This is a genomic window from Pseudoalteromonas sp. MMG024 (genome assembly GCF_021654175.1).
In the GTDB taxonomy this organism is placed as follows: Bacteria; Pseudomonadota; Gammaproteobacteria; order Enterobacterales; family Alteromonadaceae; genus Pseudoalteromonas.
In genome coordinates this window covers 57,672-156,725 of the sequence record NZ_JAKFZO010000012.1, presented here as the reverse complement: position 1 = coordinate 156,725, position 99,054 = coordinate 57,672, and the positions used below count along the sequence as shown (strand labels likewise).

The window sequence follows — 99,054 nt, the reverse complement described above, 5'->3', positions numbered from 1 at the left end:
TAATTAGCGGCTTTTTTGTATTTAAAATTATATATTTTTAGTTAATAAACTCAGGGCCAACTTGTGCTTTACAAGCATTGTGTTCGTCAACGCATTTACGCATGCATACGCCGTTAGTCATGCTTTCGTTTAAGCTTGAATTACTACAAGAAGACTCGCACTGAAAGTTTTGCTGTGCACAGCGATTAAGCCCTTCTTTTTGCTCTTGTGTTAAGTTTTGAGAGCTACATGCAGCCAACAAACCTACTAACGCGATAGTGATTAACTGTTTCATTATCCTTAATCCTTATTATTTTTGAATTGAGTATAGAACTGCTTGGTTCTAGGCTGTCGTTACTTGTAAGTTATCAATTAAGCGTACATTTGACAAAAATGCAGCGACAAGAATAACTAAATTAGTATCTTCCTTAGTGGCTAATTGTAAGGTTTTCGCATTACAAATATTAAAGTAATCAAGTGTAAAGCCATGCTTTTCAATCGCTAACTTAGCTTGCTCTGTAATCTTATCTAAACTTAACTCGTTTGCTTTAAGCGCCGTTTCAGCGTCAAGCATAATCTGATACAGCGCACTTGCATGTTGCTTTTCATCATCCGATAAATAGCCATTACGCGAGCTCATGGCGAGGCCAGAGTCTTCACGCTTGGTCGCAACGCCGATAATTTCAATCGGCATTGATAAGTCTTCAACCATGGTTCTAATAACCGCAAGTTGTTGAAAATCTTTTTCGCCAAAACAGGCAATATCAGGTTGAACAAGGTTAAAGAGTTTATTAACAATTGTCGCTACGCCACGAAAGTGACCAGGGCGGCTGGCACCACAGTGGCCTTCAGAGACTCCTGGCACGTCGATATAACTTTGTGCGTCTAGCCCTTTGGGGTAGATGGTTTCAACGGTTGGTGTAAACAGTAAATCAGCACCGTGCTCAATCAGGCCATTTTGATCGTTTTGTAACGTACGCGGGTACTTGTCGAGATCTTCATTTTTGCCAAATTGCATTGGGTTAACAAAAATACTAACAACCACTTTATCGGCGATTTGTTTAGCTTTATCAACCAGTGAAAAATGACCAGCATGCAGATTGCCCATTGTTGGCACAAATGCCACTGTTAGGCCTTGCTGTTTCCAGCTTTTGATTTTACTGCGTAATTGAGAAACGTTAGAAACCGTTTGCATAAAAGTAACTACTTAACACTTAAATTAATTGAATTCATGCTCAGGGCCAGGGAACTGACCACTTTGCACATCATCGATGTACTTTTTAACTGCTGCTGGCATGTTGCCAGTTTCCAGTAAAAAGTTCTTCGAAAATTTAGGGATGTAGCCCGCAGAAATACCAACAAGATCATGCATAACTAGAATTTGACCATCGGTTTCTTTGCCTGCGCCAATACCAATCGTTGGAATTGAAATAGCGTCGGTAATTGCTTTAGCCAGTTCTGAAGGAATACATTCCAGTACTAACAATTGGGCGCCTGCTGCTTCAAGCGCTTTGGCATCGTTAATCATTTTCTCTGCGGCTTCGTTAGTGCGACCTTGAATTTTAAAACCACCAAATACATGTACTGATTGCGGTGTTAATCCTAAATGGCCACATACAGGAATGCCTTGTTGTGTTAACAACTCAATTGCTGGGTAAAGCCACTTACCGCCTTCAAGTTTAACCATGTTTGCCCCTGCACGCATAAGCTCAGCCGCGTTGTTACACGCATCAGCTGGGTTCGAATAGGTCATAAAGGGCAAATCAGCGATGACAAAGGTATCTTTAGCGCCGGCGCGCGCACAGCGTGTGTGGTAGGCAATATCTTGATTAGTGACAGCCAAGGTGTCGTTGCCACCTTGCAGTACCATGCCCATAGAGTCGCCTACTAATAAAACGTGAACACCTTGTTCTTCGAAGAGGCCTGAGAAGCTTGCATCATATGCGGTTAAAGCGGCAATTTTCTCGCCTTCTTGTTTCATTTTTTTTAGTTTTGAAACGGTAATTTTAGCCATAAATCCCTCGATTACTTGCCGTTATTAACTTGCTGCAATAATGCTCAAGCCATTTTTATCTATTGTTTTTATTAAATCTGCTAGGTCTGTACCACAAGGTAGCTCAAGGTCCGGTGCAATTTCATGCATTGGATAAAGAACAAACTCACGCACTTTCATGCCGTAATGTGGCACAGTTAGGCGTTCATTATCAAGTTGTTGGTTTTTGAATAAAATAATGTCGATGTCGAGCGTGCGTGCTCCCCAGCGATCGGCTTTGCGTACGCGACCAAAATTAAGCTCTATTTGTTGTGTAATATCAAGGAGCTCAAGCGGTGATAACGCTGTATCAATAGCAATAACTGAATTGACATAGTCAGGTTGGTCTTGCGGTCCCATAGGCTTACTGCCATAAAGTGAAGAGCTTGCAACAAGGTTAATATTGGGGTGTGCAGCTAATGCCTGTGTGGCATTTCGTAATTGCTCTAATGGGGCATTTAAATTTGCCCCTAAGCCTAAATAAACCAAAGAATTTACGTGATTAGTCATGGCGTTTTGCGTTATTACTTTTTGCTTTGCGTGGTCTGCGGCGACGGTAGTTACCACCACTTTTAGCGCCTTTATTTAAATCGCTAACCATACGTTTTTGACTGCCAGCATCTTGCTCTGTGTAGTTATCCCACCACTTTGCAAGCTCAGCCAGTTCAGGCTCAAACTGCGCGCGTAAACAGAAGAAATCTTTTGCGGCACGAAAACGCGGTTGCTGCGTTAAACGGAATGCGCGTTGACCGCCTCGTTTATCAAAGCGGTGTTGTAATTGCCAAATCTCACGAGCGCCAATGGTGAAACGTTTTGGCACTGCAAGCGACTTTGCACTTTCAGATAAAATTTGATTCATCGCCATATTAAATGCATTAAATGGTGTTTCGCCCTGTGCTGTAATACGGTTGGCTAAACTTTGTAATGGGTACCATAAAAATGCAGCGATTAAATAGGCCGGGGTTACTTTTTTGCCTGCATTAATGCGTTTGTCGGTATTTTTCAATACTTGTGTAACAAGCTGATACTCAGTGCCGTCTGGGTGCTTGTTCAATAATTTATCAAGTGCAGGAAATAGGTAAGTAAATAAACCGTATTGACGCAGTAAGTGGAAATTCGCTTCTGCTTTGCCGTTTAAGAATAGCTTTAGCATCTCTTCAAATAAACGGGCCGCTGGAATATTACCAAGCAGAGACGCCAACTGAAACATTGGTTTCTCTGTCGCTGGCGCAATGGTCATATCCAGTTTAGTTGCAAAGCGTACCGCTCGTAGCATACGCACCGGATCTTCACGGTAGCGCGTTTCAGGATCACCAATCAGTTCGATACGGCGATTTTTAATCGCTTCCATACCACCGGCAAAATCATGAATACTGAAATCGTTAATCGAGTAGTACAGCGCGTTTATTGAAAAGTCACGGCGCTCTGCATCTTCATCGATGGTGCCGTAAACGTTGTCACGTAGTAATTGTCCTTGTTCGCTTGCTTGGCTTTTATTTTTTTCGCTCTGTTCTTCATCGCTGTGATGGCCTCGCATGGTTGCCACTTCAATGATCTCTCGGCCAAACATAATGTGCGCTAAACGAAAACGGCGGCCGATTAAACGGCAATTGCGAAACTGCTTTTTAATCTGCTCGGGTGTAGCATTGGTTACTACATCAAAGTCTTTCGGTTCTAGGCCAAGCAAAACATCGCGAATACAGCCGCCAACTAAATAGGCGTCGTAGCCAGCATCTTTAAGACGATACAGTACTTTTAAGGCATTTGGGCTAAGTTGTTTACGCGATACCACATGATTTTCTCGGGTAACGACAAGCGGTTTAGAAAAACTCGCAACGCTTTGCGGCTGTTGACCTTGTTCTGATCCAGATAAAATACCTCGACAGATTTTTACAAGCTTAGAAATAATGGGACGGCTCCAGAATTCATACAGGGAAAATTAACCGCGTAATAATATACTAATCACCCAGTTAATGCCATCGCTAGCACGCTTGTATGAGCTGATATTTAGCCATAATTTAGTGTAAAGATTGCGCTAATTTAAAGCGGCTTAAAGGTAAAGCTGGTTTCGTTAGTAATAAGCTGAATTTCATCATTGGCAGGCACGTTTTTTCGTTGCCATGCTGTTATTGCCCATTTAATAATTTCATCGATACTGGCATCTAACAGTGTTTTGTTGGCACTGATGCCGAGAAATTTAAGCGCAGCAACAAGCGTTTGCTGTGGTTTATCCATATCAATCGCCGCTGCATAGTTTTGTTTTGATAGCTTAAAACCAGGCTCTGCTACAGCTAGTGGAAGGTGACCAAATTGTGGCACAGGTGCGCCTAGTTGTTTAAATAAACTGATCTGTCGCACGGTGGGAAATAGTAAATCAGCGCCGCGTACAATATGAGAAATTTTTTGTGCGATGTCGTCTAATACTACTACCAGTTGATAGGCAAATAAGCCGTCACGGCGTTTAATTATGTAATCTTCTTCTGAAAATACAGGTTCAACGTTGATTTCGCCTTTAAACAGATCGCTAAATTGATAGGTTAGTATGGTTTGTTTTAGTCTAAGTGCTTGGCTATCAAATGTAAGCTGTAAGTCACGGCAATGGCTGTTGTAAAACCCGCCATGTTGCTTAATTTGTTTACGCGTGCATTGGCAGGCATAGACTAAGTCTTTACTGATCAGCTGTTCAAGTACTGTTTGATAATGCGCTAAACATGCGCTTTGATAGCGAACGGACTCGTCCCAATATAGGCCGTAGTTTTCTAGCGTTTTAAGTATAAGAGTGTCGCAACCACTAACTATGCGTGGCGTATCGATGTCTTCAATACGAACAAGCCAACTACCGTTATGTGCTTTGGCGTCAAGGTAACTGCCGAGCGCGGCGACAAGAGAGCCAAAGTGTAATGGCCCAGAAGGAGAGGGGGCAAACCGGCCACGGTATGCCCCAAAATCTGATGTGTTTGCCAACATTTAAGCCAAATTAACGGCCTGATTGTTTTTCTTTGATTTCAGAAAGTGTTTTACAATCAATACATTGATCAGCTGTAGGACGAGCTTCTAAACGACGAATACCGATTTCGATGCCACAGGTAACACAATAGCCAAAATCTTCTTCTTCGATTAGTTGTAATGTTTTCTCAATCTTTTTAATTAGCTTACGTTCGCGGTCACGGGTACGTAATTCTAATGCAAACTCTTCTTCTTGTGCTGCACGGTCAACTGGATCAGGGAAGTTTGCCGCTTCATCCTGCATATGGTTCATGGTGCGGTCTACTTCTTCACGTAAGTTGTTACGCCATGTCTCGAGAATGGTTTTAAAGTGCGCAAGTTGTGCGTCACTCATGTATTCTTCGCCAGGTTTTTCTGTATACGGCGCTAGGCCTGCTTGAGCCAGTAAACTCAAATTATTTTGTGATGGCATAACTGTCTCCTAATTCTTCTATGAATAGAGTCCCAATAAAAGTCGGCGGCTATAAATAGCAGAATAAAAAATTAAGTGCAATTAATTTTTACCAATTAAAAAATTTAGACAAGCCTAATTAACAATAATTTATGCGGTAAAACGTTTGAACTCGTTAACTATTCACTGTGGTGCGACAAAGGGAATGGTTTTATCTATTACAATTTGTTCCGAGCTTATGTTGGTGCGATAACACAAAATTTCAACCCCTGCTGCTAATGCTTTTTTAATTTCAATTGCATAATTGGCGTCAATATGAGCAGCAGGTGCCACAGACTCAATGCCAGTGTGTTGAATTAAAAAGAATAATACCGCACGATGGCCTTGTTGCTTCATTGTCACTAATTCGCGCAAATGTTTGCTGCCTCGGGCGGTGACCGCATCGGGAAAGTAACCTTTCCCGTTTTCTTCTAACAAGGTGACAGATTTTACCTCGATATAACACGCTGGCTTTTCGGCATCACTCAATAAAATATCAATGCGACTGTTTTCATCGCCATACTTCACTTCTTGTTTTAGGGTATCGTAATTTAATAATTCAGGTATTTGTTGCTTAGCTATCGCCTCGGCAACCACATGGTTGGCCATGCTGGTATTAACGCAGATTAGATCTCCCGCTAGGTTTTGTGTCAGTTCAAGCGAATGAGGGTATTTACGCTTGGCATTGCTAGATGTGGAATAATACGCAGTAAAGCCTGAATCGGCACAGCCAGTCATACGCCCGGTGTTAGCGCAGTGAATGGTTATTTCTCCTTGGCTGGTTTCGATATCGACTAAAAAACGTTTGTATCGTTTTATAAGCTTGGCTTGTTGCAGCTTTGATTGAAATTGCATGGCTTTAATCGCAAATTATTGGGCTATTTATGTGACTAGTGTACACTGGGGCCACGCAATTATGTGAACACACGAGAGAAAAAAATATGTCAGATCTGTTCAAAGTTCAGTTATCTCAAGATGCCGCAGCGGCGCATTGGGGTGAAAAAGCCTTACTCTCTTTTTCTAATGACGGTGCGACCGTTCATTTACAGCAAGAAGAAACCCTTAAAAACGTACAAAAGGCAGGTCGTGCGCTTGCTAATCAAGGTATTAAAGCAATCGTTTTAGAAGGTGACACTTGGTGCACAGAAAGTCAGTGGGCGCTTTATCAAGGCTTTGTGACAGCTAAAAATCTTGATGCAGTTACATTTGCAGAAAACAGCCAATCATCACTTGATGAATTAGCGACGTTAAAGCGTGCTGCAATTTGGCAACGTCAGATGATTAACGGTACTGCAGAAGATGTTTATCCAGAAAGCCTTGCTGAGAAAGCGGCTGAATTTATCGGTTCAATGGCACCAGAGCACGTTAGCTACGACATTATTAAAGGCGATGCATTATTAGAGCAACAGTGGATTGGTATTCACGCTGTTGGCCGTGGTAGTGAGCGCCCGCCAGTGTTACTTACACTCGATTACAACCCAACAGGTGATGAAAATGCACCAGTAGCAGCAGCGCTTGTGGGTAAAGGCATTACATTCGATTCAGGTGGTTACTCAATTAAGCCAAGTGAAGGCATGTTAACCATGAAGTGTGATATGGGTGGTGCGGCCACGGTTACTTCTGGTCTTGCTCTGGCAATTAGCCGTGGTTTAGATGTGCGCGTTAAATTATTCCTATGTTGTGCAGAGAACCTAATCTCAGGTAATGCATATAAGTTAGGCGATATTCTTACGTACAAAAATGGTACTACAGTAGAAATCGTAAATACTGACGCGGAAGGTCGCTTAGTGCTTGCTGACGGCCTAATGGCAGCTGGCGAAACAGGCGCGCCACTAATTATTGATGCGGCAACCTTAACTGGTGCAGCGCTGATGGCGGTAGGTCAAGAATACAATGCGTTATTTGGTTTAGATAAAGAGCTAGTACGTGAAGTTGAAAACTTTGCTAGCGACGAGTTTGAAGCTGCATGGGCATTACCTCTTGAGAAGTTCCACCAGTTTAACTGTCCATCACCATATGCAGATACGGCAAACAGCCGTGCGCAGAAAGGCGGTGGTTTTGGCGGTGCATCAAACGCAGCTGGTTTCTTATCTCGTTTTGTGCCAAATGAAGGTAAAGGCTGGGTGCATATTGACTTAGCAGCAAGTTTCCAAAATTCAGCTGGTAGCCAGTGGGCTGCAGGTGCGACAACTTGGGGTATGCGTACTGTTGCACGCACATTACTTGAAAAAGCATAACCTGCTTTGGTAATAGAGTAAAAAAGCCTGCAGTTGCAGGCTTTTTTATGCCTTTCGAAAGCTCTTTTTTGAAAGGTCAATATTTAACCTAGCAGTTTGTGATACCAATTCTGTTAAGTATGTGATTAGAGGTAGCGCTGGATAAATGAAATGATAACAAGGCGGAATTTTTCTAATTTAGCTGTTCTACATTGATAAATTCCAACGCAGTTAGCATGATATTTAACCCGATAGAATGATCGGCTATTTAAGTGAATTGGTATTACGTATTTCAAAAGGCTTAAGACATGCTATTTTGATATAAAGCAAGCTATTTCGTTAAATATAAGCTATTATGCACACCTTTTTTATACCCCAATAATCTCAGGAGCACATCATGTCAGATAAGGTTTTTATTACCGCCGAGCAGCTTTTGCAAGACTCATTTAAACTCGCAGCACAGGTTTTTGATGATGGTTTTCGCCCTGACTATATTGTGGGCATTTGGCGTGGTGGCGCACCAATCGGTATTGCTGTACAAGAATACTATGACTTTAAAGGTGTAGACACAGATCACATTGCGGTACGTACATCATCTTATTACGGTATTGGTAAGCAATCGAAAGATATTAAAGTACACGGTTTGCACTACATTATTGAAAACGCTAACGCGTCTGACAGCTTATTAATTGTTGATGATGTATTTGATTCAGGTCGCAGTATTTTTGCACTAAAAGAAAAATTAAAAGAATTAATGCGCTTAAACTTGCCACAAGATATTCGCGTGGCGTGCCCTTACTATAAGCCAAAAAATAACAAAACACCGATTGAACCTGATTACTATATTCATGATTCAGACGAGTGGTTAGTTTTCCCACATGAGCTTTCAGGTTTAACACCAGATGAAATTGCAAATGGCAAAACTGATTTAAAAGAAATTAGCCATTTATTTATTGATAAAAAGTAATCGCTAAATAAATAGCATTAAAAAAGGTCGCAATTGCGACCTTTTTTGTTATTGCGAGAATAGTTTAACGACTGGCAAAACTATCAATAAAGTCTTCTAATTTATCTTCATCAAGTGGCTTTAAGCCTTGCTCTGTACGCTGCACTAAGCCTTGTTCTACTAAATCACTTACCACGCGGCGGTATGCACGTTCTGTTGTGGCAAAACGCTCTGCTTCAGCACTTACTTTAGGGTAAGGCTTTAACATGGTCACGGTTTCATCTTGGTAACGGGCTAAGCAGTCTTTCGCAATATTAAAGCTAAGTGGTAGCAGCAGCTTGTTTAAGTTTATTTGTTGGTTCTCAATAAACTTTTCAGCAATGCTTTTTGCGGTGTAGAGCGCTAATTCTGGCTTTTCTTGTAATAATTCACGCCAGTACTTTAACTCAATTAAGTTATAGGTTACTTCACTTTGACAGGTCATAGAATAAATACAAGGTCTGTCATTAAGCGCTTCAACTTCACCCACTAAAGTATTGTGGCAGTCAAGCTGTCCTAGCAATAAGCGCCTACCGTTACCTACGTCGTAACTAAATGAAATTGTACCACTACGTACTAAAATTAATTTACTTAATGGTTTGCCTTGCTCGGCAAGTAACTTACCTTTTTTTAAGGTATAGCTGTTGCCTGCGTACGACAGTAACTCATCAACTAGAGTTTTTGAAAAGTGGTAATCGAACATATAGTCTCGCTTGTTGAGTACAAGTAATTAGCGTTTGCTGTTGGACAATTGTCCTTCAGCTATTCTATCGGACCGTTTAGCTTACAGCAAATTGGTAATAATTAGAATCGGAGCGATACAATGGTTTGGGAATATTTAGGTTATTTTGCATCAGCATTGCTCGTTGCTTCGTTAATGATGGAAGATGTCACTAAATTACGTTGGTTTAATTTAGCTGGCTGTATTTGTTTTACCTTATATGGTTTGGCTATTTCAGCTTGGCCGGTAGCTTTTACCAATGGCTTACTTTCCTTCGTAAATATTTATCACTTAATTAAATTAGCAAAGAAAAAATCACCGACAGCTGATACTAAAGCAGACAGCTAAAAAGCTTCAATATTTAGAATTCAGAGCGCAATATCAAGACTCTGAATTCTAAACGCTCTTTGTACTTACTTTTGTTGGTATTTTAACTCACCCGCCAGCCATGTTTGTTCAACTTGGGTGTGGTAAATATCGCTCAGTGGCGCTTTAAAATAATTAGTATCCACAATTATAAAATCTGCCCACTTACCCTTTTCTAAACTACCAATTTTAAATTCTTGATGAGCTGCATAGGCTGCACCTAAAGTAAACGCACGTAACGCTTGCTCGCGCGTTAATTTCTCCTCGGCAAGCCAGCCACCTTTTGGTGCGCCATCCTTATCTTGACGTGAAACAGCGGCGTATAAACCATGAAACGCATTTGCTAACTCAACTGGAAAATCTGACCCCGCCGCTATGCGCGACCCTTGCTTTAAAAAGGTTTGCCATGCATAAGCGCCTGTTAAACGCGTTTTACCAAGGCGATCTTCCGCCATATGCATATCAGATGTGGCATGCACTGGTTGCATTGAAGGAATAATAGCAAGTTGTTTAAAGCGTTTAATGTCACTTGGTTCAACAATTTGCGCGTGCTCCATGCGATTTCTAAGTAGTTTACCGCCGCTTTTAGCGTAAACTTTTTCATAAGTGTCGAGTACCACACGATTTGCTCTATCACCAATGGCATGCGTATTAACGCTAAACCCAGCTTTAAAAGCCTGAGTAAATACGTTTTCTAACTCATCTTTGCTCATTAACATTAAGCCTTTATGGCCAATACGGTCTTGATAGTCTTCAAGTAATGCAGCGCCACGACTACCTAACGCACCATCCGAGTACACTTTTATACTGCGGATCGCCAACATGTCGTTATCATCAAACTTTTTGCCAGCGGCAAGTTGTTTAGTTAATTCGCTATCTGTTGCACTTAACATGGCATAAATGCGAATAGGTAAGGTGTTGTTAGCTGCGCGTTCTAAATAAACTTGGTAGGTTAAGTTATCAATGCCAGCATCATGTGCTGAGGTAATACCTAAACTCAGCAAATGCTCACCTGCGGCATCAAGGCGTTTGTTTACTTCGGTCTTATCAACGCTTGGCATATGTTGATAAACAAGTGGCTCTGCATTATCAATCAAAATGCCTGAGGGCTCGCCGCTATCTAAACGAATAATTTCACCGCCGCTAGGTGCTTGTGTATCTTTATTAATGCCCGCAATTTCGAGTGCTTTTGAGTTTACCCAAAGGGCATGACCATCAACTCGCGTGAGTGCAACTGGTCTGTCGCTCACTATCGCATCGAGATCTTTGGCAGTAGGAAATGCCTTACTAGGCCAGTTTTCTTGATTCCAGCCGCGGCCAATCACCCAACCGTCGGTTTGGTTAGCATAATCTTCTATGCTCTTTAGCGCATCTTTCAGTGAGCTACTACTGCGTAAATCAAGTTGGCTTTGGTTTTTACCAAGACCAATAATGTGGCCGTGCGCATCGATTAGGCCAGGTAGTAAGGTTTTACCTTCTACATCAATTTTTTCAGCAGGGCTATAGGTTGAAATAATTGATTTATCGCCTGTTGCGACGACTTTCCCGTCTTTAATAACTAAAGTAGAAAATTCGTGAACGCCTTTGTTTTTCTTTAGCGTATAGCCTTTTGCATTGTGGAAAATGGTGTAATCAGCAAAGGCAAATGGCGTAAAGCTAGCCAAGCTGACACTCACTGCTAGTAGGGCACGTTTTAATTGTTTTTTTGTTGTCATTGTTATTCTCACGCAAAGTGTGTGTATTGAGAATAACAAAGTTAAAACAAATAAATAACCTAAGATTTAGATTACAAATTTGCAAAGCATGCTTGCGGTAATTTAAGCGTGTTTCTCACTATAGTCAGCTCGTAATTTCGCCAAATCGCATATTAACTTATGTACCCAGGCATGTTGATGTTAAGAAAAGAATTTAACGCCACGAACCGCTTGAACGGGCGTTAAATTAAGTGTGACTGGTGAAGGTCACACAGTCGAGGGTTATCGGTTTAATAACTGTTGTGGTGTTTTAATTTGGGCATTAATAGCAACTAATAGCGATGCCAGTTTTTGCTCGTTTTCGCAGTTGGTTGTCCAAAGTACAGCGGGTAAATTAAGTTGTTGCGCCAGCTTTAATGCCGTTTCAATGATGTAGTTAAGCGAGTTTGTACAACTAGCAACACCTTTAGCAACAAGGTCATAGCAGTTAATACATACGGCTTGCCAAAGCTCTTGTTCAACGATAATCGCGCTATTTAAAGAGGCTAGGTTTAAGTTATTGTTTGAATCGGTTTGCATTACATATCTACTTCACAACTAATACAATAACTTTATATCGTTTATCGCAATAAAAACTTGAGAAATTATTTTTAAAAATATCGGTAAGGTAACCGAATTATTTTTAATAATTAGTGAGTTAACGGTTTTAAAATTAACCCTTAAACGTTACTAAAAACTCAACGCCTTGGTTTTTATTGGTCGCTGTAATGGTTGCGCCGTGGAAGTCACAAATTAAACGCGCCATATATAAACCCAACCCTAAATGAGGCTCTTTTTGTTTGCTTGATTCACGTACTGATACCATAGAATCGAATATATGATTGGCCATATCTGGCGGCAGTTGAGGGCCTGCGTTAAAAATACTAAATTGCGCTTTACCACTCGTGATGTGGTAGTTCACTTCAATACTTGTCTCTTTCTCGGCAAAATCAACTGCGTTGCTTATCAGTTTGTCGAGCAGTTGTGCAATAAATTCTGGCACCCCATTAAGTGCATAAGCTTCATCGCTAAGTGCTAAGTTGAAGTGTTTATTCGGGTAGGCAAGGGTGTAACCTTGCATACAGCCATTTATTACTTCGCTTAAGTTAAATTGCTCTTTTTGGCTATTTTCAATGGCGTGCTCTAGGCGTGTTGCTTCACTCATGGTGGTGAGTATTTTGTTTAAACGCGCCACACCTTCTTTTGCCCGCGCAATATATTTTTGACTGGGCTCATGAGTATTTTGTAGCTCAAGGCTTTCAAGGGAAGAGCGCACCACAGCTACTGGCGTGCGCAGCTCATGCGATAAACGCGAGCTCATATTTTCTAAATAATGAGTGTAGCCACCAAGGCGATTTACGATACTCGCAAAGCTGCGTGACAAGTCGCCAATTTCATCACTAGAAAATTGTTTGTCAATTTTGCCTGTAACACGCCCTTGTGCATCAATGGCTTTTTCTGCAGCGTCACGTAAGCGCCTGATTCGTGTTGAGATAATGGACGCGAATAAAAATAAGCTCATCGTACCAATGAGCATAATGGCTAAAATCACATTAAACAGCTTTTCAAATGCTTTATTTCTTATTTCGCGAATACCGTTAGTGGTTTCTTCGGCAATTACAGCGCCCATTACTTGGTCGTCAATCCAAATAGGGTAGGCCGCAGAGAGAATCACTGCTTTTTGATCGGGGGTTAAGCGCCATGTTGATTTTGCGTGGCCATCAAGAGCTGCATTGATATGGCTGCCATCAAGTGCGGCTACATCACGGGCAATATCGGTAAACTCGGTTGCAGGGCGAGTGAGAATTTTGTAATAAATTGGGTGCAGGTATTCTTCTTCAAATTGCTCCCAACGCGATGGTTTGCGCTTTTTAATGGTGTCGCCCCAGCCGCCATCGGCACTTTTTATATTACCGGCATCGGCTAAAACACGGCGGTGCTGGTCGACTACAAATACGCGGCTGCCCGCGCGAGCCATACCTTTAATAATTTCTTCAATTTCTGGTGAGGGCACTAAAATCGAGCCTAAGCTTTGCTGCTCGTTGAGGTTAGATGTGGCGATTTCCGCTAATTCCTCTTCGCCTTGGTCTTTATCTAAAATTGCAAAGCCCAATTTATTACCGAGAAGCGTTAATGGCAGGCGTAGCTCAATATTGTAGCCTTGCTTAGTTAAACGAAAGTAACCTTGAATTTGCGTAAATGGCATTTTGGTTTCGGCGTCAAAGGCGTTAACCCAACCAGCTTGTTTGGTTGAAATTAAATAGGTTTTCACCTCACCTTCGAGATTGGTAAAGGCAATTTTTAAATGATCGTTACGCTCTAAGCTGATGGTGTTTCTACCGCGCATAACAACATCGTCATCGGTTACGCTAAATTGCGCGTAAAGGTAGTCTTTGTATTTGCCGACCATATGCTTAAACGAGATATCTTCATCGCTATGCATTGCGTTATCTTGCGTTAAATAGGCGTCGCCATAATGCCAAACAAGGGGCAAATAGGGTTGCCAATCTTGCAACTTACCGTCGAGTTGAATGGGTCCTACAATATTGTAAGCGTAAAGATCGCGGCCTTTTTCAACCGATTCTAAAAAGCTTGCTTGGCTATCGAATAATTTTGGTCTGTCGTGTAGAGCGGTTGCCAAAGCGCGGCTGGTGGCAACTAAGTTTTTTTCTTGCCCTAAGCGTAAAAAGTTTTCCATTTCAGCCACATACTGGTGACCAAGCCATGGCAGTAAGAGCAAAAAGCTCGAAAGAACAACAACTTTAGTGCGCAGACCAATTCTCATGACTTATTTTGCCTCCCAGCGGTAACCCATGCCATACACGGTATCGATATGATCAAATGCATCATCAATTTTTAAGAACTTTTTACGAATACGCTTAATATGTGAGGTGATAGTACTGTCATCAACGTAAATTTTTGCCTCATTCATTAAATCGTTACGTTGTTTAACATGGCCAGGGCGAATAGCAAGTGCATGCACTAACCAATACTCAGTCACAGTTAAATCAATAGTAACGCCTTGCCAAGTGACTTGCATGCGCTCAGGGTCAATCACTAATTCGCCGCGTTCAATAAGTTGTGCTTGCTGTTGGGGAGTATTGAGCGCCAACTGGCGACGAAAAATTGCAGAAATACGCGCGGCTAAATGGGCAAGGCTGATGTCTTTTGTAAGGTAGTCATCAGCGCCCATGCGTAAACCCGATACGGTATCGATTTCGTTATCGCGGGCTGTTAAAAAAATGATCGGTAAGGTTTGGCTTTTTGCGCGTAATGCTTGGCACAACATAAAGCCGCCATCTATTTCATCACCTAGGCCAATATCAATAATCGCTAAATCTGGCAGGTTTGCTAATAACTCGTCTTGTGCGCTGATGCGATCAGCATAGCCTTTAACTAAATAGCCTTGGCTTTCTAGCATATCAATATAGTTTTCACGAATGGCGTCTTGATCTTCGATGATGGCGATTTTTTTCATTGATTACGGTTAATTGCGTATTGATAGCCGCCACTATACCTAAAAAATGAGCAAAAAATAGAGAATCGGAGCAATTGCCATTTTTTTGCCACAATTGCTCATCGCATTGCCTTTTTTCAAACCAAAAATTGCCAGATCAGCTTGTTTTAATTACTCCAACGCAAACGGTGCAGCAGCATCAACACAAAACAACGTATTTAAAAAAATTAAAACATTCTTGGAGAATATTATGAAAAAGGCACTTTTAGTTTCAGTTATCGCATTAGCACTTAGCAACCCAGCAATGGCCAAAGAGCAAGACTTTGAAAAAGAACCGCTAATTGGCTTTGGCGCTGGCGCAACGGTAGGCGCATTAATTGGCGGCCCAGTTGGCGCGGTAGCAGGCGGTATTGTAGGTATTTTTATCGGTAAGATTGAAGGCGATAAAGTTGATATTAAAGAGCAGCAAGCTGAAATCTCTAAGCAGCAACAAACCATTGTTGCACTACAACATAAAACCTCTGATTACCAAGAACTGGTTGCTTCAAAACAGCAACTTGAATCACAACTTGAGCACATTGCGCAGCAGCGAATTGATAACCTACTAGCAATGTCGGTGCAGTTCCGCTCGGGCTCTTCAGAAATTGAACCACACTTTGCCGAACAATTAATTGAACTTGCTGAAGTGATGAAACAGCAGCCAGAAATTTATCTCGACCTAAATGGTTTTGCCGACCAACGCGGTGATGATGAAAACAATTTAGCACTATCAACTAAACGTGCCGACAACGTAGCCGCATTTCTGATTAAACAAGGTGTTGACCATAACCGCTTAAGCACCCATGGCTTTGGTGAAAGCCAAAGTATTGCTAAACAAAATGCAGAAGACAGCTTTGAAAGTAATGTGTTTGACCGCCGTGTAACAGTACATGCACGACTTAAAGAACAATCTCAAACCGCTAACAACCAATACTAGAGAGGGGCTAGTAATGTTACCAAAACACACAACAGGAGGTGAAAAAGAACAACAAGGTAAACGAAAAGGCGCGCATATGCGCCTTTTCATCAACCTTGCCATTCTTTTTGTAGCGTGGCTTGCCTCGGCCATTTTGTTTAGCGCGAAAGTGTCGGCGCAAGGGCTTATTTTAACTAATCAGGCGGGGCAAGAAGTTGAGCAAAGCGTGCTTAAATCGACCCACCTTGATATTCAAGTAAAAGGCATGCTGGCGTTTGTTGAATTAAAACAGGTCTATCAAAACCCAGCATTAGAAACGCTAAATGGCAGTTACCAGTTTCCACTGCCTGAAAATAGCGCAGTGTTTGCCATGGAAATGATGCTTGATAACCGCAAAATTATTGGTGAAATTAAAGAAAAACAACAGGCTGAGGTGATTTATAAAAAAGCTCAGCAACAAGGCCATAAAGCCGCATTAGTTAAAAATCAAAGCGCCAATGTATTTAAAACCAAGGTCGCTAATATTGAGCCAGGGCAGGAAGTCGCTGTTAAGCTGAGTTTTCAATTTCCATTAACTTATCAAGATGAAGTGTTTAGCTTGCGCTTACCGACAGTGGTTGCGCCGCGCTATTTTAATAATCTTGAGCTTGATGAAAATGATCCGATTAGCCATTTTCAAACGCGTTCGCAAAGTGGTTTTCAAACCAACACATTAATGGCCGAGGAGGCGCCAACTCTCGATTTTTTGCAAAACACTGTGTTAACCAGTTTCAATGTAAACAACAAAATTACTATCAATTTTGATGTGAACTTAGGTTTTGAACTCGATAGCATCACTAGCCCAAGCCATACGTTGTCGGTAGTGCAAACCGGAAATACACAGTATCAACTTATTCCTGCGCCACAAAGCTTAGTGGCAAATCGCGACTTTGATATTAAATTTGTGCCGCTTTTAAATGAGCAAATTACCACACAAGTGTTCCATGAAAATATTAATGGTGAGTCATTTTACAAAGTGATGATGATGCCGCCTAAATCGGATTTTATATCGCACAGCTTGCCCCGTGAATTGGTGTTTGTGATTGATACCTCGGGCTCTATGGCGGGCACATCAATGGAGCAAGCAAAACAGGCACTGATTTTAGCGTTGGAAAAACTCGGTACAGATGATCTCTTTAATATTGTGGCATTTGATCATGAAGTTGAATTGTTTCAGCGTGGATCAGTAGCGGCAACGTATTCACAGCTGCAAGCGGCTAAACGTTTTGTTGCAGGGTTAGAAGCTGACGGCGGCACCGAAATAAACAGTGCACTAGCAGCCAGTTTTGACGGTCAATTTGATGAAACACGAGTACGCCAAGTGGTGTTATTAACCGATGGTGCAGTAGCCGATGCCGAATCAGTTAAGGGCTTAGTAAAAAACCGCCGCGCCGATAGTAAGCTATTTACCATAGCTATTGGCAGTGCACCGAATAGCCATTTAATGCGCTTATTAGCTAAGCATGGCAAAGGTGAGACTTTGTTTATTAATAATCTCGAGAACATAGCGAGCGAAGTGGCTTTGTTAAGTGACAAACTGAGTAACCCTGCACTTCAGAATATTCGTGTATTAAATGATATGGGCTTGCCACTAGTTGATAGCTTACCAACGGCTGATCTGTATTTTTCATCGCCGCTGGTGGCTTACTTTAAATTAGTACAACCGGCTCAAGCGGTGCAGATCGCAGGTGATGGAGTAAATGGTAAGTTCTTAAAACGGGTTTCGCTTGAAAATGCGATTGCAGCAAAAGGCATCGCCCGCGCTTACGCTAAAGAGCACATTAACACGTTAGATTTAGTACAAGATAAAGCTGAAATCACAAAGCTTGGCATTCGCCATGGCTTATTAACGCCATACACAGCCTTTATCGCGGTGGAAGAATACTTTGGCGATGTTGCCGATAAATCATTCGAGGCGCCAAATATGCTGCCGCAAGGTAGTGCAATGCCTCAAACATCTGGCAATAACGACCGCTTGCTTTGGTTAGGTATTTTATTGCTAATTGGCGGTTTTTTATTAGCTATTTGGGGACAAAAAGAGGACTCAGAATAATGAAAAGTAGGCGTAAACTGTTGCGCCTTTTGGCGCTTTGTATTGCCATGCTAGGTTTAGTTTTAGTATTTAAATCAAGCTATGTGTATGGCAAAGCGCAACTTGCTCAGTTTCTACTGTGGCAAGCATGGCAAGAAAATAAAGCGGATGCCAATCATAAGCAAAAAGCATGGTACTACGCCGATGGCTACCCTGTTGGTGAGCTTGTTGTTGAAAGTAAAAGCATTTCGCAAATTGTGCTTAATGAAGCAAGCAACCGCAATCTCGCATTTGCCCCCGGTATTTGGCATCACCCAAGCAATAACATTTTAGTTGCCGCACATAACGACACGCATTTTAGCTTTGTTAAAGAGTTAAAGCTCGGTGAAAAAATTAGCTACCAAGCACAAGGTAAAGGGCAGCAGCACTTTAAAGTAGTGAATAAAATACATGTGGGTTACCGTGATTCTAATTGGTTGTTAGGGCTAGAAGGGTATTTAGTGCTGATTACTTGTGTGCGCCGCAATGGTTTGGATTTAGTGCCACAGGGAAGGGTGGTGATAGTGGCTGAGCGCGTTTGAACAGCTATATATAGCGAAATGGTTCACTTTTAATCTCAAGCGATTTTTTATATCGATACTTAATTCGTTGGCTTAACTCAGCGCTGCAAATTTATTGTGGACGTTCTCAGCTAAAGCGCAAGCACAGCGTTTATTTGTAAAAGGGTGTCAAATCGAGCAAGTGATCCCAGAGCGATTACCAACTTGGCGAGATACTTGTTTATCAGCAGCTTACCTCGCATTGCAACAACACGGTGATAAACAACTTGCTGTTGATGCAATGGAACACTTGTTAAGTAAAGAACAGGTGAAAGACAAGCAGCATATAGAATATTTAATGGTGCTAGGTGAATTGTATCGAGCGCTTGAAGACAATAACAAAGCTAAAAGTACTTATCAAAACGCACTGACGCTCAGCGATGACCGCTCCACTCAAAAAGAAATAAAACAAGCATTAAGCGAGCTAAGTTGGTAATTTACACGTTATCAGGCTAATACATTGGGCGCACTAGTGTACCTTTGTTGATGAAATAAGTATTCTTTATGTGCTTTGCTCTAACTAGGGTGCTCTCCTCATTAATACTGAATTTTATAAATACGGTTGAGGCTTACTAGAGTATTAATATCAGTAATTATTACGAATTGTGGTTTATAACCAAAGTTTAGAGTGAATATGACCATGATAGTGCTGCTAATCTATCATGGCCGCGATAAACCTTGGGCTCAGGTTCTTGGTGGAAATAACCCTTGAATGGCTACGCAATAGCGCACCCCTGTTTGTGGTGGTCGATTTTCGAAGGATTGGCTGCCTCCAGTATTACCAACAGTCACAGCCCCTGTAACGGCGCCCGAGGCTGAAACACCACCAACTAGTGTAAGGATTTCTGAATCGTCTGCTGCCCAAATAGCAGCTGCACTCGGACCTCCTGGTGGGGAGGCGGCTAAGTAGTTCTGATTGTCATTGGGCGTTGTCACATAGGGGCCCGAGTTGGATACTATAGGGATGGATACTTGCACCGAGACTGGATTTGAAACAGAAGCAGTGTGAGTGTGACTGGGTAAGTTCATTAGTGAGAGTGTTACAAATTCTCTACCTGGCATCGAACCTTGCCTAACGGTTTGAAGGCCAGGGCCGCTTCCGACGCCAATGGCAGAGCGTCCACGTAGATCAGGCAAACCAAAGGTAGTACGCCCGTCGCCACCATAGTTTGTTCCTATAATGGAGAAAAGAGCGCTGTATTGGCTGATCGACATCAACTGGCCATTGGCCTCTGCAAATCCTCGTGGACAATATACGGCGGCTGTCATGCATACTGAACCGAGGTAAGGCTCTGGAACGCAGTTAGCTTGTGCTTCGTTAATGACAGAAAAGAATAGTAATGTAGCTAAAAGTGAAGTTTGTTTTTTGATAAAAATCATAGGAAGCTCCATGCATTTATTTTGTTAAATCCTTTCCTTTCTTTCGTTTGTTCTATATTTTCAGGCAGTTTGTCAACTAACCGAAAAAAAATATTAAAACTTATTCTTAATTCAACTTCTCTATCCATAATTTAATTCCATTAATAATTTATTGTTACCTAATTATGTTTAGGTGGAGATTACATTTGTCAGCCAAGCATAAAGTAGGATAATTGATGGTATATGATTAAAGCTCAGATTTCACGATTGAAATATAAGCTAATGTAGGTTTAGCACAATAATTACATTATTTATAAATCATGAATAACCAAAAATATTGTATAAGTTATTTTCCAAGCAGGTTTGTTAATGCCTTGAATAAGTGTGGACTTGTATTTCCATGCGTAATTAGGCTGTTCAAAAAACATGATTTGTTCTAATTTGACTATTAGAAGTATCTTAAAATTACGAGTTCGTTTTTATCGTATAACAAAAATGTGCTATGGATGGCACAAGTTAAACTTAGGGATATGTTTAATGTGAAGACGTGAGTATCGAATTAACGCAATACTCACGCAAAATTAGTTATCTTTCACTCCCAACCTCTACCGGCATGGTATCCATTTGCGGCTCCATGTACTCGTGTGGTTTAGGTTTATGACGTTGGGCAATAACAACGCCGATAAATACACAGCCAATGGCGAGCCACTGCTGCCACGTTAAAAACTCGTTGAGAAGTAATGACGCAAGTAACAAGGTGAATACAGGAATAAGGTTTGAAAACGCGGCGGCGGTTAATACCGATACTTTTGAAATGGCATAGTTATACATGCCGTAGCCACCGAGTGTTACAAACGAGCCTAAGTAAATGATGGCAGCGATGCCTTCGAGCGACATTTCACTCGGTATTTCGACAAAAAACAAAAATGGCGTAAAGAATAATGTGCCGCTTATACCTTGCAGAGCGATAAGGCTTATTGGTGAATAACGATGAGCTAAATGCTTTACACATACTGAGTAATAGGCCGCACAGACCATAGCTAAAAACTCTAAAAAGTTACCTAATGTGGGGTTTGGTGCGGCGCTGGTATCGGGTGAAACAAGCGTAAGCGCAATGCCACCTACAATACAAAAAACAAATCCGGTAATGATGGATTTCGATAAATGCTCTTTCAGCATAAAAAACGCCAAAATCGCTACGATAAGGGGAAAGCAGCTTACAATTACGCCAGCTTGGCTGGCAGAAGTATATTCAAGGGCGTAGCCTTCAAACAAAAAGTATAAACAAGGTTCGGCAAGAGACATACCGAGCAGGTACTTCCAATCACCTTTTTGATAATCAAATTTTTTCACTTGGCGCCAAAGCAGCATACACAGGACAAATGTGGTGAGCATACGCAGGAAAATCACTACCGCTGGATGGTATAAATCAATTGCGTACTTTAAGGCAATAAACGAGCTTCCCCACAAAAATGTGGCGATCAGTAAACATAAACTAGCGGGCATAAACACTACTCAAATTTAAGGGGCAGTGAATTTTAACAGACTTTTATTGGTGCAATAAGCATCAAGCGATGAGTATCGACCAAAGAATAGCAGATTACAAAAATGCAAAATTTTATGCTGTTATGGATTAGGTTTTCTTATTTAAATTTGGTGAATTGGGCGGTTTGCATGATATTTTTTTGTGTGAGACCATTTTACCCTTGTTGATTTTCTCAGCTTTGATATAACAAAGACACTGGCCCGTCGTTTAGGGTATGGGGAATGAGTGAAACAAGTCAAACAGTCGTAGTAAAACTGGGTACAAGTGTATTAACCGGTGGCAGTTTTACCTTAGATAAAGCGCATATGGTTGAATTAGTGCGCCAGTGTGCCCAAATAAAAAAGAAAGGGCACAAAATTATTTTGGTATCGAGCGGTGCAGTTGCTGCGGGCAAAGAGCATTTACATTTAAGTTGTGACTTAAGTAATGTGAACAACAAACAAATGCTTGCTGCCGTTGGCCAAAGTCATTTAATTTATACATGGCAAACCTTGTTCAACTTGTATGGTATGCATGTTGGGCAAATGCTGTTAACACGTGCAGACTTAGACGACCGCGAGCGCTATTTAAATGCACGCGATACGTTAAAAGCACTCATTAAGCACGATATTGTGCCGATCATTAATGAAAATGATGCGGTAGCAACACAAGAAATTAAAGTTGGGGATAATGATAATTTATCGGCTTTGGCTGCCATTCTCGCTAAGGCCGATAAATTGTTGTTACTAACAGATCAACCAGGTTTATTTACTGCTGATCCACGTGTTAACCCAGATGCTAAGTTGATTAACTTGGTCGATAAAATAGATGCTAATTTAAAAGCATTGGCAGGTGGCTCGGGTACGCACTTAGGCACTGGCGGCATGGCAACTAAGCTGCAAGCAGCGGATATTGCATGCCGAGCAGGCGTTGAGGTGATTATTGCCGCAGGCCATAAAGAGAATGTGATTGTGGATGTTGCCCAAGAAAAAGATGTGGGCACACGTTTTTTAGCAACAGCATCGGTGACTGAAAGTCGCAAACAATGGCTAATGGCGGGGCCGCCAGCAAGCGGTGAGCTAATATTAGATGAAGGCGCTGTTCGCGCAATGAAACACTCGGGCTCAAGTTTGTTAGCAAAAGGCTTGAGTGATGTGCTTGGTGAATTTGAACGGGGTGCCATGGTGAAATTATGCGACCAAAATGGGGCGCAAATAGCTCGTGGCATTTGTCGATATTCATCAAGCGATTTGGCCCAGATAAAAGGGCAACATTCCGAGCAAATTAATCAATTGCTTGGCTACGATTATGGGGCGGTGGTGATCCACCGCGATGATTTAGTACTTTTTGGAGGATTAACGTGATTACGCAATTAGCACAGCAAGCAAAGTTAGCAAGTTTTGATCTCGCTGTGGCGACAACAGCACAGAAAAATACAGCATTAGAAAATATTCGTTCCATCATTTTAGAAAATACCGAACAAATCGAACAAGTAAACCAGCGTGATATTAACGCAGGGAAAGAAAATGGCTTAACCGAGGCCTTACTTGATCGTTTATTATTAAACAAAGAACGCATTTTAGGCATAGCCGATGATATTCAAAGCTTAATTGCAATGGATGATCCTGTTGGTGGTGAATATGATGGTAAAGCGCTTGAAAATGGCCTGCGCTTAAAAAAACAAATTGTGCCATTAGGTGTAGTAGGCGTTATTTATGAAGCGCGCCCCAATGTTACTTTAGATATCGCCTGTTTATGTTTAAAAACGGGTAATGCCAGCATTTTACGCGGTGGTAAAGAAACACTTAATACTAACACTTACTTAGTTGAATTAATTGGTAAAGCGCTTGTTGATGCCGGTATTAATAAAGACGCGGTGCAATTAATTACCAACCCAGATCGCGCTTTAGTACTTGAGCTTTTAAAACAAGATAAGTACATCGATATGATTATTCCGCGCGGTGGCGATACGCTACAAAAAGTATGCGTGGAAAACAGCACAATACCGGTGATCACTGGCGGTATTGGTATTTGTCATTTATATGTTGATGCTTCTGCTGATTTACAAAAAGCGTTGGATGTTATTGAAAACGCTAAGGTACAGCGCCCAAGTGTGTGTAATGCGCTTGATACTGTGCTTATGGATGAATCAATTGCAAAGCAGTTAGTACCATTATTAGCAAAGCGTTTAGGCCAAGTGAAGCTTAAAGGCTGCGACAGAGCTGCAGCGCTTAGTGAGCGTGTTAGCCTAATTGCTGAAGGTGAGTACAGCAAAGAATGGTTAAGCCTAACGCTTGGTATTAAAGTAGTGGATGATATTAACCAAGCGATAATGCATATTCGTGAGCATTCATCAGGTCACTCAGATGGCATTTTGTCTGAGAGCTTAAGCAACACTAATAAGTTTGTAGCAGCGGTAAATTCTGCGGCAATATATGTTAACGCGAGCACGCGATTTACTGATGGTTCGCAGTTTGGCTTAGGTGCTGAAGTTGCCGTATCAACACAAAAACTGCATGCACGCGGGCCTATGGGCTTAGAGGCATTAACTACATATAAATGGGTAGGTGAGGGTGATTACCTCATTCGCCAATAAACTAAATAATAAAATCCCACCCCCAGTGGTGGGATTATTTTGTATGGCTGGCATGTATTTAGTGTCGGATGCTGAATTTACATTTGAGATTACTCGCACACTTAATTTTAAACTGTTTGTACTTGCCGTTTTGCTTGGGGTAGCGATTGCCCTTGCAGGTGTTATTTCATTTCGTAAAGAGAGTACAACGGTAAACCCACTTAAACCTGAAACCGCCTCAAGCTTAGTCACTAGCGGCATTTTTCAATATACGCGAAACCCAATGTATTTGGGTATGGCTGTAGCGATTTTAGGCTTTGCTATTTTACTTGGCAGTTGGTTAAGTTTGTTAGGTGTTGTGGCATTTGTATTGTTTATTGAGCGCTTTCAAATTAAACCGGAAGAAGCCGCGTTAATAGAGTGCTTTGGTGAGCAATTTATCCAGTATAAAAAACACATTCGCCGTTGGTTATAAGTTAGACTCTTCTTGCTTCGGGCTAACCTTTATTCGTTCCAGTATTTGCAGTAAAATGCCGCCAAATTGATTGGAGGTTGTATGAAGTTTGTTCGTTGGCTATTAGGCCGCATTATTATATTTTTTGATTTTATTACAACACCACGAGGTGTTAAGCGCGATGCACAGCTGCAAGCTGAAATAGACACAAAAACCCAAAACTTAAGCTTATATCAATTCAAAGCGTGCCCGTTTTGCGTAAAAGTACGCCGCGCCATGAAGCGCAATAGCTTAAATATAGAATTGCGCGATGCAAAAGCCGAAGGTATTCACCGTGAAACACTTGCAGCAGAAGGCGGTAAAGTAAAAGTGCCGTGCTTACGTATTGAGCAAGACGACAAAGTAACATGGCTTTACGAGTCTAACGATATTATTGCCTTTTTAGAAAATGAAGTAGCCAATAAAGCTGCTTAATTTTCAATAAGTAGTAAAGAGTTTTACAAAACGCAGCTTCGGCTGCGTTTTTTGTTTTTTCATGCGTCATATGTAATATGTCACAGTGTTGTTTTGCTTTTTGTTATGGAGTGACGAATGAAATGGCTGATATTACTCTTATTTTTTCCACTGAATTTATATGCGAGTCAATGTGGCAAAGACATGGATAAATCCTTAGTAGGTGGTGGGTGTGTTTGCCCTATTGGCAAGGATTGGCGTTACGGCCAATGTGTCAGCTACGGCTTGCCCGAATTTGCCATTGATAATGGCGAAGGCGGGTGACAATGCATTGAAGGCTATGTTCAAAAAGATAAACGCTGTGAAAAGTACATTTTGCCGGTAGCAGATAGTAAACTTGTGAAAGTAGCAGTACATGATTGTGATGGCACAACAACGGGTAAATGCAAATTACCTAAACAAATTCAAAGCTACATATTAAAGAAACAAAAAACGCAGCTCTAGGCTGCGTTTTGCTATTAAAGCGATTAATTAGCTTTTTTCTTCCACTTGCTTTGCAACTGGCTTGCTTTTTTAGCGGAGGCTTTATCAAAAATACCTAAGCGAATGCGAATAAAGTGAAAGATTTCGCGCGGTACATCAATATCGACCGCGTTTTCTAATCCTTCAAAACCAGGCGATGAATTCGCTTCGCAAATCTTAAAATGTTCTTGATCGAATAATAAGTCTATACCTGCTACATCTAAGCCAAGCACATTGGCAGTTTGTGTGGCAAGCCATTCAATTTCAGGCGTAATAGGGTAAAGTTTACCCACGCCGCCTAAGCTTACATTTGCTTTAAAGTTTTCGCCGTTTGAGTTGCGTTCCATACAGGAAATTGCACGGCCACCTATGGTAAATACGCGTAAATCTCGGCCATGGCTGGCTTTTACAAACTGCTGAAGAATAATGTTTGCTTTTGGACTTGTTGCTTCGATGAGTTGCATTAAGTCATCAAACTCACCGGGTGATTTTGATAAAAATACCCCGCTGCCTTGTGAACCCGAAAGGGTTTTAACAACAACAGGGAAACCAATTTGCTTTTCAACTAGCGCCACATTTACTGGGAACTTAACCAGCATAGTATCGGGTGTTGGTAAATTTTTCTCAGCTAAGATTTGTTGAGCAAATAATTTGTCTTTTACCACTTCAATAGAATGTGAGCTGTTTACGCAGTACACACCTAGTCGCTCTAAGTGACGAACAACAGCAAGGGTAAAGTAGGTTGTGCCAGCACCCATACGCGGCATTACAAAGTCAGGCAGCTTCTGACGCTCACCATCGATTAATATACTTTTTTCGTCATCACGGGTTACCGTAAGATCAAACTGTTCAGGCGAGAAAGCTTGAAGATCGATGTTTTCTTCTTTTGCGACTTCAACTAAGCGATTAACTTCATATGCTTCTTGACGGAGTAGTAAATCATTGTGTTTGTAAATTATCCAACCACGCATTAGTAATTACCTTCTAATTCATTAAATGCGTTATCAACATTGGCTTTAACTGAACTACTTAGCGTATGAAATCGTTTGCTTTGAGTAGCCGATTTATACTTGTGCCACAAACTCTCTAATAGAGTTTCGGGGTCTCGTTTTGTAACGCACATAGCCACAAAATTCTCTTCAGTGTGATTTTGTGGCTCTGCTAGTTGATGTTCTAATTGAAATAATCGCTTACCGATGGCTGTTAACAATTCTGCTTCTTGAATTGTAAAGTGGCCGCTACGGTTAAATCCTTGTGGAAAATTCAGGTCATCATAGAAATTGCTTGTTTTTACAAAACCATGTAATAAGTCCATATGAGATACTCATGTTGACAACTTTGCCCATTTTGGCGGAGTATGCGTGAATTGTGTTTACTAAGTACAACAATAAAAATTTATCGTCACGATAAGAGATGCTGCTTTGGATATAGAATTAGTTAAAAATTTATAGAAGTAAAAAATTGTCGCCATTTTGGTAAGGCGGCTGAAAACTTATATTTAACGCAAGCTGCTGTAAGTTCGAGAATTCGCCAGCTTGAGCAGTATTTTGGCGTAGAGCTATTTATTACGCAACCGTAATAATATTCAGCTAACGCCTGCGGGCGAACGATTTGTTTCGCATGCCGAAGTGATGATGCAAACATTGCGTATGGCTAAACAAGATGTGGCACTAACCCAAGACCAAGTGACGCAAATCTCTATCGCAGGTACGCCGAATACGTGGGATACCTACATTCATGATGCGATTTCAAAAATATACGCGACGCAACCCGATGTGAGCTTGGTGGCTGAAATTTTAGCGCGAGAGCAGATTACGCGACAATTGTTAGAGCGCTCACTAGATATCGCAATCATTTTTGATCCGCACACAGCGGAAGAGCTAAAAATTGAATTACTGCATACTTTTGCATTAATCCCGGTATCAACTTCAAGCGAACCAATTGCTAGCCCAAGTGATGTAACCCGTTATATACGTGTTGATTGGGGAACTAATTTTACTGCATGGCATGGTAAAGAGCTTAAAGGCATGGCTACACCATTAATGCGAACCAGTACAGCACGTATCGCTCTTGATTTAAATTAGACGCATTACCTGAGTTTAATCGTGACGTGTATATTGCGTATCATAAAGAAAATGAGCATGCACAAAAGCTACACGCTATTCGCCGTATGTTAGGTAAAGAAGAGCCTGAAGCTCCCACTATTATTGTGCCTTAATCTCGATAAATATTGGGTAAATAGATTTCCATATTAGTGTCAGGGAATTTAGGTGCTTTAAAACCAAATTGTTGGTAAAGCCCATGCGCATCTTTAGTGGCAAGGGTGAAACGCCTTAAACCTTGTAATTTTGGATGTTCAACGACTGCTTTTATGAGAGTTTTGCCAACTCCTAAGCCTCGGTTATCGGGTAAAACAAACACGTCGAGCAAATTAGCAAATGTCGCATAGTCACTTACTACCCGTGCAAATGCGAGCAATTCGCCGTCTTCATTCTTTATAGCAAAGCATAATGAGTTGCTTAACGCCGTTTTTAATGTGCGCTTTGGAATATTTAAACACCAATATGCATGAAGCGATAAAAACTGGTGAATGTGCTCAAAATCATGCTCATCAATTGTGTGGCACACCTTCATATTGTTTGCTCCTTAATAAAAGATAAGTGGTAATGTGAGTAGCAGCAGACTCGCCATAACTACATTAAAGCGTTTTAGCTTTTGTGGATTTTGTAAAAAGCCCTTTAAGTAACGACCAACAGCTACCCAAAAAAACGAGCAAGGCAAGGTTGCCAAGTTAAATACGATTACGCCTAGCAAAGCTGATGGCCAATATTGTTCATTTGGTAAAGTGAGCGCGGTAACTAAAGTGAGTAACATTGCCCATGATTTAGGATTCACCAATTGAAATAGCGCTGCTTGGCTAAAGGTCATTGGGGAGGCGCTACTGTTACTGCTATTTGGCTTACCACGAGCAATCTTAATCGCTAAGTAAATAATGTAGCTGGCGGCAAATACACTTAATACTTGATGCAGCATTGGATATTGCTCAAACAGCTTGCCAAGGCCAAGCAACATAGCTAAGTGCATACACGTCATGCCGATACGAATGCCCACAATATGCGGCAGCGTTTTACGAAAACCAAAATTCGCCCCTGAGTAGGCGAGCAGAATATTATTTGGCCCAGGTGTGAGTGTGGCACTAATGCTAAATAGTATAAGTGCAGGCAATAATGATAATACTGTGCTGGTTTCCATTTTGATCCTCTAATTGTATCAATACAATTTCATGTTTATTTATATTGTTAGCAATGGCATATTGTTTAAAAAGGATCAATTTAAATATTGTTATGAATACAATTTGGTTGCCAGATGTGGCAGAGTACCAAAAGCTCTGCAAATTAAGTTCAAAATATCAATCGCTTGCAGATTTAATTGAACGTGTCGCTCAATCTGGGGTAATTTCTGCAGAGCAAAAGTTGCCAGCACAACGAATTTTGGCCGATCACCTTGGTGTGACTCATGGCACGGTTACGCGTGCCTATGATTTACTTGTTAAACGCGGCATTGCTACGGCAAAACTTGGGGCAGGCACGTTTATAAAAGCGCAGTCAGTTCACTTGGATGAATTAGACGATACCGATTTTTCATCGAGCATGATGCCGCTTATGGGGCAGCAAAATGTATTGGCCGAGCAAATGCGCAAGCTAGCAAATAACGCCTCTGCGCTGACAGATATTTTGCGCTACAAACTCAATGGCAGCGATGAACTGCAAAGAACGTTTAAAGCTTGGTTAAACGATAAAGGATTGCAAATTGGTAAGCAGGAACTGATTTTTTGCCAAGGTGCTCAGCAAGCGATTTACAGTGTGCTTGCTGCATTGTGCCAAGCTGGCGACACCGTGCTTCACGAGGAAATGTGTTATCCGGGCTTTTATCAAGCGTGTGATTCACTCGGTTTAAATACTAAACCGATTGCTCTTACGCCCGCAGGTATCGATTTAAATGCCCTTGAGGCTTATTGTAAGTCGCATAAGATAAAAGCGATTTACATAACACCAAACTGCCAAAACCCCACCAATATTCGCTATGACCAAACAACGCTAGATGGACTACTTGCACTCAGTCAGCGTTACAACTTTTTTATTCTTGAAGATGACGTTAACTATTGTTTGCCTGAAAACTGGCGTTTACCGCTTTGGCAAACAGCCAATGACAGAGTGTTTTATATTGGTAGTTTTTCAAAATACTTTGCTGGTGGCCTACGGGCAGGATACTTAATTGCGCCATTTTTGTGGCAGCAAGCAGTTCTTAAGCAAATTCATAGCCAGTGTTGGTCGGTATCTATGATGAATTTTGAGTTGTTAGCACTTGCACTAAATGATGATGAATTTAAACGGAACCAATTGCAGCTTGCAGATGAAGTAAGCGCGCGCATCAACTTACTACGAGCGCTTTTTGAAAAACATGGCTTAGCGGCGGTGTTTTCGGGTTTAAATGTGTATTTACCACTGCCGGATCATATCAATATGTTCTCACTGGCAAATCAATTAAAAGCAAATCGCGTGATTGTGCGAACCGTTGATGTATTTACACGCAATGGCAATGCGAATTGTAACGCACTTAGATTTACTTTGGGCGGCCCCAGCTCACGACAAGCATTTGAACTTGGCCTTGCTCGGGTTGATCAAGTGCTACGGCATCGTGATGGTGGTATTGAAGTGGTCATTTAGCTTAAAAAAGTGTGGGAATGACTTCGAAAAATAGCCGTGGTGTGCTATCTTTTCGCCAATTTTATCGCTATCGATTTATAAGAGACATTTGATGACAATTCGTACACGTGTTGCACCGTCACCAACCGGTGATCCGCATTTAGGAACGGCCTATATTGCACTATTTAACTACTGCTTTGCGAAACAGCAAGGTGGTGAATTTGTACTGCGTATTGAAGATACAGACCAAGTGCGTAGCACGCGTGAATCAGAACAAGCGATTATGGACAGCCTTAAATGGTTAGGTCTTAACTGGGATCATGGTCCAGATATTGGTGGTGAGTTTGGCCCTTACCGTCAGTCTGAGCGTTCTGATATGTACAAAAAATTTGCTCACCAATTAGTTGATGAAGGTAAAGCGTTTTACTGTTTTGCCACAGCTGAAGAACTTGACCAAATGCGTGAAGAGCAAATGGCGGAAGGTCTTCGTCCTAAGTATGACGGCCGTGGTTTAAACTTGTCTGAAGACGAAATTAAAGCAAACCTTGAAGCGGGTAAGCCTTACGTTATCCGTATGAAAATTCCTGCTGAGGGTTCTTTTAAGTTTAACGATTACCTACGTGGCGAGATTGAGATCCCGTGGGAAAACGTAGACATGCAGGTGCTTTTAAAAGCGGATGGTTTCCCAACGTATTTCTTAGCCAATGTAGTAGATGATCACCATATGGAAATTAGCCATATTTTCCGTGGTGAAGAGTGGATTAACTCGGCGCCTAAGCTATTAAAGCTTTACGAAGATTTTGGCTGGCAGCCGCCAGTATTGGGTCACTTACCACTACTGCGTAACCCTGATAAGTCAAAATTATCTAAGCGTAAGAACCCAACATCGATTAATTATTATAAAGAGATGGGCTTTTTACCAGAAGCATTGCTTAACTACCTTGGCCGTATGGGTTGGTCAATGCCAGATGAGCGTGAAAAGTTCACGCTTGATGAAATGATTGAACACTTTGATATGAAGCGTGTATCACTCGGTGGTCCAATTTTCGATATCGACAAGCTTAACTGGTTAAACGGTTTATGGATCCGCGAAAACTTATCTGACGAAGAGTTAATGGCGCGTTTCTTTGACTGGAAATTTAACCCTGAGTTACTTGCTAAAGTATTACCGCAGGCAAAAACGCGTATTAATACGTTATCAGATTTAGTTGATTTAGCTGGTCACTTTGTTGCAGGTACACCAGAATATGACCCAGCACTACTTACAGCAGGTAAAGTAGAAGAAGATGTGGTACGTGAAGCATTACAAATTTTCATTTGGGAATTAGAAGCACTGCGTACTTGGGAAAAATCAGAGATTTTTGCCATTGCAAAAGCGGTTGCAACGCACTTTGAGCTTAAGATTAAAGATTTCTTAGAGCCAATTTTTGTTGCGATTACAGGTAAAACATCGTCTACATCGGTTGTTGATGCAATGGAGATTCTTGGTTCAGATATGTCGCGTGCACGTTTACGTGTAGCGTTAAACCATATAGGTGTTTCTAAGAAGCAAGCGAAGAAGCTAGAAAAAGCCTATAAGGCGTACCAAGCGCAATAATAATTACGTTTTAATTTATTGTTTTTAAAAGCCAGCATTATGCTGGCTTTTTACATTTTATTACTTTTGTTTTCTGGGTCTTTTCCTTAATTTAGGTACGATATAGCCAATTTAATTTTCCGCCTAAATACATAGGGATATGTTATGAAATATGGTTCGTTTTTAGCGCTATTTGGAGCTTTGTTACTACCTAATATAACAATGGCTAACAATCAGAAACAGGGGCAATATTTTATCAATTTTGGTGTTGCTTCTAACTATTACAATTACAACAGTAAGGATGCTAGAGACGAGCTCGACCAAAACCTGGAAGAGCTATTAGATGAGTATGATTTAAGCAGTGACGATGCTGATATTGTTAATGCAAATGTCGGTTTGGGTTACTATCTGACTAACGATTTTGCTGTACGTGCTAATTATACCTATGGCATAGAGTTGGATTGGCTAGATTGGTGTTTTTTCGATTGTACCAATAATGTTTATCATGACAGCGATGCAAGCATTTTAACTTTAGATGGTATTTATCATTTTTATCATATTAATGAACAATTATCGTTTTATGGTATTGCTGGATTGGCTCTCACACGCGTCTCCACCAAACTTTCTTACTGGCGAGAAAATCAACGCGAAGTGATAGCACGCGATAACTCAACCAATTTAGGGGCTAATTTAGGCCTAGGTTTACAGTATGACTTTGCTCGCAACTGGGCCCTAAAAGCGGGTTATAGCCACCACACCTTCTTATCAATGGATAAATATTACCTGAATATGGAGTGGCGTTTTTAGGTACGCTCTATCACCCTTAACAGGTATGACCAATTATTAAGAAAAACGCTGATAAAATGCGCGGCCAAGTTAAAATTGAGGTTATTTTATGTTATCTGGTTTCTATCAAGAGTCTGAAGGAAAAGTATCGTTTACCCGTGATCAGGCAAGCCGTTTTGCAAAACTGATTGCTGACGATTACAACCCACTTCATGACATTGATGCAAAGCGTTTTTGTGTGCCAGGTGATTTACTTTTCTCAATGGTGTTAAACAAGTACGGTGTAAGTGAAAAAATGCACTTTACTTTTGCAGGTATGGTTGATGAAAAAGTATCGCTTACTTTTCCTGATGCTGATAGTGATATTGCATTAACACAAGATGAAAAAGTGTACTTATCGGTAAACCGTGAAGGTGATACGTCAACCTGTGAAGAGTTAACTAATAGCCTAATTAAAAACTATGTAGAGTTTTCTGGTAAGGCGTTTCCTCATGTGATTATTCCATTAATGGGTGAGCAAGAGGTGATGATTAACCCTGCACGCCCTATGGTGATGTACGAGTCAATGTCGATTGAGTTCTCTAGCCTAGATGTTAAACAACCGGTATTAGAGTTTGTGACGCCTGAATTTGAGCTAATAGGAAAACGTGGAAAAATCACGCTGCCATTTGTTTTTAAAGATGGCGATAAAGTGATTGGTAAAGGCGAAAAGAATATGCTGGTTTCAGGCATTCGTGAGTATTGCCAAAAAACAGTAGATGAATTAATTGCTTATTACAATCAGCGTAAAGTTGATTTAAAGCCAGCGTAACGCACAATATTTGAAACAGGCGAGCATTTAGCTCGCCTTTTTTAGTTCTTCTTCTAATGATTGGGTGAGTTGCTCTAGCGCTTTAATTTTCTCTTTCGCAAATTCAATTTGAGAGGCATCAAGTTGTTGGTTTATGCCTTTTACTAACCAAGAGTTTAACAGTTTTACTTTGTCTTTGGCGGCTTGAATATACGCTGTTTTTAACGCGATTTCTTGTTCATTCTCATACGCTAAGTAAGCCTCGTGATCATCTAAATCACCGGTAAATGTTGTCTCTATCTTAGTTGGTGATATCGGCGGAATATCCACTTTAACATGCGTTTTTATGGGGCTGATTGGTGTTGTTTTTAATCTGCTGTTAACGGTTAATACTGGTGCTTTTGTTTCAATGGTTTGTATTTTTTCTGCGGGTTTTACACTTGAATGCACGGTTTTTGGAGTATTAATTTCAGTATATGTATTTGGGCTCATTGGCAAATTGCTAAACCAACTAAGCGCGATAATCAACCCTATAACTATGCTAGCAAATAGTAGTTTTAATTTCATAATTGGCCGCCTTTTAGCCATTGATTTTTAGCAGTGGCATATTGCTTTTTAGCCAGTGTTGTTGCAAGCGCGGTCTTCGCCTGATAAACAACGGTCTCACTGCTCTCTAAGTAGTAATCATATTTTTTATCAAATACTTGAATTATCACCCATTGGTTTTTAGGTGTGCGTAAAAGCGTTGGACCTTGTTTTGTTGATAAATTAAATGCAGCTTGATTAACAAAATTAGTGTTAAGTGCTTGACGTTTTATAACAGCTTTTTTGCTATTCAGTTGCTGTGGCAGCGCACTATTTTTGTAGGCGGCTTGTGCAGATTCTTGCGAGCTAAAGATTAGCGACGCGGCTGTTACTTCTGAGCTATAGCGAAATTGCTGTTTATTTTGTTGGTAGTATTTGGCAATTTCAGATGCTGAAATTTGTTGTTTCAAACTGTCGAGGTATGGGCTTTCATTATGCATACTGGTTTTTACACCAAGGTAGTTAAGCAGTGCAGGCGTGATAGCTTGACTTGTAATGAGTGACTCGAGCACCGGCCAGCGAATATTTGGGTTCTGATGCTGTTGCTTAATGGTTTGGTAATGGGTTTCTACTTTTACAAGTTCAGTTAGTTGTTTTACGTCCCCTTGGTGCAAGTTAAAGCGCGCTTGCATGGATGCATCATTGTAGGCATCTGCCAATGTATAGTTTGTAGTTAAGGGCTGAGTTAACTTAGCTAAAAGTTGCGTTGTTGCTACGCCATTATGAGGGTAGTTACCCATTAGCTGTTTTAGTTCAGTACTGCTAAGAGTAATGTTTGGTGCTGAAGCTTTAGCACTACCATTATCTAATAAGCTGATCATATAGCGTTTTTTATGGTAGTTAGTGCTAAAGCCAACACTTGCAACACGCTCCAATAATTTTGGTGCTTTTTGTTTAGCGAGGGCAAGATGAAAGTACAGGGTTTCAAGCCTTTGTTGTGTTTGCTGCTTGGATAATTGCTCGCCTTGCTTGATATAAAACTGGTTCATAAAAGCAATTTCATCGTTATTAAATTGCACATTAGCGTGTGCAAAGCACGCTAAAAGCGTGCTTAATAATACTAAAAACTTCATTTATAGCTGTACCACGGCATGATTAAGTAAATGAACTACCATAGCAATGGCATGTGGGATCACAACTTGCCCGGTATTTACACGGTCGTAGTGATCTTTTGAGTTAAGCACAATGCCACCTTGTGAATATGAAAGCGCACCACCTTGAGTAAGAATAGGGCGGATATCTTGCTGGCTTGCATCAAGTGTTGCGTAGTATTCAAGTGCTTGGCTGACTTTACTAAAATCGTTTAGTTGCTCTTTGTCGTAGTAATCTTTTACCCACGATTCCCAACCAGAGTGATTTAACGCAGATGTTACCCAAGTATGGTGAGGTTGCAGTAAGTCAGTGGTGTGAAATACAAATCCTAGGATCTGTGGGTTTTTGCTTTCAATAAACTTTTGAAACCAATATTGACCCAAATGATCAATTGGTTGGAACGGCATTTCTTCAAAGTCATCATACATGTTGTAGTGTGAGTGACCATCAATGCGGTAGTTTGCTTCAGTAATGCCGTAGCTATTGTATTTAGTTGAGTCAGAACCAAACCAACCGGTTTCGCCACCGCGGCCATCGTCCAAGTAATCGCCTTTTAACCAAGTGGCGGCTAAATTATCAATGTCACCCCATACCGTAAGTTTTTGGTAGTTGTAACCACCAAAGTCATTGCCGTGTTGGTCGGGCCCTTGTGTATGGTTTTGAAAGTGCCAGTAGCTAGTGTACTTTACAATGCTTTCAGCTGCGCCCCAAATAGGCGCTTGTACGCAAGAGCCTGTGATTGCGCCACAAAAGAATGTATCTTCAAAATCATCAACGTCGTAAGCAGCTTGACCAAGTAAGTTAGCCAACTGAGCAACTGACAAGTTAAGTTGAGACGCCCATGCGGACAACTTGGCATACTCAGTAGAACTTGGGTTTTGTTGCATGTAGTTTACTGCATCAATAACAATGCGTTTGTGTGTTTCTTGTGAGAAGGCGTTCGCTTGTTGGCTTGCGCAAGCAATTGCACCAGCAACAAGTAGTGAGATAGCGTTGGTTGTCATGTGTACCCTTATTTTTGTTGTTAATAAAGGTACTAAGTTAAGTGTTTAGTTTTACAGCTAATTTACAGTTTAATGAAGTATTTACTCTATATCTTATGTGAGCAGAGCGAAATATTTTCATTTGGTGTAAGCGGTTTAAATGTGAGGTTTATTTAATTGGCCAAGTTAACATACTTATTAGCAGACATAAAAAAACCGCGAATTTCGCGGTTTTTTTATTTTTGGCTTGTTAGCCAGCTAAGGAATTGGCGTGCGTCGCTTTTGTTTTCGAAATCAACGCGTTGATTGCCTGACTTATCTTCGAAAGTCACCTTGCTTTTGTTGATGGATGCAAAGTCCACAGGCAATGCCACATGGATTTTGGATCCTTGATATAAATAGTCCATTTTCGACTCTCTTATCTAAGTGTTTAGGGTAAACACTGGTTTTACAAGTACAGCCACTGGATCAGGGTGCCTGCGATTTCCATTAACTTAATACAGAGTTATGACGTTTTAATGACGTTAAAGTTCATTATTACACACTATATTTTCAAAGTGATTCACCAATATAGTGCTTTGTAGATGCTTGAGGTAAGGACATTTGTCCTTAAGGGCGTTTAAAAAACGCCCAGTAGGAATTTTCAGCCTATTTGAACTCTAACTTACCTTTCATAATCGCCCAGTGGCCTGGGAATGAGCAGAAAAATGAATAGTCGCCACCAGCTTTTAATTTGCCGGTTGCAAAAGTGAGTGTGGTTGTTTCGCCGCCACCGATTACTTTGGAATATCCATATACGCGCTCATCGCCTTGCTTTACATATTGGTTATCGATTCCTGATGACATACCGTCTGTTGCAACAGCCTGGATATTTGCTGTGTCTACAACTACAACGTTATGACCCATAGTCTGAGCAGGTAATTTACCAACGTGCTTTAACTCAATGCTAATTTCTTTGCAGTCTTTAGAAAAGCTCAGTGTTTTTTGGTTGAATTGCATCATATCGTTGGCTTCGAGTGTAGCTTTGCACGAAGCTGATGCATTGGCAGAGAATAGTGCTCCTGCTAACGTAATAAACCCTAACTTAATTAAATATTTCATATGTTTTCCTATCTAATGCTATTGATAATCGTTTTCATTTTATATTTTGGCAACTGACTTGCAAGGTTTTGTTTCAATTAATAAATGGTAAAATGCCTTGTCTTGATACACGTCAGAATAATTTAAAGGTTTTACGCGCATGAAATTACAAGAGATCAACAAAGCTCGTTATCGCAATCATTTAAATAAAGTGATTGTTGGCTGCATTGCTGCACTCGTTGTCGGCAGTTTGGGTATTGCACAAGGGCTCATCGCCGTTTTACCGAATGAGCAAGGGGGTCATTTTCACTGGAACCTTGCAGGAGTCGTGATTAGCTGTTTAGTGATTGGTAGCGTGTTAAAAAAATATAAGCATCACGATTTTATGACAGAAGTGACTTATGTTTGGGAGCTGAAAAAACAGCTAAATTACATAACCCGAAAAATGCGTAAGTTAAAAGCAGCTGTTGAGGAAGGCGATGTTATCGCCATGCAGATAATTAACTACTCATATGCCGGTTCTCGCCAGCTTTGGCAGCTTGATGACAATACGATAACGATGGAAGAGTTAAGTATTTGGCAAGCTGAACTCGATGCAAAAGCCCGTGCAGTGAATGTTGTTCTTGATTCTGAAAAATATGATCCGCAAAGCCTTGCAAACTACTGACCGCTTGCTTAAATAAAAAATAAGTAGGGAGTTTTAATTATTTAACTCCCTTTTTATTTTTAAGCAAATACTTAGAGTTACAGGTGAAGTGATATCATTTCTCTATCTGCTTTGTTCATTTTACTAACAACCAATAAAAACGAATTGTCTATAAGGCGCTCAATTTCACCTTTTGGCATTGAACCATCAAGAATCACGGTATTCCAAAGTTTTTTAATAGTTGACAAGTATAACCCCATATTTATTTTAGCATTTTGCTGATATCAGAATTTTTATCTTTATAATTTATTGTAGTTTAAAATAGTATTTTTGAAAAACGAATAGGATTTGAAACAGAGTTGCATCTGCAATGGATTAAGTTATCAAGAGAGTGAAACTTTCAGATTCTCCCTATCATAGCTTTTTAAATATTAAGTGTTCTAATCGCAAAGTTAACATTATATATGGGCGATTCAATGCTTCAAAACGAGCTAAATTGATGTTGAGTGCATAATACTCAACATCAATTTAGATCATTCATGTGAATATATTAAAATTTCTTGTCGTCTTGTTTCAATCGCATAGGAAGCATTAAAACAATTACTTATTTTACAGTTTGTTTCGTTATTTCAAGAAGCCCCTGTTGGAATGAAATAACGGGCGCGTACCCAAGCTCTTCTTTGGCCTTTGTAATATCTAATGTAACTTCAACGGCACTTGTTGAATACTCTTGCATAGTTATTGGTAATAGCTTTATTTTAGGGAAAAACTTTCGACAATAATTATCCAACTTAGCCATAAATAGTAACATTGCACGGGGAACGCTTTTGGTTGGAGAGGTATATCCATAAGCTTCAATTAGAGATGAAACCATATTTTTAAAGGTTTTGTCATCATCATCACTTAAAAAATAAACCTCGCCAGGATTTCCACGAGAAATAGCACATTCAACACCAAAACAAAAGTTTGCTATATGTATTGTTGATGTTTTGTATTCTCCACCATTTATCCAAGCAAACTGGCCATTATTTACTGCTTTTAGTATTTGAGGGATAGCAGTTGTATCATCACGCCCCCAAATAAAACGAGGTCTCAAAACAATTACGTTAAATTCATCATTTGATGATTGTAAAGCTAACTCCTCGGCAAGGCGTTTTGTTTTAGAGTAGGAGCCCACAGAAACTTTAGGGTAAGGTATATTTTCTGTAGCTAAATGCAGTTCTTTACCAGTTAAGAGGACGGATTCAGTACTTATGTGAATGAATTTTTTTATACCAGCAGCTTTTGCCGCGTGCAAAAGTAACTCAGTCCCAACAACATTTGTATCATACTGTGATCGTGAAGCGTTCTTATGGTCTGTATCAGCCGCCGCATGAATAACGACATCATAGCCCTTAAGCTCTTTTTCAAGACCACTAGAGTGTAAATCTCCTTTGAAAATTCCAATACCTAACTCTTCAAGGCTCAATGACTTTTCCAAGTCACGAGAAAGCCCTGCAACTTTGTGCTCCTTAACAAAATGTTTTGCTAGGTTTCTACCTACATAGCCAGTAACACCAGTAATAAAGATCTTCACATATTTTCCTAAGTAGTAATTCTTTTTCCATAAAATAACAGGTGAACAAAATATGTCAATGTGTTCACCTGTGGCAAATGAACACTTGATGTAGAATTGTTCATATTTCATAATGTCAGCGGATTTAAAAATTATGAGACAGCATGATTTTACGTGAAGCTCAAAAGCTTATTCTTAAGTATGGTTATCAAAAAGTTACGATGACTGATATTGCAAACGCTTGTAATATTTCTAGAACCACGCTCTACAAGTCATATCCTAATAAAGAATCAATTATTGTTGGATTAATCAATGAAGCATTAGCAATAAATGTTAGAGAAACAGAAAAGCTTTTTACCGAAGAGCTGACATTTTTTAACAAGCTAACCCGTTTTTTTGACATTTGGACTATTCAACCAGCCGCTTCTGTTATTGACTTAGATACAGGTAGAGACATTTTATCAAATGTATCTAGCTATGCGCCTGCTGCGGTGGAAAATCATTATCAGGTTTTTGAAAAGATGCTTGGCGACATTATAAAAAATGAATTGGTTGATGAAGAAAAAATTACACATGATGACCTAGCTCATATCTTGACGATAGCTTCACAGGGCTTGAAATCTTCAGCAAAGAATATTGAGTACTTACAAAGGATGATAAGTGGGCTAGTTTCGATTGTTATTATGGCAGTTAAATAAAAGCTGCTAAACTTAATATATAATTATTAAAGCTTTATAAGAATAGACTGTCGGTCTTTTTTAGTCATTTTATTGACAACCAGCATGTAGGAATTATCAATCATCCGCTCTATTTCTCCTTGTGGAATAGAGCCATCGAGAATAATAGTGTTCCAAAGCTTTTTATTCATATGATAACCTGGAATAACAGCGTCAAAAATATCGCGTAGCGCAAGTGCCTCATCGGGGTCGCATTTTAAATTAATGCAATAGTGACCCGCCATTTTGCCATTTGTATCTTTCTCAGTACCGTTACCAAGCGATAAGGTCGCAAACATTTTATCTTTGACTTTAAAAACGTCTACGCCTTCTCCAAACGGTTGGCTTACACTCGTGAAAGGCTTACTCAGAAAATACTCTGTAACAGTGTGCTTATCCATTTTAAATGCCGAATTATATAGTTAGGGTTTTATCCTACTAATCAAATTGAGATAAAGTAAAGTCGCAGTAAGTGCTAATTTAAACTTTTAATTGCTTGCCCGATCCCATCTAGCGTTAGGGGAAACATGCGCTTTTCCATTAAGTGCTCAATAATGCCAATTGAAGGGTAGTAGTGCCAATATTGTTTCGGTTGTGGATTAAGCCAAACTACATTACTAAAGTGTTGCGTTATTCTTTCAAGCCATACTCTGCCTGGCTCTTCATTCCAATGTTCAACACTGCCACCGGAGTAATCAATTTCGTAAGGCCCCATCGTTGCATCGCCAACAAAAATCACTTTATAGTCGCTCGAAAAGCGGTTGATGATTGTTAAGGTATCCAATATGTCACTGTAACGGCGCTTGTTATCTTGCCATACGTTTTCATATAAGCAGTTATGAAAATAGAAAAACTCTAGGTGTTTAAATTCAGAGTGTGCAGCACTAAACAGTTGCTCACAGGTGTGAATATAGTCATCCATCGAGCCACCAATATCAAAGAACATAAGTACTTTTACGGCATTATGGCGCTCAGGTTTCATTTTTACATCGAGCATACCGCCTTGTTTGGCTGTTGCGCTAATGGTGTTATTTAAATCAAGCTCGTCACTTTCACCGCTACGGGCAAACTTTCTGAGCTTTTTTAGTGCGAGCTTCATGGTACGCGAGCTAATATCGGCGTCTTGATCAAGGTTTTTGAACTGGCGTTTATCCCACACTTTTACAGCACGGCGATGATTGTTGCCATCTTGCCCAATACGTATGCCTTCAGGATTATAACCATAGGCACCAAACGGGGAGGTGCCGCCAGTGCCAACCCATTTATTACCACCGGCATGCCTTTTTTGTTGCTCTTTTAAGCGTTCCGCCAAGGTTTTCATAAGGTTATCAAGGCCACCTAGGGCCTCAATTTTGTCTTTTTCTTCTTGGCTAAGGTGCTTTTCAAATTCCTTTTTTAACCACGCTTCGGGAAGTTGATGTTGGGTTTGCAGCTTAGAGAAAATATCAACAGCCTCAACCCCTTCAAAATATTCAGCAAAAGCGCGATCAAATTTATCAAACTGCGTTTCGTCTTTGACTAGGCATAGTTTTGCCAAGTGATAAAAGTCGTCGATGTTGGCAAATATGACCTGTTTTTTTAATGCATTAATTAAATCCAACAGTTCACGCACGCTCACATTTACGCGGTGTTTTTTTAATGTGAAAAAAAACGCAATTAGCATAAGTGTTAACGCTTAGCGAGAAATGCGAGTTTTTCGATTAGGCTTACATCTTGCTCATTTTTAAGCAATGCACCAAAAAGTGGCATAAGTCCGCCTTTTTGTGTTCTATCATGTAAGGTTTGTGCGTCTATTTCTTCGGCAAGTAATAATTTTAGCCAGTCGATTAATTCACTGGTGGATGGTTTCTTTTTAAGGCCGTTTACATCACGTAAGCCAAAGAAAACTTGTAGTGCTTGTGCAAGCAAGTCCTGTTTCACATTAGGGTGATGAACTTCAATGATCTGCGCCATTTCTTCTGCTGTTGGAAAGTTTATATAATGAAAAAAACAGCGGCGTAAAAAGGCATCGGGTAACTCTTTTTCATTGTTAGAGGTAATAATAACTATTGGGCGATCGATTGCTTTTATGCGCTGTTGTGTTTCATACACATAGAACTCCATTTTATCGAGCTCTAGCAGCAAATCATTTGGAAACTCGATATCAGCTTTATCAATTTCATCAATTAATAGAATAGGGCGTTTGTTCGCTTCAAAGGCTTGCCAAAGCTTACCTTTAATAATGTAGTTGCCAATGTCATGTACTTTTTCATCGCCGAGTTGGCTATCGCGTAAGCGTGATACGGCGTCATATTCATACAAGCCTTGTTGTGCTTTAGTTGTTGACTTTATATGCCACTGAATTAATTCAGTATCGAGTGCTTTTGCCAGCTCTTCGGCAAGCATGGTTTTACCTGTACCAGGTTCACCTTTGATTAAAAGTGGCTTTTCTAGCGTAATTGCAGCGTTTACCGACAGCTTAAGCGAATCTGACGCGATGTAATCTTGTGTACCATTAAATTGCACGGGGCACCTTTTGAAAATTAAACTGGTAAGATCTGTAAGTGTGTCATAATAAGTGATTAAGTAAAGGTCAAACTTGCAGCTAAAAGTAGTAAACAAGAGCAAATTAGTTTAGTTTTGTAGTATTCATCTTGGAGCAAGCATTGTGAAAATTAAATTTTATTGCTTTTTAAGCTTGTTGTTATTTTCAACTTGCTGTGTGTCACAACAAAAAGAGATAGAACCTCCAATTCGTTGGGCTACTGACTCTTGGCCAAACTACACAGATAAAGATGGTTCTGGGTTGTATCACGAATTAATGAGCAGTGTTTTTCACAGTGGACACGAACTTAATGTGCAGTATGCGCCTTGGCTGAGAGCACTTGAATTAGTTAAGTCGGGTAATGCTGATTTTACCGGCGCAATGCCGTTAAATAGCAACTATGTTATGTCGCAGCATATTGTTTTAAGCCAACCAATTTCTGTATTAATTAAAAAAGCCTATTTGGACTCTGAAATATTGACCCAGCTGCCCGAATTAGTTGGGGTTTGGCGTTCAGGGTATCGAAATGAATTACTAAGTGGTGAATTAAAATCTAAAGTGAAAGGCGTACCGACCGAAAGCACGGAGAGTGGTTTTAACTTAGTGCGTCACAATCGAGTTGACTACTTGATTGATGTTCGCACAATTTTAACGACGCATTTGGCTAAGCAGCCTGATAAATCGGAATTTGAATTAGTAGATATCGGCTCATTGAATTTGTACATGGCGTTTTCGAAATCTGAGCGCGGTAAACGAATAGCTAAACTGTTTGACAGTCGCGTTACTGAATTAAAAAAATCAGGAAAACTGGCTGAAATTTACAATAAGTACCAGCAAACGTTACCAAGCCAACTTTAACTAGTTAGATTTTTGTGTTTTTACGTTTCTGTCAACCTTATGCTCTACACATTACTGTGATTTAGCTTAAACATCAATTGTGGTATAGTTTCATGACTTTTTACTGATTTGACCGAGTATGAACTACATATCCCTTGATGATTTTAAATATGCGTGGGCATTTCGTCATCAACAACTGCCTATCGAAGAAAATTTACTCTCTAAAATAAAGCCAATGTCAGATAGTCGTGCAACAAATTTATGGTGCACATTTGTCAGCCGTGAAAAAGATCACCCTGATTTTTTCGACACTAAAGATTGGCCGGGTAATGGTAAAACATGGGGTAACTCAGTAAAGTGGGAATCAGCGTGGGATAATGACGAAGCGCTTCCTGAAGAAATTATTAATCACCTTGATTGGGATGAGAACACAACCGTTTATTATTGCTTATCGCGAAAGCATGTTATTGAAACTGATTGGCGTACATTTAAAGCGACGTGGTTAAATTTTCTGTTTATGAGCGATGGCTGTTTACTGATTGGTAAAAAACGCCATCAAGTTGCGCAGTTTTTAGAAACTGGTTATGCCAAATTAGGCAAGCGCGTCGATTGATGCGCTTGTTGCTTGTAACTATAACCTTTCATTTTACTCATTTAACGTCCGTTTTTCTCATCGCTTTCTGTCATACTGCTCACCTTACTTAATTAAGGTTAAGTTAAATTTCATTAAGCATATACTCTGATAAAGCAACTGCTTATATTACATCCAAATATAGAATCATGTACTATGGTTACTTAAGTGTATTTGGTGGGTTTTTTATAAGTGCAAACAGGGTGTAAAGAACAAACAGAGCTTTGGCGCAGTTCGTCAAAAAGCAATGCATATAATGCGTTGTGTAATACGTTTTATGTTCGTGAAATCCATCGTTTGAGTAAAGAGTCATTTAATAATGTAGAACGATTACAGCGTCGTTTTGCAAGCCTGCCATATTATATTGAAAAAGCCGCCAGTCATATTTTAGACGGCAATAGTCCGCTTACATTGGATACGCAAAATGGTAGTTGGATTGCAAAGCAATCGCGTAACCTACCTAAGTACGATTTAGAGAAAAACACGCTATTTTTTGATAAAAACGTCTTTGTTGGTTTAATTATTCCGGTTTTAGTATATGACGCTGAGTATTCAACTGTTAGAATCGATAGCATTGATGAAGTAACCGCGTCGGGTTTTCACTGCAATCAATTTGGTTGGGTTGATAAGGCTGGAAAATCACAAGAAGGTGTTGGTATTCAGGTATTAAAGCCAAGTAAAACTGCGTTTTCTGCGGCGTGTTGTGGCCATGTGTGGTTACTCGGCCGGGCAATAACACCCAGAGTGTTAACGCTACGCGAAATGTTACTTGCAGCACGAATTAATTGGCAAGACTTTAAACATCCATTTATAACTCAAAAATAGAAATTCACTATGCGATTATTTCAGTTAGCGCTTTTGTGTTTATTTGCAAGTTTGCAATACCAACTTTGGTTTGGTCATCACGGCGTCAAAGACTATAAAAAACTGCAGTCTGCCGTTACTCAACACACTAAAGTAAACGCTAGATTAGAAAAACGAAACAAATTACTGAAAGCCGATGTGGAAGACCTCAAACTTGGCCTTGAGGGTATTGAGGAGCGAGCACGCAACGAGTTGGGCATGATAAAACAAGGCGAAACCTTTTTTCGCGTAACACTTAAAAATGACAGATATTAATCCCTCTTTTGCATTTGTTGTTCCTGCCGCAGGTGTTGGGGCAAGAATGCAGTCCGATAAGCCAAAGCAATATATTCAACTTGGCGACAAAACGGTATTAGAACACACCATTAATAAGCTAAAAGCAACAATACCCAATGCATTGATTATTGTTGCGATCAGTGAAAGTGATGCTTATTTTCCAGATTTAACCTTTCCCGATAACGTTATAACTGTATTGGGGGGGAAGGAACGTGCAGATTCAGTATTAAATGCATTGAATTATCTAACAACTAATCATCTAGTTGACTGGGTTTTGGTACATGATGCCGCGCGGCCACTGGTTTTACCGAACGATATACGTACACTCATTTCACATTGTCAATCGCGTCACTGTGGTGGCATTTTAGCAAGTAAGGTGCGAGATACTATAAAGCAGGGAAGTGAGTTTGTTGAAACGACAGTACCAAGAGAAGCTCTTTGGCAGGCGCAAACACCGCAAATGTTTTTACTGAACGATTTAACCACGGCACTGACTAATGCTTTAAACGAAAACGTTGCAATTACTGATGAAGCCTCAGCTATTGAATGGGCTGGTGGAAAAGTACAATTAGTATCGAGCCGTGCAGATAATATTAAATTGACTACCCCTGATGATATTGCAATCGCAGAGTTTTTGATTGCGAAGCAAATTTTGGAGAACAACACATGCGAATAGGCCATGGTTATGATGTGCATAAGTTTGGCGGTGAAGGACCGCTAACAATTGCAGGCGTAAAAATTGATTATGAATTTGGTTTTTTAGCGCATTCTGATGGTGATGTAGCGATTCATGCATTGTGTGATGCAATTCTAGGTGCGTTAGCCCTTGGTGATATTGGCAAACATTTTCCAGATACCGCCGCAGAATTTGAAAACATCGATAGCCGAATTTTATTGCGTCATGTGGTGTCGCTAATGACTGAGCGCGGTTACCAAGTTGGCAATACTGATATCACTATTGTTGCTCAAGCACCAAAAATGGCGCCACACATAAATGCAATGCGTGAAGTGATTGCAGAAGATTTAAATATTCAAATCGACCAAGTGAATGTGAAAGCGACAACCACTGAAAAACTAGGCTTTGCTGGTCGTAAAGAAGGCATTGAAAGCCATGCCGTGGTGTTACTCGTAAATGGATAACTTAAGTTATTTATACGGCAAACCTAATTCGACCGCCGAATTTAAAACCAGTGCTGAAGATTTCCGAGTAGATGAAGAACTCGGTTTTGAGCTTAGCGGAAGTGGCGAGCATGTATGTTTACAGGTAATAAAGAAGGGAGAAAATACCCAATATATTGCTAAGCAAATCGCTAAAATTGCGGGCACACAAGCTCGCAATGTAAGCTACCCTGGCTTAAAAGACCGCAATGCGGTGACATCGCAATGGTTCAGCGTACCGGTGCCGATTAAAAAGCACATCGACTTTTCAGCGCTGAATAGCGACAGTGTGAAAGTAATTCAGCAAGTTAGGCATAATCGAAAGTTAAAAACAGGTTGCCATAAAGCGAACCGTTTTACGATTGCGCTTAGACGCTGCAGTATGGTTGAGGACGTTTTAACGCGCATTAATGCAGTTCGCCAAGGTGTGCCTAATTATTTTGGTGCGCAGCGTTTTGGTCATGATGGGCACAACTTAACGCTGGCAGAGCAGTTGTTCTCAGGTAAAGAAATCCACGACCGTAAGCTGCGTGGTATTGTTATTTCAGCTGCACGCTCTCATATCTTTAATCAAATTGTAAGCCAACGTATTGCGCAATATGGTATTGCAAAAACGATGGTCGAAGAAGTGTTCCTACTAGATGGTAGCAATGCCTTTTTTAAAGAGCGTATTAGCCTTGAAACAGTTAATCGTTTGGCTTGTGGAGATATTCACTTATCGGCACCTTTGGTTGGTAAAGGCGAGCAGGGCGTTACAGAACTTGAAAAAGAGTGGTTAGCACCATTCGCGAGCTGGCATGAAAGCCTTTCACAACTTGGTCTTAAAGCTGAGCGTAGAAATATGCGGCTTTATCCTGAAAAATTTGAGGTGCTTGAAGTCACGCAAGATATGATAGAGTTTAGTTTTAGTTTGCCGAAAGGGTGTTTTGCAACGGCCGTATTGCGTGAGCTTGCAGAGTGCCAAGATGTTTCTTTAAAGAATAAGGATAATAATGAAAATCTTGCTGAGCAATGATGATGGCGTAAATGCAAAAGGGATTGAAGTACTCTATCACGCCCTATCGCAGATAGCGGAAGTGGTGGTGGTTGCACCTGATCGAAACTGTAGTGGTGCAAGTAACTCACTTACCTTATTAAATCCGTTAAGAACACATCAATATGATAATGGTTTTATATCGGTTAACGGGACGCCGAGTGACTGTGTGCAATTGGCAATTAATAAGCTGCTCGATTTTACCCCAGATTTAGTTGTGGCTGGCATAAACAATGGCGCTAATTTAGGTGACGATACCTTGTATTCTGGCACGGTGGCAGCCGCCAGTGAAGGGCGCTTTTTAGGATTGCCAGCGATTGCCGTATCTTTGTGCTCAAAACAGGAAGCGCATTACGATACCGCAGCTGCCGTTGCAGTTTCCATTATCAAAGAAATAAAAGCGCATCCGCTTGGTCCGGACCAAATTATTAATTTGAATGTACCCGACATTCCGCTTGCTGATTTAAAAGGCATTAAGGTTACGCGTTTAGGCTCACGCCACAAAGCCGAAACTATGCAAGAACAAATAGATCCGTGGGGCCGAAAAATATATTGGTATGGTCATTTAGGTGAAGCGCAAGATGCTGGCGATGGCACTGATTTTTTTGCGGTAGCTAATCACTACGCATCAGTTACTCCGTTGACGGTTGATATGACGGCAAAATCAAGTATTGCCAAAATGGAATCTTGGGTTGAAGGATTGAATATTTCAGGTGTTAAATAATTATCGTCGTAGTGCGCATCAACTCGCGCAATTAGTTTATGAGCAAGGCATTCGATCTCAGCACGTATTGGATGCTATTGCTGCTACACCACGTCATTTGTTTGTAGATGACGTGTTAAAACACAAATCGTATCAAAACACCGCGTTACCTATTGGTTTGGGACAAACAATTTCTCAGCCTTTTATTGTTGCGCGTATGACCGAGCTTTTGTTACAGCTCACAGGTCCGAACGCCAAGGTATTAGAAATTGGCACTGGCTCAGGTTATCAATCCGCAATTCTCGCCCAGTGTTTTCGCTCGGTATATTCAGTAGAGCGAATTAAAGCATTGCAATGGCAAGCCAAAAGACGTTTACACCAGCTTGATTTATTCAATGTCACTATGAAACACGCTGATGGTTGGCAAGGCTGGCAATCTAACGCGCCTTATGACGGTATTATTGTTACAGCCGCAGCGAGTGAGTTGCCGCAAGCATTACTGGAACAGCTCAATGAAGGCGGAGTACTTATTTCTCCAGTAGGCGGTAATGAGCAACAGAACTTAGTTGCAGTGAAGCGTCAAGGTCATGAGTTTATTACGCAAACATTAGAACCTGTAAGATTTGTACCGCTGGTTGCTGGCGCAATTAATTAGGTGATATTAATGCGTCTGTTAACTCAACTACTTATTTGCTTAATCAGTCTTCAGTTAATAGCGTGCAGTAGCAGAAAAACGCCGGCGCCGGTTGCGAACCTTTCACCTGGTAAGAGCAGTTCGCAACAAAAAATTAAAATTAATGGAAGTAGCTATAAAGTTAAGAAAGGTGAAACCCTTTACTCGATCGCTTTTAGATCAAACAAAGACTTCCGTGATCTCGCTAAGATCAATGGCATTAAAGCACCTTACACCATATTTCCAGGTCAAATAATACACTTAGTATCACCACCTAAACGTTCAAAAAAGGCTAAAAAATACACGGTCACTAGTAGCAAGTCCACCAAAAATAAACAAAAAAATAACAATTCATTAAAAAAACCACTTGATCAGAAAAAACAACAAGAGTATGTTGAAAATCAAGCCAGTTTAAAAAAGCAACAAAAGATGGCGAAAACATCTGGTAAGTTGCGCTGGTATTGGCCTGCTAAAGGTCGTATAGCCCGCAAGTTTTCGGGAAAAGAAAACGGCTATAAAGGAATTCTAATAAAAAATAAGTTAGGGACTAACATTCTTGCAGCAGCAGACGGTATTGTTGTTTATGCGGGAAGTGCGTTAAGAGGGTATGGCAATTTAATCATAGTGAAACATAATGATGATTATCTAACGGCATACGCTCACAACCAAAAAATTTTGGTAAAAGAAAAGCAAAAAGTTACAGCTAGGCAAAAAATAGCCACTATGGGTAACTCTGAAGCTAAGTCGGTTGGACTGAGGTTTGAAGTAAGATACCGAGGTAAATCGGTTAACCCATTAAGGTATTTGCCACGCTAAGTTAGTTGGGGCGCGAACGTGTTTTAGTGTTTAAAGGTCACTGAATGACTCGGGAGGATGCTTATGGGACGCACAAAGAAAGAAAATAGTACAGAACTAAACGTTGATATGGATGTTAAAGACGAGGTTTTGGAAGAAATTGAAGAAACAGAAGACGAAATCTTCGCAAAAGAAGAAGTTGTTAAAAATTTAGATGCTACACAACTTTATCTCGGCGAAATTGGCTTTTCACCACTACTAAGTGCAGAAGAAGAAGTATTCTTTGCACGCAAAGCTTTACGAGGATGCGAAGCATCACGAAAACGCATGATTGAAAGTAATCTACGTTTAGTGGTCAAAATAGCGCGTCGTTATAACAATCGTGGGCTGGCACTATTAGATCTCATCGAAGAAGGTAATTTAGGCCTGATCAGAGCGGTAGAGAAATTTGATCCCGAACGTGGATTTAGATTTTCTACATACGCAACTTGGTGGATCCGTCAAACCATTGAACGTGCGATTATGAACCAAACACGCACGATTCGCTTACCGATCCATGTTGTTAAAGAGCTTAATGTTTATTTACGTACAGCACGAGAATTAACACAAAAGCTTGACCATGAACCAACCGCAGAAGAAATAGCAGAGAAGCTTGATCGCCCTGTTGAAGATGTGAGTAAAATGCTGCGTCTTAACGAAAAGATCAGCTCTGTTGATACTCCAATCGGCGGTGATTCAGATAAAGCGTTATTAGATATCATTGCAGATGAAAAGGGACGTGGTCCCGAAGGTGAAATTCAAGACCAAGACATTCACAATAATATTGTGCATTGGCTTGAAGAACTTAATGCGAAACAGCGTGAAGTGTTAGCACGACGCTTTGGATTGCTTGGCTATGAACCTTCTACGCTTGAAGATGTAGGTAAAGAAATTGGATTAACACGCGAACGCGTAAGACAAATTCAGGTTGAAGCGTTGCGTAGATTAAAAGAGGTGTTAACACACCAAGGCTTGAATATTGAATCGCTATTTAGAGCTTAATAAATAGCGACCAGTTAAAAATAAAAAACCGCTTATTATCAGCGGTTTTTTATTTAAATAATTTAGTATTTATTTAAAGCAAAGCTCAGTTTGATTAGTATTTTCTATCGACTGATAACTTAGCAAGTGCAATTAATGCATCTTTATACTCTGAATTTGGTAGTACAGAAAGGTAGTTAATTGCTTTTTCAGCTTCTTCTTGTGCTTTTTGCATTGTGAGTGACAAGGCATTAGTTTCATCTAAAATAGCTAATACTTTATCTAGGTAATCTTTGCCATCAGCTTTTTCAATTGCACCTCGGATCAATTCAGCTTGCGCTTGTGATCCATTTTGCATTGCATAGATCAAAGGTAATGTTGGCTTACCTTCTGCGAGGTCGTCACCGATTGATTTACCTAGTTCAGCTTGGTTTGCGCTGTAATCGAGCACATCATCGACGAGTTGGAAGGCGGTACCAAGGTGCATGCCATAAAACTTTAATCCGTTTATTACGTTTTCATCTTGTTCTGTAATAATGGCAGCCAGTTCAGTTGCGGCTTCAAATAATTTTGCCGTTTTACTGTAAATGACCTGCATATAGCTTTCTTCGCTAGTATTAGGGTCGTTACAATTCATTAGTTGCAGCACTTCGCCTTCAGCAATAACGTTCGTTGCATGAGCGAAAATATCCATTACTTGCATCTTATTGAAGCCAACCATCAGCTGAAAAGCACGAGTGTAGATAAAATCACCAACAAGCACGCTGGCTGCATTGCCAAATTCAGCATTAGCTGTTGGGTTTCCGCGACGTAGAAGTGATTCGTCAACAACGTCGTCGTGTAAAAGTGTAGCGGTATGGATAAATTCTACGATGGTTGCTAAACGAATATGCTCATTACCTGTGTGTCCTAACGCTTTTGCAGCGAGGATTGAGAGTATTGGGCGAATGCGTTTGCCACCGCTATTGACAATATACAGCCCTAATTGATTGACAAGCGCAACGTTCGATTGCAGTTGTTGTTCGATTAGTTGATTAACCGCCAACATATCTTGTTCTGTTAAGGCTTGGATCGCTTTTATATCCATGGGTCTCCAACAAGTAAAGAGGTAAGATCCGCTGATTTGCGGGGATTGTACACTATTTTTGGCACTGAGTAGAATCAATATTTTATGTAAAATAATAGTTTTCTACCGCGCTTTAATTAGGTAGAATTGTCGCCATTAATATTAAATTTTTTAGTGTGCCTTACAACACGCAACATATTTAGTCTTTTTTATGAAAATAGGCTTGCGCTACGCTTAAGTTTCGCGTAGACTTCGCGCCCTATCGAAGATTATTAAGTTGCGTCGATTTGAGGGCGCAGAACGGAGTTAATTATGTACGCGGTTTTCCAAAGTGGTGGTAAACAGCACCGTGTGACTGAAGGTCAAACGATTCGCCTTGAGAAATTAGAGGCTGAAACTGGTGCAGCAGTAGAATTTGACAAAGTATTACTTGTTGCAAACGGTGAGAAAATCGAAATTGGTGCACCTTTCGTTAATGGCGGTAAGGTTACAGCTGAAGTTGTATCTCATGGTCGTGGTGAGAAAGTTAAGATCGTTAAGTTTAGACGTCGTAAGCATTCTCGCAAGCAAATGGGTCACCGTCAGTGGTTCACTGAAGTTAAAATCACTGGCATTAACGCTTAATTTAGAGGTACAGAAAGATGGCACATAAGAAAGCAGCTGGTAGTACTCGTAACGGTCGTGATTCAGAAAGTAAACGCCTAGGTGTTAAGCGTTACGGTGGTGAATCAGTTTTAGCGGGTAACATCATCGTTCGTCAACGTGGTACTAAGTTCCACGCAGGTACAAACGTAGGTATGGGTAAAGACCACACTTTATTTGCAACATCAAACGGTAAAGTTCAGTTTGAGCAAAAAGGTCCTTTAGGTCGTAAATACGTAAGCATCATCGCTGAGTAAACCCTAAAAGTTTTAAAAAGCCCCGCAACTGCGGGGCTTTTTTTGTTTCTTGATTACGCACAACCCGTTTGTCTTGGTATAATAAGTACATTCTAGGCTGTGTAAGGCTAAATATATGAAATTTGTAGATGAAGTTGAAATTCGCGCTGAAGCTGGTGACGGTGGCAGCGGTGTAGTTTCATTTCGCCGAGAAAAGTTTGTACCAGACGGCGGTCCTGATGGTGGTGACGGTGGTGATGGCGGCAGTGTCTTTATTGAAGCCGATGAAAACCTAAATACACTTATTGACTATCAGTTTGAACGCTTTCACAAAGCAGAGCGTGGCACAAATGGTGCTGGCCGAAATATGACTGGTAAAAAAGGTGAAGATCTCACTTTAAAAGTTCCTGTAGGTACGCGTATTGTTGATGTCGATACTGCGGAAGCACTAGGTGATTTAACGCAACATGGTCAAAAGATTATTGTTGCCAAAGGTGGTTTTCACGGACTTGGTAATACTCGTTTTAAATCAAGTACTAACCGAGCTCCTCGTAAGAAAACACTGGGTACGCCAGGTGAAATTCGTAACTTACGTTTAGAGTTATTATTACTTGCTGATGTTGGCTTATTAGGCTTGCCAAATGCGGGTAAATCAACCTTTATCCGCAGCGTATCTGCGGCAAAGCCAAAGGTTGCTGATTACCCATTTACTACCTTAGTGCCAAATCTTGGTGTGGTTAGGCCAAGCCAAAATCAATCGTTTGTAATCGCTGATATTCCAGGATTAATTGAAGGTGCTGCTGAAGGTGCAGGCCTAGGCATTCGCTTCTTAAAGCATTTAGAACGCTGCCGTGTTCTTCTGCATATAATCGACATTATGCCTGTAGATGGTTCTGATCCTGTTGAAAATGCTTACACAATCTTAGGTGAGCTAGAGCGTTACAGCCCAGCACTCGCTGCAAAACCTCGCTGGTTAGTATTTAACAAAATTGATTTGTTGTTAGATGAAGAAGCAGACGAATTGTGCGCTGAGATCGCTGATGCGCTTGAAGCTGAAAAAACCTATAAGATCTCTGCATTTAACAAAATTGGTACAGAGCAGTTGTGCTTCGACATTATGCAGCTTTTAGAAAGTATGCCTAAAGAGAAGTTTGTTGCTGAAGAAGAGCCACAAGAAGTTGAGTTTAAGTGGGATACATACCATGAAGAGTCAATATCTGATTTTGGAGATGACGATGATGACGAAGACTGGGATGAAGATGATTACGACGTAGAAGTCGTCTATCAACGATAATAAAAGGTGCTTGCGCACCTTTTTTTATATTTAATAAAAAAGTACTAATGATAAATAACTAGGTTAAAAGTATTAATTTCTTATGAAGATTTCAATGATAGCTGCGATGGCTAATAATCGTATTATTGGTAAAGATAACGATATGCCATGGCACCTTCCTGCTGATCTAAAGCACTTCAAATCGGTCACTTTGGGCAAACCTGTCATTATGGGACGCCGTACATATGAGTCGATCGGTCGTCTATTACCAGGCCGATACAATATTATTATCACGCGTAATCCAGAGTACGTTGTTGATGGTGCGATAATGGCTGAAAGCCCAGAGCATGCGCTCTCTTTGGCCGGCGATGTAGATGAAGTTATGATTATCGGCGGCGGTAAAATTTACTTAGACTTTTTAACCCGTGCAGATCGACTATACTTAACGCATATAGATTTGGATGTTGATGGTGATACACAGTTTCCTGACTACGAAGCTGTGGCAGATTGGCAGGTGCTAGAAACCCAAAGCTTCGCACCGGATGAAACCAATCAATATCATTACCAATTTGTTATTTATAAGAAATTAGGCTTAATTTCTTGAAGATGATTTAACTTGTTGTTAGAATTGTTGCAATTAAATTAAGTATAAAGTGCTACTAGGGTTGCTGTACCATGAAATTATCAACATTATTATTTACTCTATCTGTATCTTCGGTTGCATTACTAAGCTCTCACACAGTAAATGCAAATGAGCAATTAGCTGCTAGTATTTGTGACTATGTAGGTGCTGATGATAAACGCCGTATTCGTAAGAAACTTAAAGAGTCACGTGTAAAACTGCGTAATGTTTATGCGGGCATTAGTTGCGGTGGTAATAACCTAATTCGCCACGCCATTGTTAATGGCGCAGATGGCGCAGGCGAATATATTGTTAAACAGATACCAAAAAGCGATTTAGCAGCAGGTGGCGATGTAGCGTGGGCTGATGCAAATGGTCATTCAGGTTCAGCTGTAATTGCTGCGTTAAAAGATCGTGCGGGTCTTTAATACAGTTTTTAATTAGTTTTCCCCTTTGTAAAAGCCAGCTTTAAGCTGGCTTTTTTGTTTTTACGTTATCCTCTTAAAGTTTAAAGCCTGGCTGTGTAGTTAAAAGTAATCTTTAAGGAATAGAAAAAGAGGGGAGTTTAAACGTTTGAATCTCAGTTATTTTGATCTTTCATCTTGAATAACAGACTCGATTAAGTCGTTATTCTTAAGTTTTGCTGCATCTCTGAAGACCAACTCTATGCTCGCACATCAGGCTGACGATTTATTTAATCTTGTACAGCCGTTACTTAGTTAAAGTTACTTGTTAATTTTAAAAAGAGTTTCGTTTAGATATTAAAAAGGCCCACTGATTAGTGGGCCTTTTTGTTTTTGAAAGTGTGTTAATAGCGTTACACTTTAAACTCTTCTACAGAGAGTCTTAGTTCCTCTGCAAGCTTCGCAACTTCACTTGCTGACGCTGATGTCTGGTTTGCACCCTCAGCTGTTTGTTCGGCTATTGCAACAATTGACTCTAAGCTTTCACTGATCTCTTGTGATACTTGATGTTGCTCGCCTGCTGCTGTTGCAATTTGTTCACTCGCATCGTGTGCTTGTGATACTGCTTGGGTGATTTGCTCTAGTGCCGAAGCAGCTTGCTCAGACTGTTCAACACATGAATCTGCTTGCTGTTGGCCTTTTGCCATTACAGATACTGCTTCTTCTGCACCACTTTGCAGTGATTCAATCATAGCCTGAATTTCTTGTGTAGATTCTTGGGTTTTGCTTGCAAGTGAGCGTACTTCGTCAGCTACAACTGCGAAACCACGACCCTGCTCACCAGCACGCGCAGCTTCGATTGCAGCGTTTAGTGCAAGTAAGTTTGTTTGCTCTGCAATCCCTCTAATTACATCTAAAATACCGCCAATTGATGCGCTGTCTTGATGCAATTTATTAATAACCTGAGACGCTCCAGCCACTTCACGAGCAAGTTGTTCAATAGTAAGCTTGTTATTACTTGAAATTGTTTTAACGCGCTCAGCTTCGTTATCAGCTTGTTTAATTTCATGTAACGCATCTTCAGCGCTTTGAGTAACTGATTGTGAGGTGCTGCTCATCTCAGTCGTTGCCGTTGCCGCTTGTTCAACCTGCGCTCGTTGACTTTCAATTGCTTGGCTAGATTCAACTGTTACGGCTGATGTTTCCTCAGAAGCCGCTGCAAGCTGTGTAGAACGCGAAATAATACCTTGAATTAAGTTACGTAAATTGTCGGTCACGCGGTTTAGGCTTTTCGCTAATTCACCAAATTCGTCTTTATTGCTATCATCAAGGCGCATTGTCATATCGCCTTGCGCCACGTTATCAAGCACTTTGTTGATTTCTGATAACGGCTTCGTGATACGTTGAACTGTTAAAAACGCAATAACAATCGCGATTACAGTGGCAATGATCATACCTAACCATGTCCACAGCTCAGCTTTTGACACGCTGCTCTCAACTTCTTTTCTAAGCTCTACAACAAGCGTATCCGAAAGAGAGGTCAGTTTATCCAGCTGAGAGCTAGCAGTATTGGTGTCTTGCTCTGCAAGTGATAAGTTAGTAGCAGCTTCTTCAAGTTGTCTAATATGATTTTGCTTTACGTTAGCGAGTGATTTACTACCTTGGCCGTTTTCTTTCACAACCGCAAAATAGCTTTGGAAGTCTAGGTGTAAGTCTTCATCTGTTTGCTTAAAGGTTTCTGAAAGTAGCTCGATATTGCGCTCAATATCAGCAAGGCTGTAGTTTACTTCGTTTGATAAGGTTTCTACTGTTGCTGAATTTTTAATATTTTTAAGATCTGTACTGTTGCTAACAATGCTAAGAAGTGCATTTTCAATATTCGAAACGGCTTGGTATAAGCGTTGTGAGTTGTCTTCTAGCTCAGCGCTATCGCTTAAATCTAGAACGACAGTGCTGGCATCTTCTGCGGCAATTTCCAGCGTCTCTAACTGCGTTGTTAAACTGCTTTCAATTTGCAGTGCAGTAGTCTTATTGTTGATAAGGTTTTGTACACGCCCCACAAAGCTATTGTACGTTTTATCAACAGCTGAGGCGGCGTTTGCCAATTGTGCATCGCTGCTAACAACTTGTTTTAGACGTTCATTTGATTTATCAAAATCTTCGGCTGCAGCGCGGTACTGGCTTACTAGCCCTTGTAACTGGTTGCTGTTGTCACTGTAGTAAACTTGTAGTGCAAGCGCTTGCATTTTATTAAATGAAACCTGAAGCTCATTCGTCGCTCTGAGCGCAGGAATAGAGAGGGTATTAACATGGTTAGATGAATTGCTAATGCTATTGATTCTAACAAGTGAGTTGATACCAATGGTGATCAAAAGTAGGGTGATTAGAATAAATCCACCCCAAATACGTTGGCTGACAGTCAACTTCATATTCATTCCTGTTTACTAATTGCCGGCAAAATAAGTAAGCCTCTGAGGGCTTTTGTTATTTATCGACATACATGGATACAACTTTAGTTCAATCTAACAAACTCGTAACTTTATTTCAGTATTTATAGCTGAATAGTTAATTGTAGTATTTAAAATACAACTTAAGTATTGCTTTTATGTTCTTTGTAGTTATTGCAATAATGTTTTTTCTTTGATTTTAGCTCAAGTAAAGTCATATGCTCGCCCCAAACACAACCGGTATCAAGGGCAAATAGATTTGGATAAGGTGTTTGCCCTTTTAATGCAGCCCAATGACCAAAGCAAATATTAATATCTGAATGGTTATTTGCATTCACATCAAACCATGGAAATAATTCGGGTGAATTTTGGCTAGCAGGTCCTTTATGCGCAAAGTCCATTTGCCCATGTTGATTAACAAAGCGCATACGCGAAAATGCATTTACGGTGTAGGTAAAGCGCGACAGTTTATCATTAGCTTGTGAAATGCAGTTAACGCTGTTGCCATACATATTTGCTAGGTAAAACAGTGCATTGTCACCTTGGTATTTTTTTTGTGCTTTAGCACAAAGCTCAAGTGCGTTTTGCAATGATAATTGGGGATTTAATCCAGCGTGGGAAATAAAAGTATTATACTTTTCAAGCCATACCGCGAGCGGTTGTTGTCTTAAAAACTCAATGTAAGTAGGTAGCTTTTTTGCGTTGAATAAGGCTTGTAAATTATCTTTTGGGTTGGGAGTGTTTTGTGTGAAGTACGTCGCTAGTAGATGTAAATCGTGATTGCCTAACGTTATTGTTACACTGCCTTGCTGAGCAAAGAGATACTTTAAACACGCCAGTGAATCTGGACCGCGTGCAACAATATCGCCAACTAAGTAAAGGTGATCGCGGCTTGGGTTAAAATCTACCGTTTTTAATAACGAGGTAAATTCGTTAAAGCACCCTTGCAGATCACCAATTACATATTTAGCCATATTTGCTTAATTAATGTAATACAACATCACTAGCTAGGCGAAATACTTCAATCGGGGCTTGGTATTCAGCACCAAACTCGTTACGCATTTGGTAATAACCTTGCATTGTACCGATTGGGGTATCTAATACTGCACCTGATGTATAGGTGTAGCTTTCACCAGGTCCAATTGTTGGTGTTTCACCAACCACACCTTCACCTTCAACTTCGGTTTCTTTACCGTTAGCATCGGTAATCAACCAGTAGCGGCTAAGCAATTTTGATGAACATAAACTATGGTTTTTGATTGTTACGGTATAGGCAAAAACGTATTTATCTTTTTCTGGCTCAGACTGACCATCAACATAAAACGTTTCTACCGATACTTTAATTGGAGAATTACTGCTTGTTGTCATAAATCCAGTTTGCAATCTTTACAAAAGTATCTAGAGAAAGGTTTTCGGCGCGCAGCTTTAAATCTAACCCTAAGTTTTCAATTTCTTCAGGCGTTAATAAATTCGATAAACTATTACGAATTGTTTTACGTCTTTGGTTAAACGCTTCTAAGCATACCGTGTTAAGGATTTTAGTGCTCTTTGCCTTTAATTGATCTGGCGATTTCGGGATCAGGCGAATAACCGCTGAATCCACTTTAGGTGCAGGTTTAAAGCACTCTGGTGGCACATCAATAACAGGCATTGCATGACAATAATACTGTGTCATCACACTTAATCGGCCAAAGGCCTTGCTGTCAGGGCTCGCAACCATGCGTTTAACCACTTCTTTTTGCAGCATAAAGTGCATGTGCTCAATATTTTGATAAAACTCAAATAAATGAAACAGAAGCGGCGTTGAAACGTTATAAGGTAAATTACCAAATACCTTAAGTTTGCGCTCATCATTAATTAATGACGCAAAGTCAAACTGCATGGCATCACCTTGATGCACAGTCAGCTTGTCGGCAAGAAATGGGTGATGAATCAAGCGGTGAGCAAGATCTTTATCGAGCTCAACTACCGTTAAATGGTCTGTTAGCTCTGCCACAGGCTCTGTAATTGCGCCAAGGCCAGGACCAATCTCAACGAGCTTGTCGCCAGGTTTTGGATCGATTGCAGTTACGATCTTATCGATAATGCTTGTATCGTGTAGAAAGTTTTGACCAAAACGTTTTCGGGCGCGGTGCCCTAAGTGTACTTTATCATTCATCTATTGTGCGCTTTTACTTGCCATTTCAATTGCTTTAGAAATTGCTAATTCGAAACTACCCACGTCGGCCTCGCCAGTTGCGGCTAAATCGAGAGCGGTACCATGATCCACAGATGTGCGGATAAACGGTAAACCTAGGGTGATATTAACTGAATTACCAAATCCTTTGTATTTTAACACAGGTAATCCCTGATCGTGATACATTGCAAGCACGGCATCGGCATCTTTTAGGTATTTGTCTTGAAATAACGTATCCGCTGGCAGTGGGCCAACAAGGTTAATGCCTTCATTTCTAAGCTGATCTAGCGTTGGTGAAATGACTTCGATTTCTTCTCGGCCTAAGTGACCATTTTCGCCTGCGTGCGGGTTTAAACCACAGACATAAATTTTTGCTGATTCAATGCCAAATTTAGTGGTTAAATCATGATGCAAAATACGCGTCACTTTGCTTAAACGGTCTTCAGTAATTGCTTTAGATACATACGCTAAAGGAATATGCGTTGTTACTAAAGCAACGCGCAAGCCCTCGGTAGCGAGCATCATTACAACATCAGGCGTATTTGATTGCTGAGCAAAAAACTCAGTATGACCACTAAATGAAATACCTGCTTGGTTAATAATGCCTTTATGCACAGGGCCTGTGACCACAGCAGCAAATTCACCTTGCATATTGCCATCAGAGGCATATTTCAGCGTATCAAGTACGTATTGTCCATTGGCGTCATTGAGTTCGCCAGCAATCACGTCTTCTGCTAATGGAATATGCTTAACTGTTAGGTTACCTGCATTATGCGGTTGAGCCGCATTATTTGGCTGATATTCAATTAGTTGAATATCAATGCCAAGTAATTTTGCACGTTGCTTTAACAGATTTTTATCAGCAATTACGACAAGTTCTGCAGGCCAATCTTGTTGGGCTAGCTGTAAAATAAGGTCTGGCCCAATACCTGCCGGTTCGCCCGGTGTAACTGCAATACGTAATGTCATAACTATTCTTCTACAACTTCAATATAAGCTTGTTCGCGTAATTCACGCTGGAACGTAAAGCTTTCTTCTTTAAAGCGACGATTAAAAATCATTTGGTGCGCGCGGTTTTGTTTAACAAGCTCAGTTTTGTCTGATACGCGACGGTCTAATAATTCCATAATATGCCAGCCGTATTGGGTTCTGAATGGCTCACTGAGTTGGCCTTTTTCTAAACCTAATGCGGTTTCTTTAAATTCGCCTACCCAAGAGTTCGGGTCTGTCCAGTCATATTCACCACCGTTTAATGCTGAACCTGGATCTTCAGAATGCTCTTTAGCTAATTCGCCAAAGTCAGCATTACCTGCTCTTAAATCTTCAACAAAACCTGCGAGCATAGAGCGCGCTTTTTCTTCCGATACAATAATTGATGGCTTAACAAGAATATGACGTACTTTTAGCTCCACCGCTTCAACAACTTCAACACCACGTACATCTTGTAGTTTGACGATGTGGAAACCAGCGCCTGAACGAAGTGGGCCGACAATATCGCCTTTCTTATGGCCTTTTACCGCCTCAGCGAACAGTGTAGGCATTTCGTTAATGTTCATCCAACCTAATTGACCACCTTCAAGTGCTTTACCACCACCTGATGACGCAATTGCTATTTGCTTAAATTCACGACCTTCGTTTAGTAATCGAATAACGGCTTCAGCACGCTCTTTTTGTGTTTTGATATCGTCTGCAGTGGCATTTTCAGGGATCTCAATCAGGATATGACCGATATCGTATTCTTCGTTTGTCTGTCCTTGCTGCTCTAAAATACGTAGTAAGTTTTGTACTTCTTGTAAGCTTACGTATACGCGGCGTTCAACACTTGCACGCATAGTGCGGCTAGCAACCATTTCGTTACGAATTTCTTCACGATAAGTTTGGAAGTTATCTCCGCTAGCTTCTAGTGAGCGGCGCATATCGTCAAGGGTTGCACCTTGCTCACGGGCCATTTGTGAGAGAGTTTGGTCTAACTGTGCATCAGAAATACGTAAACCAATACGTTCACCCATTTGCAGTAACAGAGCTTGGTCAATAAGTTTGTCGATTGCTTGACGTCTTAGCGCCGTTTCTGAAGGTAGTTCCTGACCAGAATCTTTTGCACGGTTTTTAACACGGTTTACCAGTGCGTCTACTTCACTTTGTAAAATAACACCGTCGTTAACTTTTACGGCAACACTATCAAGTTCAGTAAGGCTGTATGCGCTTTGGCAGAAAGCAAGTAGGGCAACGCCCGCTGTCATTAATCGTTTTAACTTCATTGATTTTTTCTACTTACATATTAATTTGTTAGAAAGTAAGGTCTGCGATAACTAAAGATGCTTTGGTTGAGTAGTTTTTGCGCATCTAGACCCATTATAAATTTAATTTGAATACTCGAGTCAAATTTAGCTGATTCATTAGCAAACTGACCAACTGGTTTATTTAAGTCAGTTTCTATTTGTCTGCTACCAGATAATTGAATCGCCCAACAACATGATTGGTATTGTACACCAGTTAAAAACTCCACGCTGCGATCTGATTCTAGGTCGCGCTGGTAGCTCGAAACAATTTGCCATTGGTCGCCAATTGGGTAGCTAGCAAAAATACCAACTTGCTCAATTGTATTTCCTGAGACATTGTTTGCGTACCTATGGTTCAATTGAATTAACTCATTATTATCCCCTTTATAATCGAGGGTGAGGTGTGAGTTAACAAGGTCGCTGCCGTCAGTATCGTATTGCATACCTGCTGACAGGTACCAATTCTTGTGCCAATGTAGCATAGCTTCACTGGCAAATAACGAGTTATAACTCGCATTGTCGTCAATCTCAGACGGTTTAGCATCATCCGAGACGTAAAAGATTTGACCAATGCTGAAGTTAAATACTTCGTTATTTTGTTGATTAAATATACGTGTTGTTGCGCCTAAGGTAAATTGGTTTGCCGTAGCAATACGGTCTACGCCCGAGAAGCGTTGCTCGCGAAACAATCCGTGGAAATCATCTTGAAGCTTTACTGTATCGTATAAGCCGATATTTGACTGATCTTTTTCTGGAATAAACAAATACTGCGCTTTTGGTTCAAGTGTTTGTAGGCCGTTATCCACTAACCAATGCGTATCACGTTCAAAATTAATTTGTCCGTAAAGGCGTAGTTTAGGCAAGGTACGGTTTACGTTTTCCTCTAACTGAGTGCCAAGTAAATCACCTTGTTGATGGTAATTCGTTTGCAGCAAACTAACCTCAGATAAAAAGCTCCATGCGTAGTCGCTAATGCCGTAGCTTAGCTTAGGCTCTAAGTGAACACGGGTAGCTTTTTCAACCAGTGCTTCTTCGTTTTGAAAATGGGCAAATTCACCGTTTAAAGTAAAGTCGGCACCATAAAAATCAAACGCATTAACTTGGCTAAAGGTAATTTGGGGTAGTGCGCGATAAGATTCTAAATGATCACCAAGTACCTCAAAGCCTTGTAACTTCATATCGGTATGCCAGTAATCACCTAAATGAGTTAACTGAATAAGGTGATTAAGCTGGGTATCGGTACGATTAGCGTAGCTCGATCCCATATCGTTAATATAGTTATCATCACTGATATTTGTGATGTCGATTTGGCCTCGCCAGTTATCGTCAATTTTGCTGTATTGGCTTAGGTGCAATAAGTAACGACTGCCCAATTCAGGTTCAGAATCATCGCTATTAAGATACTCAATTGCAGCCATACCTTGGTGCTCTTCAGTTAAATAGCGAAACTCGGTTTGCAGCTGAAAACCCTGATTTGACATATAACGCGGAGTAATCGTCGCATCCATATCTGGCGCAATATTCCAATAAAACGGAGTTTCAATCTCTAAACCATAACGATTAGAGCTGGTAAATGTTGGTTGAATAAAACCAGATTTACGTTTATCCGATATTGGAAAGGTAAAATACGGTAGGTAAAACACCGGTGTGTCATACACTTTTAGTACAGCACCGTAAGTTTCACCCCAGCCTTCTTCTTGTGATAGTTTAATTTTTTTTGCATCCAGCGCCCACACAGGGTTATCGCTTGGACAAGTTGTAAAGCTGGCATCTTGCAAGAGTAAAAGTGATTGATTTACTTCAAGCAGTTTGGCCTCGCCGCGACCTGCTTGTTGAGTAAATTGGTATTTAGCGTCACCGAGAGATAACTCTGATGAGGTTAAGTTAGCAAAAAAGTGTTTTGACGAAATATAGCTGTTGGGATCTTGATAAACGATTGGGCCAATGGCATTGAGCATGCCATTTATTTTATCAAGTTCAGCGCTGGATGCGGTTAGACTCATCAGTGTCGAGTCCATCATCACGTTGCCGCTAAATAGCGCTTTGTTTTTTCCTGCTAATTCTACCTGATCTGCGTTAATCGCAAGCTGACCAACAGCAAGCCGGGAAGTAGACTGCCAGCTTAAGTTAGGATCGGTTTCGCACAGAGAAAACATATCTGAAGCACTGGCCAGAGGTGACATAAAAATCAGTGTCGCAAATATGCCAAAAGGGCGTTTCATTAATCAGATAACCTTGTGAAAAAGACCTTACTTACGTTTTATACTATGCGCTGTTTTTGTCAGTAAGCGAATTTTGGAGCTTACACTTAATTTTATATGGTTAAACAGCGGCATTTTGTTGCACCAAAAACTTGCTGCTTTGAGCATAATTTAAAGCGTACACGTAACTAAGCCTGTAATAATTTAATTTTAATGATTTCTCTCATTACTTGAACTGTTAATATACCATTGAAAAGAGAAAAATACTTGTGCAATTAAGCGCCATTTATAGTCTGTTAGCAAATGGCACAGGACAATGCACAATTTGTAATTAATTGTAGTTGGGGTTAAGCCTTGCATAACCAAATGTTTGATGCGTTTTTAACGCAAAACTTACCGAATTTAGAACAACAAAACGCATTCAAAGTTGAGCTGATTACAGGTGACGCGAGTTTTCGGAAGTACTTTCGTGTTTTTACTGATAACCACACTTATATCTTAATGGTATCGCCACCAAATTTAGTCGATAACGAACCCTTTATTGAACTGAATCAGTTGTTTAGTCAGGGCTCTTTTAAAGTGCCACAAATTCTAGCAGTAGATAAAGAATTAGGTTTACTGCTTATTGAAGACTTAGGAAGCACTCACTTTGCTGATTGTTTAGGGCAAGGGAGTGAACAGAAACTGTATTATCAAGCGATTGATATGCTGCCTAACATTGCAAAGTTAGCAAAAACCAACGCAATGAAGCCGTATGATGCAGCGTTTATCGATCTTGAACTAGAAATTTTTAATCACTGGCTAATTGAGCAGTTTTGTCAGATTACAATGGATACTGGCGCGCAAAAAACATGGCAGCAAGTAAAACAACAACTGATTAATGCGTTAGAAATGCAGCCTAAAGTGACCATGCACCGTGATTACCACAGTCGAAACTTAATGGTATGGCAACAACAGCTGGCAATTATCGATTATCAAGATGCGGTGCAAGGCCCGCTCACCTATGATTTAGTGTCACTTACCAAAGATTGCTATCACATTTTACCAAAGACGCTTCGTCAAGAACTTGTACGCTACGGGTTTGCACAGTACGAAAAAGCGGGAATGACAGTCGGTTTATCGTTTGATGATTTTGAACTCTTATACACCTTAACCGGTATTCAGCGTCACTTAAAAGCTGCGGGCATTTTTTGTCGATTAAGTATTCGAGATAACAAACAAGGCTATCTACCTCATGTGCTTGATACCATGCACTATGTTGTTGAAGCATGCGACGAATTGGCACATACATTTCCTGTCTTAGGTTACTTTTCACAATGGCTTAAAGTGAGTGTTTTACCAAGCTTAAAGGCAAAATTATGAGAGCAATGATCTTAGCGGCGGGGCGCGGTAAACGCATGATGCCATTAACGGCAGATACCGCAAAACCCATGTTAAAAGTGAATGGCAAACCGCTCATTGAGTACCATATAGAACGCTTAAAAGCGGCGGGTATTAGCGTAATTGTGATTAATTTGGCTTGGTGTGGTGAAAGTATTCGCAATACATTAGGCGATGGCAGCCAATTTGGCGTGAGTATCATTTATAGTGACGAAGGGGGAGAAGGTTTAGAAACTGCCGGTGGTATTATCAATGCACTCGATTTACTTAGCGAGACATTTATTGTCATTAACGGTGATATTTTTACTGATTATGATGCAACAAGTTTGACGCAAATTGCGCTATTGCCGCAACAAGCGCACTTAGTGTTAGTGGAAAATCCAGCACATAACCCAAATGGTGACTTTTCGTTAGAGCAAGGGTTTGCGTCAAGTGATAGCGATGCCGAAATAAAACATACATTTTCGGGTATTGCGCTTTACCATAAATCATTTTTTGCTAATACCAAGGCGGATTTTTTACCACTCGCGCCAATGCTACGAGAAAAAATGGCCGAAAAATTAGTGACCGCCGAACTGTATATTGGCAATTGGCAAGATGTCGGCACACCTGAGCGATTAGCCGAAATTAACCAACAGGAGTATTAAACTAAATGTGGGGAAAGTTACTAGGTGCAGGGTTTGGCTTTTTATTTGGTAAATGGTTTGGCGCAATTTTAGGTCTTTATTTAGGCCATTTATTTGACCGCGGTTTAAAGCAAGACTTTAATAAAGCCGGTGGCTTTCAAGGCTTTTTCGACAATAGCAGCGTCTCTGAAAAACAAGCGTTATTTTCTTATACCTGTTTTGCCGTAATGGGTCATATTGCCAAATCGAATGGTCGCGTTAACGAACAGCATATTAGTGCCGCGTCTCGTTTTATGGATGAAATGGGGTTAACTGACGACGCGCGCCGCGATGCGCAAAACGCATTTCGCAGTGGAAAACAAGCTGACTTCCCTTTTAAATCAGTACTTAAAGATTTTCGCGACCGCTTTTCAGGTCGTTATGATTTAATCCAATTGTTTCTTGAAATTCAAATTCAAATGGCATTTAGCGATGGCGAATTAAGCGATAAAGAGCGTGATTTACTTAAGCAAGTAAGTAAATACATTGGCATTAATAGTACTCACTTTAAGTTTATTTTAAAGCGTTATATTGCGGAATTTGAGTTTCACCGTTACCAACATACAAAGCAAAGTCAGCAGCAATCTTATCGCTCGTCAACGAACAAAGCGCAAGATACGGCATTAACAAAAAGTGCAGCACTACAAGTGCTAGGGTTAGATAGTAATGCCGATGAAAAAGCGATTAAAAAAGCTTATCGTAAATTGATGGCTCAGCACCATCCAGATAAATTAGTGTCGCAGGGATTACCACCTGAGATGATGCAGCTCGCCAAACAAAAAAGCCAAGATATTCAAGCAGCATATGAATATTTAAAAGCGAAGTAGCATGCTAGGCTTAAAAAGCTGAACTAGGGGGATTAGTTAAATACCTAACCAGGTTAAAAAGCCATATATTTCTTTAGATAAGCGCTGATGTTGCTGCTCACTGGATTGGTTGCCAAATAAAGCGCGTTGGCGATAGTTTAATTTATGGTTACGTCGTGCAAGTTTTTTGCGCTGTACCATTTGTTGGTTAAGCCAATGGTTTTGGCTTTGATAATAAATATCGAGCGTTGGCCATGGGGTCGTAGTGATGGTTTGGTTTAGTGACTTGTTTTTCTGCGCTTCGTTATAAAAGCTATTAAGCAAAATCAGTGCATCAATTTGTTCCGATGTTTGCTGATTTAGATAACTATTCAAAATTGCGCCGCTTTGTCCTTGTGTTATCACAATTACAAAACCCGGGTGAGTTAGCGCTTGTTGATACATGGCTTTAAAACGACTGGTTAAACTAAGTGTGTAGGCGTCGAGGTCGGGCTTTTTAAATTGCGATAAACTTGGCGCAACGCTTACGTTATCATTATCGGGCAATTCATCATTATTTATACGTGGGCTACTACCTGCGCTAATGCTGTAAGTAACCCATCCATAATCATTTAGTGATTTACGTAAAAAGTCGATGCCACGGTCATTCGATTGGGTTAAGTGCCAATCAGCAATTAAGATCGCAACACCCTTTTCAAATTCTGCCGTGTGGTCTCGGTACAAGGCTGTTAACTCATTGTCGCCAGCCATTACTGTTACAACCTCTGAAGGTTCGAAGTAGTGGGACACATCTTGATTGTTTTGCAGCTCTTTATTGATAGGTGCGAGCCACTCAACATCCTTAGCTTGCGTTAAGAACGCGCTAACAAGTAACAAACAAACTGTAAGGTAAAATTTAGGCTTCACACGCATGATTTGATTTTGACTTTTTAAGCTTATCGACACTCTAAGCTAATATTTTAGTTAAAAATCAGGATCGCTATAAAAACTGAGTTGCTGTTTTGTTACAGGGTGAGTGAAGCTTAAGTATTGCGCATGAAGTTGTAATCTTGTCGCCATAGCAAGTGCGTCGTCGAGCGCATAAAGACGATCGCCTAAAATCACATGACCTAACGATAACATATGTACACGCAACTGATGTGAGCGACCGGTGATTGGCGTTAAGGCAACACGCGTTGCATGTTCTTCATAGCTTAACACTTCATAGTGGGTAAGAGAGGGTTTTCCACGTTCATGATCCACCATTTGTTTTGGTCGGTTTGGCCAATCGCAAATTAACGGAAGATCCACAGAACCTGTTTCTGGTTCGAGTTTGCCATAGACGCGAGCGATATAACGCTTTTTGGTTTCTCTGTCTTGAAACTGGCGGCTTATTTCACGGTGCGCCGCTTTATTTAGCGCAAGGCAAATAATGCCTGAGGTGGCCATATCAAGGCGATGCACTATGGTTGCTGTTGGAAATACTAAATTAACGCGGTTAATCAGGCTGTCTTTGTGCTCAAGCGCTTTGCCCGGCACGGTCAATAAACCACTGGGTTTATTAAGAATGATTAGGTCATCATCACGATATAAAATATTGATGTATGGCGAAGTTGGCGGGTTATAGTTTAACAGCACAGTGATTCCAGCAAAAAAATGGGGCTTAATCTAAGCCCCATTTTAAAGCAATTATAGTTAGTGAGAAACCACTATTAAGCGGATTGCATCAAGCTTAAGCTCTGCTTTTTCAACATGCTCAAGTAATTGTGACTTTTGCTTTTCCAAATAAAACAGCTCGTCTTCACGTACGTTCGGATTAAGTTGTTTAAGCGATTTTAAGCGTGCTAGCTCATCATCTAAGTTAGTGTTTACACTTTCTTTAGCACTTTGCTTTAGTGTGTCTAATTGACTTTGTGCTAGTTTATTTGCCGTTTCAATCATTGGGTGAACGCTTGATTGCAGCGCTGAGGCAAGCTTGCTAGCTGTTTGTTTACCAACCGCATTAAGTTGCTGATTAAACGTATCAAACGCCACATTCGCAGCTAAATCATTACCGTTTTTATCAAGTAATAAACGCACAGGTGTGGTTGGTAAGAAACGACCCATTTGCAGTGCTTTTGGTGCGCTGGTTTCTGCAAGGTACACTAACTCAACAAAGAAACTTCCCGCAGGCAGTTGCTTGTTTTTAAGTAACGCAACGGAAGTAGTGCCGAGATCATCATCAATAATCAATTCCATTGCACCTTGCACCATAGGGTGATCCCAACTTAAAAAGTGTACATCTTCTTGTGCAAGTGCGGTGTCGCGGTCAAAGGTAACGGTTAAACCTTCGTCACGTAAACATGGGAACGATGGCGTTAGCATATGTTCAGTTGGTTTTAGAACAATTGAGTTCTCACCGCGGTCTTCTTGTGAAACACCGAAAATATCAAACATCTTGATCATAAACATAGGCAGTGCAGTTTGGTTATCAAGCGATTCAATATCGCTTACCAATTGCTCTGAGCGGCCTTGGCCTTTTGAATGTAGTTCAAGTAATCGGTCGCGGCCTTGCTCCATTTTTTGCTTTAACGCTTGGTTTTGCTTGTTTACCGATTCAAGTAATGGATCAAGCTCTTCCTCGTCGGTGTTATGGCTTGCCACGAACTCCAATAATTCATCTTTGTATTCTGAATACAGTAGTTGCCCTGTGGTTAATGTGTGTTCAAATGCTTCTAGCGCATCGTGGTACCAGCGGAATAATACTTCTTGCGCAGTGTTTTCAAAGTACGGCACATGAATTTTAATGTCTTCGCTTTGACCAATACGGTCTAAGCGTCCAATTCGTTGCTCAAGTAAATCAGGGTTTAGTGGTAGATCAAATAAAATTAGGTGGTGGGCAAACTGGAAGTTACGTCCCTCTGAGCCAATTTCAGAACAGATTAATACTTGCGCCGCATCTTCTTGCTCGGCGAAGTAGGCTGCTGCGCGGTCACGTTCAATAATGCTCATACCTTCGTGGAACACCGCGGCTTTAATACCTTCACTTTCACGAATTGCTTGTTCTAAGCTCAGTGCTGTTTGCGCTTCACTACAAATTACTAATACTTTTTCGCGTTTTAGCTCAAGTAGTTTCTCGGCTAACCATTCAACACGTGGGTCAAATTGTGCCCAACTAGCAGATTCACCTTCAAACTCTTGGAAAATCTTTTCTGGAAATAATGCACGTTTAGCGCGCATTTCCGCATCTTTTAAACCCGCAATATTACCCATTACATTCATTGCTGTAGTGTATTGTTTCGGCATCGATACAGGGTAAGCGTGTAGCTCACGTGATGGGAAACCCTGGATGCTACTACGGCTGTTTCTGAACAAAATGCGGCCTGTACCGTGTCTGTCGAGCAGCATTGATAGAATTTCATTTTTAGCCGCTTGCTCACCTTTTTCAACTTGGCTAAGCAGTGTGGTGATATCACTTTCTTTTAATAGTGATGTAAGCGTTTGTTTTGCGTTATCACTTAAGGCTTCATCAGCTAATAGCTGGTTTGCCGCATCAGCAACTTCTTGATAGTGGCTTTCTTCTTCCACAAACGCTTGATAATCGTAGAAACGGTTTTCATCAAGCAGTTTTAAACGAGCAAAATGACTTTCGTGACCTAGTTGATCAGGCGTAGCGGTGAGTAGAATTAAGCCCGGAATGTCTTGGCTTAGTTCAGCAATACGGTTGTATTCTGTGCTTGATTTCTTTTCGCTCCACTTTAAGTGGTGCGCTTCATCGACAACAAGTAAATCCCAATCGGCAAGTGTTGCTTGCTCAAACCAAGTTTTCTTTTTCGTAATAAATTCAAGGCTGGTTAGGATCAGCTGTTCAGTTTCAAACGGGTTTGCTGCATCGGCATAGGCTTCTGTACAGCGTTCATCATCAAAAATTGAAAACTGTAAGTTGAAGCGACGCAGCATTTCAACTAACCATTGGTGCTGTAAGTTTTCAGGCACCACAATAAGCACGCGTGAAGCACGACCTGTAAGCACTTGTTGGTGAATAATCATACCGGCTTCAATGGTTTTACCTAAGCCAACTTCATCTGACAGCAATACACGCGGGGCAAAACGTTTGCCCACTTCTTCAGCAATATAAAGCTGGTGTGGAATTAGGCTTGCGCGCGCACCGACTAACCCTTTTAAGCTTGATTGTTGGTTTTGGTGAACATGGGTAAGCGTGTTATGACGCAGAGTAAAGCGATCAAAACGGTCAATTTGCCCTGAAAACAGTTTATCTTGCGGCTTATTAAACTTAATAAAGTGGTCAAGAAAGGTTTCTTTAAGTGCGACTTGTTCTTGATTGTCTTCGCGAGTGCCAGTGTAAGTAAACAAGCCATTTTCTTCGTCAACCTGCTCAACTATGAGTTCCCATTCGTCAACGCTACGAATTTTATCACCTACATTAAATGCCACTCGGGTAACAGGTGCTTCAGAAATACTGTAAACGCGGTTCTCACCACTGGCTGGGAATAAAATAGTTACTTGGCGTCCTTCACAGGCTACTACCGTACCTAAGCCTAAGTCGGATTCGGTGTCGCTGATCCAGCGTTGACCTAAAGAAAAGCTCATTTTTAACTCGCTACTATCGAAAAAAGGCGGCTATGTTACCTAGATTTCTCGTTGGATTCACCTGTTAATTTAGAACTCGTGAGGTTAATACCTATTCGCCGCTTTAATGTTTGTAATTTAGCCAGAATTTTGCACTTTTTTTGTCATAAAAAAGCCAAATTCCTGAAATAGACTAAACTTAAAAGTAAAGCAAAAACCATAAACCCGCCAGCTAAGAGAAGGAACAGCTTATGGGAAAAATGCGCAATAACGATAATAAACTCTATGTCCTAGATACCAACGTATTACTTCACGAACCTTTCGCTTTTTTATCTTTCCAAGAACATCAAGTCGTTATCCCAATGACAGTGTTAGAAGAGCTGGACCACATTAAAGATCGCAAAAAAGATGTGAGTCGAGACGCACGGATTGCTATTCGTGCTTTGGATGATGTATTAAGAGACGCAAGTCCTGAAGAAATGCTTGCTGGGGTTGATCTTTCAACGGTCGCTAAAAATTGTACGGGTAAACTAACGATTGTTAACGACCATATGTTTGAAGATGCGGTTTCGGGTTTACCAGGAGATGAAAACGACCATCGCATTATTAATACCGCACTGCATTTGCAGCAGCTAAAAGTTGAAGTAAAAGTAGTGTTAGTCACTAAAGACATAAACATGCGCTTAAAAGCAAAAGGAGCGGGGCTTGAGTTTGTTGAAGACTACCGCACCGATCAGCTCATTGACGATATTAGCTTGCTAACAAGCGGCTATAAAAAGCTTGATGGCGATTTTTGGCAGCATGTTAAAGAGTGCGACAGCGAGCAAAGCGGTCGAGATACGTATCATACCGTACCCCGTAATTTGCTTAATGAAGTCTTTATCAATGAGTATTTACTCGACGAAACAGGCCACTTTGCTGCCCGTGTGGTGGATTACGACGAAGAGCATATTAAGCTACTTGATTTGGGTTTCGAACGTATTATGGGGCGCAGTGCGTGGGGCATTCAGCCCAAAAATGTTTATCAAGCAATGGCGATTAATGCGCTGCTCGATCCGCATATGGATTTAGTGATTTTGACAGGCCCTGCTGGTTGCGGTAAAACCTTGTTGGCATTGGCTTGCGCCCTTGAACTTGTGATTGAACGGGGAATGTACGATAAGGTAATCGTGACCCGTAACACGCCCGAAATTGCAGAATCAATCGGCTTTTTACCAGGCACTGAAGAAGAAAAAATGATGCCTTGGCTTGCGGCGATAACCGATTCCTTAGAGGTACTTCATAAAAACGACGAAAATCCGGTTTCGAGCCGCAATTACATTATGGAAAAAGCCAATATTCAATTTAAGTCGATAAACTTTATGCGTGGACGCAGTATTCAAAATGCCATTGTTATTTTAGATGAAAGCCAAAACTTAACCGCATCGCAATTAAAAACCATTATTACCCGTTGTGGTGAAGGTACTAAATTAATTTGCTCGGGTAACTTGGCACAAATTGACAGTAATTACCTAACCCCAGTGACTTCAGGGTTAACCTATATTGTTGAACGTTTTAAAGACTTCCAAGGCAGCAGCACGATTAATTTAAACGGTGTAGTACGTAGCCGTTTAGCGAGCTTTGCTGAAGAAAATTTATAAGCTAACGAGTGAAGGTGTCTAAAAATGACATCTATGAAAAGTTAAAAGGGCTGATGTTTATCAGCCCTTTTTTTGTTTGATGATTTACGCGGAACTATCGTTAACACATTTAACGCTAAAATTCATAAACGTGGCCGCAAGAGAATCATGTGTTATCTCACGTGCGACTTAAATTATATCAACTACGTATTGCTTACTTTTCAGCATACTCCAAGAGCTGCTGCTTACCTCGGCGATTGGATATTGCTTTGGTCCAGTGACTTCACCGACTAAGTATTTTAAGCCATTAATTTCAACATGCTTGTCGCCTTTGCGAATCGGTAAATTTAACCCAATTAGCGCATGGTTAGGGGAGGTAATAATAGCGATGGTCAGGCGTGGGTAAATCGCTTTTAAAATAGCGCTGGTGAGCACAAGTTTACTGTCTACATCGCCGTATTGTTGGCGGATCAGCTTAAGAGGTGGCTTAAAGTTTTTGCCACTGTTATGAAAACGGTCTGGCAACTCAGATGTTGGCATCGCTTGTACCCAACTTAACACAAAGTTAATAACTGTTTTTGGTCTCACGTTATTGCCAAACTTAGTTAAAATAGCTTCTCTAATCGGTGAAATATAGTCATATGAATTTTTCACAAAGCGCGGTAAGTCGGGTCTAACCGCATCAATTGCCCAGATGGCCTCTAAATCAGCATAGTGATGCTTGCGTAAATAGCTTTTTCGTGCACTTTGTTTTGCTTTTTCAACTCGCGTTTCCACGTCTTTTAATAGCGCTTTGTCATCACTGTAAACTTTATATTCAATGCTGCGTTCTTTACGCTGTGTTTCGAGTGTGTATTTACGTCGGTCGAACTCTTTAATGGTGTTTCTTACTTTTATATCAATCTTGTCGAGGTATTCTTGTGCGTTAAAGCCTTTAAAGCGGCGGTAGTGGTTAAATAGCTGGTCGTTTGAATAGCTAAAGCTAAGCTTTTGTTCTTTGTCTTGATCATCAAACCAAGTGTAATAAAACGTTTGTTGTTGTTTTTCTTGTACCACTTTGCGCTCGAACGAGTGACTAAAAAGCGGCAAAGCGCAAAGGCTAAAAATGACAGCGAGCAATAAACTTGGTTTTAGTTTAACCATGATAATATCCGAGGTTGCGTAAAGTCTGTTAGGTGAATTGTCATAAATAACATTAAGCTTAGTCAAGATGTTGTGATAGAACGAAATATTTCTGTTCATTTCATAAATTCGAAGGCCACCTGTGTTAACGCTGATTACTAAGACTATTAATTTGGATAATAAAAAAGGAAGCACATGCTTCCTTTTAATCTTGGATTATTTACTTTGAATACAGGTTACTTATCCATTAATTCACGAATGTATTTAACCGGTGAGCTGCCGTAACTTAAAAACTGTTCGTGGAATGCTTTTAAGTCAAAATCGTCACCCAGTTTCGCTTTTTGCGCTTCGCGGAAATCGTAAATTTCACGGTAGCCCGTGTAGTAGCTTGTTAGCTGAACTTGGCTCAGCGTCGCGCGGCGCCATTTGCCTTCTGCCTCAGCGCGTTCTTGGAAAGCACCGTTCATAAGTAGATCTAGGCCTTGTTCTTTACTGATGCCTTCCACTTGGATTTGATAATCCAAAATCGTGTTACAAATTACGCGTAAATTCCATTTGTAGTACATTAGCCACATTTCTGGTTCAAAATTACCGTAACCTTCTTCTAGCATCATGCGCTCTGTGTACACCGCCCAACCTTCTATCATTGCGCCGTTTCCGAAAATACTCTTAATGAGAGACGGTGACTCATTTGAATAAACTAATTGGGTGTAATGGCCCGGAATTGCCTCATGAATATTTAAAATTTGTAAAATCCAGTGGTTGTACTCTTTCAAATACGATTCGGCTTGTTCCTCACTCATATTATCGAGTGGCGTAACGTTGTAGTAGGTGTTTTCTTTTTTCGCATATGGACCCGGTGCACTAATAGATGCACCGGCAAAACCGCGCATATAATCTGGCGTTTCGCGCACCACTAGCGGTTTTTCAGGATCAAGCGTTATGAGGTCTTTTTCTTTAATAAAGGCTTCAAGTTCAGGAATTTGTTTTTTAATTTCCTCAACAAAGTTTTCGCGTTTTACGTGCTTAACCGCAAGGTGATTAATCAGTTTTGAAATTGCTTTTTGAGGTTCACTTGGCATCTGTGTATTGGCAAAATACTTAGGCCAAAGTTGCTCGGTGATTTTTAACATTTCAGCGGTAACACGTTCTTTATCTGCCAACGCTTTTTGATAAACCTCTTTTGCGCTGTAACCGGACTGAATATCAAATGCGAACTTTTGCTCGTAAAGCGCTTCGCCAATTCTAAATGAACGCGCGTTATTGTTTGCAACCAGCTCTTGTTCCAGCTTAGTTAAGAATTCAATGTATTCATTAATCGCAGCTATTGCTGCTTTAAAACGGGTTTCAAATAATTGCTTATCAGCGTCCGATAGATTTGAGGTTTTAGCTTTATTAAATAAATCTTTATTTAGTACGCTAAATGCTCCTTTATTTTGGCTAATTGCCAACTGTGTGTACTCAAGTGTTGGCGTATCAATATTGGCAATGGCTGCTGCAAAATAGGCAGGTACATTTTCAAGGCGCTTTAACACTTTCGTGATTTTTGTGTTGTCATCATCAAAGCGACTATTAATGATTTGTGCAAACCCACCGGCAACATTGTAATTTGATGGATTCCATTGCCACGATTTAAACGTGTTTACTGTCCAAATTATTTTCTTTAATAAATTTTCGATTAAACGATAATCGGTTTTTAAATTGGCTGGTAACTTATTAAGGTCAAACTGGGCTAATTTAGCGAGTTGCGTATTGGCAAAATTAATATCGTTAACGCGGCTTTGAGCGTCGGGAACCGTTAAAATATGGTCGTATTTGCCGTAACCTGCGTATTGCGACCACTCAGGACGGTGACGCCAAAAGTTTTCAATAAATTGTGCTGAAAACGCTTCAAATGCAGCAGCTTGAGATTGCTGTTGGCTTGCAGGTGCGTCAGTTGTTGAATTGGTTGTTTGGCATGCACTAAGGCCAAGTGCTGCAACCAGCGCTAAACTTAAGGCTGTTTTTTTCATTGTGTTTCCCTTGAGTGATTAAAGCGACTAAGCGAGTTAAAGCCGCGTTAAAGTGAGTGTATCAATTTCACTTAAAAATCGAAGTTTTTTCGATAAAAGGTCAACAACCCTATACACGGTTACGTGTTTCGTCATTTTCAAAGGCGCTAATATTTAGCGCTATTTGCTTAACTAAGCGCGAAATAGACTGCTTGCTGGCCCACGCAATATGTGGTGTGAGCAATAAGTTGCTTCCTTGATACTGAACGAGCGGGTTGTCGTCTTGTGCGGGTTCTTTGCTTAAAACATCAATCGCCGCTGCTTTAATTTTTTTGGTTTGCAGTGCGTGTGCAAGTGCACTTTCATCAACAATGCCCCCGCGTGCAGTATTAATTAGTACCGCGCTAGATTTCATTAGTTTAAATTCGCGCGTACTAATTAAATTTTCAGTTTCTTGGTTAAGGGGGCAATGAACCGAAACAATATCGGCATTTGCTATCGCGTCATCAAATGCAACTCGACCGTCACGCACAGGGCTGTTCTTACGCTCACTAATCAAAGTTTCAATGCCAAATGCTGTTGCGGCTTTTGCTACTGCGCGTCCTAAATCGCCATACCCGATTAATGCCATTTTTAAACCCGCTACTTCGTCTATTGAGTGGTCTAAAAAGCAAAAATGGCTCGCTTGTTGCCACTGATTGCTATGACAATCAGCAATGTATTGATGGGTATTACCTAGTAAGTTAAATAATAAAGCGAACGTGTGCTGTACCACGCTCGCGGTGGAATAGCCTGCAACATTGGTAACGGCAATGTCATGCTTTTTAGCCGACACTAAATCAACATTATTGGTGCCTGTGGCGGCAATGCAAATTAGCTTTACCGTGCTTAGTTGAGATAATGCTGTTTGGTCTATCACTACTTTATTGGTAATTATCACGTCCATACCTTGGCAACGCTCAATCACTTGTGCAGGCGTGGTATTGTCAAATAATGCGATGTTTTGTGTCAGCGCATTTAGCGGTGATAAGTCACCATTTTCAATTGTTGCGTAGTCGAGAATAGCAATTTTCATAATTTTAAAGTTTTGGTTTGACTTTGGAGTTAACTCTAGGGTTTATACTTAGTAGGAAAGTTAGATTTAGTGTATCTCAATTAGGCAGGCAAATGGTAAAAATAGGTGAAATTGCAAAACGGTTAGCGGTCTCGACCGATACGCTTCGTTACTATGAAAAGCAAGGCATTCTCAATTCATCGGCGCGCAGTGAGTCGGGGTATCGCTTGTATTCTGAACAAGACATCGCGCAGCTGTCGTTTGTACTAAGGGCAAAGGATGTAGGCTTTACACTGAATGAAATTAAAGAGTTACTTGCAATAAAAGTGGATAAGCAAAGTCACAGCTGTGAGCAAGTTAAACATTTTACGAGTGAAAAAATAACGCAAGTTGAGCGTAAAATTACCGAGTTAAATACCATTTTAAATTCGCTTAAATTACTGCACAAATCATGCTGTGGCGGTAACGAGCCCGCCGTTCATTGTTCAATTCTTTCAGCGCTGGAGGCACAAAATGACGCTCGTTAATAACTTTATTGACCTCTTTATTATTTCAGCGCCTTGGTTGTTATTGGGGTTGTTTATAGCGGCATTAATTAATGTTTACTTACCTGAAAACTTTCTCAATCGCCACCTTGGCAAAGAGGGCTTTGCTACTACCATTAAAGCGGCTCTTATTGGTGCGCCAATGCCGCTGTGTTCTTGTGGCGTAATTCCAGCGGCACTCGGGCTGCGAAGGGCGGGAGCCTCAAAAAGCGCAACCACGGCATTTTTAGTCTCTACGCCCGAAACAGGTGTTGATTCAATTTCTGTCTCGTATGTTTTGCTTGGCCCATTTATGGCAATTATCCGACCTATTGCGGCGGTTGCTAGTGCCATTACTGCGGGTTTATTAGTGGGCGGTGAAAGTAAACTTGATACGCAACAAAGCGCCGATAACATAAAAGAAAAAGCCGATGATACTTGCTGCAGTAGTGCGCACACCACAGAGCAAAATGCGGCGCAGGCTAGTGATATGGTTTCAGAACAAAAGACGTCATGCTGTAGTACTCAGCAAAAGCCTGTTGTGCAAACTTCCCCTTGTTGTGCGCCAACAGTAGCTGAAGCTAAGGCGAATGTATCAACCAGTGCTGCTTGTTGCTCGGTAAAAGATTCTGATGAGCAAAAAGAAAATACTACCTCGTGCTGTTCCACAGACAAAGAAACACAGCTTGTAACAGAAACCGCGACAGCAAAACTCAAGCGTGCATTTTCATTTAGTGCTAACAAACTGCTAAGTGATACCGCAAAGTGGCTGATGATAGGTTTGTTTTTTGCCGCGTTAGTGCAAACCTTTGTACCGCAAGATTTTCTGCAACAGTATGGTAGTGGAATTTGGGCCATGCTAATCGTAATTTTAATTAGTATTCCAATGTATGTATGTGCAACTGCTTCAACGCCTATTGCCGCAGGGTTATTAATGTCGGGCGTTAGCCCCGGTGCTGCGCTGGTATTTATGTTAGCTGGGCCGGCAACTAATGTAGCTACATTAGGTGTGGTAGCGAGCGAACTAGGCAAGCGCGCGGTGGTCGCTTATTTAACAGGAGTTATTGGTGTTGCGCTAATTTTCGGCTTTATTACCGACTATTTGATAGCACGATATCAATTCGCAATCGTACCATCGCTACAAGAATCGCATCATGTATTACCCATGTGGCTAGAGTACGGCGCGGGAGCCTTACTTGCGCTGTTAATGTTGCGCTTGGTTTGGCTCAAATTAAGTAGCGCCAAGTAACTTGTATATTTGCTTTTAGGCTAGAGCGTGTTGACCTTTACGGTCTAAATTCTGTTCAAATCCAAAGTGTTTTGATCGCGGCGTTGCTTTGCAGACCTAGCGGGCTAAGTCAAAAAGCGACAACAAAGAGCAAAACGCTTTGGATTGAACCTTTAGGCAGCGCTTGTTTGGCATTTATACTGCGTTATCGCTCATTCGTGTAGAGTTACTACACCACAATCACTCTGTCTTGTCTAAATGCCAAACAAACTGCTGCAGAAACAGACTGCAAAGGTCAACACGCTCTAGTTAATTGATATTTAAGCTTGAAAGACATCGTTTTTTGCGATGATTCGTTTAATAAAAAGGAGCCCACTGGCTCCTTTTTTTGATCTAGATCAAGTTTATAAATTTAGATGAATCAATATTTAAATTTATTTTAAATATTTTTAAATGATAATGATTTCTGTTATTGATCTAATTTGTTTTGGGTTTTAGAATGCTTCGCAGTTTTATTAAGCCAATTACGTTTTTGATAAAAATTGGTATTACTCAATCATAAAAATATCAGGGATTAACATAATGAAAAAAATAGCGAATTTTGCACTTTCTTCGTTATGTGTTGCAATGCTTGCAGCATGTAGCGGTGACGATGGCAAAGACGGGGCAGACGGCGCACCAGGTGTAAGTGGCGAAAGTGGTGTATCAACGTATGTGACCGAAAAAGATGTCGTTGTTACCAATGCACAGCATGCATATGCGGTTTACGCCGATTCACTTATCGCTGCTAAACAGCTTAAAAATGTGATTGAGCAGTTTGTTGCAGAGCCAAGCGAAGCTAACTTTAGCGCCGCTAAAAATGCGTGGTTAGATGCTCGCGAACCTTATGGTCAGTCAGAAGTTTATCGCTTTCGTGAAGGGCCAATCGACAATCTAACGCGTGATGACAATGGTAACCCCGTATTAGTTGCTGAAGAAGGTCCTGAAGGCGCAATCAACGCATGGCCACTAGCCGAAGCGCTAATTGATTACACAATTGACATGGATGGCGCACAACTGCCTGAAAACCCTGCAAGTTTGCCAGTAGGTGGCAATATTATTGCCGATCTTGCTGAGTTCCCAGATATCACCAAAGCGTTACTCGCTGAACAATTTGAGCGCGGCGATGATGAAGCCAATGTAACATCAGGTTATCACGCGATTGAATTTTTACTGTGGGGACAAGATCTTAATGCTGATGGTTCTTACACGCCAAACCGTGACTACAGTGCTGGCTACCGTAAAGTAAACGATTATTACACTGCGGCAAGTGGCATGGGTGAGTGTACATCTGGCGCAGATAACGTGGTTGATTCGGTGATTTGTGAACGCCGCGGTGACTACCTAATTGCAGCGGCAGATTTATTGATTGACGATTTACAAGGTGTTGTTGATGCATGGACTCCAGGTTCAGGTTTTCACTATGTTGAATTTACAAAAGACGAAAACGTAAAAGCGTCGTTGGCGAAAATTCTAGAAGGCATGGGCCGTTTAAGCTTTGGTGAACTTGCTGGTGAGCGCATGAGTATTGCACTTCGTACCGATTCACAAGAAGACGAGCACTCGTGTTTTTCAGATAATACACACCGCGATATTTTCTTAAATGCTAAGGGTATTCAAAACGCATTTAATGGTGCTTACCAGCGTATGGATGGTGAAACATTAGAAGGTGCTAGCATTTACGATTTACTGGTAGTGGATGGTTCGCATGAACTTGCCAATGAATTACGTGCTGCGATTGAAGATACGATGGCGAAAGCGGCAGTTATCGATACTAACGCTAAGCTAGGTTACTCATTTGATGTGCAAATTCAAAATGCTGATTTAAAGCAACTTGTTACACACACAATCGAAGCGCTTAAATCACAAACTCAAGTGATTAAACAAGCAATTGAAGCGTTAGAAGTAACCACGGGTGATCTTGAGCAAGATACTGACGAGTTTGGTAGCTAATAAGCTAACACTATTATTGGCGCTGCTATTTTGCAGCGCTTTTTTCGTTTCTAGGGGCATTTATGAAGCGACATCTTTTACTAACCAGTTTTATGTTAAGTGCTTTGGGTTGTGGTGGCTCATCGCAATCACCAGAAGCAAAGCCTAGCGAACCTCAGCCGCCTGTTGTCACACTGCCGGGACAGCCAAATGATGGCTTAGCACCGCTTAGCAGCAGTACGCCTGACACCAACGAGCACCTAGCGGGTGGCGTAGTAACAACCGATGTTCAAAATGAAGACGCATTCAGCCAATCGGCACCGGCAATTCGCAGTGATTTTGCATTAGACGCGGTATTTAAATCGGGTGATCACTTATTTAGAGGCGCACACAAAGGATTAGGCCCTGTTTTTAATAACCCAACTTGCCAAGGGTGTCATATTAAAGATGGTCGTGGCGAAGTGCCAAGCTCACCGCAGCGTGCAATGACCAGTATGTTCCTACGGATTAGTGATGAGAATGGTCAACCCGATGCTGTGTATGGTGATCAATTACAAACATTTGGCACGGTTGCCGGACACCCGACAGGCGCATTACCTAAGTTTAACGGCGCGTTAGATGAAGGTTTGGCATATGGCGAAGCCTATGCGTTTGTTGAGTATGAAAACGTAACAGGTAAATTTGCCGATGGCGAAGAATACGAGTTGCGCAAACCCATTTATAAAGTAACCGATTTATCTTACGGCCCATTTAACGACACGGTAAGGTTCTCAGCCCGTGTTTCACCTGCGATTTTTGGCTCAGGTTTGCTGCATGCAATTCCTGAACAGTACATTACCAGCTACGCTGACCCTGACGATGTTGATAATGATGGTATTTCTGGCCGTGCTGCGTATGTAACAGAGCCTATTTCAGAGCAAACTAAATTAGCACGTTTTGGCTATAAACTTGGCACTGCATCCGTGTTGCAGCAAATAGCGGGGGCCTATCGCGGTGATATGGGCGTGACTAATCGTATTAACCAAGCAGAGCCGTGCACCGACAATCAAGTTGCCTGTAATGAACAAGCTGCATTAGAGCAAAACAGTGAAGCCAATGGTCTTGATTTAAGTGATTTAGATCTCGCACAAGTTGAATTTTATAACCGTTTATTAGCTGTGCCAGCAAGACGAGGGTTCGACGAGCAAACTAATACTTGGCAAAACGATGTCACGCGTGGCCGTGCGTTATTTTTCGACGCTAACTGTAATGGCTGTCATGTACCACGCCATAAAACAGGTGAAGCACCGGCAAGTTTATTAGGTGATGTCGATATTCTTGGTTTTACTGGCGAAAGTACGCCGATTGCTGCACTTAGCGAGCAAGTTATTTATCCTTACAGTGACTTGTTACTACATGATATGGGCGGCGAATGTGCGCCTATTAAATTAGAAAACGCACAAGGCGGTAGCTGTCAGGTTGGTGAAAATTGCATTTATGTGCAGCGCTGTGAAGGTCTTGCAGATAACCGCCCCGAGGGACAAGCATCTGGTACTGAGTGGCGTACAACGCCGCTTTGGGGATTAGGCTTGGTACAGCAGGTAAATGCGCGCGCTACTTATTTGCATGATGGTCGAGCACGCACCATCAGCGAGGCTATTTTATGGCATAGCGGCGAGGCAGAAAAAGCTAAGCAAGCCTACCTTGCAATGTCTAAAACTGAGCGCTCACAATTATTGGCGTTTTTAAACTCACTATGATTAAACGAAGTCTTTTAACTGCGTGTATTTTTGGCACTTTGCTAATTGGTTGTAAAGAGCAAACTGTACCTGAATTTTCACATAGCGAGTTGCGCCCTGGCGGCGCAACAACCTTAAAGCGACTTAATACACGTACTTTTATTCATCCCTCAGAAAATCTCGATTTAGATAGGCAGCTTGATTTTTGGGATGGCTTTTCATTTTTTCGTGATCCTTGGGTCGCAGCACCTGCTGCAACTCAAGACCGTGATGGTTTAGGCCCGCTTTATAACGCGCGTTCGTGTAAAGCATGTCATATTCGTGGTGGTCGAGGAAAGCTTGTTGGGGAGGGCACGCATGCGCCAATGGCATTGCTTTTTCGTTTAGGTAAGCGTGATGATGGCAATGCGGTTGATAAACACTATGGCGGCCAATTCCAGCCATTTGCGATTAAACTAGCAAAACCTGAATCACTTGCGGCGGAAGGCAAAGTAACTATTCGTTACGAAAGCATATCGGGTCAATATGCGGATGGCACGCCTTACACTTTAAGCAAGCCACATTACCAATTGGTTGATTTAGCCTATGGCGAATTGCAACCCAATACGGTGTTATCGCCACGTTATGCGCCAGCACTTTATGGAATGGGGTTATTGGACGCGATTAGCGAACACGACCTTATTGCGCAAGAGGATATGGCGGATAAGAACAACGATGGTATTTCGGCTAAGTATAATCGTGTGATGAGTGCTAAAACTAAGGAACAGGTGATAGGACGTTTTGGCTTTAAAGCGAGTCAACCAAGTTTAGCATCACAAACGGCAGCGGCATTTGTTAATGATATCGGCATAACCAATCCGTTTTTCACACACGATACTTGCACGCCATCACAACCACTTTGTCAACTTGCATCAGCAATGGGCGGTCACGACCGCACGCTAGAAATACCCGAAAAGCTGCATAAGTTAACGGTATTTATGGGAGCGCACGTTGCGGTGCAACCGACTCGAAAACTCACTTCAGAAAAAGCACAACAGGGCAGAGCACTTTTTTATCAAGCGCATTGCCATAGTTGTCACACCCCAAGTTATACCACGGCAAGCGACTATCCGCTTAAAGAGCTGGCAAATCAAACTATCTGGCCTTACACCAATTTGGCGTTACACGATATGGGCGAAGCACTGGCTGATGGTAAAGCTGAGGGATTAGCCAATGGTCGAGAGTGGCGCACGCCACCACTTTGGGGGCTAGGATTACAAGAAAAAGTACAAGGCTATCAGGCATTTTTACATGATGGCCGTGCTAAAACAGTGGCTGAAGCGATTTTGTGGCACGGCGGTGAAGCCGAGCAATCAAAAAGCGCGTTTGTAGCGTTTGACCAACAGCAGCGTGACGCATTGATTTATTTTCTAAAACAAATTTAAGGGCAAATACGATGAAACTAAAAGCACTTTCTTTGCTTGTGACGGCTGCGTTACTAAGTGCATGTGGTGGTGGCAGCGATAACAACAGCGAAAAACCACCTATTACGCCACCCGTGGTTAAACTAACGAAAGATGAAGCCATGACAAAATTATTAGCAGCGCAAGCTGATAATTATATTTTGCCAGCATACCAAACATTGATGGATGAAGCGGATAAACTAGATGCGGCGAGCATTATGTTTTGTGCTTATCAGGCGCCAAGCGAAAGCGAGCTAACAGAATTAAAAAGTGCATGGTTAGCATTAAGCAAGGCATGGCAATTTGCGAAAGCGGTAAAAATGGGGCCTGAGTCCGAAGAATTTCGCCATTATCGCTTACAATTTTGGCCTGATAACAATAATGCCGTTCAACGCGGTGTTGCGTCATTACTTGCGGCTCAAGTGATAGATGAGAACGCCGTTGCTAGCCTACAAGATGGTGCACAAGGATTACCAGCGCTCGAGTTATTAATTTTTAATCAAGCACAAGATGCATCGTTACTAAGTGCAAGCAATAAACAAGATCGTTGCCTCGCGGTAATGGCAATCGCCGCTAATGTGAAAACAGTTGCAACTGAAATTTTAGCACTATGGCAACACGAGAAGATTGGCTTTGCCCTTGATTTTAAAAATGGCAGCGGCGAGTACAATACGAAACAAGCGGTGCTTGAAGATTTTATTACTAATTGGTTTGAGCTAATTGAAGTGATTAAAGATAACAAGCTCAATAATGTTAAAGGCACGCTGATCCCAGGTTACCCAGAAAAAGCGGAGAGTTACATTAGCTTATCGTCGCTTGAAAACATTAAAACCAATTTTGCAGGACTGAAGCAGGCTTACCTTGCGGGCAATGGTTATGGCTTTGACGAGTACTTAGTGGATATTCATGAAAATACACAAGTGAATGACACTATTCTAAATTACTTTGACGAAATTGATGTGTTACTAAATGATATCGAGAAACCGCTATCGCAAGCGGTAACAACACAAGACAGCCGCAATAAACTGTCGCCACTCATCACAAAAATAGACGAATTAAGAACTTACCTGTCTACCGATTTTATTCAGCTTACGGGCCTTAATCCTAACTTTAATTCGAATGACGGTGATTAATCATGGAGCGTAGAGCGTTTATCAAAAGTTTAGCGTTATGTGGTTTAAGTTTATCACTCGGCGCTAACTTAGTTGCGTGTTCAAGCAAAGCGCAACGTCGTTTTGTTAGTGCGGCAACCAACCACCAAGGTGAACATTTTGTGGTGGCATTTGATAAAGCAGGAAATTTATTAAACCAGGTTAAAATTGATAATCGCGGCCATGATTTATTAATGCTTGATAGTGAACGGGTTGTGGCGTTTTCACGCCGTCCGTTTACCAAGCTGTTTGTGGTGAACTTAGCACAAAACCAGCTAGAGAAAATCATCAATGCAGAGCAAGGTTTTCATTTTTATGGTCATGGTGTGTTTGATAGTAAACGTAAGCAACTGATCACCACAGAAAATCATATTGAAAGTGCTGGTGGTTACTTAGTTGTGCGCAATACTCACAATTTTGCCGTGGAAAAGCGTGTACCAAGTGGCGGTATTGGGCCGCATCAATGCGCGTTAATGCCCGATGGTGAACATATTGTGGTTGCCAATGGGGGCATTAAAACACATCCAGATAAAGGTCGTGAAAAATTAAATCTAGCGAGTATGGCACCAAATTTAAGCTACATTCACCTCGACACTGGCAAGTTAGTTGAATCTGTCACTCCTCCGCATTTTCAGTTAAGTTTACGTCATCTAGCGGTAGCAAACAGTGGCGAAGTGATTGTTGGAGCGCAATATCAGGGAAATTATCGCGATGCGCATCCTTTGGTGTTTAGCCATAAACTAGGGCGCGAATTTCAGCCATTGCAGGCAGAGCCAAAGTTTTGGCAAAACTTCGAGCAATACGTTGCCAGTATTGCAATTGCTGATAGTGATAATCGTATTGCAGTTACCTCTCCTCGCGGTGCTATTGTGGCGTATTGGCAATTGGATAATCATCAGTTTATTCGTCATGAACGTTTTGCCGATTGTGCGGGTGTAGCGAGTGCGCAAAATGAATTTATTGTCACAAACGGCAAGGGACAAGTAATTAACGATAGTAAAAATATGCCCATTTTTCAGTTACAACCGTTGCGGTTTGATAACCATTTAATTTACTCTTAACTGGTAAGAGATGTTAAATTTAGCCAAACAGAATAATGACAGGTAAAATATCCGACCTTTTTGTGATGCAGTAAACCAAGTTATGACTAATTCAAACGATAAATTTGCAGATATTCGCCCATATAATGATGAAGAAGTAGCCGCGTCTGTTGAGCGTCTGTTAAATGATGATGCATTTATCTCGGTAATTGCAGAGCACAACTTACCATCATGGTTGCGTGCTATTCCATTTCTTGGCAACTACTTAGTTAAATCAAAATTGCGTAACAAATACGGTAAATTTAAAACTGTTGATGAAGTTCAGCAGGCCGTTTCACGTTATCTTGATATTTTAGTTAAGCGCACAACCAGCAAAGTTACTTTCTCAGGATTAGATAAGCTTGATAAAAACAAAGCGTACCTGTTTATCTCAAACCACCGTGATATTGCGCTTGATCCGGCTTTTGTAAACTACGGTCTATTTCAAAATAATATGAAAACCGTGCGCATTGCGATTGGTGATAACCTGTTGCAAGTGCCATACATGACCGAGTTAATGCGTTTAAATAAGAGTTTTATTGTTAAACGTTCTGTTAAGTCGCCAAAAGAGATGCTGAGAACGCTTACGACACTTTCGCATTATATTTATGATTCGCTTGATAGCGGTAATTCAGTTTGGATTGCGCAAAAAGAAGGACGAGCGAAAGATGGTAATGATGTTACCGATCCTGCACTGATTAAAATGTTGCAGCTACATGGTCGCAAACTAAAAATGGACTTTGCAGACTATGTAAAATCGATCAATGTTGTACCGGTTGCGATTTCATATGAATTTGAACCATGCGAAAAAGCGAAGGCAAAAGAGCAGTATCATAAAGCGACCTTTGGCGAATACAAAAAAGCGCAAGGTGAAGATATTGCCAGCATTATTGAAGGATTTGCTACGAATAAAGGGCATGTGCATTTATCATTTGGCGAGCCAATTACCAGCGATTGCGATACCCCAGATCAACTTGCTGAAACCATTGATAACTACATTCACAAAAACTACTTCTTGCACCCCAATAATTATTTGGCGGCAGAATCTGCAGAACATGAAATTTGTGGCGATGCGAAGCGTGTTTACCACAGCCGCTTTGAAGGGGTTGCTCCGGAATTACATGAATTTATTAAGCAAATTTACGCGAAGCCGGTATTTAATCAAAAGTAACCAGCAAGCCTAAGTAAATTATAGTTTTAAGAAACCAGAGTAATACTCTGGTTTTTTTGTGCAAAAAAATGGTTAAACTGTTAATATGAGTGCGTAAAAAAAGACCTAAGTTTGCCTGCTTTGCAAGCAAACTATTGTGAGTGAATGGCTGACCAAAAACCAATTATTGAGCAAATAGAAATATTTGAAATACCCAGTCCGTGCAAAGGGGTATGTCAGGCTAATAACCGAGGTTATTGCTTAGGGTGTTTTCGTTCGCGAGAAGAGCGCTTTCATTGGAACCAATTAACGAACGCGCAAAAAAAACATGTGATTAAGCTTTGCGCACAACGCGAAAAGCGCATTCGTCAAAAAATGGCTCAACAGCAAATCTCACCAGAGCTGGATACAGAGCAAACAAAACTCGACTTTTAGGTTTGCCTAATCTCGCCGTATCTAAACTCGTTTATTTAGGGGTTTTATGTTCAAGGGTAGCTTCAGCACTTTGCATTAACTGTAGGTCTAATTGTGCCAAAATTGCTTTATGTTGTTTGTGCAGGTAATGATGGATAGGTTTTTGCGAGACAATGCGTTTATTAAAATGGGCTAGGGTGGCATCATCAATGTGATGCGTTAGCAAATATTCAAGTACTAAAATGCCATCAATTGTGCGGTCGCGCAGCATATGCAACTGACTAGTAAGGTTATTATTACTTATTACCTCACCTTTAAATTTTTCTTGAGCAATAAATTTTTGTGCAAACGGGTAGCTTGGATTGTGGCTAATTGTACTCAACTGCTGAATGCGACAATTCTCGCATTGTCCCTTGTTGGTAAGCAGTACCAGATTCAAATACATTAACGGAGTATTACTCGCAATTAGGTTTGGATATTCCTTAGAAATACCAATCACACGACCAATCTGACCATCAAGCTCTCCGAGGTTAGCCGCGGCAAGTGAGCTTTTGTGATCAAATTCAATAATGCTTATATCGACACCAATTGCTTTATAAGCAGGTGTTAGACGTTTGATTAATAAGCGAGAAACGTGTGTATCCAACGGTTTATTAAACACTAGCGTTTGCTTTATGGAGGCATTTGCCCACGCCATCTTACTCAAAAAGAATAAGGCACAAAGCATGGTACAAGCATGCTTGCAGCTTTTAGTTATCGAGTTTTTTATCATTTTATGACGTAACGCAGCATTCATTTTAGTGTTGATTGGTCAAACTTATATGGTACATTGCTACAATAACATAATATTTTATTAGCTGTATTAAAAGAACATGTCTTTCAATTTGTGTAACTTACCTCGTCAAGAAAAGTATTTAATTCAACTCGATTACGAGGCGTCGTTTTGGGCGTTTAAAGTTAAGCGTGGCAAAGCAACGCGCGATCAAATTTATTCATCTATTTTACAGCGTCCACAATCAGAGCAAGGTGAGCTAAAACAACGTTTTGAACGCTATTTAGCGACAATGATGTGAGTTCATTTACGTGCCAGCAATTAGACCCAGTTATGTATCCTTTGGTTAATAAGTTCTATCAAAACTTTAAAGTAAGAGGGCGTGCTAAAAGCCATGATAGGGTATGGGTTATCAAAGCTGAAAATCAAATTGTGGCAGCTGCAAAATTAAGCTTAAAAGACGGACAGTTTTTATTATCTGGCGTATTTACAGCACCATGCTTTCGCGGTCAAAAACTGGCATCAAGACTAATTAAAACAATCGCTTTGGATTATCGAAAACCATTTTTCACTTTTGCGTACAATCATTTAGTTAGCTGGTATCAAAGCTGCGGATTTACCGAACATGCCGCACCAGCTGAATTGGCTCCGTTTTTTAGCGCTTATCAAAATCAAGGGCGTCAAATCGTCTGTATGATAGCCAACAAGGATTGTGCATAATGATTTGGCGATACTGCGTACTGGCAATTTTGTTGTGTGCTGTATCAATAAATGCGCTGGCAAACAGTAAGGCAAACGTACGTCGTTTCTCGCCAAATGAAGGGTTAGCGCAGTCCTATGTAACGGGCTTATTAGTTGATAAAAATGGTTACTTATGGGTTGGAACCGAAGCAGGCGTAAACCGTTACGATGGTTATCAACTATCGACTATGACAGGTGCAGAAGGCCAACTGCGCGATAAATCGATTGATTTCCTCTACGAAGACAAACAAAACGATATTTGGATTTCCACTACCTACTCTGGCTTGTATCGATATAAAACGGATACCTATAAACTAGAGCGCGTGCTTGATTTTAAAAATGACCGAACCCACTCTCCAGTCGTGATGTTAGAAACCCATCAACCTAATTTTTACTGGTTGGGGCGTGTTCATGACTTGGCGCTGTTAAACAGTGAAACTGGCGAAGTGAAAAGTGTGTTTAAAATCCCTGGAGACTTTAAATACGCGTATGTTAGAGCACTTAAATATTACAAACACTTTTTAATAATAGGCACATCGGAAGGTGCCTTTGTGATGGATACGCGCACTGAAAAAATCGTTAAACTAGAATTTTTAAATGAACCCGCAGCGCATCACGATCAATATAATACAAAGTCATTTCATATCTCGGGTTCTCAGCTTTGGCTTGGCACCGTGCAAGGTTTGCACACGGTTGAACTTGATCATATCGAACGCTTGGTAGCTGGTGAAATAGATAAGCTGAGTAGCGAACTGCGTATTTCAGATTTAAACATATGGAAAATCATGCCGTTTAAATCGGGATTAAAGCTTGCCACCAATGAAGGTGTTTATAATTACTTTGCCGATGATGATCAGCTAATAAAAAGCACAGAACTCGATAATTCCGATTTTAAGTTAAGCGACAATAGCATTGTTGATATGCTGCTTTCAGATGACGGTTCAATGTGGCTTGCGAGCAAAACCGACGGTGCGTATTTTGTCTCGAATAACAATTACTCATTTCAAAACTATAACCGCGATACTTTGTATGGTGGTTTATCCCATAACAATATTTGGAGCATTGTTGAGCATAATAAAGATATTTGGTTAGCAACCAGTGACGGTATTACGCGTTTCAATCCCTATTCTTACCAAAGCCAAACTTATCTAGAAGGTTACTTAGCTGACCGCTTAAACCATGAATTCCATGTATATAAAATGTTTAGTTTTAACGACAAGTTATGGCTGGTAAGCACGCGAGGATTATTTACCTTTGACTTGGAAACGTTAACAATTTCAGCGGTTGAAATGCCTTTTGAAAAGTACAAGGATATGTTTAGCAAGCAGATTGTGATAGGGCATTTTAACAACGCAGGTGATATGTATTTTAAGAGCTTTCGCTATGGCTACTTTAAATACAATGTAGTAACAGAAAAACTAACGCAAATTCACCCCGGCGTAAAAGTGATTGGTGATACATTTGCAGGGTATTTTTTACCGCCGCTAGATGACAGCAAGTTACCGCTGTTTTATCACAATAAAACGTTATATCAACTGATGCCGGACAACACCGTAGCGTATCGTTATACCGCGCCAGTCCCCGATGAAGTGGAGTATTTGTCGCTTGCGTCTTATGTGATCGATAACAACGGCATTCTTTGGCTATCTTATTATGGCTACGGGTTAGTTGGTTTAGATAGCACCACATTTGAAGAAAAATACAAAATCGAAGACAGGGTTGATACCCGCGGATCGTTGTTTTATAGCCTAACCAAAGATCAGCGAGGCATGATCTGGATGGCGAGCCACAGTGGTATTTGGCGCTTTGACCCAAATACCCAACACTTTAGGCAGTTCACAGTGGATGATGGCATTGCGGTTAATGAGTTTAACTCGGCGGCAAAAATAACTTACTCTGATGGTCGCATTGTATTTGGCTCAATTAAAGGGGTGACCAGCTTTTTCCCCGAGCGCAATGACGCGAATGAACACATATCAGAGCGGGTGAATATTACCTCAATTACCCTAATGTCGCGCACACTTGAAGCTGAGTCGATTATTCAGCAAAACTTACTTGAGCTTGATTACGATGATATCGGTTTAGAAATTGGTTTTTCTGCGATGTTATTTAAGTATCAGGAACGCGTTGAATATGAATACCGTTTAGATGATTCTGCATTAGTTAGAACGAGTAATAACAAAGTTGCGTTTGCACGAATTTCACCGGGAAAACACACTTTTTACGTACGTGCCAGAGACCCGTTAAACGGCAGTTATACCGATTTTAAGAGTTTTACGATTCAGGTAAATTACCCACCTTGGCGCTCTCCCGCGGCATTCGCCATTTACTTTATATTATTGACAAGTATTGTGTCGGTGTGGATGTTGCGTCGCCATCGCTATCAAACGCGCTTGCTAGCTGCACATAAACAAAGTAGTGAAAACGCCACGCGTTTAAAAATGGCGCTACAAAGCAGTCAATCAGGGGTGTGGGAATGGCAAAGCGGCCTCGGACACAGTTATCAGCCACGTCTAGTCGATGAACTAGGTTTTGATAAAAGCGAAGTATCACTGGATGAATACTTAGCAAAAATTCATCCCGACGATAGAGCCCGTTATCGCATTGAATGGTTAGAGTTTGTCAGCACCGATAAAGGTGAATTTGAACTTGCCTACCGAGTACGTCATAGCCAAGGCCATTGGCGTTGGTACAAAGATGTGGGTCGTGTTATTGAGTGGGATGAAGATGTGCCGCAGCGCGTTTCGGGAACCTACACCAACTTTACGCGCGAGCGTGACTTTGAAAACAGTGCCCGTTTATTTAGCGCCGCATTTGAGCATACTCGCGATTGGGTATTTGTGATGGACCGCGAGTTTAATATTCTTGCGATAAATAAAGCATTGCGCGACAGCCATCATTTTGACCTTAAACAAGACTCAGCGCGCAAGCTATCACTTGGCCTAAGTGCTAAAAGGCGCACTTATTATTTGAGGGCGCTTGGTAAGCTAAACGTAGGTGAACATTATCAATCGGAAGAAACCATCACCAGCCCTGATGGCACAAAATATAATTGCTTGATAAAAGCCACTGCGATTGCGGCTGAAAACGGTGAGGTTGATAACTATATTGTGGTGATCACCGATATCAGTAGTCAAAAAGAAGCTGAGCAAGCGCTGTATTTACTGGCAAATTACGACAAACTAACCAAGTTACCTAATCGCAGCTTATTTATTGATCGAGTGGCTCATGCCATTAGTCTAAACAAAAACAGCGAGCAGTTATTGGCAGTGTTATTTATCGATCTTGACCAGTTTAAGAAAGTGAATGACTCATTTGGTCATCATGATGGTGATAAATTGTTGGTGGAAATAGCCGAACGCATAAAACAGGTCATTGACGGCAAGGCGACCGCGGCGCGATTAAATAGCGATGAATTTACTGTATTGCTTGAGAATATTAATAGCAAAGAAGACGTTATAGCCTTGTGTCAGCGATTAATTGCGGCGCTAAAAGAGCCATTTGCACTGGCGGGCGAAACCGTGAGAATTACTGCCAGCATTGGTGTTGCCATATTTCCAGATGACGAAACAACCGCAATTAATTTGATTAAAGCCGCCGATATTGCGATGTATCACGCTAAAAAACGCGGTGGCGAGTGCTTTTTGTTTTTCCAACAAGAAATGAATAAAAAAGTACAACGATTGCTTCGTTTAGAGTCAAGGCTTAAGCAAGCACATAGTGAAAATGAACTGTCGAATCAATATCAGCCGATTATTGATGTTAATACAGGCAAGGTGGTTGGCTTTGAAACCTTAATGCGCTGGCAGCACAATGGTGAAGCAGTTAGTCCATCGCGTTTTATCGCCATTGCCGAAAATACCGGTCTCATTACTGAAATGACAATGGCATCGTTAACACGCGCAGTACAAGACATGCAACACTGGTGCGAGATCGATATCGACTTTTATGTATCGATTAACCTATCGGCGAAAGATTTCCATCACCTGGATTTGGCAGAGCAAATTATTGCACTGTGCAACACGTATGAAGTGCCGTGTCAGATGGTGGCACTTGAGATTACCGAATCTGTACTTATGGCTGATTTTGATAGTGCAAAAGCGGCCATGGATAAGCTAAAAAATGCAGGTTGTCGCATTTATCTTGATGATTTTGGCACCGGCTACTCATCGCTGGCTTACTTAAAACGTTTTCCGGTGGATGTGATTAAAATTGATGGTGGCTTCGTTCGAAATATTGGCGATGAAGCAGACGATGAAGCGATTATTCGCTCAACCTTAACGCTTGCAAAAAGCTTAGGCAAAGTGTGTATTGCTGAAGGAGTTGAAAGTAAGGATCAGCTGCTGTTCTTGCAAGCAGAAGGGTGTGAGTATGTGCAAGGTTATTACTTTTACTCACCGCTTGATGCGTCACAAGTTAAGTCGTTGCTTAAGCGTTAAATGCTAAGGGATTTTATGGCCACAGTTAGCGCAATAATTAATGTGTTTTATTTCATTCATTTTACGCTTAATGGCACGCTCGGCTTCTTTTTTACTTAAGCCTAGTTCAATACGCATTTCTTCAATTTGTATTTGGTCTTTTTCGCAAATATCACCATCGCGCGAGCATAATGCAACGTACTGCGCGAATTGCACCCTACGGCGTCTTAATTGATCTGAAAAGCTCGATGCCAGTAAACCAGTTGGGATTGCCACCATCCCCATACTTAGCACAGTTATCACCCCACCAAAAAAGCGGCCAAGCGGGGTAATTGGCACAACATCACCATAACCAACCGTGGTGAGTGTTGCCATTGCCCACCACATGGCATCGGGAATGGAGCCAAACTTATCCGGCTGTTCGTCATGTTCAATTAAGTAGATACCACACGATGCGGTGATAAGCGCCACACTCATAATAAAAAATGCGGCAAGCAATGGACCTTTTTCTTCTCGAATACTTTGCAACAATAATTGCATAGCACGCGAATAGCGAGTCAGCTTAAAAACACGTAATAGTCTAAATACACGTAAGAAGCGCAAATCAAAGCTGACGAACAGCATCAAGTATGTTGGCAAAATTGCCATTAAGTCGATAATCGCTAAAGGAGAACGCAAATAACGAATGCGTTTTCGCCAGTTGGGAATAGGTAAGTCGCGATAATGTTCTTTATCAACACAAACCCATAACCGTAGCAGGTATTCGATAGTAAAAATCGCGACAGAGAATATTTCAATTGCTAAAAAAAGGTGTTTGTAGCTTGCAGCGACCTCTTCAACCGACTCGAGTACAATCGCAACAACATTGCCGATAATCAGAATTATCAACAACGCATCGATAAACCTACCAAGTTTTAGTCCTTCGCCAGAACTTTCCAATACTTGTGCAATACTCAGTCGTAATTGATTCACATCGACCTCTTAGTTAAGTGGCATTGTCATAATAACCGTACCTTCTTCGAAATCACGCGTGACTTTAAAGCCTAGTTTTTCCGACAAGCCAATCATGCCACCGTTTTCAGGTAAGGTAAGACCTTCAATTTTTTGCACATTTTGGCGTTTACAATGATTAATCACCGATTGCATTAGAATACGACCAAGCCCAAGCCCTTTTAGGTCGGAGCGCACAACTACGGCAAACTCGGCAACAAGGTTATCAGGGTCCATTAAAACACGCGACACACCAAGTGTTTGCCATTTATCGTCGTGTCGTTGCGTAACGATAAACGCCATTTCGCGGTCGTAATCAATTTGCGTCATTTTAGCTAATTGCTCATGGCTAAATTGTGGCATTTCACCAAAGAAACGTTTGTATCTATCTTCTTTGGTTAGCTGATTATCAAACTCTCGATGCGCTTCTTCATCTTCTGGACGAATTGGTCTTAATATCGCAGCTGATCCATCTTTAAGGGTAATACTTTGCTCAAGCTCTTTTGGATAAGGTTTTATTGCTAAGCGTTTTGCGCGACTTGATGCTTGGTATTTTTCTAGTTCAATAGCCGCATCGAGTACTAAAAATTTACCTTGTAAAGCCAGTACTGGGTTAAGCTCAAGTGATTTTATGTCGGGATTTTCAACCACCATTTGTGATACGCGAGTAAGCATAGCGCACAGAGTGTACTTGTCGATTTTGGTTGGTAAATGCTTTTCTTTGATAAACCCTTTATCGCTTGCTGCAGCAATTAAGTACTTGGCTAGATTCATATTTAGCGGTGGCAGAGCAACCGCTGCGAGGTCAAAGTTAAGAGCTGTACCGGCTTCGCCGAGTAAAATAACTGGGCCAAAATTAGCATCTGTTTTAACTGCTATGCGCAGCTCTTGACCGCCAGCACGGGTTGCCATTTTTTGTAGCGCAAAACCATCAATTTTGGCATCTGGGTAAGTTTCATTAATTCGCAGTAGCATATTAAATGCTGTTTGCTCAACTTCAACGCCATCGTTTAAGTTTAATACGACACCACCAACATCAGACTTAGATGGAATGTTAGGGCTTACTAATTTAAGCGCAACCGGAAAGCCAATGCTCTCGGCTAGCTCGCGCGCTTCGCTAGGTGTAAAAGCATACTCAGTTGCAATGCAGTTAATCTGATAGCACTCAAGCAGTGCTGCTGCATCATGAGTCGGTAGGTAGTGTCGCTTCTCTTTCAAGTAGCCGCTTATTAGTTTGCCAGCTTGTTCAGTGTGAATATTATCTGAATCTAATAGGGATTCTGGTGTTTGCGTTAAGTGCTTTTGGTTACGGCGATACTGAATTAAGTGCATGTAAGCCGCTACTGCACCTTCGGGTGTGCGGTAAGTGGGAATGCCCGCTGCTTGGCAAACTTTGCGCGCTTCATAGGCTGCCGTTTCACCCATAAAGTTGGTCATTACATACGGGCGCTGCATTTTCGGCACTTTGTTTACCGTTTCTGCAATAATCTTAGCAAACTCCTTGCTAGTAGCTAATGCTGATGGGCTATGTAAAATGAGTAAATTATCAACTTCAGGTGCTTGCACTAGAATTTCGACCGCCTTTTGATAGCGCCATGGATCAGAATCGCCGTAAATATCAACAGGGTTAGCGAACGAGGTGTGCTGAGGCAATACCTGATTTAATTTAGTAATGGTTTCTTTTGAAAGTTCAGCAAGTTTGCCTGAGCTTTGGATCAAGGTATCTACAGACATTACACCTGGTCCGCCGCCATTGGTTAAAATGGTCAGGGCTTCTTGCTTTAAGAGTTTGGGGTGCAGTGCTAAGGTTTGTGTTGCGGCAAACAGCTCGCGTAAGTCATTTACGCGCAGCATACCTGCACGCTGGAACATCGCATCATACACCGCATCGGAGCCTTGGTTGCCACCGGTGTGCGCCATAGCGGCATCTGCGCCTGCGGCGGTTTTTCCGGTTTTTATTGCGATGACGGGTTTACTGAAAGCAGCGGCTCGCGCAGCGGAAATAAATTGACGGGTATGTTCAATATTGTCGATATACAGCAAGATTGCTTGGGTATTGGCATCACGCCCTAAAAAATCGACCAATTCATCAAAATCAATATCGCCACAATCGCCCACCGAGACAAAATATGAAAAACCGATGTCTTTTGTTTGTGCCCAGTCGAGAATTGTTGAGCAAACTGCGGCAGATTGCGATACGAAAGCTATTTTTCCGGGCTTAGCGACCATATGGGAGAAACTTGCGTTAAGTCCGATACGCGGGATTAATAATCCAAGGCTATTTGGCCCGAGTATATTTACATTAGCTTTGCGCGCAGTTTCGATAAGTGCGTGCTTTAAATCTTTATCAATACCTGATGCGATAATGACGGCATTTTTGCAGCCTTTGTTACCGAGCTGTTCAACGATTTGGCAGCAACGGTCTTTACTGGTGCAAATAACGGCTAAATTGGGCACTTGTGGCAGAGCGTCTATTGTTGGGTAAGCAAGTACGCCATGAACGGCCTTATATTTTGGCGTTACTGGCATAATCGGGCCATTAAAACCGCCTTGCAACAAGTTGCGCATCACCACGTAACCCGCGCGATTGGTACGGTTTGACGCACCAATAACTGCCACTGATTTAGGGTTGAAAAATTGACTTATCCTTTTTACCGTCATAGCGTTTCACCACAGTTGAGTTGTTGCTATCTTATAAAATTCGTTTACAAGTATAAAGCAATAATGTTGTTAGATACTTGATATAAAACAGGGTCTTGTTATGCTCAACAGGGCATAAATATGGACTAATAAATATGACTCTACTGCTGCTGAGCGCTGCTATTAGCGCAGAACCTATCAATCTTGAGCAAATGGTTGCACCAAGTGATTTAGACAACGTAAAAGTTGTGCCGCTAACTAGCAACCAAGATGCAAGCCAATTTCTGATCTATGTTAAAAAGTCAGTACCACTGCATATTCATAAAGAGCACAGTGAAATGGTTTATATTGTCGATGGTGAAGGGCAAATGCAGCTCGGTGATAAAACCTTCACAATTAAAAAAGGCGATTTTGTAAAGATTGATGAAAATACACCACATGGTGTTAAGGTAACGTCATCGCAGCCGCTTAAAGTACTGTCAACGCAAACGCCTGAATACTTTGGCAAGGATAAACATAGGGTAGATAACCATGAATAAACAATCGCTAACCAGTACGATTATCTTTGCACTGGCAATTATTGTTGCCAGCTTGTTGTTAAAACAAGGCGTCGTAGAGTTTAAAACCCTCGACCGCAGTGTGGCGGTAAAAGGATTGGCAGAAAAAGAAGTGATGGCAAACACCGTTATTTGGCCGATTAATTATTCACTTGCGGGTAACGACTTAACAAAGTTGATCGATGAGCTAGAGGCTAAAAACCAAGCAGTACGTGCATTTTTAGCATTACATGGTTTTAGCGACGAAGAAATTTCAGTATCGCCGCCTAATGTTGCAGACAAACTAGCGCAGCCTTACGCGCAATTAGAAAAAGGCCAAATGCGTTATTTTGTGATGTCGAGCATTACGGTTTATAGTCACGAGCCAGAAAAAGTGCGCCATGCATTAACTAAAGTGACGCAACTTGCAAAACAAGGCATTGCCATTTCAAGCGATCGCTACGACGCTAAAGTACAGTACATTTTTACTGGCTTAAATGACATCAAGCCGGAGATGATCCAACAAGCAACAGAAAAAGCACGCGAAGTTGCTGAAAAATTTGCCACCGATTCAAAATCCACCTTAGGTAAAATTAAATCTGCGCGCCAAGGGCAATTTAGTATTTCAGACCGCGACTCTAACTCACCACATATTAAACGTGTGCGCGTGGTTTCGAGTGTTGAATATTATTTAGTGGATTAGAACAAACAGCTATCAGTCGATGAGGTTAGTTTATGTATCATATTACTAATGGCGACAGTGCAAACCTATTTTTAAAGCGCATTGGCATTCAGGGGCAATTTATTGCGTGGCAAGATGTGCTGCATCATGGCCCTATTAGCGCTGAAGTTTCACTGCCTGCGATGAGCGATTATCGCGCCGCATTTTTAGCAGACTATTTTTGTTTACCGCTCAAAGACGTACGGGCCAAGTTTGAGGCGCGTAACGATAAATTAAATGCCATAGAAGACAGCGATGAAGTCACTTTGTGGTTAACGCCAGAGCTGTTTGATAGTTTGATTGGTTTACAGTTTATTGCTTGGTATCGGGCGAAATTTAACACCACATGTAATCTGTTCGTGGTTTTATTATCTGATCATTTACCTCCGCGGGAATTAGAGGCAAGCCAAGTTGCACAGTATTATAAAACCCGCTTTAGTCCAAGTGAGCCATTTTTTGAATTAGCAACTAGGGTATGGCAAGCACTGACAACCGATTTAGCTGCGTTAGAAGGTTGTTTAGCGCTCGATTTCAAACACTGGACTAATCTTAAAACTTCGG

100 protein-coding genes and 2 pseudogenes (1 of these 102 cut by a window edge) are annotated in these 99,054 nt (G+C 41.0%); 55 read left to right on the top strand and 47 right to left on the bottom strand.

Annotated features, from left to right (window positions below):
- Positions 1-37: 37 nt before the first annotated feature.
- From L1068_RS13480 to sfsA, 8 genes are all read right to left on the bottom strand, one after another.
- Complete coding sequence (locus L1068_RS13480; protein ID WP_010560994.1) at positions 38-274, bottom strand: hypothetical protein; 237 nt, start codon at positions 272-274, stop codon at positions 38-40.
- Positions 275-322: 48 nt separating this feature from the next.
- Complete coding sequence (gene panC, locus L1068_RS13475; RefSeq protein ID WP_237130692.1) at positions 323-1,174, bottom strand: pantoate--beta-alanine ligase; 852 nt, start codon at positions 1,172-1,174, stop codon at positions 323-325.
- A 24-nt stretch (positions 1,175-1,198) separates the two neighbouring features.
- Positions 1,199-1,993, bottom strand: coding sequence for a 3-methyl-2-oxobutanoate hydroxymethyltransferase (gene panB, locus L1068_RS13470; protein ID WP_237130691.1), 795 nt, complete (start codon positions 1,991-1,993; stop codon positions 1,199-1,201).
- Between the two features lie 24 nt (positions 1,994-2,017).
- The gene (folK, locus tag L1068_RS13465; RefSeq protein ID WP_237130690.1) at positions 2,018-2,521 is read right to left on the bottom strand and encodes a 2-amino-4-hydroxy-6-hydroxymethyldihydropteridine diphosphokinase; all 504 of its coding nucleotides are present in this window, start codon (positions 2,519-2,521) and stop codon (positions 2,018-2,020) included.
- The gene (pcnB, locus tag L1068_RS13460) at positions 2,514-3,887 is read right to left on the bottom strand and encodes a polynucleotide adenylyltransferase PcnB (RefSeq protein WP_343221923.1); all 1,374 of its coding nucleotides are present in this window, start codon (positions 3,885-3,887) and stop codon (positions 2,514-2,516) included. The genes folK and pcnB overlap by 8 nt, the downstream gene beginning before the upstream one ends.
- Before the next feature lie 164 nt (positions 3,888-4,051).
- On the bottom strand, positions 4,052-4,978 hold the full coding sequence (gene gluQRS / locus L1068_RS13455) for a tRNA glutamyl-Q(34) synthetase GluQRS (RefSeq protein ID WP_237130688.1): 927 nt from the start codon (positions 4,976-4,978) through the stop codon (positions 4,052-4,054).
- Positions 4,979-4,988: 10 nt separating this feature from the next.
- Positions 4,989-5,429, bottom strand: a complete 441-nt coding sequence (dksA, locus tag L1068_RS13450) for an RNA polymerase-binding protein DksA (protein WP_054981111.1) — start codon at positions 5,427-5,429, stop codon at positions 4,989-4,991.
- Positions 5,430-5,591: 162 nt separating this feature from the next.
- Positions 5,592-6,302, bottom strand: a complete 711-nt coding sequence (gene sfsA / locus L1068_RS13445; protein ID WP_237130687.1) for a DNA/RNA nuclease SfsA — start codon at positions 6,300-6,302, stop codon at positions 5,592-5,594.
- An 86-nt stretch (positions 6,303-6,388) separates the two neighbouring features.
- Between sfsA and pepB the strand changes: the two genes are divergently transcribed.
- Both pepB and L1068_RS13435 read left to right on the top strand, forming a co-directional pair.
- Complete coding sequence (gene pepB / locus L1068_RS13440; protein WP_237130686.1) at positions 6,389-7,684, top strand: aminopeptidase PepB; 1,296 nt, start codon at positions 6,389-6,391, stop codon at positions 7,682-7,684.
- A 376-nt stretch (positions 7,685-8,060) separates the two neighbouring features.
- A complete protein-coding gene (locus tag L1068_RS13435; RefSeq protein ID WP_054981114.1) occupies positions 8,061-8,630 on the top strand; it encodes a phosphoribosyltransferase family protein in 570 nt (189 codons plus the stop codon).
- A gap of 64 nt (positions 8,631-8,694) precedes the next feature.
- Here the strand turns inward: L1068_RS13435 and L1068_RS13430 are convergent, their stop codons facing one another.
- Positions 8,695-9,351: a Crp/Fnr family transcriptional regulator gene (locus L1068_RS13430; protein ID WP_100912691.1), complete on the bottom strand. Its 657-nt coding sequence runs from the start codon at positions 9,349-9,351 to the stop codon at positions 8,695-8,697.
- A 120-nt stretch (positions 9,352-9,471) separates the two neighbouring features.
- Between L1068_RS13430 and L1068_RS13425 the strand changes: the two genes are divergently transcribed.
- Positions 9,472-9,717 carry a YgjV family protein gene (locus L1068_RS13425; protein WP_054981116.1) on the top strand — a complete coding sequence of 82 codons (246 nt, stop codon included), beginning with the start codon at positions 9,472-9,474 and terminating at the stop codon, positions 9,715-9,717.
- A 65-nt stretch (positions 9,718-9,782) separates the two neighbouring features.
- On the opposite strand, the gene L1068_RS13420 is transcribed toward L1068_RS13425, so the two are convergent.
- The 4 genes from L1068_RS13420 to pdsR all read right to left on the bottom strand — a co-directional run bounded on the left by L1068_RS13420 (position 9,783) and on the right by pdsR (position 14,946).
- On the bottom strand, positions 9,783-11,450 hold the full coding sequence (locus L1068_RS13420; RefSeq protein WP_237130685.1) for an amidohydrolase: 1,668 nt from the start codon (positions 11,448-11,450) through the stop codon (positions 9,783-9,785).
- A gap of 261 nt (positions 11,451-11,711) precedes the next feature.
- Positions 11,712-12,008: a hypothetical protein gene (locus L1068_RS13415; RefSeq protein WP_010560981.1), complete on the bottom strand. Its 297-nt coding sequence runs from the start codon at positions 12,006-12,008 to the stop codon at positions 11,712-11,714.
- A gap of 133 nt (positions 12,009-12,141) precedes the next feature.
- Positions 12,142-14,253 carry a proteobacterial dedicated sortase system histidine kinase gene (gene pdsS / locus L1068_RS13410; RefSeq protein WP_237130684.1) on the bottom strand — a complete coding sequence of 704 codons (2,112 nt, stop codon included), beginning with the start codon at positions 14,251-14,253 and terminating at the stop codon, positions 12,142-12,144.
- Between the two features lie 3 nt (positions 14,254-14,256).
- Positions 14,257-14,946 (bottom strand): proteobacterial dedicated sortase system response regulator, encoded by a 690-nt coding sequence (gene pdsR / locus L1068_RS13405; protein ID WP_105170927.1) that lies wholly within the window; start codon positions 14,944-14,946, stop codon positions 14,257-14,259.
- Positions 14,947-15,175: 229 nt separating this feature from the next.
- Here pdsR and pdsO point away from each other — a divergent pair, with 229 nt between their 5' ends.
- The 4 genes from pdsO (at position 15,176) to L1068_RS13385 (ending at position 18,986) form a co-directional block, all read left to right on the top strand.
- Positions 15,176-15,901, top strand: a complete 726-nt coding sequence (gene pdsO / locus L1068_RS13400; protein WP_082428631.1) for a sortase-associated OmpA-like protein PdsO — start codon at positions 15,176-15,178, stop codon at positions 15,899-15,901.
- 13 nt (positions 15,902-15,914) lie between these two features.
- Complete coding sequence (locus L1068_RS13395) at positions 15,915-17,972, top strand: VIT domain-containing protein (protein ID WP_237130683.1); 2,058 nt, start codon at positions 15,915-15,917, stop codon at positions 17,970-17,972.
- The gene (locus tag L1068_RS13390) at positions 17,972-18,532 is read left to right on the top strand and encodes a sortase (RefSeq protein WP_237130682.1); all 561 of its coding nucleotides are present in this window, start codon (positions 17,972-17,974) and stop codon (positions 18,530-18,532) included. The genes L1068_RS13395 and L1068_RS13390 overlap by 1 nt, the downstream gene beginning before the upstream one ends.
- A gap of 94 nt (positions 18,533-18,626) precedes the next feature.
- Positions 18,627-18,986: a hypothetical protein gene (locus L1068_RS13385; protein WP_237130681.1), complete on the top strand. Its 360-nt coding sequence runs from the start codon at positions 18,627-18,629 to the stop codon at positions 18,984-18,986.
- Positions 18,987-19,234: 248 nt separating this feature from the next.
- Here L1068_RS13385 and L1068_RS22165 read toward each other — a convergent pair whose 3' ends face one another.
- The 3 genes and pseudogenes from L1068_RS22165 to L1068_RS13370 form a co-directional block, all read right to left on the bottom strand.
- A complete protein-coding gene (locus L1068_RS22165; RefSeq protein WP_237130695.1) occupies positions 19,235-19,486 on the bottom strand; it encodes a hypothetical protein in 252 nt (83 codons plus the stop codon).
- A gap of 189 nt (positions 19,487-19,675) precedes the next feature.
- A pseudogene (locus tag L1068_RS22160) lies at positions 19,676-19,819 on the bottom strand (phage tail protein); the annotation flags it as partial.
- Between the two features lie 675 nt (positions 19,820-20,494).
- Positions 20,495-21,415 (bottom strand): DMT family transporter, encoded by a 921-nt coding sequence (locus L1068_RS13370; RefSeq protein ID WP_237130680.1) that lies wholly within the window; start codon positions 21,413-21,415, stop codon positions 20,495-20,497.
- 261 nt (positions 21,416-21,676) lie between these two features.
- Between L1068_RS13370 and proB the strand changes: the two genes are divergently transcribed.
- The 5 genes from proB (at position 21,677) to L1068_RS13345 (ending at position 25,240) form a co-directional block, all read left to right on the top strand.
- Positions 21,677-22,798, top strand: a complete 1,122-nt coding sequence (proB, locus tag L1068_RS13365) for a glutamate 5-kinase (protein ID WP_237130679.1) — start codon at positions 21,677-21,679, stop codon at positions 22,796-22,798.
- Positions 22,795-24,030, top strand: a complete 1,236-nt coding sequence (locus L1068_RS13360) for a glutamate-5-semialdehyde dehydrogenase (RefSeq protein ID WP_237130678.1) — start codon at positions 22,795-22,797, stop codon at positions 24,028-24,030. Before proB ends, L1068_RS13360 begins: the two co-directional genes overlap by 4 nt.
- A gap of 43 nt (positions 24,031-24,073) precedes the next feature.
- On the top strand, positions 24,074-24,484 hold the full coding sequence (locus L1068_RS13355; RefSeq protein ID WP_237130677.1) for an isoprenylcysteine carboxylmethyltransferase family protein: 411 nt from the start codon (positions 24,074-24,076) through the stop codon (positions 24,482-24,484).
- 81 nt (positions 24,485-24,565) lie between these two features.
- Entirely contained in the window at positions 24,566-24,937 is a 372-nt protein-coding gene (locus L1068_RS13350) for a glutathione S-transferase N-terminal domain-containing protein (protein ID WP_237130676.1), read from the top strand.
- 117 nt (positions 24,938-25,054) lie between these two features.
- A complete protein-coding gene (locus tag L1068_RS13345) occupies positions 25,055-25,240 on the top strand; it encodes a hypothetical protein (RefSeq protein ID WP_237130675.1) in 186 nt (61 codons plus the stop codon).
- Positions 25,241-25,443: 203 nt separating this feature from the next.
- On the opposite strand, the gene L1068_RS13340 is transcribed toward L1068_RS13345, so the two are convergent.
- Positions 25,444-26,409, bottom strand: coding sequence for a RimK family alpha-L-glutamate ligase (locus tag L1068_RS13340; RefSeq protein ID WP_237130674.1), 966 nt, complete (start codon positions 26,407-26,409; stop codon positions 25,444-25,446).
- Positions 26,409-26,753, bottom strand: coding sequence for a DUF413 domain-containing protein (gene maoP / locus L1068_RS13335; RefSeq protein WP_237130673.1), 345 nt, complete (start codon positions 26,751-26,753; stop codon positions 26,409-26,411). Before maoP ends, L1068_RS13340 begins: the two co-directional genes overlap by 1 nt.
- Before the next feature lie 132 nt (positions 26,754-26,885).
- On the opposite strand from maoP, the gene L1068_RS22155 reads away from it, so the two are divergent.
- Positions 26,886-27,017, top strand: a complete 132-nt coding sequence (locus tag L1068_RS22155; protein ID WP_237130694.1) for a LysR family transcriptional regulator — start codon at positions 26,886-26,888, stop codon at positions 27,015-27,017.
- Between the two features lie 52 nt (positions 27,018-27,069).
- Positions 27,070-27,522 carry a LysR substrate-binding domain-containing protein gene (locus L1068_RS13325; protein ID WP_237130672.1) on the top strand — a complete coding sequence of 151 codons (453 nt, stop codon included), beginning with the start codon at positions 27,070-27,072 and terminating at the stop codon, positions 27,520-27,522.
- 130 nt (positions 27,523-27,652) lie between these two features.
- On the opposite strand, the gene L1068_RS13320 is transcribed toward L1068_RS13325, so the two are convergent.
- Positions 27,653-28,072 carry a GNAT family N-acetyltransferase gene (locus L1068_RS13320; protein WP_237130671.1) on the bottom strand — a complete coding sequence of 140 codons (420 nt, stop codon included), beginning with the start codon at positions 28,070-28,072 and terminating at the stop codon, positions 27,653-27,655.
- Positions 28,073-28,084: 12 nt separating this feature from the next.
- On the bottom strand, positions 28,085-28,690 hold the full coding sequence (locus L1068_RS13315) for a LysE family translocator (protein WP_237130670.1): 606 nt from the start codon (positions 28,688-28,690) through the stop codon (positions 28,085-28,087).
- A gap of 92 nt (positions 28,691-28,782) precedes the next feature.
- On the opposite strand from L1068_RS13315, the gene L1068_RS13310 reads away from it, so the two are divergent.
- From L1068_RS13310 to L1068_RS13295, 4 genes are all read left to right on the top strand, one after another.
- Positions 28,783-30,165 (top strand): PLP-dependent aminotransferase family protein, encoded by a 1,383-nt coding sequence (locus L1068_RS13310; RefSeq protein WP_237130669.1) that lies wholly within the window; start codon positions 28,783-28,785, stop codon positions 30,163-30,165.
- 91 nt (positions 30,166-30,256) lie between these two features.
- Complete coding sequence (gltX, locus tag L1068_RS13305; RefSeq protein ID WP_237130668.1) at positions 30,257-31,741, top strand: glutamate--tRNA ligase; 1,485 nt, start codon at positions 30,257-30,259, stop codon at positions 31,739-31,741.
- A 144-nt stretch (positions 31,742-31,885) separates the two neighbouring features.
- A complete protein-coding gene (locus L1068_RS13300; RefSeq protein ID WP_237130667.1) occupies positions 31,886-32,527 on the top strand; it encodes an outer membrane beta-barrel protein in 642 nt (213 codons plus the stop codon).
- A gap of 88 nt (positions 32,528-32,615) precedes the next feature.
- A complete protein-coding gene (locus tag L1068_RS13295) occupies positions 32,616-33,317 on the top strand; it encodes a DUF3581 family protein (RefSeq protein WP_237130666.1) in 702 nt (233 codons plus the stop codon).
- A 27-nt stretch (positions 33,318-33,344) separates the two neighbouring features.
- Here L1068_RS13295 and L1068_RS13290 read toward each other — a convergent pair whose 3' ends face one another.
- From L1068_RS13290 to azu, 5 genes are all read right to left on the bottom strand, one after another.
- A complete protein-coding gene (locus L1068_RS13290) occupies positions 33,345-33,863 on the bottom strand; it encodes a hypothetical protein (protein ID WP_237130665.1) in 519 nt (172 codons plus the stop codon).
- The gene (locus L1068_RS13285) at positions 33,860-34,954 is read right to left on the bottom strand and encodes a peptidylprolyl isomerase (protein ID WP_237130664.1); all 1,095 of its coding nucleotides are present in this window, start codon (positions 34,952-34,954) and stop codon (positions 33,860-33,862) included. The genes L1068_RS13290 and L1068_RS13285 overlap by 4 nt, the downstream gene beginning before the upstream one ends.
- Complete coding sequence (locus L1068_RS13280) at positions 34,955-35,977, bottom strand: phospholipase (RefSeq protein WP_237130663.1); 1,023 nt, start codon at positions 35,975-35,977, stop codon at positions 34,955-34,957.
- Positions 35,978-36,192: 215 nt separating this feature from the next.
- The gene (locus tag L1068_RS13275; protein WP_010560955.1) at positions 36,193-36,363 is read right to left on the bottom strand and encodes a hypothetical protein; all 171 of its coding nucleotides are present in this window, start codon (positions 36,361-36,363) and stop codon (positions 36,193-36,195) included.
- Positions 36,364-36,604: 241 nt separating this feature from the next.
- Positions 36,605-37,057, bottom strand: a complete 453-nt coding sequence (gene azu / locus L1068_RS13270; RefSeq protein WP_237130662.1) for an azurin — start codon at positions 37,055-37,057, stop codon at positions 36,605-36,607.
- Positions 37,058-37,196: 139 nt separating this feature from the next.
- Here azu and L1068_RS13265 point away from each other — a divergent pair, with 139 nt between their 5' ends.
- A complete protein-coding gene (locus L1068_RS13265; RefSeq protein ID WP_237130661.1) occupies positions 37,197-37,703 on the top strand; it encodes a DUF3087 domain-containing protein in 507 nt (168 codons plus the stop codon).
- A gap of 77 nt (positions 37,704-37,780) precedes the next feature.
- Here L1068_RS13265 and L1068_RS13260 read toward each other — a convergent pair.
- Together L1068_RS13260 and L1068_RS13255 are read right to left on the bottom strand one after the other, a co-directional pair.
- A pseudogene (locus tag L1068_RS13260) lies at positions 37,781-37,918 on the bottom strand (MmcQ/YjbR family DNA-binding protein); the annotation flags it as partial.
- Positions 37,919-38,286: 368 nt separating this feature from the next.
- Positions 38,287-39,369, bottom strand: a complete 1,083-nt coding sequence (locus L1068_RS13255; RefSeq protein WP_237130660.1) for an NAD-dependent epimerase/dehydratase family protein — start codon at positions 39,367-39,369, stop codon at positions 38,287-38,289.
- Positions 39,370-39,401: 32 nt separating this feature from the next.
- On the opposite strand from L1068_RS13255, the gene L1068_RS13250 reads away from it, so the two are divergent.
- Positions 39,402-39,935, top strand: coding sequence for a TetR/AcrR family transcriptional regulator (locus L1068_RS13250; RefSeq protein WP_237130658.1), 534 nt, complete (start codon positions 39,402-39,404; stop codon positions 39,933-39,935).
- Between the two features lie 26 nt (positions 39,936-39,961).
- Here L1068_RS13250 and L1068_RS13245 read toward each other — a convergent pair whose 3' ends face one another.
- From L1068_RS13245 to L1068_RS13235, 3 genes are all read right to left on the bottom strand, one after another.
- Positions 39,962-40,354, bottom strand: a complete 393-nt coding sequence (locus L1068_RS13245; protein WP_237130657.1) for an MmcQ/YjbR family DNA-binding protein — start codon at positions 40,352-40,354, stop codon at positions 39,962-39,964.
- 74 nt (positions 40,355-40,428) lie between these two features.
- Positions 40,429-41,616, bottom strand: coding sequence for a VWA domain-containing protein (locus L1068_RS13240; RefSeq protein WP_237130656.1), 1,188 nt, complete (start codon positions 41,614-41,616; stop codon positions 40,429-40,431).
- A gap of 5 nt (positions 41,617-41,621) precedes the next feature.
- Positions 41,622-42,458 (bottom strand): AAA family ATPase, encoded by an 837-nt coding sequence (locus tag L1068_RS13235; RefSeq protein WP_237130655.1) that lies wholly within the window; start codon positions 42,456-42,458, stop codon positions 41,622-41,624.
- A 142-nt stretch (positions 42,459-42,600) separates the two neighbouring features.
- On the opposite strand from L1068_RS13235, the gene L1068_RS13230 reads away from it, so the two are divergent.
- The 11 genes from L1068_RS13230 to rpoS all read left to right on the top strand — a co-directional run bounded on the left by L1068_RS13230 (position 42,601) and on the right by rpoS (position 50,488).
- Positions 42,601-43,335 (top strand): transporter substrate-binding domain-containing protein, encoded by a 735-nt coding sequence (locus L1068_RS13230; RefSeq protein ID WP_237130654.1) that lies wholly within the window; start codon positions 42,601-42,603, stop codon positions 43,333-43,335.
- A 118-nt stretch (positions 43,336-43,453) separates the two neighbouring features.
- Positions 43,454-43,927 carry a DUF2947 family protein gene (locus L1068_RS13225; protein WP_237130653.1) on the top strand — a complete coding sequence of 158 codons (474 nt, stop codon included), beginning with the start codon at positions 43,454-43,456 and terminating at the stop codon, positions 43,925-43,927.
- 210 nt (positions 43,928-44,137) lie between these two features.
- Positions 44,138-44,770: a hypothetical protein gene (locus tag L1068_RS13220; protein WP_237130652.1), complete on the top strand. Its 633-nt coding sequence runs from the start codon at positions 44,138-44,140 to the stop codon at positions 44,768-44,770.
- Between the two features lie 9 nt (positions 44,771-44,779).
- A complete protein-coding gene (gene ftsB / locus L1068_RS13215; RefSeq protein WP_237130650.1) occupies positions 44,780-45,064 on the top strand; it encodes a cell division protein FtsB in 285 nt (94 codons plus the stop codon).
- Positions 45,051-45,761 carry a 2-C-methyl-D-erythritol 4-phosphate cytidylyltransferase gene (gene ispD / locus L1068_RS13210; RefSeq protein ID WP_237130649.1) on the top strand — a complete coding sequence of 237 codons (711 nt, stop codon included), beginning with the start codon at positions 45,051-45,053 and terminating at the stop codon, positions 45,759-45,761. Before ftsB ends, ispD begins: the two co-directional genes overlap by 14 nt.
- Positions 45,752-46,225, top strand: coding sequence for a 2-C-methyl-D-erythritol 2,4-cyclodiphosphate synthase (ispF, locus tag L1068_RS13205; protein WP_010560939.1), 474 nt, complete (start codon positions 45,752-45,754; stop codon positions 46,223-46,225). The genes ispD and ispF overlap by 10 nt, the downstream gene beginning before the upstream one ends.
- Positions 46,218-47,258, top strand: a complete 1,041-nt coding sequence (locus L1068_RS13200) for a tRNA pseudouridine(13) synthase TruD (RefSeq protein WP_237130648.1) — start codon at positions 46,218-46,220, stop codon at positions 47,256-47,258. The genes ispF and L1068_RS13200 overlap by 8 nt, the downstream gene beginning before the upstream one ends.
- On the top strand, positions 47,236-48,000 hold the full coding sequence (surE, locus tag L1068_RS13195) for a 5'/3'-nucleotidase SurE (protein WP_237130647.1): 765 nt from the start codon (positions 47,236-47,238) through the stop codon (positions 47,998-48,000). Before L1068_RS13200 ends, surE begins: the two co-directional genes overlap by 23 nt.
- Positions 47,990-48,634 (top strand): protein-L-isoaspartate(D-aspartate) O-methyltransferase, encoded by a 645-nt coding sequence (locus L1068_RS13190; RefSeq protein ID WP_237130646.1) that lies wholly within the window; start codon positions 47,990-47,992, stop codon positions 48,632-48,634. Before surE ends, L1068_RS13190 begins: the two co-directional genes overlap by 11 nt.
- Positions 48,635-48,643: 9 nt before the next feature.
- Positions 48,644-49,468, top strand: a complete 825-nt coding sequence (locus tag L1068_RS13185) for a peptidoglycan DD-metalloendopeptidase family protein (protein ID WP_237130645.1) — start codon at positions 48,644-48,646, stop codon at positions 49,466-49,468.
- A 63-nt stretch (positions 49,469-49,531) separates the two neighbouring features.
- Positions 49,532-50,488, top strand: a complete 957-nt coding sequence (rpoS, locus tag L1068_RS13180; protein WP_237130644.1) for an RNA polymerase sigma factor RpoS — start codon at positions 49,532-49,534, stop codon at positions 50,486-50,488.
- 94 nt (positions 50,489-50,582) lie between these two features.
- Here the strand turns inward: rpoS and ispB are convergent, their stop codons facing one another.
- Positions 50,583-51,554 carry an octaprenyl diphosphate synthase gene (gene ispB, locus L1068_RS13175; protein WP_237130643.1) on the bottom strand — a complete coding sequence of 324 codons (972 nt, stop codon included), beginning with the start codon at positions 51,552-51,554 and terminating at the stop codon, positions 50,583-50,585.
- Positions 51,555-51,845: 291 nt separating this feature from the next.
- Between ispB and rplU the strand changes: the two genes are divergently transcribed.
- From rplU to L1068_RS13150, 5 genes are all read left to right on the top strand, one after another.
- The gene (rplU, locus tag L1068_RS13170) at positions 51,846-52,157 is read left to right on the top strand and encodes a 50S ribosomal protein L21 (RefSeq protein ID WP_010560932.1); all 312 of its coding nucleotides are present in this window, start codon (positions 51,846-51,848) and stop codon (positions 52,155-52,157) included.
- Positions 52,158-52,174: 17 nt separating this feature from the next.
- Positions 52,175-52,432, top strand: a complete 258-nt coding sequence (gene rpmA, locus L1068_RS13165; RefSeq protein ID WP_010560931.1) for a 50S ribosomal protein L27 — start codon at positions 52,175-52,177, stop codon at positions 52,430-52,432.
- Positions 52,433-52,547: 115 nt separating this feature from the next.
- Positions 52,548-53,705: an Obg family GTPase CgtA gene (gene cgtA / locus L1068_RS13160; protein WP_237130642.1), complete on the top strand. Its 1,158-nt coding sequence runs from the start codon at positions 52,548-52,550 to the stop codon at positions 53,703-53,705.
- Between the two features lie 82 nt (positions 53,706-53,787).
- Positions 53,788-54,288 (top strand): type 3 dihydrofolate reductase, encoded by a 501-nt coding sequence (gene folA / locus L1068_RS13155; protein WP_237130641.1) that lies wholly within the window; start codon positions 53,788-53,790, stop codon positions 54,286-54,288.
- 71 nt (positions 54,289-54,359) lie between these two features.
- Positions 54,360-54,734, top strand: coding sequence for a DUF3718 domain-containing protein (locus L1068_RS13150; RefSeq protein ID WP_237130640.1), 375 nt, complete (start codon positions 54,360-54,362; stop codon positions 54,732-54,734).
- Positions 54,735-55,123: 389 nt separating this feature from the next.
- Here the strand turns inward: L1068_RS13150 and L1068_RS13145 are convergent, their stop codons facing one another.
- The 7 genes from L1068_RS13145 to lptD all read right to left on the bottom strand — a co-directional run bounded on the left by L1068_RS13145 (position 55,124) and on the right by lptD (position 63,768).
- Positions 55,124-57,139, bottom strand: a complete 2,016-nt coding sequence (locus tag L1068_RS13145; RefSeq protein ID WP_237130639.1) for a methyl-accepting chemotaxis protein — start codon at positions 57,137-57,139, stop codon at positions 55,124-55,126.
- Between the two features lie 161 nt (positions 57,140-57,300).
- Positions 57,301-58,131, bottom strand: coding sequence for a symmetrical bis(5'-nucleosyl)-tetraphosphatase (locus L1068_RS13140; RefSeq protein WP_237130638.1), 831 nt, complete (start codon positions 58,129-58,131; stop codon positions 57,301-57,303).
- 10 nt (positions 58,132-58,141) lie between these two features.
- Positions 58,142-58,525: a Co2+/Mg2+ efflux protein ApaG gene (gene apaG, locus L1068_RS13135; protein ID WP_010560925.1), complete on the bottom strand. Its 384-nt coding sequence runs from the start codon at positions 58,523-58,525 to the stop codon at positions 58,142-58,144.
- Positions 58,509-59,315, bottom strand: a complete 807-nt coding sequence (rsmA, locus tag L1068_RS13130) for a 16S rRNA (adenine(1518)-N(6)/adenine(1519)-N(6))-dimethyltransferase RsmA (protein ID WP_237130637.1) — start codon at positions 59,313-59,315, stop codon at positions 58,509-58,511. The genes apaG and rsmA overlap by 17 nt, the downstream gene beginning before the upstream one ends.
- The gene (gene pdxA / locus L1068_RS13125) at positions 59,316-60,302 is read right to left on the bottom strand and encodes a 4-hydroxythreonine-4-phosphate dehydrogenase PdxA (RefSeq protein WP_010560923.1); all 987 of its coding nucleotides are present in this window, start codon (positions 60,300-60,302) and stop codon (positions 59,316-59,318) included. It lies immediately after the preceding gene.
- 2 nt (positions 60,303-60,304) lie between these two features.
- Positions 60,305-61,591 carry a peptidylprolyl isomerase SurA gene (surA, locus tag L1068_RS13120; RefSeq protein WP_237130636.1) on the bottom strand — a complete coding sequence of 429 codons (1,287 nt, stop codon included), beginning with the start codon at positions 61,589-61,591 and terminating at the stop codon, positions 60,305-60,307.
- Positions 61,592-61,611: 20 nt separating this feature from the next.
- Positions 61,612-63,768 carry an LPS assembly protein LptD gene (lptD, locus tag L1068_RS13115; protein ID WP_237130693.1) on the bottom strand — a complete coding sequence of 719 codons (2,157 nt, stop codon included), beginning with the start codon at positions 63,766-63,768 and terminating at the stop codon, positions 61,612-61,614.
- Positions 63,769-64,167: 399 nt separating this feature from the next.
- Here lptD and L1068_RS13110 point away from each other — a divergent pair, with 399 nt between their 5' ends.
- Genes L1068_RS13110 through djlA form a run of 3 tightly spaced genes read left to right on the top strand, consistent with a single transcriptional unit; the run spans position 64,168 to position 66,685 of the window.
- Positions 64,168-65,175 (top strand): phosphotransferase, encoded by a 1,008-nt coding sequence (locus L1068_RS13110; RefSeq protein ID WP_237130635.1) that lies wholly within the window; start codon positions 64,168-64,170, stop codon positions 65,173-65,175.
- Complete coding sequence (gene murU, locus L1068_RS13105) at positions 65,172-65,840, top strand: N-acetylmuramate alpha-1-phosphate uridylyltransferase MurU (protein ID WP_237130634.1); 669 nt, start codon at positions 65,172-65,174, stop codon at positions 65,838-65,840. Before L1068_RS13110 ends, murU begins: the two co-directional genes overlap by 4 nt.
- A 5-nt stretch (positions 65,841-65,845) precedes the next feature.
- Positions 65,846-66,685 carry a co-chaperone DjlA gene (gene djlA / locus L1068_RS13100; RefSeq protein WP_237130633.1) on the top strand — a complete coding sequence of 280 codons (840 nt, stop codon included), beginning with the start codon at positions 65,846-65,848 and terminating at the stop codon, positions 66,683-66,685.
- Positions 66,686-66,721: 36 nt separating this feature from the next.
- On the opposite strand, the gene L1068_RS13095 is transcribed toward djlA, so the two are convergent.
- From L1068_RS13095 to rapA, 3 genes are read right to left on the bottom strand one after another with little or no spacing between them, the layout of a single operon-like run.
- Complete coding sequence (locus L1068_RS13095; RefSeq protein ID WP_237130632.1) at positions 66,722-67,570, bottom strand: DUF3530 family protein; 849 nt, start codon at positions 67,568-67,570, stop codon at positions 66,722-66,724.
- 57 nt (positions 67,571-67,627) lie between these two features.
- Positions 67,628-68,281: a bifunctional tRNA pseudouridine(32) synthase/23S rRNA pseudouridine(746) synthase RluA gene (gene rluA, locus L1068_RS13090; RefSeq protein ID WP_237130631.1), complete on the bottom strand. Its 654-nt coding sequence runs from the start codon at positions 68,279-68,281 to the stop codon at positions 67,628-67,630.
- Positions 68,282-68,338: 57 nt separating this feature from the next.
- The gene (rapA, locus tag L1068_RS13085) at positions 68,339-71,233 is read right to left on the bottom strand and encodes an RNA polymerase-associated protein RapA (protein ID WP_237130630.1); all 2,895 of its coding nucleotides are present in this window, start codon (positions 71,231-71,233) and stop codon (positions 68,339-68,341) included.
- A 230-nt stretch (positions 71,234-71,463) separates the two neighbouring features.
- Between rapA and L1068_RS13080 the strand changes: the two genes are divergently transcribed.
- Positions 71,464-72,852, top strand: coding sequence for a PhoH family protein (locus L1068_RS13080; RefSeq protein WP_105170879.1), 1,389 nt, complete (start codon positions 71,464-71,466; stop codon positions 72,850-72,852).
- Between the two features lie 168 nt (positions 72,853-73,020).
- On the opposite strand, the gene L1068_RS13075 is transcribed toward L1068_RS13080, so the two are convergent.
- From L1068_RS13075 to L1068_RS13065, 3 genes are all read right to left on the bottom strand, one after another.
- On the bottom strand, positions 73,021-73,974 hold the full coding sequence (locus L1068_RS13075) for a hypothetical protein (protein WP_237130629.1): 954 nt from the start codon (positions 73,972-73,974) through the stop codon (positions 73,021-73,023).
- Positions 73,975-74,189: 215 nt separating this feature from the next.
- Complete coding sequence (locus L1068_RS13070; RefSeq protein WP_237130628.1) at positions 74,190-75,965, bottom strand: DUF885 domain-containing protein; 1,776 nt, start codon at positions 75,963-75,965, stop codon at positions 74,190-74,192.
- A gap of 109 nt (positions 75,966-76,074) precedes the next feature.
- Positions 76,075-77,019: a D-2-hydroxyacid dehydrogenase gene (locus L1068_RS13065; RefSeq protein ID WP_237130627.1), complete on the bottom strand. Its 945-nt coding sequence runs from the start codon at positions 77,017-77,019 to the stop codon at positions 76,075-76,077.
- A 92-nt stretch (positions 77,020-77,111) separates the two neighbouring features.
- On the opposite strand from L1068_RS13065, the gene zntR reads away from it, so the two are divergent.
- The 9 genes from zntR (at position 77,112) to L1068_RS13020 (ending at position 87,696) form a co-directional block, all read left to right on the top strand.
- Positions 77,112-77,525, top strand: a complete 414-nt coding sequence (zntR, locus tag L1068_RS13060; protein WP_054979703.1) for a Zn(2+)-responsive transcriptional regulator — start codon at positions 77,112-77,114, stop codon at positions 77,523-77,525.
- Entirely contained in the window at positions 77,512-78,771 is a 1,260-nt protein-coding gene (locus L1068_RS13055; RefSeq protein WP_237130626.1) for an SO_0444 family Cu/Zn efflux transporter, read from the top strand. Before zntR ends, L1068_RS13055 begins: the two co-directional genes overlap by 14 nt.
- Before the next feature lie 561 nt (positions 78,772-79,332).
- Entirely contained in the window at positions 79,333-80,742 is a 1,410-nt protein-coding gene (locus tag L1068_RS13050) for an imelysin family protein (RefSeq protein ID WP_237130625.1), read from the top strand.
- Between the two features lie 62 nt (positions 80,743-80,804).
- Entirely contained in the window at positions 80,805-82,460 is a 1,656-nt protein-coding gene (locus L1068_RS13045) for a di-heme oxidoredictase family protein (RefSeq protein WP_054979700.1), read from the top strand.
- Positions 82,457-83,863 carry a di-heme oxidoredictase family protein gene (locus L1068_RS13040; RefSeq protein WP_237130624.1) on the top strand — a complete coding sequence of 469 codons (1,407 nt, stop codon included), beginning with the start codon at positions 82,457-82,459 and terminating at the stop codon, positions 83,861-83,863. The genes L1068_RS13045 and L1068_RS13040 overlap by 4 nt, the downstream gene beginning before the upstream one ends.
- 11 nt (positions 83,864-83,874) lie before the next feature.
- On the top strand, positions 83,875-85,014 hold the full coding sequence (locus L1068_RS13035; RefSeq protein WP_237130623.1) for an imelysin family protein: 1,140 nt from the start codon (positions 83,875-83,877) through the stop codon (positions 85,012-85,014).
- Between the two features lie 2 nt (positions 85,015-85,016).
- On the top strand, positions 85,017-86,093 hold the full coding sequence (locus L1068_RS13030) for a DUF1513 domain-containing protein (RefSeq protein WP_237130622.1): 1,077 nt from the start codon (positions 85,017-85,019) through the stop codon (positions 86,091-86,093).
- A gap of 82 nt (positions 86,094-86,175) precedes the next feature.
- Complete coding sequence (locus L1068_RS13025) at positions 86,176-87,282, top strand: 1-acyl-sn-glycerol-3-phosphate acyltransferase (RefSeq protein ID WP_237130621.1); 1,107 nt, start codon at positions 86,176-86,178, stop codon at positions 87,280-87,282.
- 165 nt (positions 87,283-87,447) lie between these two features.
- Positions 87,448-87,696 (top strand): DUF1289 domain-containing protein, encoded by a 249-nt coding sequence (locus L1068_RS13020; protein ID WP_040641367.1) that lies wholly within the window; start codon positions 87,448-87,450, stop codon positions 87,694-87,696.
- 31 nt (positions 87,697-87,727) lie between these two features.
- Here L1068_RS13020 and L1068_RS13015 read toward each other — a convergent pair whose 3' ends face one another.
- Complete coding sequence (locus tag L1068_RS13015; protein ID WP_237130620.1) at positions 87,728-88,336, bottom strand: hypothetical protein; 609 nt, start codon at positions 88,334-88,336, stop codon at positions 87,728-87,730.
- Positions 88,337-88,547: 211 nt separating this feature from the next.
- Between L1068_RS13015 and L1068_RS13010 the strand changes: the two genes are divergently transcribed.
- Genes L1068_RS13010 through L1068_RS13000 form a run of 3 tightly spaced genes read left to right on the top strand, consistent with a single transcriptional unit; the run spans position 88,548 to position 93,627 of the window.
- Positions 88,548-88,748 carry a DUF3283 family protein gene (locus L1068_RS13010; RefSeq protein ID WP_010560900.1) on the top strand — a complete coding sequence of 67 codons (201 nt, stop codon included), beginning with the start codon at positions 88,548-88,550 and terminating at the stop codon, positions 88,746-88,748.
- On the top strand, positions 88,745-89,167 hold the full coding sequence (locus L1068_RS13005; protein WP_237130619.1) for a GNAT family N-acetyltransferase: 423 nt from the start codon (positions 88,745-88,747) through the stop codon (positions 89,165-89,167). The genes L1068_RS13010 and L1068_RS13005 overlap by 4 nt, the downstream gene beginning before the upstream one ends.
- A complete protein-coding gene (locus L1068_RS13000) occupies positions 89,167-93,627 on the top strand; it encodes an EAL domain-containing protein (RefSeq protein ID WP_237130618.1) in 4,461 nt (1,486 codons plus the stop codon). The genes L1068_RS13005 and L1068_RS13000 overlap by 1 nt, the downstream gene beginning before the upstream one ends.
- Positions 93,628-93,630: 3 nt before the next feature.
- On the opposite strand, the gene L1068_RS12995 is transcribed toward L1068_RS13000, so the two are convergent.
- The gene (locus L1068_RS12995) at positions 93,631-94,578 is read right to left on the bottom strand and encodes an ion transporter (protein WP_054979692.1); all 948 of its coding nucleotides are present in this window, start codon (positions 94,576-94,578) and stop codon (positions 93,631-93,633) included.
- Positions 94,579-94,587: 9 nt separating this feature from the next.
- Positions 94,588-97,257 (bottom strand): bifunctional acetate--CoA ligase family protein/GNAT family N-acetyltransferase, encoded by a 2,670-nt coding sequence (locus L1068_RS12990; RefSeq protein ID WP_237130617.1) that lies wholly within the window; start codon positions 97,255-97,257, stop codon positions 94,588-94,590.
- Between the two features lie 134 nt (positions 97,258-97,391).
- Between L1068_RS12990 and L1068_RS12985 the strand changes: the two genes are divergently transcribed.
- The 3 genes in view from L1068_RS12985 to L1068_RS12975 are tightly spaced (at most 32 nt apart) and all read left to right on the top strand, a layout consistent with a single transcriptional unit that may run on beyond the window.
- On the top strand, positions 97,392-97,775 hold the full coding sequence (locus L1068_RS12985) for a cupin domain-containing protein (RefSeq protein WP_237130616.1): 384 nt from the start codon (positions 97,392-97,394) through the stop codon (positions 97,773-97,775).
- Positions 97,768-98,475, top strand: a complete 708-nt coding sequence (locus L1068_RS12980) for an SIMPL domain-containing protein (protein ID WP_237130615.1) — start codon at positions 97,768-97,770, stop codon at positions 98,473-98,475. Before L1068_RS12985 ends, L1068_RS12980 begins: the two co-directional genes overlap by 8 nt.
- Before the next feature lie 32 nt (positions 98,476-98,507).
- Positions 98,508-99,054, top strand: partial view of a DUF1835 domain-containing protein gene (locus L1068_RS12975; protein ID WP_237130614.1) — the 5' portion only. The gene runs 287 nt beyond the window's last position; the window shows 547 of its 834 coding nt (coding positions 1-547); it begins with the start codon at positions 98,508-98,510; its stop codon lies off the right edge, out of view.

Excerpts from the sequence above, each read along its gene's own strand:
- L1068_RS13480 (WP_010560994.1), bottom strand. The coding sequence starts at position 274 with ATGAAACAGTTAATCACTATCGCGTTAGTAGGTTTGTTGGCTGCATGT.
- panC (WP_237130692.1), bottom strand. The coding sequence starts at position 1,174 with ATGCAAACGGTTTCTAACGTTTCTCAATTACGCAGTAAAATCAAAAGC.
- panB (WP_237130691.1), bottom strand. The coding sequence starts at position 1,993 with ATGGCTAAAATTACCGTTTCAAAACTAAAAAAAATGAAACAAGAAGGC.
- folK (WP_237130690.1), bottom strand. The coding sequence starts at position 2,521 with ATGACTAATCACGTAAATTCTTTGGTTTATTTAGGCTTAGGGGCAAAT.
- gluQRS (WP_237130688.1), bottom strand. The coding sequence starts at position 4,978 with ATGTTGGCAAACACATCAGATTTTGGGGCATACCGTGGCCGGTTTGCC.
- dksA (WP_054981111.1), bottom strand. The coding sequence starts at position 5,429 with ATGCCATCACAAAATAATTTGAGTTTACTGGCTCAAGCAGGCCTAGCG.
- sfsA (WP_237130687.1), bottom strand. The coding sequence starts at position 6,302 with ATGCAATTTCAATCAAAGCTGCAACAAGCCAAGCTTATAAAACGATAC.
- pepB (WP_237130686.1), top strand. The coding sequence starts at position 6,389 with ATGTCAGATCTGTTCAAAGTTCAGTTATCTCAAGATGCCGCAGCGGCG.
- L1068_RS13435 (WP_054981114.1), top strand. The coding sequence starts at position 8,061 with ATGTCAGATAAGGTTTTTATTACCGCCGAGCAGCTTTTGCAAGACTCA.
- L1068_RS13430 (WP_100912691.1), bottom strand. The coding sequence starts at position 9,351 with ATGTTCGATTACCACTTTTCAAAAACTCTAGTTGATGAGTTACTGTCG.
- L1068_RS13425 (WP_054981116.1), top strand. The coding sequence starts at position 9,472 with ATGGTTTGGGAATATTTAGGTTATTTTGCATCAGCATTGCTCGTTGCT.
- L1068_RS13420 (WP_237130685.1), bottom strand. The coding sequence starts at position 11,450 with ATGACAACAAAAAAACAATTAAAACGTGCCCTACTAGCAGTGAGTGTC.
- L1068_RS13415 (WP_010560981.1), bottom strand. The coding sequence starts at position 12,008 with ATGCAAACCGATTCAAACAATAACTTAAACCTAGCCTCTTTAAATAGC.
- pdsS (WP_237130684.1), bottom strand. The coding sequence starts at position 14,253 with ATGAGAATTGGTCTGCGCACTAAAGTTGTTGTTCTTTCGAGCTTTTTG.
- pdsR (WP_105170927.1), bottom strand. The coding sequence starts at position 14,946 with ATGAAAAAAATCGCCATCATCGAAGATCAAGACGCCATTCGTGAAAAC.
- pdsO (WP_082428631.1), top strand. The coding sequence starts at position 15,176 with ATGAAAAAGGCACTTTTAGTTTCAGTTATCGCATTAGCACTTAGCAAC.
- L1068_RS13395 (WP_237130683.1), top strand. The coding sequence starts at position 15,915 with ATGTTACCAAAACACACAACAGGAGGTGAAAAAGAACAACAAGGTAAA.
- L1068_RS13390 (WP_237130682.1), top strand. The coding sequence starts at position 17,972 with ATGAAAAGTAGGCGTAAACTGTTGCGCCTTTTGGCGCTTTGTATTGCC.
- L1068_RS13370 (WP_237130680.1), bottom strand. The coding sequence starts at position 21,415 with ATGCCCGCTAGTTTATGTTTACTGATCGCCACATTTTTGTGGGGAAGC.
- proB (WP_237130679.1), top strand. The coding sequence starts at position 21,677 with ATGAGTGAAACAAGTCAAACAGTCGTAGTAAAACTGGGTACAAGTGTA.
- L1068_RS13355 (WP_237130677.1), top strand. The coding sequence starts at position 24,074 with ATGGCTGGCATGTATTTAGTGTCGGATGCTGAATTTACATTTGAGATT.
- L1068_RS13350 (WP_237130676.1), top strand. The coding sequence starts at position 24,566 with ATGAAGTTTGTTCGTTGGCTATTAGGCCGCATTATTATATTTTTTGAT.
- L1068_RS13345 (WP_237130675.1), top strand. The coding sequence starts at position 25,055 with ATGAAATGGCTGATATTACTCTTATTTTTTCCACTGAATTTATATGCG.
- L1068_RS13340 (WP_237130674.1), bottom strand. The coding sequence starts at position 26,409 with ATGCGTGGTTGGATAATTTACAAACACAATGATTTACTACTCCGTCAA.
- maoP (WP_237130673.1), bottom strand. The coding sequence starts at position 26,753 with ATGGACTTATTACATGGTTTTGTAAAAACAAGCAATTTCTATGATGAC.
- L1068_RS13325 (WP_237130672.1), top strand. The coding sequence starts at position 27,070 with ATGATGCAAACATTGCGTATGGCTAAACAAGATGTGGCACTAACCCAA.
- L1068_RS13320 (WP_237130671.1), bottom strand. The coding sequence starts at position 28,072 with ATGAAGGTGTGCCACACAATTGATGAGCATGATTTTGAGCACATTCAC.
- L1068_RS13315 (WP_237130670.1), bottom strand. The coding sequence starts at position 28,690 with ATGGAAACCAGCACAGTATTATCATTATTGCCTGCACTTATACTATTT.
- L1068_RS13310 (WP_237130669.1), top strand. The coding sequence starts at position 28,783 with ATGAATACAATTTGGTTGCCAGATGTGGCAGAGTACCAAAAGCTCTGC.
- gltX (WP_237130668.1), top strand. The coding sequence starts at position 30,257 with ATGACAATTCGTACACGTGTTGCACCGTCACCAACCGGTGATCCGCAT.
- L1068_RS13300 (WP_237130667.1), top strand. The coding sequence starts at position 31,886 with ATGAAATATGGTTCGTTTTTAGCGCTATTTGGAGCTTTGTTACTACCT.
- L1068_RS13295 (WP_237130666.1), top strand. The coding sequence starts at position 32,616 with ATGTTATCTGGTTTCTATCAAGAGTCTGAAGGAAAAGTATCGTTTACC.
- L1068_RS13290 (WP_237130665.1), bottom strand. The coding sequence starts at position 33,863 with ATGAAATTAAAACTACTATTTGCTAGCATAGTTATAGGGTTGATTATC.
- L1068_RS13285 (WP_237130664.1), bottom strand. The coding sequence starts at position 34,954 with ATGAAGTTTTTAGTATTATTAAGCACGCTTTTAGCGTGCTTTGCACAC.
- L1068_RS13280 (WP_237130663.1), bottom strand. The coding sequence starts at position 35,977 with ATGACAACCAACGCTATCTCACTACTTGTTGCTGGTGCAATTGCTTGC.
- L1068_RS13275 (WP_010560955.1), bottom strand. The coding sequence starts at position 36,363 with ATGGACTATTTATATCAAGGATCCAAAATCCATGTGGCATTGCCTGTG.
- azu (WP_237130662.1), bottom strand. The coding sequence starts at position 37,057 with ATGAAATATTTAATTAAGTTAGGGTTTATTACGTTAGCAGGAGCACTA.
- L1068_RS13265 (WP_237130661.1), top strand. The coding sequence starts at position 37,197 with ATGAAATTACAAGAGATCAACAAAGCTCGTTATCGCAATCATTTAAAT.
- L1068_RS13255 (WP_237130660.1), bottom strand. The coding sequence starts at position 39,369 with ATGAAATATGAACAATTCTACATCAAGTGTTCATTTGCCACAGGTGAA.
- L1068_RS13250 (WP_237130658.1), top strand. The coding sequence starts at position 39,402 with ATGATTTTACGTGAAGCTCAAAAGCTTATTCTTAAGTATGGTTATCAA.
- L1068_RS13245 (WP_237130657.1), bottom strand. The coding sequence starts at position 40,354 with ATGGATAAGCACACTGTTACAGAGTATTTTCTGAGTAAGCCTTTCACG.
- L1068_RS13240 (WP_237130656.1), bottom strand. The coding sequence starts at position 41,616 with ATGCTAATTGCGTTTTTTTTCACATTAAAAAAACACCGCGTAAATGTG.
- L1068_RS13225 (WP_237130653.1), top strand. The coding sequence starts at position 43,454 with ATGAACTACATATCCCTTGATGATTTTAAATATGCGTGGGCATTTCGT.
- ftsB (WP_237130650.1), top strand. The coding sequence starts at position 44,780 with ATGCGATTATTTCAGTTAGCGCTTTTGTGTTTATTTGCAAGTTTGCAA.
- ispD (WP_237130649.1), top strand. The coding sequence starts at position 45,051 with ATGACAGATATTAATCCCTCTTTTGCATTTGTTGTTCCTGCCGCAGGT.
- ispF (WP_010560939.1), top strand. The coding sequence starts at position 45,752 with ATGCGAATAGGCCATGGTTATGATGTGCATAAGTTTGGCGGTGAAGGA.
- L1068_RS13200 (WP_237130648.1), top strand. The coding sequence starts at position 46,218 with ATGGATAACTTAAGTTATTTATACGGCAAACCTAATTCGACCGCCGAA.
- surE (WP_237130647.1), top strand. The coding sequence starts at position 47,236 with ATGAAAATCTTGCTGAGCAATGATGATGGCGTAAATGCAAAAGGGATT.
- L1068_RS13185 (WP_237130645.1), top strand. The coding sequence starts at position 48,644 with ATGCGTCTGTTAACTCAACTACTTATTTGCTTAATCAGTCTTCAGTTA.
- rpoS (WP_237130644.1), top strand. The coding sequence starts at position 49,532 with ATGGGACGCACAAAGAAAGAAAATAGTACAGAACTAAACGTTGATATG.
- ispB (WP_237130643.1), bottom strand. The coding sequence starts at position 51,554 with ATGGATATAAAAGCGATCCAAGCCTTAACAGAACAAGATATGTTGGCG.
- rplU (WP_010560932.1), top strand. The coding sequence starts at position 51,846 with ATGTACGCGGTTTTCCAAAGTGGTGGTAAACAGCACCGTGTGACTGAA.
- rpmA (WP_010560931.1), top strand. The coding sequence starts at position 52,175 with ATGGCACATAAGAAAGCAGCTGGTAGTACTCGTAACGGTCGTGATTCA.
- cgtA (WP_237130642.1), top strand. The coding sequence starts at position 52,548 with ATGAAATTTGTAGATGAAGTTGAAATTCGCGCTGAAGCTGGTGACGGT.
- folA (WP_237130641.1), top strand. The coding sequence starts at position 53,788 with ATGAAGATTTCAATGATAGCTGCGATGGCTAATAATCGTATTATTGGT.
- L1068_RS13150 (WP_237130640.1), top strand. The coding sequence starts at position 54,360 with ATGAAATTATCAACATTATTATTTACTCTATCTGTATCTTCGGTTGCA.
- L1068_RS13145 (WP_237130639.1), bottom strand. The coding sequence starts at position 57,139 with ATGAAGTTGACTGTCAGCCAACGTATTTGGGGTGGATTTATTCTAATC.
- L1068_RS13140 (WP_237130638.1), bottom strand. The coding sequence starts at position 58,131 with ATGGCTAAATATGTAATTGGTGATCTGCAAGGGTGCTTTAACGAATTT.
- apaG (WP_010560925.1), bottom strand. The coding sequence starts at position 58,525 with ATGACAACAAGCAGTAATTCTCCAATTAAAGTATCGGTAGAAACGTTT.
- rsmA (WP_237130637.1), bottom strand. The coding sequence starts at position 59,315 with ATGAATGATAAAGTACACTTAGGGCACCGCGCCCGAAAACGTTTTGGT.
- pdxA (WP_010560923.1), bottom strand. The coding sequence starts at position 60,302 with ATGACATTACGTATTGCAGTTACACCGGGCGAACCGGCAGGTATTGGG.
- surA (WP_237130636.1), bottom strand. The coding sequence starts at position 61,591 with ATGAAGTTAAAACGATTAATGACAGCGGGCGTTGCCCTACTTGCTTTC.
- lptD (WP_237130693.1), bottom strand. The coding sequence starts at position 63,768 with ATGTTTTCTCTGTGCGAAACCGATCCTAACTTAAGCTGGCAGTCTACT.
- murU (WP_237130634.1), top strand. The coding sequence starts at position 65,172 with ATGAGAGCAATGATCTTAGCGGCGGGGCGCGGTAAACGCATGATGCCA.
- djlA (WP_237130633.1), top strand. The coding sequence starts at position 65,846 with ATGTGGGGAAAGTTACTAGGTGCAGGGTTTGGCTTTTTATTTGGTAAA.
- rapA (WP_237130630.1), bottom strand. The coding sequence starts at position 71,233 with ATGAGCTTTTCTTTAGGTCAACGCTGGATCAGCGACACCGAATCCGAC.
- L1068_RS13080 (WP_105170879.1), top strand. The coding sequence starts at position 71,464 with ATGGGAAAAATGCGCAATAACGATAATAAACTCTATGTCCTAGATACC.
- L1068_RS13075 (WP_237130629.1), bottom strand. The coding sequence starts at position 73,974 with ATGGTTAAACTAAAACCAAGTTTATTGCTCGCTGTCATTTTTAGCCTT.
- L1068_RS13070 (WP_237130628.1), bottom strand. The coding sequence starts at position 75,965 with ATGAAAAAAACAGCCTTAAGTTTAGCGCTGGTTGCAGCACTTGGCCTT.
- L1068_RS13065 (WP_237130627.1), bottom strand. The coding sequence starts at position 77,019 with ATGAAAATTGCTATTCTCGACTACGCAACAATTGAAAATGGTGACTTA.
- zntR (WP_054979703.1), top strand. The coding sequence starts at position 77,112 with ATGGTAAAAATAGGTGAAATTGCAAAACGGTTAGCGGTCTCGACCGAT.
- L1068_RS13055 (WP_237130626.1), top strand. The coding sequence starts at position 77,512 with ATGACGCTCGTTAATAACTTTATTGACCTCTTTATTATTTCAGCGCCT.
- L1068_RS13050 (WP_237130625.1), top strand. The coding sequence starts at position 79,333 with ATGAAAAAAATAGCGAATTTTGCACTTTCTTCGTTATGTGTTGCAATG.
- L1068_RS13045 (WP_054979700.1), top strand. The coding sequence starts at position 80,805 with ATGAAGCGACATCTTTTACTAACCAGTTTTATGTTAAGTGCTTTGGGT.
- L1068_RS13040 (WP_237130624.1), top strand. The coding sequence starts at position 82,457 with ATGATTAAACGAAGTCTTTTAACTGCGTGTATTTTTGGCACTTTGCTA.
- L1068_RS13035 (WP_237130623.1), top strand. The coding sequence starts at position 83,875 with ATGAAACTAAAAGCACTTTCTTTGCTTGTGACGGCTGCGTTACTAAGT.
- L1068_RS13030 (WP_237130622.1), top strand. The coding sequence starts at position 85,017 with ATGGAGCGTAGAGCGTTTATCAAAAGTTTAGCGTTATGTGGTTTAAGT.
- L1068_RS13025 (WP_237130621.1), top strand. The coding sequence starts at position 86,176 with ATGACTAATTCAAACGATAAATTTGCAGATATTCGCCCATATAATGAT.
- L1068_RS13010 (WP_010560900.1), top strand. The coding sequence starts at position 88,548 with ATGTCTTTCAATTTGTGTAACTTACCTCGTCAAGAAAAGTATTTAATT.
- L1068_RS13000 (WP_237130618.1), top strand. The coding sequence starts at position 89,167 with ATGATTTGGCGATACTGCGTACTGGCAATTTTGTTGTGTGCTGTATCA.
- L1068_RS12990 (WP_237130617.1), bottom strand. The coding sequence starts at position 97,257 with ATGACGGTAAAAAGGATAAGTCAATTTTTCAACCCTAAATCAGTGGCA.
- L1068_RS12985 (WP_237130616.1), top strand. The coding sequence starts at position 97,392 with ATGACTCTACTGCTGCTGAGCGCTGCTATTAGCGCAGAACCTATCAAT.
- L1068_RS12980 (WP_237130615.1), top strand. The coding sequence starts at position 97,768 with ATGAATAAACAATCGCTAACCAGTACGATTATCTTTGCACTGGCAATT.